Origin of the sequence: Rhodococcus sp. KBW08, assembly GCF_003852455.1 — a bacterium.
Taxonomy (GTDB): Bacteria; Actinomycetota; Actinomycetes; order Mycobacteriales; family Mycobacteriaceae; genus Rhodococcus_F; species Rhodococcus_F baikonurensis.
This window is the reverse complement of record NZ_QAJJ01000030.1, coordinates 1-115,343: the sequence shown is the minus strand read 5'-3', so window position 1 is coordinate 115,343 and position 115,343 is coordinate 1. Positions and strand designations below refer to the sequence as shown.

The 115,343-nt window shown below is 62.6% G+C and carries 105 protein-coding genes, 1 tRNA gene, 1 pseudogene and 1 riboswitch (1 of these 108 running past the window's edge); of the genes and pseudogenes, 75 read left to right on the top strand and 32 right to left on the bottom strand.

Going from position 1 to position 115,343, the window contains the following annotated elements:
* The 3 genes from DBV08_RS30455 to DBV08_RS30445 form a co-directional block, all read left to right on the top strand.
* Positions 1–1,288, top strand: part of the annotated coding region (locus DBV08_RS30455) for an amino acid adenylation domain-containing protein (RefSeq protein WP_148090799.1) (this coding region is incomplete at its 5' end). The annotated region extends 10,919 nt beyond the left edge of the window; 1,288 of its 12,207 annotated nt are in view.
* A gap of 86 nt (positions 1,289–1,374) precedes the next feature.
* The gene (locus tag DBV08_RS30450; RefSeq protein WP_124569842.1) at positions 1,375–2,397 is read left to right on the top strand and encodes an alpha/beta hydrolase family protein; all 1,023 of its coding nucleotides are present in this window, start codon (positions 1,375–1,377) and stop codon (positions 2,395–2,397) included.
* Positions 2,398–2,499: 102 nt separating this feature from the next.
* Positions 2,500–3,321, top strand: coding sequence for a GNAT family N-acetyltransferase (locus tag DBV08_RS30445; RefSeq protein ID WP_095973297.1), 822 nt, complete (start codon positions 2,500–2,502; stop codon positions 3,319–3,321).
* A gap of 10 nt (positions 3,322–3,331) precedes the next feature.
* On the opposite strand, the gene DBV08_RS30440 is transcribed toward DBV08_RS30445, so the two are convergent.
* From DBV08_RS30440 to DBV08_RS30420, 5 genes are all read right to left on the bottom strand, one after another.
* Entirely contained in the window at positions 3,332–4,798 is a 1,467-nt protein-coding gene (locus DBV08_RS30440; RefSeq protein ID WP_095973296.1) for an FAD-dependent oxidoreductase, read from the bottom strand.
* An 87-nt stretch (positions 4,799–4,885) separates the two neighbouring features.
* The gene (locus tag DBV08_RS30435; RefSeq protein ID WP_124569841.1) at positions 4,886–5,347 is read right to left on the bottom strand and encodes a carboxymuconolactone decarboxylase family protein; all 462 of its coding nucleotides are present in this window, start codon (positions 5,345–5,347) and stop codon (positions 4,886–4,888) included.
* A complete protein-coding gene (locus tag DBV08_RS30430; RefSeq protein ID WP_124569840.1) occupies positions 5,344–6,288 on the bottom strand; it encodes an NAD(P)-dependent oxidoreductase in 945 nt (314 codons plus the stop codon). The genes DBV08_RS30435 and DBV08_RS30430 overlap by 4 nt, the downstream gene beginning before the upstream one ends.
* Positions 6,285–7,034, bottom strand: coding sequence for an SDR family oxidoreductase (locus DBV08_RS30425; protein ID WP_095973293.1), 750 nt, complete (start codon positions 7,032–7,034; stop codon positions 6,285–6,287). Before DBV08_RS30425 ends, DBV08_RS30430 begins: the two co-directional genes overlap by 4 nt.
* 47 nt (positions 7,035–7,081) lie before the next feature.
* Positions 7,082–8,548 (bottom strand): aldehyde dehydrogenase, encoded by a 1,467-nt coding sequence (locus tag DBV08_RS30420; protein WP_124569839.1) that lies wholly within the window; start codon positions 8,546–8,548, stop codon positions 7,082–7,084.
* Positions 8,549–8,749: 201 nt separating this feature from the next.
* On the opposite strand from DBV08_RS30420, the gene DBV08_RS30415 reads away from it, so the two are divergent.
* The 20 genes from DBV08_RS30415 to DBV08_RS30320 all read left to right on the top strand — a co-directional run bounded on the left by DBV08_RS30415 (position 8,750) and on the right by DBV08_RS30320 (position 28,294).
* Positions 8,750–9,607 (top strand): mycofactocin-coupled SDR family oxidoreductase, encoded by an 858-nt coding sequence (locus DBV08_RS30415; RefSeq protein ID WP_124569838.1) that lies wholly within the window; start codon positions 8,750–8,752, stop codon positions 9,605–9,607.
* Positions 9,608–9,743: 136 nt separating this feature from the next.
* On the top strand, positions 9,744–10,310 hold the full coding sequence (locus tag DBV08_RS30410) for a TetR/AcrR family transcriptional regulator (RefSeq protein WP_095973308.1): 567 nt from the start codon (positions 9,744–9,746) through the stop codon (positions 10,308–10,310).
* Positions 10,307–11,512 carry a cytochrome P450 gene (locus tag DBV08_RS30405; protein WP_124569837.1) on the top strand — a complete coding sequence of 402 codons (1,206 nt, stop codon included), beginning with the start codon at positions 10,307–10,309 and terminating at the stop codon, positions 11,510–11,512. Before DBV08_RS30410 ends, DBV08_RS30405 begins: the two co-directional genes overlap by 4 nt.
* On the top strand, positions 11,512–12,318 hold the full coding sequence (locus tag DBV08_RS30400) for an SDR family oxidoreductase (RefSeq protein WP_095973289.1): 807 nt from the start codon (positions 11,512–11,514) through the stop codon (positions 12,316–12,318). Before DBV08_RS30405 ends, DBV08_RS30400 begins: the two co-directional genes overlap by 1 nt.
* Positions 12,315–13,709, top strand: coding sequence for a cytochrome P450 (locus tag DBV08_RS30395; RefSeq protein ID WP_124569836.1), 1,395 nt, complete (start codon positions 12,315–12,317; stop codon positions 13,707–13,709). The genes DBV08_RS30400 and DBV08_RS30395 overlap by 4 nt, the downstream gene beginning before the upstream one ends.
* 2 nt (positions 13,710–13,711) lie before the next feature.
* Positions 13,712–13,903 (top strand): ferredoxin, encoded by a 192-nt coding sequence (locus DBV08_RS30390; protein ID WP_095973305.1) that lies wholly within the window; start codon positions 13,712–13,714, stop codon positions 13,901–13,903.
* Positions 13,904–13,982: 79 nt separating this feature from the next.
* Entirely contained in the window at positions 13,983–14,534 is a 552-nt protein-coding gene (locus DBV08_RS30385) for a nuclear transport factor 2 family protein (RefSeq protein WP_124569835.1), read from the top strand.
* Between the two features lie 5 nt (positions 14,535–14,539).
* Positions 14,540–15,787 (top strand): hypothetical protein, encoded by a 1,248-nt coding sequence (locus DBV08_RS30380; RefSeq protein ID WP_124569834.1) that lies wholly within the window; start codon positions 14,540–14,542, stop codon positions 15,785–15,787.
* A 26-nt stretch (positions 15,788–15,813) separates the two neighbouring features.
* Complete coding sequence (locus tag DBV08_RS30375) at positions 15,814–17,451, top strand: acyl-CoA synthetase (protein ID WP_124569833.1); 1,638 nt, start codon at positions 15,814–15,816, stop codon at positions 17,449–17,451.
* A 53-nt stretch (positions 17,452–17,504) separates the two neighbouring features.
* On the top strand, positions 17,505–18,758 hold the full coding sequence (locus DBV08_RS30370) for a cytochrome P450 (protein ID WP_124569832.1): 1,254 nt from the start codon (positions 17,505–17,507) through the stop codon (positions 18,756–18,758).
* A gap of 34 nt (positions 18,759–18,792) precedes the next feature.
* Entirely contained in the window at positions 18,793–19,533 is a 741-nt protein-coding gene (locus DBV08_RS30365) for an ABC transporter permease (RefSeq protein ID WP_021344419.1), read from the top strand.
* Complete coding sequence (locus DBV08_RS30360; protein WP_124569831.1) at positions 19,530–20,402, top strand: ABC transporter permease; 873 nt, start codon at positions 19,530–19,532, stop codon at positions 20,400–20,402. The genes DBV08_RS30365 and DBV08_RS30360 overlap by 4 nt, the downstream gene beginning before the upstream one ends.
* A gap of 9 nt (positions 20,403–20,411) precedes the next feature.
* Positions 20,412–21,581: an MCE family protein gene (locus DBV08_RS30355; RefSeq protein ID WP_124569830.1), complete on the top strand. Its 1,170-nt coding sequence runs from the start codon at positions 20,412–20,414 to the stop codon at positions 21,579–21,581.
* Positions 21,578–22,600, top strand: coding sequence for an MCE family protein (locus DBV08_RS30350; protein ID WP_124569829.1), 1,023 nt, complete (start codon positions 21,578–21,580; stop codon positions 22,598–22,600). Before DBV08_RS30355 ends, DBV08_RS30350 begins: the two co-directional genes overlap by 4 nt.
* On the top strand, positions 22,597–23,619 hold the full coding sequence (locus DBV08_RS30345) for an MCE family protein (RefSeq protein ID WP_234036747.1): 1,023 nt from the start codon (positions 22,597–22,599) through the stop codon (positions 23,617–23,619). The genes DBV08_RS30350 and DBV08_RS30345 overlap by 4 nt, the downstream gene beginning before the upstream one ends.
* Positions 23,619–24,881, top strand: a complete 1,263-nt coding sequence (locus DBV08_RS30340; RefSeq protein ID WP_095973283.1) for an MCE family protein — start codon at positions 23,619–23,621, stop codon at positions 24,879–24,881. The genes DBV08_RS30345 and DBV08_RS30340 overlap by 1 nt, the downstream gene beginning before the upstream one ends.
* Complete coding sequence (locus tag DBV08_RS30335) at positions 24,878–26,011, top strand: MCE family protein (protein WP_185564984.1); 1,134 nt, start codon at positions 24,878–24,880, stop codon at positions 26,009–26,011. The genes DBV08_RS30340 and DBV08_RS30335 overlap by 4 nt, the downstream gene beginning before the upstream one ends.
* Positions 26,008–27,327 carry an MCE family protein gene (locus tag DBV08_RS30330; RefSeq protein WP_124569828.1) on the top strand — a complete coding sequence of 440 codons (1,320 nt, stop codon included), beginning with the start codon at positions 26,008–26,010 and terminating at the stop codon, positions 27,325–27,327. The genes DBV08_RS30335 and DBV08_RS30330 overlap by 4 nt, the downstream gene beginning before the upstream one ends.
* On the top strand, positions 27,294–27,830 hold the full coding sequence (locus tag DBV08_RS30325; RefSeq protein ID WP_234036745.1) for a hypothetical protein: 537 nt from the start codon (positions 27,294–27,296) through the stop codon (positions 27,828–27,830). Before DBV08_RS30330 ends, DBV08_RS30325 begins: the two co-directional genes overlap by 34 nt.
* Positions 27,827–28,294, top strand: a complete 468-nt coding sequence (locus DBV08_RS30320; protein ID WP_124569827.1) for a hypothetical protein — start codon at positions 27,827–27,829, stop codon at positions 28,292–28,294. Before DBV08_RS30325 ends, DBV08_RS30320 begins: the two co-directional genes overlap by 4 nt.
* Here DBV08_RS30320 and DBV08_RS30315 read toward each other — a convergent pair.
* Positions 28,291–28,881 carry a TetR/AcrR family transcriptional regulator gene (locus DBV08_RS30315; protein WP_095973280.1) on the bottom strand — a complete coding sequence of 197 codons (591 nt, stop codon included), beginning with the start codon at positions 28,879–28,881 and terminating at the stop codon, positions 28,291–28,293. The genes DBV08_RS30320 and DBV08_RS30315 overlap by 4 nt on opposite strands.
* Positions 28,882–29,102: 221 nt before the next feature.
* On the opposite strand from DBV08_RS30315, the gene DBV08_RS30310 reads away from it, so the two are divergent.
* Positions 29,103–30,641 (top strand): FAD-binding protein, encoded by a 1,539-nt coding sequence (locus DBV08_RS30310; protein ID WP_124569826.1) that lies wholly within the window; start codon positions 29,103–29,105, stop codon positions 30,639–30,641.
* A gap of 25 nt (positions 30,642–30,666) precedes the next feature.
* On the opposite strand, the gene DBV08_RS30305 is transcribed toward DBV08_RS30310, so the two are convergent.
* The gene (locus DBV08_RS30305; RefSeq protein WP_030536759.1) at positions 30,667–31,176 is read right to left on the bottom strand and encodes a MarR family winged helix-turn-helix transcriptional regulator; all 510 of its coding nucleotides are present in this window, start codon (positions 31,174–31,176) and stop codon (positions 30,667–30,669) included.
* Between the two features lie 175 nt (positions 31,177–31,351).
* On the opposite strand from DBV08_RS30305, the gene DBV08_RS30300 reads away from it, so the two are divergent.
* Entirely contained in the window at positions 31,352–32,134 is a 783-nt protein-coding gene (locus DBV08_RS30300; protein WP_124569825.1) for a dioxygenase, read from the top strand.
* A 21-nt stretch (positions 32,135–32,155) separates the two neighbouring features.
* On the opposite strand, the gene DBV08_RS30295 is transcribed toward DBV08_RS30300, so the two are convergent.
* Positions 32,156–32,614, bottom strand: a complete 459-nt coding sequence (locus DBV08_RS30295) for a peroxiredoxin (protein WP_020907928.1) — start codon at positions 32,612–32,614, stop codon at positions 32,156–32,158.
* Positions 32,615–32,671: 57 nt separating this feature from the next.
* Here DBV08_RS30295 and DBV08_RS30290 point away from each other — a divergent pair, with 57 nt between their 5' ends.
* The 12 genes from DBV08_RS30290 to DBV08_RS30235 all read left to right on the top strand — a co-directional run bounded on the left by DBV08_RS30290 (position 32,672) and on the right by DBV08_RS30235 (position 49,169).
* Entirely contained in the window at positions 32,672–34,258 is a 1,587-nt protein-coding gene (locus DBV08_RS30290; RefSeq protein WP_124569824.1) for an anthranilate synthase component I, read from the top strand.
* Complete coding sequence (locus DBV08_RS30285; protein WP_124569823.1) at positions 34,255–34,986, top strand: TIGR02234 family membrane protein; 732 nt, start codon at positions 34,255–34,257, stop codon at positions 34,984–34,986. Before DBV08_RS30290 ends, DBV08_RS30285 begins: the two co-directional genes overlap by 4 nt.
* Positions 34,987–35,111: 125 nt before the next feature.
* Positions 35,112–35,921 carry an indole-3-glycerol phosphate synthase TrpC gene (gene trpC / locus DBV08_RS30280; protein WP_003944016.1) on the top strand — a complete coding sequence of 270 codons (810 nt, stop codon included), beginning with the start codon at positions 35,112–35,114 and terminating at the stop codon, positions 35,919–35,921.
* A gap of 74 nt (positions 35,922–35,995) precedes the next feature.
* A complete protein-coding gene (trpB, locus tag DBV08_RS30275) occupies positions 35,996–37,345 on the top strand; it encodes a tryptophan synthase subunit beta (RefSeq protein ID WP_124569822.1) in 1,350 nt (449 codons plus the stop codon).
* On the top strand, positions 37,342–38,145 hold the full coding sequence (trpA, locus tag DBV08_RS30270; RefSeq protein WP_003944010.1) for a tryptophan synthase subunit alpha: 804 nt from the start codon (positions 37,342–37,344) through the stop codon (positions 38,143–38,145). Before trpB ends, trpA begins: the two co-directional genes overlap by 4 nt.
* On the top strand, positions 38,142–39,245 hold the full coding sequence (lgt, locus tag DBV08_RS30265) for a prolipoprotein diacylglyceryl transferase (protein WP_185564982.1): 1,104 nt from the start codon (positions 38,142–38,144) through the stop codon (positions 39,243–39,245). The genes trpA and lgt overlap by 4 nt, the downstream gene beginning before the upstream one ends.
* Positions 39,242–39,667, top strand: a complete 426-nt coding sequence (locus tag DBV08_RS30260) for a TM2 domain-containing protein (RefSeq protein WP_124569821.1) — start codon at positions 39,242–39,244, stop codon at positions 39,665–39,667. The genes lgt and DBV08_RS30260 overlap by 4 nt, the downstream gene beginning before the upstream one ends.
* 128 nt (positions 39,668–39,795) lie before the next feature.
* Positions 39,796–40,680, top strand: coding sequence for a TM2 domain-containing protein (locus DBV08_RS30255; protein WP_124569845.1), 885 nt, complete (start codon positions 39,796–39,798; stop codon positions 40,678–40,680).
* 132 nt (positions 40,681–40,812) lie between these two features.
* Entirely contained in the window at positions 40,813–45,291 is a 4,479-nt protein-coding gene (gene gltB, locus DBV08_RS30250; RefSeq protein WP_124569820.1) for a glutamate synthase large subunit, read from the top strand.
* Positions 45,284–46,786 (top strand): glutamate synthase subunit beta, encoded by a 1,503-nt coding sequence (locus DBV08_RS30245; protein ID WP_124569819.1) that lies wholly within the window; start codon positions 45,284–45,286, stop codon positions 46,784–46,786. Before gltB ends, DBV08_RS30245 begins: the two co-directional genes overlap by 8 nt.
* Positions 46,787–46,868: 82 nt before the next feature.
* Complete coding sequence (gene pyk / locus DBV08_RS30240) at positions 46,869–48,287, top strand: pyruvate kinase (protein ID WP_003944038.1); 1,419 nt, start codon at positions 46,869–46,871, stop codon at positions 48,285–48,287.
* On the top strand, positions 48,288–49,169 hold the full coding sequence (locus tag DBV08_RS30235; protein ID WP_124569818.1) for an acyl-CoA thioesterase II: 882 nt from the start codon (positions 48,288–48,290) through the stop codon (positions 49,167–49,169).
* Between the two features lie 33 nt (positions 49,170–49,202).
* Here the strand turns inward: DBV08_RS30235 and DBV08_RS30230 are convergent, their stop codons facing one another.
* Positions 49,203–49,706, bottom strand: coding sequence for an SRPBCC domain-containing protein (locus DBV08_RS30230; protein WP_003944006.1), 504 nt, complete (start codon positions 49,704–49,706; stop codon positions 49,203–49,205).
* 174 nt (positions 49,707–49,880) lie between these two features.
* A riboswitch (ZMP/ZTP riboswitch) is annotated at positions 49,881–49,961 on the top strand.
* 22 nt (positions 49,962–49,983) lie between these two features.
* Between DBV08_RS30230 and DBV08_RS30225 the strand changes: the two genes are divergently transcribed.
* Positions 49,984–50,970, top strand: a complete 987-nt coding sequence (locus DBV08_RS30225) for a bifunctional 5,10-methylenetetrahydrofolate dehydrogenase/5,10-methenyltetrahydrofolate cyclohydrolase (RefSeq protein WP_124569817.1) — start codon at positions 49,984–49,986, stop codon at positions 50,968–50,970.
* Between the two features lie 111 nt (positions 50,971–51,081).
* On the opposite strand, the gene DBV08_RS30220 is transcribed toward DBV08_RS30225, so the two are convergent.
* Positions 51,082–51,732 (bottom strand): hypothetical protein, encoded by a 651-nt coding sequence (locus DBV08_RS30220; protein WP_124569816.1) that lies wholly within the window; start codon positions 51,730–51,732, stop codon positions 51,082–51,084.
* A gap of 73 nt (positions 51,733–51,805) precedes the next feature.
* A tRNA-Leu gene (locus tag DBV08_RS30215) sits at positions 51,806–51,882 on the bottom strand.
* A 107-nt stretch (positions 51,883–51,989) separates the two neighbouring features.
* On the opposite strand from DBV08_RS30215, the gene DBV08_RS30210 reads away from it, so the two are divergent.
* Positions 51,990–52,607, top strand: a complete 618-nt coding sequence (locus DBV08_RS30210) for an ANTAR domain-containing response regulator (RefSeq protein ID WP_003944029.1) — start codon at positions 51,990–51,992, stop codon at positions 52,605–52,607.
* A 216-nt stretch (positions 52,608–52,823) separates the two neighbouring features.
* On the top strand, positions 52,824–54,155 hold the full coding sequence (locus DBV08_RS30205; RefSeq protein ID WP_003944031.1) for an ABC transporter substrate-binding protein: 1,332 nt from the start codon (positions 52,824–52,826) through the stop codon (positions 54,153–54,155).
* A 71-nt stretch (positions 54,156–54,226) separates the two neighbouring features.
* Here the strand turns inward: DBV08_RS30205 and DBV08_RS30200 are convergent, their stop codons facing one another.
* The 4 genes from DBV08_RS30200 to DBV08_RS30185 are packed head-to-tail and all read right to left on the bottom strand — an operon-like array spanning position 54,227 to position 58,383.
* Positions 54,227–55,033, bottom strand: a complete 807-nt coding sequence (locus DBV08_RS30200; protein WP_124569815.1) for an ABC transporter ATP-binding protein — start codon at positions 55,031–55,033, stop codon at positions 54,227–54,229.
* Positions 55,030–56,058: an ABC transporter ATP-binding protein gene (locus DBV08_RS30195; protein ID WP_124569814.1), complete on the bottom strand. Its 1,029-nt coding sequence runs from the start codon at positions 56,056–56,058 to the stop codon at positions 55,030–55,032. The genes DBV08_RS30200 and DBV08_RS30195 overlap by 4 nt, the downstream gene beginning before the upstream one ends.
* Positions 56,051–57,040, bottom strand: coding sequence for a branched-chain amino acid ABC transporter permease (locus DBV08_RS30190; RefSeq protein WP_124569844.1), 990 nt, complete (start codon positions 57,038–57,040; stop codon positions 56,051–56,053). Before DBV08_RS30190 ends, DBV08_RS30195 begins: the two co-directional genes overlap by 8 nt.
* 5 nt (positions 57,041–57,045) lie before the next feature.
* Positions 57,046–58,383 carry a branched-chain amino acid ABC transporter permease gene (locus DBV08_RS30185; protein WP_378373619.1) on the bottom strand — a complete coding sequence of 446 codons (1,338 nt, stop codon included), beginning with the start codon at positions 58,381–58,383 and terminating at the stop codon, positions 57,046–57,048.
* A gap of 252 nt (positions 58,384–58,635) precedes the next feature.
* Between DBV08_RS30185 and polA the strand changes: the two genes are divergently transcribed.
* Complete coding sequence (gene polA, locus DBV08_RS30180) at positions 58,636–61,383, top strand: DNA polymerase I (protein WP_124569813.1); 2,748 nt, start codon at positions 58,636–58,638, stop codon at positions 61,381–61,383.
* 75 nt (positions 61,384–61,458) lie between these two features.
* Here polA and trxA read toward each other — a convergent pair whose 3' ends face one another.
* Positions 61,459–61,830, bottom strand: a complete 372-nt coding sequence (trxA, locus tag DBV08_RS30175; protein ID WP_003944106.1) for a thioredoxin — start codon at positions 61,828–61,830, stop codon at positions 61,459–61,461.
* A gap of 74 nt (positions 61,831–61,904) precedes the next feature.
* Positions 61,905–62,900 carry a helix-turn-helix domain-containing protein gene (locus tag DBV08_RS30170; RefSeq protein WP_124569812.1) on the bottom strand — a complete coding sequence of 332 codons (996 nt, stop codon included), beginning with the start codon at positions 62,898–62,900 and terminating at the stop codon, positions 61,905–61,907.
* A gap of 213 nt (positions 62,901–63,113) precedes the next feature.
* Here DBV08_RS30170 and DBV08_RS30165 point away from each other — a divergent pair.
* Positions 63,114–64,042, top strand: a pseudogene (locus DBV08_RS30165) (DMT family transporter).
* Here the strand turns inward: DBV08_RS30165 and DBV08_RS30160 are convergent.
* Positions 63,987–64,562: a 2'-5' RNA ligase family protein gene (locus DBV08_RS30160; protein ID WP_172436779.1), complete on the bottom strand. Its 576-nt coding sequence runs from the start codon at positions 64,560–64,562 to the stop codon at positions 63,987–63,989. The pseudogene DBV08_RS30165 and the gene DBV08_RS30160 overlap by 56 nt on opposite strands.
* On the opposite strand from DBV08_RS30160, the gene DBV08_RS30155 reads away from it, so the two are divergent.
* The 4 genes from DBV08_RS30155 to DBV08_RS30140 all read left to right on the top strand — a co-directional run bounded on the left by DBV08_RS30155 (position 64,528) and on the right by DBV08_RS30140 (position 68,418).
* A complete protein-coding gene (locus DBV08_RS30155) occupies positions 64,528–65,625 on the top strand; it encodes an isocitrate/isopropylmalate dehydrogenase family protein (protein ID WP_124569811.1) in 1,098 nt (365 codons plus the stop codon). The genes DBV08_RS30160 and DBV08_RS30155 overlap by 35 nt on opposite strands.
* A 206-nt stretch (positions 65,626–65,831) precedes the next feature.
* On the top strand, positions 65,832–66,704 hold the full coding sequence (locus tag DBV08_RS30150; RefSeq protein ID WP_124569843.1) for an ABC transporter substrate-binding protein: 873 nt from the start codon (positions 65,832–65,834) through the stop codon (positions 66,702–66,704).
* Positions 66,704–67,660, top strand: coding sequence for an amino acid ABC transporter permease (locus DBV08_RS30145; RefSeq protein WP_095973340.1), 957 nt, complete (start codon positions 66,704–66,706; stop codon positions 67,658–67,660). The genes DBV08_RS30150 and DBV08_RS30145 overlap by 1 nt, the downstream gene beginning before the upstream one ends.
* A complete protein-coding gene (locus tag DBV08_RS30140; RefSeq protein ID WP_003944053.1) occupies positions 67,657–68,418 on the top strand; it encodes an amino acid ABC transporter ATP-binding protein in 762 nt (253 codons plus the stop codon). The genes DBV08_RS30145 and DBV08_RS30140 overlap by 4 nt, the downstream gene beginning before the upstream one ends.
* 3 nt (positions 68,419–68,421) lie before the next feature.
* Here DBV08_RS30140 and DBV08_RS30135 read toward each other — a convergent pair whose 3' ends face one another.
* A complete protein-coding gene (locus tag DBV08_RS30135; protein WP_124569810.1) occupies positions 68,422–69,267 on the bottom strand; it encodes a class I SAM-dependent methyltransferase in 846 nt (281 codons plus the stop codon).
* A gap of 337 nt (positions 69,268–69,604) precedes the next feature.
* Here DBV08_RS30135 and rpsA point away from each other — a divergent pair, with 337 nt between their 5' ends.
* A complete protein-coding gene (rpsA, locus tag DBV08_RS30130; RefSeq protein WP_019748632.1) occupies positions 69,605–71,092 on the top strand; it encodes a 30S ribosomal protein S1 in 1,488 nt (495 codons plus the stop codon).
* A gap of 177 nt (positions 71,093–71,269) precedes the next feature.
* Here rpsA and DBV08_RS30125 read toward each other — a convergent pair whose 3' ends face one another.
* Complete coding sequence (locus tag DBV08_RS30125) at positions 71,270–71,485, bottom strand: hypothetical protein (RefSeq protein ID WP_003944056.1); 216 nt, start codon at positions 71,483–71,485, stop codon at positions 71,270–71,272.
* A gap of 159 nt (positions 71,486–71,644) precedes the next feature.
* On the opposite strand from DBV08_RS30125, the gene coaE reads away from it, so the two are divergent.
* Complete coding sequence (gene coaE / locus DBV08_RS30120; RefSeq protein ID WP_124569809.1) at positions 71,645–72,859, top strand: dephospho-CoA kinase; 1,215 nt, start codon at positions 71,645–71,647, stop codon at positions 72,857–72,859.
* A gap of 4 nt (positions 72,860–72,863) precedes the next feature.
* Here the strand turns inward: coaE and DBV08_RS30115 are convergent, their stop codons facing one another.
* Positions 72,864–73,382, bottom strand: a complete 519-nt coding sequence (locus tag DBV08_RS30115; protein WP_124569808.1) for a DUF402 domain-containing protein — start codon at positions 73,380–73,382, stop codon at positions 72,864–72,866.
* Positions 73,383–73,468: 86 nt separating this feature from the next.
* Here DBV08_RS30115 and uvrB point away from each other — a divergent pair, with 86 nt between their 5' ends.
* From uvrB to DBV08_RS30100, 3 genes are all read left to right on the top strand, one after another.
* A complete protein-coding gene (gene uvrB / locus DBV08_RS30110) occupies positions 73,469–75,631 on the top strand; it encodes an excinuclease ABC subunit UvrB (protein WP_124569807.1) in 2,163 nt (720 codons plus the stop codon).
* 45 nt (positions 75,632–75,676) lie between these two features.
* Positions 75,677–76,552, top strand: a complete 876-nt coding sequence (locus DBV08_RS30105) for an SCO6745 family protein (protein ID WP_124569806.1) — start codon at positions 75,677–75,679, stop codon at positions 76,550–76,552.
* Between the two features lie 188 nt (positions 76,553–76,740).
* On the top strand, positions 76,741–77,193 hold the full coding sequence (locus DBV08_RS30100; RefSeq protein ID WP_003944055.1) for a universal stress protein: 453 nt from the start codon (positions 76,741–76,743) through the stop codon (positions 77,191–77,193).
* Position 77,194: 1 nt separating this feature from the next.
* Here the strand turns inward: DBV08_RS30100 and DBV08_RS30095 are convergent, their stop codons facing one another.
* From DBV08_RS30095 to DBV08_RS30080, 4 genes are all read right to left on the bottom strand, one after another.
* Positions 77,195–77,656 (bottom strand): DUF732 domain-containing protein, encoded by a 462-nt coding sequence (locus tag DBV08_RS30095; RefSeq protein ID WP_124569805.1) that lies wholly within the window; start codon positions 77,654–77,656, stop codon positions 77,195–77,197.
* Positions 77,657–77,739: 83 nt separating this feature from the next.
* Positions 77,740–80,022: an ATP-binding domain-containing protein gene (locus tag DBV08_RS30090; protein WP_124569804.1), complete on the bottom strand. Its 2,283-nt coding sequence runs from the start codon at positions 80,020–80,022 to the stop codon at positions 77,740–77,742.
* Positions 80,023–80,154: 132 nt separating this feature from the next.
* Positions 80,155–81,087, bottom strand: a complete 933-nt coding sequence (locus tag DBV08_RS30085) for a DoxX family protein (RefSeq protein WP_095973333.1) — start codon at positions 81,085–81,087, stop codon at positions 80,155–80,157.
* Between the two features lie 298 nt (positions 81,088–81,385).
* Positions 81,386–82,072, bottom strand: coding sequence for an MBL fold metallo-hydrolase (locus tag DBV08_RS30080; protein ID WP_124569803.1), 687 nt, complete (start codon positions 82,070–82,072; stop codon positions 81,386–81,388).
* Between the two features lie 174 nt (positions 82,073–82,246).
* Here DBV08_RS30080 and uvrA point away from each other — a divergent pair, with 174 nt between their 5' ends.
* A complete protein-coding gene (gene uvrA / locus DBV08_RS30075; RefSeq protein WP_185564985.1) occupies positions 82,247–85,207 on the top strand; it encodes an excinuclease ABC subunit UvrA in 2,961 nt (986 codons plus the stop codon).
* Positions 85,208–85,278: 71 nt separating this feature from the next.
* Here the strand turns inward: uvrA and DBV08_RS30070 are convergent, their stop codons facing one another.
* Complete coding sequence (locus DBV08_RS30070; protein ID WP_124569801.1) at positions 85,279–85,986, bottom strand: alpha/beta fold hydrolase; 708 nt, start codon at positions 85,984–85,986, stop codon at positions 85,279–85,281.
* 80 nt (positions 85,987–86,066) lie between these two features.
* On the opposite strand from DBV08_RS30070, the gene DBV08_RS30065 reads away from it, so the two are divergent.
* Positions 86,067–86,777, top strand: coding sequence for a YafY family protein (locus DBV08_RS30065; RefSeq protein ID WP_124569800.1), 711 nt, complete (start codon positions 86,067–86,069; stop codon positions 86,775–86,777).
* Between the two features lie 5 nt (positions 86,778–86,782).
* On the opposite strand, the gene DBV08_RS30060 is transcribed toward DBV08_RS30065, so the two are convergent.
* Together DBV08_RS30060 and DBV08_RS30055 are read right to left on the bottom strand one after the other, a co-directional pair.
* Positions 86,783–87,199: a DUF1801 domain-containing protein gene (locus DBV08_RS30060; RefSeq protein WP_124569799.1), complete on the bottom strand. Its 417-nt coding sequence runs from the start codon at positions 87,197–87,199 to the stop codon at positions 86,783–86,785.
* 1 nt (position 87,200) lies between these two features.
* The gene (locus tag DBV08_RS30055) at positions 87,201–87,569 is read right to left on the bottom strand and encodes a DUF1844 domain-containing protein (RefSeq protein WP_124569798.1); all 369 of its coding nucleotides are present in this window, start codon (positions 87,567–87,569) and stop codon (positions 87,201–87,203) included.
* A gap of 368 nt (positions 87,570–87,937) precedes the next feature.
* Here DBV08_RS30055 and infC point away from each other — a divergent pair, with 368 nt between their 5' ends.
* The 6 genes from infC (at position 87,938) to pheT (ending at position 93,966) form a co-directional block, all read left to right on the top strand.
* Positions 87,938–88,630, top strand: coding sequence for a translation initiation factor IF-3 (infC, locus tag DBV08_RS30050; protein WP_003944008.1), 693 nt, complete (start codon positions 87,938–87,940; stop codon positions 88,628–88,630).
* A gap of 43 nt (positions 88,631–88,673) precedes the next feature.
* Complete coding sequence (gene rpmI / locus DBV08_RS30045; RefSeq protein WP_003944043.1) at positions 88,674–88,868, top strand: 50S ribosomal protein L35; 195 nt, start codon at positions 88,674–88,676, stop codon at positions 88,866–88,868.
* A gap of 63 nt (positions 88,869–88,931) precedes the next feature.
* A complete protein-coding gene (rplT, locus tag DBV08_RS30040; RefSeq protein ID WP_003944011.1) occupies positions 88,932–89,321 on the top strand; it encodes a 50S ribosomal protein L20 in 390 nt (129 codons plus the stop codon).
* Positions 89,322–89,344: 23 nt separating this feature from the next.
* Complete coding sequence (locus DBV08_RS30035) at positions 89,345–90,175, top strand: RNA methyltransferase (protein WP_124569797.1); 831 nt, start codon at positions 89,345–89,347, stop codon at positions 90,173–90,175.
* A gap of 173 nt (positions 90,176–90,348) precedes the next feature.
* The gene (pheS, locus tag DBV08_RS30030; protein WP_003944109.1) at positions 90,349–91,419 is read left to right on the top strand and encodes a phenylalanine--tRNA ligase subunit alpha; all 1,071 of its coding nucleotides are present in this window, start codon (positions 90,349–90,351) and stop codon (positions 91,417–91,419) included.
* Between the two features lie 60 nt (positions 91,420–91,479).
* Positions 91,480–93,966 (top strand): phenylalanine--tRNA ligase subunit beta, encoded by a 2,487-nt coding sequence (pheT, locus tag DBV08_RS30025; RefSeq protein WP_124569796.1) that lies wholly within the window; start codon positions 91,480–91,482, stop codon positions 93,964–93,966.
* 56 nt (positions 93,967–94,022) lie between these two features.
* Here the strand turns inward: pheT and DBV08_RS30020 are convergent, their stop codons facing one another.
* Positions 94,023–95,087 carry an Lrp/AsnC family transcriptional regulator gene (locus DBV08_RS30020; protein WP_124569795.1) on the bottom strand — a complete coding sequence of 355 codons (1,065 nt, stop codon included), beginning with the start codon at positions 95,085–95,087 and terminating at the stop codon, positions 94,023–94,025.
* A gap of 56 nt (positions 95,088–95,143) precedes the next feature.
* Here DBV08_RS30020 and DBV08_RS30015 point away from each other — a divergent pair, with 56 nt between their 5' ends.
* From DBV08_RS30015 to DBV08_RS29950, 14 genes are all read left to right on the top strand, one after another.
* Entirely contained in the window at positions 95,144–96,463 is a 1,320-nt protein-coding gene (locus tag DBV08_RS30015; RefSeq protein WP_124569794.1) for an NAD(P)/FAD-dependent oxidoreductase, read from the top strand.
* Positions 96,463–97,374 carry a bile acid:sodium symporter family protein gene (locus DBV08_RS30010; protein ID WP_124569793.1) on the top strand — a complete coding sequence of 304 codons (912 nt, stop codon included), beginning with the start codon at positions 96,463–96,465 and terminating at the stop codon, positions 97,372–97,374. Before DBV08_RS30015 ends, DBV08_RS30010 begins: the two co-directional genes overlap by 1 nt.
* On the top strand, positions 97,371–98,306 hold the full coding sequence (locus DBV08_RS30005; RefSeq protein WP_124569792.1) for an SDR family oxidoreductase: 936 nt from the start codon (positions 97,371–97,373) through the stop codon (positions 98,304–98,306). The genes DBV08_RS30010 and DBV08_RS30005 overlap by 4 nt, the downstream gene beginning before the upstream one ends.
* A 115-nt stretch (positions 98,307–98,421) precedes the next feature.
* Complete coding sequence (locus tag DBV08_RS30000; protein WP_124569791.1) at positions 98,422–98,889, top strand: hypothetical protein; 468 nt, start codon at positions 98,422–98,424, stop codon at positions 98,887–98,889.
* A 38-nt stretch (positions 98,890–98,927) separates the two neighbouring features.
* Positions 98,928–99,998, top strand: a complete 1,071-nt coding sequence (gene argC, locus DBV08_RS29995) for an N-acetyl-gamma-glutamyl-phosphate reductase (RefSeq protein ID WP_124569790.1) — start codon at positions 98,928–98,930, stop codon at positions 99,996–99,998.
* A gap of 20 nt (positions 99,999–100,018) precedes the next feature.
* Positions 100,019–101,269, top strand: a complete 1,251-nt coding sequence (argJ, locus tag DBV08_RS29990; protein ID WP_095973351.1) for a bifunctional glutamate N-acetyltransferase/amino-acid acetyltransferase ArgJ — start codon at positions 100,019–100,021, stop codon at positions 101,267–101,269.
* Entirely contained in the window at positions 101,266–102,189 is a 924-nt protein-coding gene (gene argB / locus DBV08_RS29985) for an acetylglutamate kinase (protein ID WP_124569789.1), read from the top strand. The genes argJ and argB overlap by 4 nt, the downstream gene beginning before the upstream one ends.
* Complete coding sequence (locus tag DBV08_RS29980) at positions 102,186–103,385, top strand: acetylornithine transaminase (RefSeq protein WP_007736227.1); 1,200 nt, start codon at positions 102,186–102,188, stop codon at positions 103,383–103,385. The genes argB and DBV08_RS29980 overlap by 4 nt, the downstream gene beginning before the upstream one ends.
* The gene (argF, locus tag DBV08_RS29975) at positions 103,382–104,332 is read left to right on the top strand and encodes an ornithine carbamoyltransferase (RefSeq protein ID WP_095973315.1); all 951 of its coding nucleotides are present in this window, start codon (positions 103,382–103,384) and stop codon (positions 104,330–104,332) included. Before DBV08_RS29980 ends, argF begins: the two co-directional genes overlap by 4 nt.
* Entirely contained in the window at positions 104,329–104,808 is a 480-nt protein-coding gene (locus DBV08_RS29970; protein ID WP_020907875.1) for an arginine repressor, read from the top strand. The genes argF and DBV08_RS29970 overlap by 4 nt, the downstream gene beginning before the upstream one ends.
* A 47-nt stretch (positions 104,809–104,855) precedes the next feature.
* Positions 104,856–106,055 carry an argininosuccinate synthase gene (locus DBV08_RS29965; RefSeq protein WP_003944066.1) on the top strand — a complete coding sequence of 400 codons (1,200 nt, stop codon included), beginning with the start codon at positions 104,856–104,858 and terminating at the stop codon, positions 106,053–106,055.
* A 2-nt stretch (positions 106,056–106,057) separates the two neighbouring features.
* On the top strand, positions 106,058–107,479 hold the full coding sequence (gene argH / locus DBV08_RS29960) for an argininosuccinate lyase (protein WP_124569788.1): 1,422 nt from the start codon (positions 106,058–106,060) through the stop codon (positions 107,477–107,479).
* A 170-nt stretch (positions 107,480–107,649) separates the two neighbouring features.
* Positions 107,650–110,631 carry an acyl-CoA synthetase gene (locus DBV08_RS29955; RefSeq protein ID WP_124569787.1) on the top strand — a complete coding sequence of 994 codons (2,982 nt, stop codon included), beginning with the start codon at positions 107,650–107,652 and terminating at the stop codon, positions 110,629–110,631.
* A 39-nt stretch (positions 110,632–110,670) separates the two neighbouring features.
* The gene (locus DBV08_RS29950; RefSeq protein WP_003944045.1) at positions 110,671–110,877 is read left to right on the top strand and encodes a Trm112 family protein; all 207 of its coding nucleotides are present in this window, start codon (positions 110,671–110,673) and stop codon (positions 110,875–110,877) included.
* Here DBV08_RS29950 and DBV08_RS29945 read toward each other — a convergent pair.
* Genes DBV08_RS29945 through DBV08_RS29935 form a run of 3 tightly spaced genes read right to left on the bottom strand, consistent with a single transcriptional unit; the run spans position 110,874 to position 112,974 of the window.
* On the bottom strand, positions 110,874–111,491 hold the full coding sequence (locus DBV08_RS29945) for a TetR family transcriptional regulator (protein WP_124569786.1): 618 nt from the start codon (positions 111,489–111,491) through the stop codon (positions 110,874–110,876). The genes DBV08_RS29950 and DBV08_RS29945 overlap by 4 nt on opposite strands.
* The gene (locus tag DBV08_RS29940; RefSeq protein ID WP_003944033.1) at positions 111,488–112,243 is read right to left on the bottom strand and encodes an ABC transporter permease; all 756 of its coding nucleotides are present in this window, start codon (positions 112,241–112,243) and stop codon (positions 111,488–111,490) included. The genes DBV08_RS29945 and DBV08_RS29940 overlap by 4 nt, the downstream gene beginning before the upstream one ends.
* Entirely contained in the window at positions 112,240–112,974 is a 735-nt protein-coding gene (locus DBV08_RS29935; RefSeq protein ID WP_124569785.1) for an ABC transporter ATP-binding protein, read from the bottom strand. Before DBV08_RS29935 ends, DBV08_RS29940 begins: the two co-directional genes overlap by 4 nt.
* Before the next feature lie 86 nt (positions 112,975–113,060).
* Between DBV08_RS29935 and DBV08_RS29930 the strand changes: the two genes are divergently transcribed.
* The gene (locus tag DBV08_RS29930; protein ID WP_124569784.1) at positions 113,061–113,669 is read left to right on the top strand and encodes a DNA-3-methyladenine glycosylase; all 609 of its coding nucleotides are present in this window, start codon (positions 113,061–113,063) and stop codon (positions 113,667–113,669) included.
* Positions 113,670–113,688: 19 nt separating this feature from the next.
* Positions 113,689–114,966 carry a tyrosine--tRNA ligase gene (tyrS, locus tag DBV08_RS29925; protein WP_124569783.1) on the top strand — a complete coding sequence of 426 codons (1,278 nt, stop codon included), beginning with the start codon at positions 113,689–113,691 and terminating at the stop codon, positions 114,964–114,966.
* The last annotated feature ends 377 nt before the right edge of the window (positions 114,967–115,343 follow it).

The window sequence follows — 115,343 nt, the reverse complement described above, 5'->3', positions numbered from 1 at the left end:
CGCTGCCACCATCGGCCACGTCGGACCGTCGGGTGACACGGTCCTGGTGTCGTACGTGCGCGTGTCAGCTGCCGACGCCACGGACAGCGACGAGATACGGGCGTATGCAGCCGACCGACTACCCACCCACATGGTTCCGTCGGCAGTGGTGCTTCTCGAGCGGATTCCGATGACACCGGTGGGCAAGCTCGACCGAAAGGCTCTACCGGAACCCGAATTCGGTTCGGCTGCCGCCGAGTTCCACGAGCCGGTCACTGATACCGAGCGCGCCGTGGTCGACTCGTTCGTCGAGGTTCTGGGTCTCGACCGGGTGAGCACTACCGACAGCTTCTTCGACTTGGGTGGGTCCTCCCTGGTAGCCACCCGAATCGTCAGCGCACTGCACTCCCGTTTCCAACGCAGAATTCCGCTTCAGTGGATGTTCCTCGACCCGACGCCCGCTGGAATCGCTCGACGCCTCGACTTGACGACCGTGGACGCCGGCATGGAAGAGCTTCTCGCCGTGGTTGTTCCGCTGCGGACGAAAGGAAGTGGGCGACCGCTGTTCTGTGTGCACCCTGGTATCGGCCTGTCCTGGGGGTATGCGGGATTGGTGCGGTATCTGCCCGAGGACAGACCGGTGTACGGCCTTCAGCTACCCGCACTCAGCGACGACGGTGACTATCAGTCGATCGAACAGTTGGCGCATCGTTACGTGGAAGAGATGGAGGCCGTTTCGCCAGACGGGCCGTACGACTTACTCGGATGGTCCCTCGGTGGAGTCATCGCGCACGCCATGGCCGTCGAACTGCAATCGTCCGACCGCGAAGTCGCCACACTGGCCATGATGGACAGCTACCCCGACAACGGGGATGCGCCTGCGTCAGCCGAACTCGACGTCCGAGACCTACTTCGAGGACTCGGCCTCGAAGTCGAGACCGACCGAGATCTGACCTTCGACGAGGCGGCGGCCGTGGTGGCCCGGACGCTCGGGCCCGAAACGGGAGTCGACGGTCGGGACCTCGAGCGGATTGCCCGCGGGTATGAGACTTCGCAGAGAATCACCCGCCAGTTCGTTCCGCAGATCTACCAGGGAGACCTGCTGATCTTCCCGGCTGACGGAAAAGACGACACGATTGCGCGCGAAAGGTCGCCACAGGAATGGCGTCCGCTCGTGACGGGACGGATCGTGGAGGTGCCGGTGCGTTGCGGACACAACGAGATGATCGAGGCCCCGGCCATGGCGGTCATCGGACCGGAGATGGCCCGGCTTCTCACGATGTTTTCCGGATACTCCGAACGGGCATGACACCTTCAAGCCACCGAGCCGCACGCCCGCGAAGCGAGCGCCACCGAGCTGTTGCCGGGCACCGCAATCGAGCACGAGGAGCGGCAATGAGAAGGATCGGACGTACTCGGGCGATACTGGTCGTCGCCCTCGTCGCTTGGACGGGATTGTTCGGCGAAGCCGCGCTCGCCTCGGCTGATCAGGCTCGAATGTTGCCTTCAGACGGTTCAGCTCTCGATCACGTCGAGGAAATCAACGCCCGTCAGCTGACTATGTACGTCTACTCGGCCGCAATGGACAAAGTGATTCCGCTCGAGGTGATTCGGCCGGCAGACACAAGTGCGCCCCGACCGACCCTCTATCTCCTCAACGGCGCCGGCGGCGGCGAGGACACGGCGACGTGGCAGACACGGACAGACGTCGTCGACTTCTTCGGCGACAAGAACGTCAACGTCGTCAACCCCATCGGCGGTGCCTACAGTTATTACACCGACTGGGAGAAGCCCGATCCTGTTCTCGGACTGAACAAGTGGACCACATTTCTCACCCAGGAGTTGCCGCCGATCGTCGACGCCACGCTCGGTACCACGGGTGTGAACGCGGTCGCCGGCTTGTCGATGGCGGGAACCTCCGTTCTGAGCCTGGCCGAGGCTGCGCCGACGGTTTACCGCGCGGTCGGCGCTTTCAGCGGGTGCGCCGAGACGAGTACTCAACCCGGTCAGGACTACGTGAGATTCGTGGTCGGATTCCGCGGCGGCAACGTCGACAACATGTGGGGTCCGGTTGGTGGCCCGGGGTGGGTAGCCAACGACCCTGTGGTCAATGCCGAGAGATTGCGGGGCGTCGACCTCTACATCAGCAACGGATCGGGCTTGCCCGGTCTACACGAGAATCTGGGCGGACCGATGGTCAACGGCGACCTCGGGGTTCTGGCCAATCAGGTGATCGTCGGCGGAGTGATCGAGGCGGGGACGAACCAATGCACCCAGCGTTTGGCCGAGCGGCTCGACTCCCTGGGCATCCCCGCCACGTATGACTTCCGGGCAACGGGTACTCACTCGTGGGGTTATTGGCAGGACGATCTTCACAACTCGTGGTCGATGATTGCCGAGTCGATCGGCGCGCGTTAGCCGGCGAACCCGAGGATCGGCGGCTGAGTTGTTTCTCACTCCGGGGCGCTCTTGCCGAACCTAGCCGCCCGAACTGCAGGTCAGCGGCGTTATAGTCGCGGTATGAGTTCAGAAACACTCGCGCCCCTCGACACCGATGTACTTGCGCGCCGGTTCGCGTGCCTGGGTGATCCGACGCGGCTGCGAGTGCTCCGACTTGCTGCTGGCGGTCCGATCGACGTCGACACGATTGCACACGCCGCATCACTCGAGCCGTCGACGCTGAGTGCGCACCTCGAGGCCTTGATCGAGGTCGGTTTCGTCGAGGCTTCGGTGCGCGAAGGCACCTCGGTTGTCAGTGTTGCCGGAACGGCATACTCCGATCTGATGGCAGCGGCCGCCGTCGTGGCTGCGCGTGGTCCGGTCGAAGACACACTGGGAGTTCTTCCCGACGACGTGGTGCTGCGCCGCATGGAATCCGACGACTGGGATGCCGTGCGCTCGATCTACCGCGAAGGAATCGACACCGGAACCGCGACGTTCACCACCTCGGTGCCATCCGCCGAGAAGCTCGACGCGCAATGGTTACCTGATCATCGATGGGTCGCGGAGATCGACGGCCGCGTCGAAGGCTGGGCGAGCCTGAGCCCGGTGTCCTCGCGAGACTGCTACCGCGGGGTCGCCGAGAACTCCATCTACATCGGTAGCGGCGCTCGCGGGCGCGGCGTGGGCAAGCTGCTGCTTCGCCGACAGGTGCAAGCTGCCGACGCCAGCGAGATCTGGACGGTGCAGTCGTCGATCTTCCCGGAGAACCGGGCAAGCGTCGCCTTGCATCAGGCCGTCGGATTCCGAGTCGTCGGCACTCGGTCGCGTATCGCTCAACTCGGTGGCAGGTGGCGTGACACGTTGTTCCTCGAACGTCGCAGCGAAGACGCTGAACTTTGAGAAGAGACGCTCAGCCCTTGGCAGCGCTGATTCCGGCGCGTCGCCCGTAGAAGCTGCCGTCACCGAGGGACGTTCCGGAGGCATACCCGCCGGCGCAGACACCGGCAGTGCAGCGTCCAGCGGCAAAAAGACCCGGGATCGGTTCGCCGGAGACGTGCATGACCTCCGAGTTGATCGACGTGCGCAGACCGCCGAGCGTGAATCCTGCGGTGAAGTTGCGAAGGTCGAGCGCAGCGACGGGTGAGCCGATCGGCTTGACCCACTCCTTCTTCTTGCCGAGCACGGGGTCTTCACCACGGGCGGCGTGGCGGTTGTAGACCTCGACGGTCGACTGAAGTGTGCCTTCCGGCAGGCCCATGTCGGATTCGAGTTCCTCGACGGTCTCGGCCACCCACTTGGGCTGGAATCTGAAGAACGGTGTGGAACTGTCGGCGGCGCAGCCCTCTTCGTAGGAGGCTTCGTCGATGATCAGGTAGGCCTGATTCTCGTTGCGCAACAGCGTCTCCTGCCCGATTCTCCCCGGGTACGTGTCCTCGTTGACGTAGCGCTGGCCGCGTCCGTTGACGAGAATGCCGCGGATCATCAACTGGGGGTCGCCGAAGAATGCGACCTCGGTTGCGTCCATGTGTGCGAGGTCCGCCCCGAGAGCCTGGGCCATCTGGATCGCCTTGCCGTCGTGCTCTTCGATAGCCGCACCGGGGCGCCCGATCAGCCGTGGGGCGTACGACTGGATCATCGCTTCGTTGTAGGCGAAGCTTCCCGTCGCCAGTACGACACCCGTGCGTGCTCGAACCGCCACTTCCTTGCCGTACTGCTTGGCGATGATGCCGACTACTCGATCGCCGTCGACGACCAGTCGCTGCACTCGCATGTCGTATTCTGCTCGTACGCCGAGGCTTTCGGCCGTCTCGATCAACGGCTTCATCAACATGAAGCCGCCGCCCTTCTCGCCGGTACGCTTGCCGCTCATCTGCGGAACGTGTCCGCGGGGGGCCGGTGTCGCGATCGTGTTGAACGGTGCCGAGTTCTCGCCGCCGGAATACATGAGACCGTCGTCGAAGGGCGTTTCCCACCCGGGTTGGCCGTAGAAACTCTCCTTGAACGGCACGCCGTTGTCGACGAGCCAGTTGTAGTGTTCGACGCTGCCCTCGCAGTAGTCGGTGATCTTCTCCTCGTCGGCGCCGGGGCCGAGCGCGGCCATCATGAACGATTTCATGTTGGCAGGGGAGTCCTCGAACCCGAGTGCCTGTTGGAGCGGGGTTCCGCCACCCAGATAGATGAATCCGCCTGCCAGCGCCGCAGCGCCGCCCCAGCCGCTCGTGCGCTCGAGCACCAACACGTCGGCGCCCGCTCGCGCCGCCTCGATCGAAGCACTCACTCCGGCAATGCCGTAGCCGGCGACGACGACGTCAGCCTCGAAGTGCCACTGCTCGATGCTTGCGGCGGACTGCGGACGGATTGAGCTGGCCTCGGCCATGGATTCGGATCCTTCGTTCTTCTGGTTGGTTGGTGGGGGAATCGGTAGGTGTGATCGATGCCCTGATTGCAGTATCTCGACCGAAAGTCAGTCGGTGTCCGTTTTCGCGGAATCGGCCGCGGCCTTCTTCTTGGCGCGCGCGGCTTTACGTCTGTCGGCCTTCACGGCGATCAGCGCATTGTTGAGGCCGGTCGCCAGGGGCCAGCCGACGTAGTGGCACAGGAAGATCGCGGCCTCCTCGAATTGCTGCTCGGTCAACTCCTCGTTGTGAAGAGCAGCGTTGATCTGGATCTTTGCCACATCGCTCTGCCCCTGGGCTGTGATGGCACCGATCAGCAGCAGTCTCCGATCGCGCACCGACAGGCCCGGCCGCGTCCAGATGTCGGCGAAGAGGTGGTCGGCGGTCACGGCGAAGAAGTCGCCGGGAACGTCGGCGGGGAGTTCCCAGCCGTACACCTCGTTCATCTTCGCTACGCCGCGAGCGCGGGTCTCGGAGACGCGGCTTCCGCCCGTTCCATTGGTGTCGGTCGTGTGAGTGGTCTCGGTCATGCGTGCTCCCGTGTAGTGGACGCCGTAGATGCCGGTGAAGGCTCGGCGAGCCTGTCTTCTCTGTCGTTCCCGACGCCCAGACCGGCACCGAGTCCGGCGAGCGCAAGGTGCGCGAGCGGCAGGTCGAGATCCAGCCGATCACCGAGGTCGATGGCCAAGGCCAGGTCCTTCTCCCCGAGATTGCGAACATGCCGCAGTATCGAGAACCACGGGTCGTCCTCCGCGACTGGAGCGGTGGTGTCGCGGAGCATGATCGCGCCCGCGCCGCCGGTGATCGCATCGGTGTGTCTGACGACCTTTCCGAGCGTGCGGAGATCGAGTCCTGCTGCTTCGGCGAGTCGCGCAGCTTCGGTCGCGGCGGTGAACGAGATGAAGTGAAGAAGGTTGCGTGCGAGCTTCATTCGCGTTCCTGCACCGATGTCGCCGGCATGAACCACCAGTTCGGCCCAGGATCCGAAGGGCTCGCGGACGGCCTCGAACGCCTCGTCGGAGCCGCCGATCATCACGGCCAGCCTTCCCTGCGCTGCGCCGCCGGCGCCGCCACTGATCGGTGCGTCGACCAGCAGAACGCCACGCTGTCGACAGATACCAGCGAGTTCCACCGCCGTGGTGTCCGAGATGGTGGAGTGAATTGCGACGACAGTGCCTGGCTGTGCGGTCGACAGGATGCCGTGCGGCCCGCCTACAACCTCGCGCACCTGCGCGTCGTCGAGCACCGTGACGGAGATGATTCTCGCCTGCGCTGCAACGTCGGCGGGCGTCGATGCTCCACTCGCGCCCGCACTGGTGAACGGCTCGAGGGCTTCTGCGCGGGCATCACACACCACCAGTCCACCCGGCCAGTCCAGGAGGCGCGTCGCCATGGGCGCACCCATGTTGCCCAAACCGATGTACCCCAGTCTGGGTTTCGAAGGGCCGGCTTTGGGCGCCGAATCCGTCATGATCGGTACACCTGGCCGCCGTCGACGTTGAAGATCTGCCCCGTCACCCAGCCTGCGTCGTCGGAGAGAAGGAACAGGCACATGCCGACGAGATCCTCCGGCGTACCCATGCGCTGCAACGGGATTCGTTTGACCATGTCCTTGACGATATTTCCGGGGGTGACGGTTCGAGTCGCCTCCGTGTCGATGGGACCGGGAGCGATGGCGTTGATCCGGATGTTCGACCAGCCGAGTTCGGTCGCGAGTTGTTGAGTCAGGCTGTTGACTCCGGCTTTGGCGAGTCCGTAGTAGTTCGAGTACAGCCACGCCGCCGTGGAGGATTGGTTGACGATCGAGCCACCCTTCTCCCGCATGTGAGGTACGACCGCCCGGCACACGTGCAACGCGCCGTCCATGTTGACGCTCATGAACTTTCGGTAGTAGTCCCAGTCGACGGTCAACAGCGAGTCGATCTTCATTCCGCCGTAGATGGCAGCGTTGTTCACCAGATGCTCGATGCTGCCGAACTGCTCGATCGTGAAGTCGGCAAGTGCCGCAGTCGATTCTCCGTCGGCAACGTCGACGTCCTTGAAGACCGCTCGTCCTCCGTCCGCGGTGATCTGCTTGGCGACAGCTTCGCCGAGTTCGCGATTGAGGTCGGCGACCACCACGTTGGCCCCCTCCGCGGCCAGAGCCCGGGCATACGCCTCTCCGATACCCTGCGCTGCTCCGGTGACTATCGCGGTGCGACCGTCGAAACGTCCCATGTCGACCTACTTTCGTGGTGATGATCCTGTGGTGAGGATGTGGAATGTCAGGAAGGTGAAGCGACGAGCTTGGTTTCGAGGTATTCCTCGAAACCCGCGAGGCCCATTTCGCGGCCGATCCCGGATTGCTTGTAGCCGCCGAACGGTGCGTCGGCCGAATACCAGACGCCGCCGTTGACGCTCAGCGTTCCGGTTCTGACACCGGCAACGACGTGCGCGACGCGATCGGGATCGGTGCCCCATACCGAGCCGGACAGGCCGTAGGGGGAGTCGTTGGCAATTCGGATTGCGTCGTCGTCGCTGTCGTACGGAATGATCACGAGAACGGGACCGAAAATCTCCTCCTGCGCTACGCGAGACGAGTTGTCCAGCCCGGCAACGAGAGTGGGCTCGACGAAGAAACCGCGCTCGTGATCGTCTGGACGGCCACCACCCGTCACGATCGTGCCGCCCTCTTCGACCGCGAGGGAGAGGTAGCTCTCCACCCTGGCGCGCTGGCGCGCCGAGATGACCGGACCACATACCGTTCCGCGCGCGCTGGGGTCACCGGCTCGGATACCCGCCATCGCGGCGGAGGCCGCGGCCAGAGCATCTTCGTACCGAGCGTGCGGCACCAGAAGTCTGGTACTGAGCGCGCATCCCTGACCGGCATGAACGCAGACGGAGAACGCGGCAACCGAGCATGCGCCCTTGATGTCCGCGTCGTCGAGGACGATGAATGCGGACTTGCCCCCGAGTTCGAGGAAGACCTTCTTGAGGGTTTGCGCGGCCGTGGCCATCACCGTGCGTCCGGTGGCGGTGGAACCGGTGAAGGACACGAGATCGACGCGCGGATCGCTGCACAGCTGGGCGCCGAGAGAGTGATCCGTCGACGTCACCACGTTGACGACGCCGGCCGGGATCTCGGTTTCTTCGGCAATGACCTTGGCGACCAGCGCGGCGCACCAGGGCGTGTCCGGCGCGGGTTTGAGAACGATGGTGTTGCCGGCCGCGAGGGCAGGACCGAGTTTGGCGAAATTGATCTGGTGCGGAAAGTTCCACGGTGTGATTGCGCCGACGACGCCGACCGCTTCCTTGAGCAGTCGGCGATGAGTCGGAATCCCCATCGGTGACGCGTGCCCGAGATCTTGTTCCCAGGAATAGGTTTCGATCAGGTCAGCCCAGTAGCGAAGATCTTCGATCGGGCCTTCGAGTTGTGGACCGCTCGTCAGCATGACGGGTGCGCCCACCTCGGCGACGGTGATCTCGCGCAGCTCCTCGATGTGAGACTGGAGCGCGTCGCACAGTTGGCGTAGGCAGCGAGCGCGAAATCCGTGATCGCGTGCCCATTCGGTGTCGTCGAACGCACGGCGCGCAGCGGCGATGGCCGCGTCCATATCCGCGGCGGTCCCTTCGGCAGCGCGGCCGATCAGTTCCTCGGTGGCCGGGTTGAAAACTTCGAAGGTTCCACCGGATCCGGGAACCAGCTTTCCGTCGACGAGAAGTGCAGAACTGTCTGCGGGTCGAAACGTCATAACGCAAACCCTCTCTTTCTGGACATGTGTCTGGACTCTAGTTCACACTCGTGGTTGAGGCAATGGTTTCTGGGGCATAAGAGATTTCGAGAGGGTCTCTGGATCTACTTCGGTGAAAATCGCTTCGTGCCTGGTGTGGCGCCGCTACGGTTCACCGCACATTCACAACCACGCCTTCACATCCACGGGAGAGAGGTCGAAATGAACAGAGTTGACGGAAAAGTGGTGCTGGTGACCGGTGCTGCTCGAGGTCAGGGGCGCACTCATGCCGTCCATCTCGCACAGGAGGGCGCGCACGTCATCGCCTTCGATCTGTGCGCAGACATCGCCAGCAACGAATATCCGCTCGCCAGTCCAGCCGATCTGGAGGAAACGGCTCGACTGGTGAAAGAGGCCGGGCAGCAGGTGGTGACAGCGCGTGTCGACGTCCGTGATCGCGCCGGTCTCGAAACAGCACTTGCCGAGGCAGTAGGGCAGTTAGGCGGATTGCATGTCGTCGTGGCGAACGCCGGTATCTGTCCGCTCGGCAAGCACGTGTCGACTGCCGGTTTCGTCGACGCGTTCGATGTGAACTTTCTCGGTGTCGTCAACACAGTGCATGCATCGATGGACTACCTCGGCGAAGGGGGTTCGATCATCGCGATCGGCTCTGTTGCCGGTCTGGTGCCGCAGACCGGATTCAACGGGCAGCAGGCGCTCCAGGGTCCGGGCGGCGACGGATACGGCCTGGCCAAGAAGCTGATTCAGGCCTATACCAGTTCGTTGGCACTGACCCTCGGGCCGAGTTCCATTCGCGTCAATGCGATCCATCCGACCAACGTGAACACCGACATGTTGCAGAGCATGCCGATGTACCGGACGTTCCGTCCCGACCTCGAGAATCCGACCGCCGAGGATGCGGCAGTGACGTTCCCCTTCATGCAGGCGATGCCGACCCCGTGGGTCGAGCCCGCGGACATCTCGCATGCGGTCGTGTACTTGTCGTCGGACGAGTCGCGATTCGTCACCGGCCAGCAATTGCGCGTGGACGCTGGTGCCGGGATGAAGATCGGTCTGTAGTAGAACTTTTCGCGTCACGCCTGCCTGTTCGTGGTGAATTTTCGAAGTTTCCCCATTTCGTTGCCCTGGACAGTGCGCTGTAGTAACGTCCAGACACGTGTCCAGCCAACGGGGCGATTCAAGTAGCGGGGGATCGATTGTCTACGAATCCACTCGCAGGCGCCTCACGGGCAAACAAGCGGAAACTGTGGCCAGGCTTGCCGAAGCGACAGTGAAAGTTCTACGCGAACAAGAGTTTTCCGGACTGACTGTCCGTTCGGTTGCGGCCGAAGCGGGTGTAGGAACTGCGACCGCCTACACGTATTTCGCGTCCAAGGAGCATCTGGTCGCAGAGGTCTTCTGGCGAAGACTTCAGAACTCGTCGGCGCCTGACGGCTCAGGGTTGGATCGCACCGCGCACGTGCTCTCTGTACTTCGAAATATCGCGCTGCTTCTCGCGGACGAACCGGAGGTATCGGCCGCCGTGACCAATGCACTGCTCGGCTCCGATCCGGAAGTGGAACATCTTCGCGGCCGGATCGGACTCGAGATCCATCAACGACTCGCCTCGGCGTTGGATCCTGACGGCGAGCCTGAAGTGTTGGAAGCGCTCGAAATGCTGTATGCCGGGGCGCTTCTGCGCGCAGGGATCGGCTACGGAACCTACGCGCAAATCGCTGGACGCCTCGAGGCCTCAGCTCTACTGATCCTGGAGAAATCATGACAGAAGCTTTGATCGATCCGGTGGTCTTCAATCCGTACGACTACCACTTTCACGACGATCCGTATCCGACGTACAAGCGTCTGCGCGAGGAATCACCGCTGTATCACAATCCGGACGTGGGTTTTTGGGCGTTGTCGCGATATACGGACGTGGTCGACGGATTCAAGGACAACAAGCGTCTCTCGAGCGCAAACGGGGTATCGCTCGACCCCGCAGCCTACGGTCCACACGCGCATTATGTGATGTCGTTTCTCGCGATGGACGACCCCCGCCATATGCGGTTGCGCCAGTTGGTTTCTCGCGGATTCACACCGCGGCGGGTCGCGGAGCTCGACGGTCGGATACTCGAACTCACGAAGCAACATCTGGTACCTGCGCTGGGCGCCGGGGAGTTCGACTGGATTACGGAGGTGGCGGGAAAGCTGCCGATGGACGTCATCTCCGAACTCATGGGTGTCCCCGAACCGGACCGAGCCGAACTGCGGCGCAAGGCGGACCTGGTGGTGCATCGAGAGGCAGGTGTTCTCGACGTGCCGCAACCTGCGGTCGAGGCTTCGATCAGTTTGATGGGCTACTACAAGGAGATGATCGCGCAGCGGCGCCGATCGCGGACGGACGACCTGACCTCGGCCTTGCTCGACGCCGAGATCGACGGAGACAAACTCTCGGACCAGGAGATCCTCGGATTCATGTTTTTGATGGTCGTGGCCGGAAACGAGACCACGACCAAGCTTCTCGGAAACGCGCTGTACTGGGGTTCGCACCATCGGGAGCAGATCACACCGGTTCTCGACGATCCCGAACGAGCCTCGGAATGGGTGGAAGAGACTCTTCGCTACGACACGTCGAGCCAGATCGTGGCTCGGACTTCGGTCGTCGACCTCGAGTACCACGGGCGCACCATTCCGGCGGGGGAGAAGGTTCTGCTCCTGATCGGATCGGCTAACCGAGACGCCGACGTCTTCGAGGATGCCGACAGCTTCCAGATCGGCCGGAGTTCGTCGGGAAAACTCGCGAGTTTCGGTGGCGGCGTGCACTTCTGTCTGGGTGCCCACCTTGCCAAGCTCGAAGCCAAGATCGCCCTGGCGGAGTTCGGGCGTCGGGTCAGCGACTACGAAGTCGACGAGTCCGGAATCGAGCGTGTTCATTCGACAAACGTCCGGGGCTTTGCGGCCCTGCCGGTGAAAGTGCAGGTGCGCTGATGCCTCGTTTCGAACCCAATCCGGTTCGCCGGCCGGCACTGATCAGTGGTGCGTCGTCGGGAATCGGCACTGCCACCGCGTATGCCTTGGCCGAACTCGGGCATCCGGTTGCGCTCGGTGCGCGTCGAGTCACCGAATGCGAAGCCATCGCCGAGAAGATCCGCAGCAATGGTGGTGAAGCGTTCGCCCACTTCCTCGACGTCACGGACGGTGATTCGGTCGACGGATTCGTCTCGGCCGCAGAGGCAGTGCATGGTCCCGCCGAAATCGTGATCTCCGGGGCCGGTGATCTCGAATTCGGGGCTGCGGACGAGATGGATCCCGAGGCGTTTCTGCGGCAGATCCAAGTCCACCTTGTTGGTGCGCAGCGATTGGCGCATCGCGTACTCCCCGGTATGAGACAACGGCAGCGCGGTGACTTCGTACTGATCGGCTCGGATTGTGCCGAGCGCCAGCGTCCACTCATGGGTGCTTACGACGCAGCCAAGGCCGGGCTCGAAGCAATGGGGCGCCAGATGCGAATGGAGCTCGAGGGAACCGGCATTCGCGCGTCGATCGTGCGACCCGGGCCGACACTGACCGGCATGGGAATGGACACGACGCCGGAGATCATCGGACCGGTCGGGGAATCGTGGAGTAAGTGGGGGTTCGCCCGACACGGTTACTTTCTGCGCGCCTCGGACATCGCCAATGCCATCGTCGCCGTCGTGTCGGCGCCGCGAGGAGCACACATCGTGCTCGTCGAAGTTCAGCCCGAGGCACCACTGGACAAACTTCCCACTGCGAACTCACAGGAGACGACATGACGCACGGAGTGCAGGAGACGTCGCGAACACTGCCCGAGCCGCCGCGGGTGTCCGGCGGGGATCTCCCGCACGGGCATCTCGAGGAACTGAGAACCGACCCGATAGCGCTCATGCGCCGGGTGCGCGAAGAATGCGGTGACGTCGGCGCCTTTCAACTTGCCGATCGCACTGTGATCTTGCTGTCCGGAGCCGAGGCAAACGAGTTCTTCTTCCGTTCCACCGACGAGGATCTCGACCAACAAGCTGCATACCCCTTCATGAAGCCGATCTTCGGTGAAGGCGTCGTTTTCGATGCCAGTCCGGAGCGGCGAAAGGAGATGCTCCACAACTCGGCTCTGCGCGGCGAACAGATGCGTGGGCACGCCGCCACGATCGGCCGCGAGGTCGAGGCGATGGTCGCGCAGTGGGGAGACGAAGGCGAGATCGATCTGCTCGACTTCTTCGCCGAGCTGACCATCTACACCTCGTCGGCGTGCCTGATCGGCAAGAAGTTCCGCGACGAACTGGACGACAGTTTCGCCAAGCTGTATCACGAGCTCGAACAGGGAACCGATGCATTGGCTTTCGTGGATCCGTACGCGCCGATCGAGAGTTTCCGCCGTCGCGACGAGGCACGGTTGGCGTTGGTCGCTCTGGTACAGGACATCATGAACGGCCGCATCGCGAATCCTCCGCAGGGCAAGGAGGACCGCGACATGCTGGACGTGTTGGTGTCGGTCAAGGACGAGAACGGCGACCTCCGGTTCAGTGCCGACGAGATCACCGGCATCTTCATCTCGATGATGTTCGCCGGCCACCACACGACTTCCGGCACGGCAGCGTGGTCGCTGATCGAGATGTTGCGGCATCCCGACACCATGACGGACGTCGTCGACGAACTCGACAATCTGTACTCCGACGGCGCCGACATCAGTTTTCACGCCCTGCGCCAGATTCCGGTTCTCGAGGCTGTGGTCAAGGAAACCCTTCGACTGCATCCGCCGTTGATCATCCTGTTGCGGGTGGCACGTGGAGATTTCGAAGTGGGCGGCTTCGAGATCCGAGAAGGCCATCTTGTCGCGGCGACACCCGCGATCTCCAATCGAATCGCCGAGGACTTCCCGCGACCGGACACCTTCGATCCCGGGAGGTACATCGACCCGAATCAAGAGGACATCGTCAACCGCTGGACGTGGATTCCGTTCGGAGCCGGTCGGCATCGCTGTGTCGGCGCCGCGTTCGCCCAGATGCAGCTCAAAGCGATCTTCTCGATCCTGCTGCGGGACTTCGAGTTCGAGATGACACAGCCGTCGGAGTCCTACCGAAACGACCACAGCAAGATGGTCGTCCAGTTGCAGCAGCCGTGCGCGGTGAGGTACCGGCGCCGAACGCGTCCCGGGCGTGAGGGGTGATCATGCACGTCGAAGTCGACCTCGACCTGTGCCAGGGCCATGCGGCGTGCGAGCTCGAGGCACCGGAGATCTTTGTCGTCCCGAAGCGGGGGAAGGTCAGTCTTCTGGACCCGGACCCACCCGAGTCGCTCCGCGGTGAAGCCGAGATGGCGGTCAGGTACTGCCCGACCGGCGCCCTGAGGATTGTCGACTGATTACAGCGGATTGTCGACTGATTACAGCGGATTGTCGATTGATGTCAGCGAAGTCATGTGCTCGAGGGAGGAAGTTCAGATGACGGGTTTCGACCGCGCAGAGCTCGACGAGATGGTCCAACGCTGGATCGAGGCGAACAAGAAGGCCGAAGCCGCCGGTGATTGGAAACCGTTGGCGGACATGTACACCGAGGACGCCACGTACGGGTGGAACTACGGTCCCAAGCAGGATTTCATGGCGGTGGGGCGCGAGCAGATTCGTGAAGTCGCGCTCGGTCTCGAGATGAAGGGCCTCGAAGGCTGGGAGTATCCGTATCAAGAGTTTGTGATCGACGAACGTAGCGGAAACGTGATCGGCTTGTGGAAGCAGATTTCCGACGCCAAGCGCGAGGACGGTAGCAACTACTCCGTCTACGGTATCGGCGGTAGTTGGTTCCGCTACAGCGGGGACTTCCAATGGTCTTGGCAGCGTGACTTCTTCGACTTCGGGAACGTGTCGGCGTTGTTCATGGAGATGATCGGCAACAATGCTCTCTCGAAGGGGATGCAGGGCCGGATCCAGCGATCGATCTCGGGCGACCCGCTACCGGGCTGGTATCCGGTGGGCACCGCGCCGGTCCCGCTGTGGTGAGTCCGATGACCGTGCGCGATTCCTTCGAGACACTCTCGCAGCGCGACCTTGCCGTGTTGGTGCCCGAGTTGCTCCTGTGTGGGCAGCTGATCGATCGCTCGGGCATGGCGCATCTGATCGTCGAGTTCGGACGCGAGGGTATGGCGCAGGTGGCCGTCGAGGAGTGGGAATCGGCCAGCCCCTGGTACACCCGCCGCATGCAGAAGGCCCTCGGATACGAGGGCGACGACGTCGTGACGATCTTCAAAGGGCTACAACTCGACATCGGTGCTCCGCCACAGTTCATGGACTTTCGATACCGGGTCGACGACCCGCTGCACGGTGAATTCTGGCTCGATCATTGTGGAGCACTCATGGACGTCGAGCCGTTGGGCGATGAGTTCGTGACCTCGATGTGTCACGACATCGAGGATCCGACTTTCGATGCGACGGCCATCGCGACCAACCCGCACGCCCAGATCCGTCCGATTCACCGACCACCGCGCAGGCCCGCGGACCGACATCCGCACTGCGCCTGGACCGTTTCTATCGACCCGTCGCACACGCCTCCCGTGATGACCGCGCACACCGAGCAGATCGGACGCACTGCAGCGGTGACGGTCGAGCTGAGCCCGATCGATCACGGCGGGGACGGTCGGGCGGACTACTCGGGTCCGTTGTTGTCGGACCTGAGGTTTTCCGACTTCTCGCGATCAGCCTTGGTTCGTATCGCAGAGGAGATCTGCGTGCAGCATCATCTGTTGGCGTTGGGCTTTCTGGCAGCGGTTCGCCGCCGTGCCGACGAAGACAAGGCGCGCGAGATCACGCGAAAGCAATTGACCGGAATCGCGGGAGTTGCGGCACAGCGTATTCGAGATGCGCTCGGGCTTCCTTCGACTCTGGAATCGTTGGCATTGGTCCTGTCCGTGCATCCCTTGCTGAATCCGAAGCAGTATGTGGAGAGCGAGATCCGACCGGACGGCGGTGCTCTGGAGCTGTGGATCTCGCGAGACGCTCTGGTCGACCGCGACGGCGGTTGGCCGACCTTGCTCGGCAGCGAGCACCTCGATCCCCTCCAGGCTTTGGTCCGCGGCGTGAATCCGCACTTCACCGTGAGAGTGGTGGCCGAAGATGCCGCGGGGCTCCTTCTGACCGTGGACATCACCGAAGCTCCCGCTCCGGAATGCGTCGAAGTCGCCATTACGAAGGTCAGTACCGGCGCGGCCTTCGTATTCGAAGATCGCGGAATTCCCTTGCCTCTGTTCGTCGTCTGAACGGCCGAAACCGAAGGACTCAACCTATGGCCTACACGTTCGCAGACCTGTTCGAGCATTCCGTCGATGCGATGCCCGATCGCCTCGCACTGATCGTTTCCGGCGAGGAGGTGACATACCGTGAGCTGGACGAGCGGGCCAACCGATTGGCGCATTACTTCCAGTCAGTCGGGTTAGGAGTCGGTTCGCACATCGGTATTCAGATGCACAACTCGATCGAGGCGATGGTTGCTGTCCTCGCGGCGTTCAAGATCCGCGGCGTTCCCATCACGGTGAACTACCGCTACACGAGCGACGAATTGGTCTACCTGTACGAGAACGCGGATCTCGAGGCGTTGGTTTTCCATCGTGGTTTCGCTGAGCGGGTTGCCGGTGCCTTGGTGTCGGCACCGCGGGTCAAGTACGTGATCGAGGTGCCCGACGAACTCGCTCTCGGGAACGAACCGTCGATTCCGGCGGCAGTGGCGTACGCCGATGCGCTCGGCAACCAATCCCCGCTTCGCGCAGGTGAACATGCATTTCCCGAGCGTTCCGGCGACGACGTCTACGTTCTCTACACCGGCGGAACAACCGGACGACCTAAAGGTGTCGTCTGGCGGCAGGAAGACATCTGGCGCGTGCTGGCCGGCGGTTACGACTTCTACTCGGGTGAGCCGATCGCCGACGAGTACCAGCAGTCGCGCGGTGGCGCCGCGGCAGCCGAACCGATGCGGTGGTGCATGCTTCCACCGCTGATCCACACCTCGGCTCTGATGCCGACGTTCAACGCTCTGTTCTCCGGAAACACCGTCATCTTCGAACCGAAATTCGATGCGGCACAAGTCTGGAAGGTCGTCGCCGAATATCGGCCGCAGGTCATGGTCATCACCGGCGACGCCATGGGCCGCCCACTGGTCGAAGCCCATCACGAATTGCAACCGGATGCGTCGAGCCTGGCTGTACTCGCCTCCGGCGCTGCGCTCTTCTCCGGATCGGTCAAAGACGCGTTCTTCGACGTCTTTCCGAATCTGATGATCTCCGATTCGGTCGGATCGTCCGAAACAGGCTTCGGCGGAATCGGATTCGCAACCAAAGGGCTGGAGCAGCGTGGAGGACCCAAGGTGGGCGCCAACAGATTCACGGTCGTCGTCGACGACGACAACCGTGTGTTGGAGCCGGGTTCGGGCGCCGAAGGATGGTTGGCGAAACTCGGCAACGTCCCACTCGGCTACTACAACGATCCGGTGAAGTCGGCCGAGATATTCCGAGAGGTGAACGGCGCGCGAGCAGTCGTGACCGGAGATCGAGCGCGAATCGAGGACGACGGCTCGGTCACTCTCCTTGGCCGGGGAAACATGGTGGTCAACACCGGCGGTGAGAAAGTCTTCGTGGAAGAGGTCGAAGCAGTGGTGAAGGCCCATCCCGACATCTACGACGCAACAGTGATCGGTATTGCCGACGAGCGGTGGGGCAATCGGGTGGCGGCGGTGCTCCGCGTCCGCGATGGTGTGGAACCGGATTTCGATTCCATTGAAAAACACACCCGCAGTCAGCTTGCCGGCTACAAGATTCCGCGTTCCTTCTGGATCGCCGACGAGGTCGTTCGAGCGCCGAGCGGCAAGCCGGACTACCGCTGGGCCAAGGAGTTCTCACAGAACAGCGACCCGGTCCACCGGATCGACTAGCGCTCACACGCAGCGCCCGGCACCTGGCACCCATCCGTAAAGGAGCATCTGCAATGCCTGAGATCGACCTTCCCGACGGGTTCGACGTGACCGACCCGCATCTGTACGGCGAGCGCGTCCCGCTTGCCGAGTTCGCCGAACTACGACGATGCGCTCCGGTCTGGTGGAACGCCCAGGAACCGGGTACCGGCGGATTTCACGACGGTGGTTGTTGGGTGGTCTCCCGCCACGCAGACGTCCGCGATGTCTCGTTGCGCAGCGAGGAGTTCTCGAGCAACGTCAACGGCTGCATTCCGCGGCATGAAGACAACATCTCCGCTGAGGAGTTGGAGGCAACTAAACATGTCCTCATCAACAAGGACGCCCCTGAGCACACACAGCTGCGCAAGTTGGTGGCGCGCTTGTTCACTCCGCGGTCGGTGGAAGCGATGCGGGCCGGGCTGGAAGCGCGGGCAGAAGACATAGCGGCGGCTGCCGTGGCGGAAGGTAGCGGTGATTTTGTCAGCCAGGTCGCCAGCGAGTTACCGATGCAGGCGATTTCGGAGCTGATCGGTGTACCGCAGGACGGGCGCCGTCAGCTGTACGACTGGTCGAATCAGATGACGGGATACGACGACGAGTCGCTCGCCGGCGAGTCTCGGATGGCGTCGGCGCAGATCTTGGGCTACGCCTATCAATTGGCCGAGGCGAGACGGGAGGAGCCGCTCGACGACATCATCTCGCGCTTGGTGCATGCCGACATCGACGGACAGAAACTCACCCCGGAACAGTTCGGTTTCTTCGTCATCATGTTGGCTGTCGCGGGCAACGAAACGACACGCAACGCCACGACACTCGGCATGATGGCATTTCTCGAGCATCCGGATCAGTGGGAGCTGTACAAGCGTGAGCGTCCGCGCACCGCCGCGGACGAGATCATCCGCTGGGCTTCTCCACTGACGTCGATGCAACGAACAGCATTGGTGGACACACAGATTGCCGGCACGGCGATTGCGAAGGGGCAGCGTGTCGTACTGCTCTACGGCTCGGCGAACTTCGACGAAACCGTCTTCGAGAACCCCGACGTCTTCGACATCACCCGAGACCCGAACCCGCACCTCGCGTTCGGAGGAACCGGACCGCACTACTGCGTCGGCGCCAACCTGGCCAGAATGGAGGTCGATCTGATCTTCGGCAAGATCGCCGATCACATGCCCGACATCAGCAAGCTCGGCGATCCGAGCAGGCTCTCGTCCGGTTGGCTCAACGGGATCAAGGAATTCAAGGTCGACTACGGCAACTCCACGTCTTGTCCTTCGGGGCATTGACGTGTACAGCGGAAGAGTTGCACTTGCGGGCCCGATGCGCGAACTCGGCCAGTTCTACCGGATGGGCGCCGATGTCGCAGTGGGCTTGTTCCGCACCCGCTTTCAGGTGCAGGAGTTTCTCGAGCAGAGTTGGATGATCGCCCGGGTGTCGATCGTGCCGACCGTGTTGGTAGCCGTGCCGTTCACGGTCCTGGTGAGTTTCACCCTCAACATCCTTCTCCGCGAGATCGGTGCCGCCGACCTCAGCGGCGCCGGGGCCGCGCTCGGTGCCGTGACTCAGGTCGGTCCGGTGGTGACGGTGCTGATCGTGGCAGGTGCGGGCGCGACAGCGATCGCCGCCGATCTGGGATCGAGAACGATTCGTGAAGAGATCGACGCCATGGAGGTGCTCGGGATCGATCCGATCAATCGGTTGGTGATTCCGCGTGTGGTCGCGTCGACCGTGGTGGCTTTGCTGCTCAACGGACTCGTCTGCGTCATCGGCATCGCCGGCGGTTACGCCTTCTCGGTGTTTCTCCAGGGCGTGAACCCTGGCGCCTTCGTCGAGGGAATCACGTTGCTGACCGGCCTGCCCGAGGTGGCGTTGTCGATGGTCAAAGCTGCACTGTTCGGGATGCTGGCGGGATTGGTGGCCTGCTATCGCGGACTGTCGGTACGGGGTGGGCCGAAAGGCGTGGGGGAGGCCGTCAACGAAACGGTGGTGTACGCATTCATGGCGTTGTTCGTCGTCAACACCATCGTCACCGCGGTCGGCATCCGATTGACGGCGGGGTGATCGAGGTGACGCTGTCGGATTCGCTGGCACAAATCGGCAAGTTCGGACGCACGCGGGCGCGGGTGGCTCGAACGTCACGCTCGATCGACGACGTCGGGCGACAAGCTGTCTTCTTCGCGCGCGCCATCGCTCACATCCCGTGGGCAATTCGCAAACACACGAAAGAAGTGTTGAGGCTGGTAGCCGAGATCAGCATGGGCACTGGAGCTTTGGCAGTGATAGGCGGCACGGTTGCGGTCGTAGGATTTTTGACTCTCGCCTCGGGTGGCACCATTGCGATCCAAGGTTTCAGCTCACTGGGAAATATCGGAGTCGAAGCGCTCACCGGATTCTTCTCCGCCTTCATCAACGTTCGTATCGCTGCGCCGGTCATCGCGGGAATCGGCCTGTCGGCCACGATCGGCGCAGGTTCGACCGCGCAGATCGGTGCCATGCGCATCAGTGAGGAAATCGACGCCCTCGAATCGATGGCGATCAGTTCGGTCCCGTACGTCGTCAGCACCCGCGTCACCGCAGGGATGATCGCGATCTTGCCGCTGTACTCACTGGCGCTCGTGGGATCATTTCTGGCCGGACGATTCACCACGGTCGTGCTATTCGGTCAGTCCTCCGGTCTCTACGACCACTACTTCACGACGTTCCTCGATCCGGTCGACGTCGCATGGTCCTTCGTTCAAGTGCTCGTGATGGCACTACTGGTGATGCTGATCCACACGTACTACGGATACAACGCGTCCGGGGGACCGTCGGGCGTGGGAACTGCAGTGGGCCGCGGGGTTCGGCTCTCGCTGATCTGCGTCGTGGCGGTGACCCTGCTCGTCTCACTCGCGCTCTACGGCGGTTCCGGCAACTTCAATCTGTCCGGTTAGGGGGACTGCGTGCACAGATACGGCTACAAGTTGGCTGCTCTGGGCTTGGCTGCGGCGATCGTCGGGGTCATCGCTTTGTCGGTCGCGTCTTTCAACCAGGTGTATGTCGCTCGCGTCCCGATCACGGTGATCGCGGAGCGCGCCGGGCTCGTGATGGATCCGGGCGCGCGGGTGAAGATGGCCGGGGTGACCGTGGGCTCGGTGGAGTCCATCACGCCGACTGACGACGCCACCGCGCAACTGTCGTTGTCGATCGATCCCGAAGCGCTCGAATCGATTCCGTCAAACGTGGATGTGGCGATCACGTCGAACACGGCCTTCGGCGCGAAATTCGTCAGCCTGTCCTCGCCGGAGCAACCGAGCAGCGCGCGACTTGCCGCCGGGGCGACGATCGACGCATCCCGGGTGACTGTCGAGCTGAACACGGTGTTCGAGAAACTCACCACCGTGCTCCGGACCGTGGACCCGGGCAAGCTCGATTCGACATTGGGTGCCCTCTCGACTGCTCTGCAAGGACGCGGCGAACGGCTCGGGGTCGCACTCGAACAAGCAGATTCCTCCTTGCTCGAATTCAACACTGCACGTGAGGCTCTCGATCATGTGTTGACTGATTTACCAGCCGTCACACAGACCTACCGCGACGCTGTTCTCGACTTGCTCGACATCCTCGACTCGCTCACGACGACGGGAACCACAGTGCTCGACGAGCAACAGAATCTTGATCTCCTCTTGCTCAACGTGATCGGGGTCGCCCGCACCGGAGAAGATGTACTGGGAGCCAACGCCGACGGTATCGACACCGTTCTGTCGTTACTGCGGCCGACCACCGCACTGCTCGAGGAATACTCCCCGGTGATTCCCTGCATGTTCCACGGACTGCAGGAGAGCAAGAAGATCGGCGACGGCGCCTACAACGGACAACCAGGAATCAAGATGTCGATCGGTCTGATCGCCGGAACCGAACCGTACCGATATCCCGACGACCTTCCGAAGGTCGCGGCAACAGGTGGCCCGCAGTGTATGGGTCTTCCACTGCGCGACCCGAACGTCAACGCGCCTTACCTGGTGACCGATACCGGGGTGAATCCGTTTGCGCCCGAGCGTCAGCCGAATGGTGGGCAACCGATGAACACGGTCCCGGATCTGATGAGCTACCTGTTCGGGACGGAGATCCGATGAAAGTTCGTGGATACACCGTCAAGTTCGGAATTTTTGTTCTGGTGATGATCCTCGTCAACGCCGGGCTGATCCTCGTGTTCGGCCAGATGCGAGGTGGCGACGCGAGGTCGTACTCGGCGGAGTTCGTCAACGCCTCCGGGCTCAGAGCGGGCGACAAGGTGCGCATCGCGGGTGTGCCCGTCGGTGCTGTCGGCTCCGTCGAATTCGGTGGGAATCACCGTGCCCACGTGAGTTTCAGTGTGGATACGGGTGACACCGTGACTGTATCGACCAGAGCCGCTGTTCGATATCAGGATCTGGTGGGTAATCGATACCTCGAACTGCTCGACGATCCGGGGATCGCGGAACCGCAGCCACAGGGCGAGAGCATTCCCGTCGATCGCACCGCGCCGGCACTCGACCTCGATGCGCTACTCGGTGGTTTCAAGCCGCTGTTTCAAGCCCTGGACCCGGAGCAGGTCAACGCGTTGTCGATGTCCTTGCTCGAGGTGTTTCAAGGCCAGTCCGGAACTGTGGCATCGGTGCTGGCGCACACCGGATCGATCACGAACACTCTCGCAGACCGCGACCAACTGATCGGTCGAGTGATCGGCAACCTCGACGGTGTGCTCAGTGAATTGCGCAGCCGCGGTGGACAGTTCAGTGACACTCTCGATCACCTACAACAGCTGGTGAGCGGGCTCGCGGCGGATCGGGAGATGATCGGGAGTGCCGTCGAGAGTGTGAACACCGCGTCAGGCACCTTCGCCGATCTCCTCGCCGGAGTTCGCCCGGACGTCGCGGGAAACCTGTCGAAGCTGGACGCAAGTCTGAATCCGCTGATCGAGCAACAGAGTGAGCTCGATCGGATTCTCGCGTCCATGCCCTCGAACTACAAGCAGCTGATCCGAGTCGGCTCGTACGGGTCGTTCTTCAACTTCTATCTGTGCGGAATCGCCCTGAAGGTCGACGGTGCCGACGGTACGCCGCTCACTGTCGACCTGGTGGATCAGACGACCGGAAGGTGCGCACCACGATGAGAGAGATGGCACAGAGCCAGGCCGTACGCGTGGGGGTCGTGGGATTGGTCGTCACGGCCGCCGTCGTATTGGCATCGCTCCAGTATCAGAATCTGCAGTTCCTGAAATCGGGTGTCGGGTACAGCGCGGTGTTCGCCGACGCCAGCGGTCTCGCGCCGGGAGACGAAGTCAATGCCGCCGGAGTGAAGATCGGAACGGTGGACCGGATCGAGGTCGAGCACGGACTCGCGCGCGTGGACTTCACACTGGAAGGCTCGATCGGTTTGGGAGAAAGCACGTCGGCCGCGGTCACCACGATGTCGTTGCTCGGCAAGCGAGCTGTTTCACTCGATCTCGACGGTCCGGGAAGGATCGCGGTCGGCAGCGAGATCCCGGTCGAGCGAACAAGATCGGCCTACTCGCTCCCCGACGTTCTCGGTGACCTCACCACGACGGTCGAGGACATCGATCTCGACCAGCTCTCCGAATCGCTCGACGCAGTGGGACAGGTGATGTCCGGCAGTGCGCCGAGCCTGAGGCCGGCACTGGACGGCGTCGCACGGATCTCCGACAGCGTCAATCGGCGGGACGACATGTTGCGCACCTTGCTGTCCGATGCAAACGACGTCGCCGGGACGTTGGCCGAGCGTGGACCACAGGTCAACGCGCTACTCGTCGACGGCAACGCGTTGTTGGGAGAACTGGATCGGCGACAGGCGGCGCTTGGGGAAGTGATCACGAACATCTCGGCATTGTCGACCCAGCTGAGTGGACTCGTCCACGACAACGAGGCGCAATTGCAGCCGGTCCTCGGCAAACTCGATACCGTTGTCGGCATTCTGCAGAACAACAAGGACAACCTTTCTCAGGGAATCGACGGTCTCGGTACGTACGTGGGCACGCTCGGTGACACCGTGGCCAGCGGTCCCTTCTATTACGCCTACGTCCAGAACCTGGTACCGGCGCAATACACCCAACCGTTGATCAACGCGATGTTCGGGCTACCACCTGCACCGCTGCCGATTCCGGAGGTTCGATGATGGGTGCCTCACGAGTTCGCAATCCGCTGAACCGGCGTCGAATCGCCCTCGTCGGCGCAGGCATCATCGGGGCGGCGATCGTCGTCGTGTCGGGATACCTTGCGGTGCAACATATGCGCTACTACAACGTGACGGCCTACTTCACCTCGACGACTGGTCTGTATGTCGGTGACGACGTTCGTGTCGTGGGAGTCGACGTCGGCCGTGTCACCGAGATCGCCCCTCAGGGTGATCGAATGCGCGTCGAACTGAAATTGGCCCGCGAGGTTCCCGTCGCCGAGGATGCGAAAGCGGTGATCGTTGCCCAGTCGCTGGTCTCGGCCCGCTTCGTGCAGTTGACACCGGCGGTGACGGACGGCGCCGACGCACTGAGCGACGGTGCGGAGATCGGGCTCGACCGAACAGCTGTCCCGGTCGAGTGGGATCAGATCAAGGAACAGCTGGGCCGGGCCGCCGATGCTTTGGGTCCCGACGGGGACGATCGCGGTCCCGCCGCCAACTTCCTCGACGGTGCCGGATCCGCACTGGCCGGCAACGGGGAAGCGCTGGGGCGCTCGGTGACCGAACTCTCGGAGGCTATGAGCACACTCGACGAAGGCGGAGCCGATCTGTTCGGCACCATCCGCGGCCTGCAGACCTTCACGACCGCACTCGCCGCAAGCGACGAACAGATCGTTCAGTTCCAAGGACGGCTGGCACATGTCTCGAGTGTGCTCGCCGAGAGCCGGACGCAGTTGGCTCCGGCTCTCGCCGAATTGGACGCCGCCGTCGTCGACGTACAGCGGTTTGTCGAACAGAACCGAACCGGCTTGACGGAGCAGATCGCGAAGTTGGCCGACGTGTCCCAGGTATTGGTCGACAAGCGCGCAGGTCTCGAGAAGGTACTGCATCTGGCTCCGACAGCGTTGTCGAACTACTACAACGTCTATCGGCCGGCCCAAGGAGCGATGGTGGGTGTGCCCGCATTCCAGAACGTCGGCAACCCGATCGACTTGATCTGCGGCGGAATCGCCGGCCTGGCCAACGACACCTCGAAGAAGGGCGCGGATTTGTGCATCGAATACCTCGGCCCGTTGCTCAACACGATCAAGGCGAACTACCCGGACCTGAGCATCAACCCGACCCGGGCGCTCGGCGCTCTTCCGGACCAACTGGTGTACAGCGAGCCTGATCTGGAACCGACGGGCGCCTTGAGCTTTCCGACGGTGCCGGTGGCGTCTGATCTGACCGGTTTGCTCATGCCGTCGACAGGATCGCGATGACTAGCCGCCGGTGGGGAACAGTGTGTGTGGCGGCGAGCGCCGTGCTCGTTCTGACGGGTTGTCAATGGAGCGGGCTGAATTCGGTGTCGCTGCCGGGCGCGGCCGGCCGCGGTGAGGGAAGTTTCTCGGTCGTGATCGAGATGCCGGACGTCACGTCGATCAGTCCCAACTCTCCGGTCATGGTCGACGACGTGACAGTCGGAAGTATCAGTGCGATCGAGACCGACAACTGGCACGCACGGGTGACGGTTGCGCTCGACGGCTCGGTGTCGCTGCCCGCCAACGCGACTGCCAAGATCGGCCAAACCAGTCTGCTCGGATCCAAACACGTCGCGCTCGCGCCGCCCACCGAGGTGGCGCCGGAAGGGCGGTTGTCGGAGGGATCCGTGATTCCCCTTGCATCGGCCAGTGTCTATCCCACCACCGAGGAAGCGTTGACGGCACTGTCCCTGGTGCTCAACGGCGGTGGGCTGGCCCAGATTCACAGCATCACCACGGAACTGAACACTGCTCTCGGCGGACGGACCGATGCGGCGCGCGACCTGCTGAGCCAGATGGACACCGTGACCGAGACACTCGACCGTCAACGCGAGGCGATGGTCACGACCATGGAGAATCTCGACGTGTTCGCCGGCGAGATCACGGCTCAGCGAGACGTTCTCGGTGAGGCGTTGGAGACCCTTGATCCGGCCTTGGCGGAACTGAGCGCCCAACGCGTCGACCTGACCACCGCCCTCGATGCGGTCGGCAGGTTCGGGGACGTCGGGACCGATCTGGTCGACCGGACCCGCGACGATGTGAAAGCCAATTTGAGCGCCTTGGAATCGACGCTGCAGAAGGTGGTCGAAACCGGACCGGACCTGATCAACAATTTGGGCAATCTGAGTACCTTCCCCTTCCCCCAGACGACCATCGACGACGGAATGCGCGGTGACTACACCAATTTGTGGGCGCTGATCGACCTCACGAGTAATCGCCTCCAGTCAGGTCTCGGCTTCGGTACTCCGTTCGGGGCGCCGCAAACTCCGGTGGAGAACGGAATACTGGTCGATCCTTTGACCGCGCCTCTGGGTACCGGGCGGGCCGCCCCAAGTGACACCGGGCGGACCGACCAGGACGGTGGACGATGATTCTCACGAAGTTGGTGCGAAGGCAATTGACGATCTTCGCGATCCTGGCGGTGATAGGCATGAGCGCAGCGGCTATCTCGTACCTGAGAGTTCCGACCATGCTCGGCATCGGGCGCTATTCGGTGACAGTCGAACTGCCCGACGCCGGCGGCCTGTATCGGAACGCGAACGTGACCTATCGCGGCGACACCATCGGTCAGGTCAGGTCGGTGCGTCTGTCTCCGGGAGTGGTACGCGCCGAATTATCTTTGGAGAGCGCGGTTCCCGTTCCCTCCAGCGGGCTCACAGTAGCGGTGCGAAGTGTGTCGGCCATCGGCGAGCAATATGTCGACATGCAACCGAGCACCGCGGACGGACCCTTTCTGTCCGACGGAGACGTGATCGGCCCCGACGCTGTCACGATCCCGACCGAGATCGGACCGGTCCTCGATCAGGCGCAGGCGATGCTCGCATCCGTACCGCAGGACAAGTTGCGATCGGTGATCGACGAGTCCGCGGCGGCGTTCGGAGGCAGGGGAGAGGACCTGGCTCGTCTGCTGGATTCGACCACTTCGTTCGTCGATCAGATGTCCGCTGCCACGACACCGGCAACGACGCTCGTACAGCAGTTGGATCCGCTCCTGCAGACACAGGTGGTGACGGGCGACCAGATTCGCCAGTGGGCGTCCAGTGTCGCTCAACTCAGTGGACAGTTGGAGATCGCCGACGGCGCCGTGCGCAATATCCTCGAAACCGGACCGGGCTTCGCGACCGAAGCCGACCTGCTGTTTCAAGGCCTCAAACCCACTTTGCCTGTGCTGCTTGCCAATTTCACGAGCACCGCTCAGGTGGCTTTGACGTACAACGCCGGCTTGGAGCAGGTGCTCGTCATCTTGCCGCCATTGGTCGCGGCACAGGAAACCGTCGTACAACGCGGGCAGGTGGACGGTGCCGCGAACGTCAACTTCCACCTCCAGGCGCAAGATCCTGCAGCGTGCTCGACCGGTTACCTTCCGGCCGATCAGCGACGAGACCCGACCCAGATGAGTGTTCCGGACACCCCGGCCGACCTGTACTGCAAAGTTCCACAGAACTCGATCTTCGCAGTTCGTGGATCCCGGAACATTCCCTGCATGGAGGTACCGGGCAAACGAGCACCGAGCCCGGAGATCTGCCGGAGCCCCGAGGCGTACGTGCCGTCGGGGACCAATGCGCCCGGCGAGTTGTACACCGGGCCTGACGGAGTCGACTATCAACACACGGAGTTGGTTCCGGCCGCCTCCGGTCCGGGGGAGGGCGAGCCGTGGCAACAGTTGCTGACGCCGACGAATCGCTGAGGGGCGAGGTGCTGGATCCGGTACGAGGCAAACCCGGTGTTCTCACCGCCCTGGCCTGGATTGCACTCGCGGCTCTGAGCGTCGTCGTCGTCTTCGGCTGTCTGGCAGTTCGATCGGACCGCGCCCGAGAGTCCCAGCGTCAAGAGTTCGTCGCCGGTGCGGTCGCAGGAACCCTTGCCCTGATCGACGTCCACTCTGCCACGCTCGACGAGGATCTCGCGACGCTGAAGTCGCTGACTACGGGAACTTTTGCAGACGAACTGAAGTCCGGTGAATCTGCGTTCGTCGCATCGATCCGCGATTTCGCCGTCGATTCCGATGGTCGTGTCGACACCGCAGCCCTGGCATCGGAATCCGGTACCTCGGGAGTGGTACTGATCGCAGCCTCGGCCCAGGTCGGCAATTCAGCGGGAGAATCTTCGGCGCGAACCTACCGTCTGCGCATCGGTGTCGAGGAGGTCGACGGGCGGGTGCTGATGTCGAGTGTGGAGTTCGTCCCGTGAAGCGCGTGGTCTTGGTGTGTGCGGCGCTGATCTTGGTGGGAGTCGGTGGGACTCTGCTCTGGAGTCATCACCGTTCGGCAGCCGCTGACACCGCACGTGTAGAGGTGATCGGTGTGGCGCCGATGCTCGTCGAGAATCTCTTGAGCTACAACAGCGACACGGTCGACGACGACCTTGCACGTGCTGCCGAGGGCGCAAGCGGAACGTTTCAGGACAGCTTCGCCGAATTCGGATCGAAAACGGTTGCACCCCAATCGAAGGAGCAGGGAATCAGCACCAAGGCGCGGGTAGTCGACGTCGGCGTGCGCTCCGTGGCTGCAGACCGCGCAGAATTGCTCATGTTCGTCGATCAGATCACGACGAGTATCGCGCGGCCGGCACCAGCGTCGACGTCGAGCCGAGTCGAGGTGACACTCGACCGAGTCGACGGAACATGGCTGGTGAGTGCCATGATCCCCGTCTAGTGAAGGTTCTCGCGGCCCGCCATGATCAGCCTGGCAGTGACTTCGAGCCGGTCTGCGATCTGCGAATAGGACTCGTATCCCATGCCGGCTCGGACAAGCGCCCCGGACCAGGAGATTTCGAGTGCTTCGAGTACGTCGGGATCGTACGACGGCCCCAGTGCCTCGATGAGCCGCTCCCGGATGTTCTTGCCGATGCGTCCCCGAAGATGTTCGACGTCGGGATCGTTGCCCATCATCGCCGTGGTCACGGCCGCCGCCAGCTCCGGTTCGTCGGAAACGAGCAGTGCGACGCTACGAAGGACCGAGCAGACCTGCGCTTCCCGTTCCGCCTCCGGGGAGGGCTCGTGAGGTACCGCGTCGAGTCGGCGCCAGAACAGTTCTGCCACAAGGTGACTCTTGGACGAAAAATAGGTGTATGCCGTGGCCGCGGCGACACCCGCTTCCGCTGCCACCATCCGCACAGTCAGATCGGCAAACCCTTTGTCGCGCAGGACCGTGATCGCTGCCGCGGTCAGTCGATCGACGGTTTCGGCTTGCTGCTGTGTGAGCCGTCGACGCGTGGACTCGAACTTGGTCTTACCAGACATGTGTCCAGACACTACGGGATCGGACCCGAGCGAGCAAAGTATGCGCTATCACATTCTCAATGTCGCTTCCGCTCGGTGTCATGTCTCGCTCCCGCTTGGTGTCATGTCTCGCTCCCGCTCGGTGGGACAGAATTTCGATCCCCCGCGATCGCTAAGTCCATGTGTTAGAACGATTTCTAGAACACGTTCGGAAAATGTGCCCAGGATCGGAGAGGCTGATTATGACGAAGTGGGACGAGACATGCGACGTACTCGCTGTGGGCTCGGGCGGCGGACTCGCCGGCGCGTACACGGCGGCCCGCGAAGGTCTCGACGTCATTGTGATCGAAGCGACCGACAAGTACGGCGGAACAACGGCGTACTCGGGCGGCGGCGGAATGTGGTTCCCGTGCAACGCCGTTCTTCGCCGTTCCGGGGACGACGACACCATCGACGATGCGCTGGAGTACTACCGTTCGGTGGTGGGTGATCGGACGCCCGCCGACGTTCAGGAGGCATACGTTCGGGGCGGCGCCGGGTTGATCGACTATCTCGAAGAGGACTCGAATTTCGAGTTCCAGATACTGCCATGGCCCGACTACTTCGGGGAAAAACCCAAGGCTCGCGCGAGCGGTCGACACATCGTTCCCAAACCGATGAACGCGACGAGGGTTGGTGTGCTTCGTGATTCACTTCGATCGCCGCTCGCGACGGAGCGGTTGGGAGAAGAGTTGCCGGCGTACCTCGTCGGCGGGCAGTCGTTGATCGGCCGATTCATGCTGGCACTTTCGACATACCCGAATGCCGCCATGCACCTGAACACCGCACTCGAAGAATTGGTTGTCGAGGACGGACGGGTCGTCGGCGCTGTCGTCGAGCAAGGTGGTCGGCGTCGAATGATCCGAGCCCACAGAGGAGTGATCCTGGCCGCCGGCGGATTCGAACAGAACGAGACCCTGCGGGCCGAATTCGGTGTCCCTGGTTCTGCTCTCGACACGATGGGCTGCCCCGGCAACCTCGGTAAGGCTCACCAGGCGGCCATCGCCGTGGGCGCCGACACCGACCTCATGGGGGAGGCCTGGTGGTCGCCCGGGCTGACCCATCCAGATGGCCGCTCTGCGTTTGCGTTGTGGTTCACCGGCGGAATCTTCGTGGACGACAAGGGTCGCCGGTTCGTCAACGAGTCTGCGCCGTACGACCGCTTGGGTCGCTCCGTCATCGAACACATGCGGGCAGGGAAAGTAACCACGCCGTACTGGATGATCTACGACAACAGAGAAGGCGCAGTGCCACCGGTGAAGGCACCCAATGTGCCTATGGCGCAGACGAAGCAATACGTGGATGCGGGATTGTGGAAGAGTGCGCAGACGCTCGAAGACCTCGCCGCCCAGATCGATGTTCCCGCAGCGGAACTGGTGGAGACCGTGAAGCGATTCAACGCGTCTGCGGCGACCGGCGTCGACGCGGACTTCGGCCGAGGAGACACTGCATACGACCGCGCCTTCTCGGAGGGGGCTTCGCCGCTCGTACCGATCGACCAAGGTCCGTTTCACGCTGCTGCTTTCGGAATCTCCGACCTCGGGACCAAAGGTGGTCTACGCACCGACGCGACCGCGAGGGTACTCAAAGCCGACGGTACGGCGATTGCCGGGTTGTACGCTGCGGGGAACACGATGGCAGCGGCCAGCGGGGCAACGTACCCCGGCGGTGGAAATCCGATCGGAGCGAGCATGTTGTTCAGCCACTTGGCTGCACTCCACCTCACGAAGCCGCTGTCGTAAGTCAGCCCGCTCGTGTCGGGAAGCGTCAGGCCTTGCCGAGTCCGGCGGCGATTCCCTTGTCCAGTTGGGTGAGCATTGCCGTACCCAACGACGAAAGCTGGGCGACCTGTCGATCGTCGAGGCCCTCGAAGAGGAGACCTTGAACCGAGGCGACGTGCGGCGGCGCGGCCGCGACGACCTTTGCCATTCCTTCGTCGGTGAGCACTGCGTTGGAGCCGCGGCTGCCGCGAATGACTTCCCGTTTCACCCAGCCGGCTTTCTCCATCTTCGTGATGACGTGCGACAGGCGGGACAGGGACGCGTTCGCTCGCTGGGCAAGTACCGACAACTGGAGCTTGTGGTCGGGGGCGTCCGAGAGTGCGGCTAGGACGAAGTACTCGAAGTGGGTGAGTGCCGAATCGCGTTGCAGTTGAGTGTCGAGGGCGGCAGGCAATCGAGTCACGAGAGCGATCAGTGTCAGCCAGGCTTCCTGCTGCTCGGCTGTGAGCCACTTTGTCTGAGACTGCGCGTCGGGCTGCGCGGTCGGTTCACTCATCGGTGACTTCTCCTTCGGGTCGAGCATTCTTCGTGCGCGGAGCGTGCTGGTGTACAGCGTCTCAGACGCATGTCCAGAAGAATATCGCGGGGAATAGTTGCGGGACGCAAGTGTTGAGTTCTATATTAGGTTGAACCTTCAACTTAATCACGAATGTCTATCCCGAGGAGTCCGTATGTCCACCGCAACCATGCCTGCGCTGTATCTCAGCCACGGTGCTCCGCCGCTGGTGGACAGCGCGTTGTGGGTCGACCAGTTGGGGGCGTGGGCCGGCGATCTTCCGCGCCCGACGGCAATCCTCGTCGTCTCGGCGCACTGGGAATCGGCGCCGCTGACGATCGGTTCGACGACCACGGGCACCCCGCTCATCTACGACTTCGGTGGTTTTCCCGAGAGGTTCTACCGCGCGAAGTACAACTCTCCCGGCGCTCCGGAACTCGCCGCCCAGGTTGCCGCGTTGATGCCGGACAACGAACGAGTGGTTCAGCAGCCGAATCGAGGCCTGGATCATGGTGCCTACGTGCCGCTCACGGTGATGTACCCGGACGCAGACATCCCGGTACTGCAAATTTCGCTGCCCACTCTCGATCCCGAGCGTTTGCTCCATCTCGGAGAGCGCCTACGGCCACTCCGTGAGCAAGGCGTACTGATCGTGGGATCCGGATTCACCACGCACGGGTTACCGTTCCTGCGCGATCCGTCACCGGAAGCGCAGGCCCCGGGATGGTCGGCGGAATTCGACGCGTGGGCAGGGGAGAGGTTCGCTGCCGGTGACGTCGATTCGTTGATCGACTTCCGCGCCCAAGCTCCCGGGATGCCGTACGCGCATCCGACCATCGAACACTTCGCCCCGTTGTTCGTCACGCTCGGTGCGTCGTCCGATCCGGAACAGGTGCCCACCCAGGTGATCGACGGATTCTGGATGGGGCTTGCGAAGCGCTCGATTCAGGTCGCCTAGGGAATCAGGTCCCCAGGAAAGTCAGCTTCGATTGCGAAGGAACTCGAGTGCCTGGTCGCCGTGGGTGTTGGCGCGTAGCTCACTCGAGATGACTTTGAGAACGGTGCGGTCGGTGTCGATCACGAAGGTCGAGCGTTTGACCGGAGCCAACTTGCCCAGGAGTCCGCGCTTGACGCCGAACTGTTCGGCTACCTTGCCGTCGGTGTCTGCGAGTAGGGGGTAGTCGAAGGATTGTGCGGTGGCAAAGGTGGACTGAGCTTCGACCGTATCGGTGCTGATACCCGCCCGCGAAGCGCCCACCGCGGCGAATTCGCTGCCCAGATCACGGAAGTGGCACGCCTCGGCGGTGCACACCGGCGTCGAGGCTGCCGGGTAGAAGAAGAGGACCAAGGGTCCGTTCGCGAGCAGGCTCGTCAGCGAGCGCGGAGTCCCGTCCTGGTCGGGCAGCGAGAAATCGGGAGCGAGTTGGCCTGGTTTCATTCGGCCGAGGTTACCCGCGCACGACGACCGCGTGGGGGAGCCTGGGATGATGGAGTCATGCACGGCGAGCCCACCTCCATGTCCGCACGGTCGTCCGACACCGCGATCGTCGGTGACGCGTCCGATTCCACCACCACTCGGGAGCAGTTCCGAGCTCTCGCGGCCGAGCACCGGGTCGTTCCCGTCACTCGGAAAGTGTTGGCGGACTCCGAAACTCCGCTCTCGGCGTACGAGAAGTTGGCCGGCAATCGTCCCGGCACCTTCTTGCTCGAGTCGGCCGAGAACGGTCGTTCGTGGTCGCGGTGGTCGTTCATCGGCGTCGGGAGTCCGGCTGCACTGACCGTCGTGGACGGAGAGGCAGCTTGGTACGGCAACGTTCCGGCCGGTGCTCCGGCCGGAGGCGATCCGATCGACGCGCTCGGTGCCACCCTGGAGCTACTTCGTTCGGAGCGGCTGCCCGACCTACCCCCGTTGACGGGCGGGATGGTCGGATTTCTCGGCTACGACGCGGTGCGACGCCTCGAGAGATTGGGTGATTCCGCGGTCGACGACCTGCAGATACCCGAGATGGTCATGCTGCTTGCTGCCGACATCGCCGCAGTAGATCACCACGAAGGGGCGATCACCCTCATCGCCAACGCGGTCAACTGGGACGGCACCGACGAGCGTGTCGACACGGCGTACGACGACGCAGTCGCCAGGTTGGACGCGATGACTCGCGCTCTTGCGGCGCCCGCGAAATCGACGGTGTCGACATTCTCGAAAGCGAGTCCGAACTACCGCCGTCAGCGCACCACCGAGAGTTTCGGTGTCGACGTCGAGAAGTTGATCGGCGACATCGAAGCGGGCGAGGCATTCCAGGTTGTCCTCTCGCAGAGATTCGAGATCGATTGCACTGCAGCGCCGATCGACGTGTACCGGATGCTCCGCGCGTCGAACCCCAGCCCGTACATGTACCTGCTCAACGTGCCGAACGGTGATGGCGAGACCGCGTTTTCGATCGTCGGATCGAGCCCTGAGGCACTGGTCACCGTCGCCGAGGGCGTAGCGACAACACACCCGATCGCGGGAACCAGATGGCGCGGTGCCACGGAGGAGGACGACATCCTGCTCGAAAAGGATCTCCTCGCCGACGAGAAGGAGAACTCCGAGCACCTCATGCTCGTCGATCTGGGGCGAAACGATCTGGGGCGCGTCTGTCGCCCGGGCACGGTGAAGGTGCACGACTACCGGCACATCGAGCGGTACAGCCACGTGATGCATCTCGTATCGACCGTCACCGGTCATCTGGCCGAGGGAAAGCACGCTCTCGACGCGGTCACGGCGTGCTTCCCCGCCGGAACCCTGTCAGGGGCACCCAAGGTGCGTGCGATGCAGTTGATCGAAGAACTCGAGCCCACCAGGCGAGGTATCTACGGCGGCATCGTCGGCTACCTCGACTTCGCCGGCGACGCCGACACCGCGATCGCGATCCGAACAGCATTGATCAAGGACGGGATCGGATATGTCCAAGCGGGTGCCGGCGTCGTCGCCGACTCGGACCCGGTCTACGAGGACACCGAGGCCCGCAACAAGGCGATGGCAGTACTGAGCGCCATCGCGTCGGCGCACACCCTGCGCACCATCGGAGGTGACGATCTGTGAGTGAGAACGAGTCGATTGCAGCGGAGCAGCCTACAAGCGCTTCTCGTGGCACCGCCGTGCCGAGAACGCTTTTGCTTGCGTTGTCGGCAGCAGCGTTGTGGGGCAGCTCACGAATGACGTGGGTTCATCTGACCTCGAGCGACGGCAAGACGCTGGAGCGGACGACGGATCTCGACGGCAGCACCTGGGCGGCGGCGATGACTCCGCTCGCGCTCGCGCTTCTCGCGGCGATCGCGGCGTCGTTTGCGGTGCGAGGTTGGGCACTTCGGGTAGTCGGACTGTTGGTTGCACTCGTCGCCATCGCGGTAGCGGTTCCGGCGGTGCAGTTGTTGGTGTCCGGAGCCTCTGCGGACCGAGCGGTGGAGTTGGCCGAGTTGTCCGGTCACCCGGAAGATCTCTCGACGACTGTATCGGTGCTGCCTGCCTTGCTCGCGTTGGTCGGAGCGGTGGCGGCGCTCGGCGCAGCAGTACTTCTGATGCGCAAACCTCCAGTGCGAGGCGGGTTGTCGTCGAAGTACGACAACCCTGCCGCGCGCCGCGAAGCCGCAGCCAAGCTCGGTCAGGGAGACAAACCCGCGTCGGACGAGCCTGTGACACAACGGATGTTGTGGGATGCGCTCGACGCCGGAGAGGACCCGACAGTGGCCGACGGAGAGGACCCGACAGTGGCCGACGGAGACGACGGAGTCGGGGGAGGCGACGGTGCGAAACCGGGGTCGTCCCACTGAGTAAGACTGAACCCTCACCTGCGTGGGTACCCCGACGGAGTAGCAAAATTTCGTCCCACTAGGCTGAGACCACCCTGATGACGTATCTCACATCGGGCTCTTGCCCAGAAAGGATTCGGGCCACGATGACCGTACTCGACTCGATTCTCGACGGGGTGCGCGCTGATGTCGCCGCCCGCGAAGCCGTACTCGACTTCGCTGCAGTCAAGGCTGCTGCGGCCGCTGCACCGCCTGCACTCGATGCTGCAGCAGCACTTCTGGAATCGAGCATCGGCGTCATCGCCGAGGTCAAGCGAGCGAGCCCGTCAAAGGGTGCGCTGGCCGACATTGCCGATCCCGCAGAGCTTGCCGCGGCGTACCAAGCCGGTGGCGCACGCATCATCAGTGTCCTCACCGAAGAGCGCCGTTTTCACGGCTCGTTGGCCGACCTCGACGCAGTCCGTAAAGCGGTCACCATTCCGGTGCTGCGCAAGGACTTCATCGTGGGGCCGTACCAGATTCACGAGGCTCGCGCTCACGGCGCCGACGTCATCTTGCTGATCGTTGCCGCACTCGAACAGCAGGCCCTCGCCTCGCTCATCGATCGCACCGAATCTCTGGGAATGACTGCCCTCGTCGAGGTGCACACGGAAGAAGAAGCCAACCGCGCGCTCGAAGCCGGCGCCAAGGTTATCGGTGTGAACGCCCGCAATCTCAAGACTCTCGAGGTGGACAAGAACACCTTCGGTCGCATCGCTCCCGGTTTGCCGACCGAGACGATCAAGATCGCCGAGTCCGGTGTTCGCGGAACCGCCGATCTGTTGGCGTACGCCGGGGCGGGCGCCGACGCAGTGCTCGTCGGTGAAGGCCTCGTGACCAGCGGCGACCCTCGCAAGGCCGTCGCAGATCTGGTCAATGCAGGCGCACACCCGTCCTGCCCCAAACCGTCGCGATAAATCGCTTCACCCGCCCGGCGTGCTTTGATGCACCCGGGCGGTGACCAGCGACACCCTTGGGGCAGACTGGTGGGGTGACTTCACGTACTCAGGAACCAGGCTCCGGTGCACTATTCAAGGGCGGCAATCTGCCGCCGGCCAGCGCGGGACTCACCGAGCGCTCTCACGATCCCGACGCCGGAGGCCATTTCGGCGTCTATGGCGGACGGCATGTGCCGGAAGCACTCATGGCGGTTATCGAGGAAGTCACTGCGGAGTACGAAAAGGCTCGCGCGGACGACTCGTTCTTGAACGAACTCGATCGCTTGCAGCGCGATTACACCGGGCGTCCGTCGCCGATTTTCGAGGCAACGCGAATGAGCGAGTTCGCCGGCGGCGCGCGCATCATCCTCAAACGTGAAGATCTGAACCACACCGGTTCTCACAAGATCAACAACGTTCTCGGTCAGGTTCTGCTGGCAAAGCGGATGGGCAAGACCCGCATCATCGCCGAGACCGGAGCGGGCCAGCACGGTGTGGCATCGGCCACCGCCTGTGCACTGCTCGGTCTCGAGTGCGTCATCTACATGGGTGCTGTCGACACCGAACGTCAAGCACTGAACGTCGCCCGCATGCGCCTTCTCGGCGCGGAGGTGGTCTCCGTCGAAACAGGTTCGCGCACGCTCAAGGACGCGATCAACGAAGCCTTGCGCGACTGGGTTTCCCACGCGGACAACACCTATTACTGCTTCGGTACCGCGGCAGGCCCGCACCCCTTCCCGACGATCGTGCGCGATTTCCAGCGCGTGGTCGGCCTCGAAACTCGCGCGCAGATTCAGGCGTTGACCGGCCGACTGCCCGATGCAGTCACAGCGTGCGTCGGTGGCGGCTCCAATGCGATCGGAATCTTCCACCCGTTCATCGACGATCTGTCGGTCCGTCTGGTCGGCTACGAAGCAGCCGGCGACGGCGTCGAAACCGGAAGGCATGCAGCAACGTTCGCGGGCGGTACCCCAGGCGCATTCCAAGGTGCCTACTCCTACCTGCTCCAGGACGAAGACGGTCAGACCATCGAATCGCATTCGATCTCTGCCGGTCTGGACTACCCGGGCGTCGGGCCCGAGCACGCTTACCTGAGCGACATCGGGCGCGCCACCTACGAGCCCGTCACCGACAGCGAAGCGATGGATGCGCTTCTGCTGCTCTCGCGCCGCGAAGGCATCATCCCGGCCATCGAATCCGCCCACGCCGTCGCCGGCGCACTCCGACTGGGCAAGGAACTCGGAGAGGGCGCGATCATCGTCGTCAATCTCTCCGGTCGCGGTGACAAGGACATGGACACCGCCGCAAGCTGGTTCGGTCTCTTCGACGGCGCCTCGGGTCAGGCAACCGTTCCGGATGACGCAGCAGACCAGAACGACAACACGGAAGGCTCGGACAAGTGAGCGAACGACCATCACGCCTCGCACCCACCTTTGCAGCGTGCAAGGCTGACAAGCGTGCCGCCCTCGTCGGTTACCTGCCGGCCGGTTATCCGACCGTTCCCGAATCGATCGACGTGTTCAAGGCGATGGTCGACGGTGGCTGCGACATCATCGAGGTCGGTGTCGCGTATTCCGATCCCGTCATGGACGGTCCGACAATCCAGCGGGCAGCCGAAACCGCACTCACCAACGGCGTTCGACTGCGCGACATCTTCACCGTGATCGAGCAGATCAGTTCGGTCGGCGGCAAGGCCGTCGTGATGACCTACTGGAACCCGGTACTGCAGTACGGCGTCGACAAGTTTGCACGAGACCTCGCCTCTGCCGGTGGGCTCGGACTCATCACCCCCAACCTCATTCCGGAAGAAGCAGGCGCCTGGATGGAAGCATCCGAGGAGCACCACCTCGACCGGATCTTCCTTGTCGCGCCGTCCTCGACGGAAGAACGACTCGCGATGACGCTCGACGCGAGTAGTGGATTCATCTACGCGGCCTCGACGATGGGCGTCACCGGCGCTCGCGACGCCGTGTCCTCGATGGCTCCGGAACTGACCGCACGAATCCGCGCGCATTCCGACATTCCCGTCGGCGTCGGATTGGGTGTTCGGTCCGGCGCACAGGCTGCCGAAATCGCGGCATACGCCGATGCCGTCATCGTCGGCTCGGCTCTGGTCTCCGCGGTCGAGAACGGCTTGGGAGCGGTTCGCTCGCTCACCGAAGAACTCGCCGAGGGCGTCCGCTCGGCTACCGTGGCGTCGTGACCTCAACTGTGGACCTGCTGGCCTATATCCCCAGCCCGCCCCAAGGCGTCTGGTACGTCGGACCGGTAGCGCTGCGCGCCTACGCGCTCTTCATCATCCTCGGCATCATCGTCGCGATCGTGTGGGGAGATCGTCGTTGGGTGGCCCGCGGCGGTGAGAAGGGGACTGTTCTCGACATCGCGATCTGGGCTGTTCCCTTCGGTCTGATCGGTGGCAGGCTCTACCACGTATTGACCGACTGGCCCGCCTATTTCGGCGAGAACGGGCAGCCTCTCGACGCACTCAAGGTGTGGCAGGGAGGCCTCGGAATCTGGGGAGCAGTGTTCCTCGGCGGCATCGGTGCGTGGATCGGCTGCCGTCGACGCGGCATTCCGGTGTCCGCGCTAGGTGACGCGATTGCGCCCGGAATCTTGCTCGCACAGGCCATCGGTCGTATCGGCAACTACTTCAACCAGGAGTTGTACGGTCGCGAGACCACCGTCCCATGGGGCCTCGAGATCTTCGAACGGGTGAACTCTTCCGGCCAACTCGATCAACTGGCTGGTGTCTCCAACGGAGAAGTCATTCGGGTCGTTCACCCGACGTTCCTCTACGAAGCTGTGTGGAACGTCTTGATCGTGATCCTGCTGGTCCTCGTCGACCGCCGATTCAAGATCGGCCACGGACGCCTGTTTGCTCTGTACGTCGCGGGCTATTGCCTGGGCCGGTTCGTCGTCGAACTGATGCGTGACGATTTCGCCTACGAGATCGCCGGCATTCGAGTCAACACATTCACCTCGGGGATCGTGTTCTTCGCCGCACTGGCCTACTTTTTCCTGGCGAAGAAGGGCCGTGAGGATCCGGCTGATTTGAAGTCGAAGAACTACGTCGCTGCGGTAGCTGCCGGTGAAGCAGGAGTCGCAGCGCCAGGCACCGACACGGATTCGGCGAAGGCCGACGCGAAAGTCACCGACGCAAAAGCATCCGAAGCGAAGGCCGCTGGATCCGATGCCGCTGGATCCGATGTCACTGAATCCGATGCCAGTGAGGCAAGCGACTCCACGGCAGCGTCGGACGAGTCGTCGGACGCGGTGAAGCTGTCGAAGAAAGACAAGCCGTGACAGGTCCCTATTCGCAAGGGGGATTCCCCGACGATCAGGGACCGGTCTACGGCGCGCCCAATCCGTACGGCTATCAGCAGCCTCTACCTGCTGCGTCGATGTACGGGTTCGGTGATCCCTATGCCCCGTACGGTCGGCACCCGGTAACCGGGGAACCGTATTCCGACAAGTCGAAGGCCACCGCTGGACTGTTGCAGATCTTGCTGGGCTTCTTCGGAATCTGTGGAGTCGGGCGCCTCTACATCGGAAGTGTCGGCATCGGATTGTGCCAACTGCTCGGCATGTTCTTCGCGCTGTTCATGTCGGCGTTCCTGATCGGGATTCCGTTCGCCATCGGAATCTGGATCTGGGCGTTCGTCGACGGCATCGTGATACTTTCGGGCAATGCACGGGACGGTGTTCGTCGGCCGTTACGGGGATGAACCGCGAGGATGAACGCGCAAACAGATGTGTGGGGGTCCGGCCACGCGAAGGTCGAAATCCTTCGCGCGGCCCGATAACAAAGCTATTACGTACCGTCGTCGAATCGAAGGAAAGTACGTTGCCTAACTTGAACAAGAATCCGGAACCTTCCGAGTCGGGGGACTCGTCAGGATCGCAGTCGCCGGTTCCACCGCAGTTCGGGTCGCCGTTCGACTACGACGCGACGGCGGATGCGTCGTTGACGGAAACCTCGGCGCCCACGGAAAAGACGCCGTCGACGGAGACCACCGGCACGGGCCCGGGCTGGGACACGTATTCGGGAGTCGGGAACGGCCCGGGCTGGGGAAACCACCCCATCTACCCGCCGCCGACCGGAACCGAATCGACGACAGCGTTCCCCACTGCCGATTCTGATTCCACCCCGAATCAGCCCACGGCGCCGTACACGTCGCAGGAAAGCTACGCCGCCCAGAACTATCCGGCGCCGGACTACTCGAGGCCGACCCAAACCCCGACGGACGGTCCCGTCTACGGGGCGCCGGCAGATCAGACTCCGAATCCCTACGCGGCTCCGCCGCAGGGAAGCCAGAATTACGGTCAGCAGCAGGGCTACCCCCAGCCTGGATATTCGCAGCCCGGTTACGGTCAGCCTCAGGGATACCCTCAAGCTCAGGGGTACGTCCAACCCGGCTACGGTTTGGTTGATGCATCCGCGCCTTATGGCCGTGATCCGCTGACGGGTGAACCGTTCTCGGACAAGTCGAAGACCACTGCTGGCCTGTTGCAGATTCTTCTCGGATTCATCGGTATCTGCGGCATCGGTCGGTTGTACATCGGCAGCACGACTATCGGAGTGCTCCAGCTACTCGGAATCTTCCTCGGCTACATTCTTCTGTTTCTGGTCGTGGGAATTGTGGTCGTCCCAGCGATCTGGATCTGGGCTTTCATCGACGGCATCATGATGTTGACGGGTAGCGTGCGTGACGGCCAAGGTCGGCCACTGCGTAGCTGATCGAAAACGATGTTCGGAACTGTGGCCCCCTGACGCTCGTCGTCAGGGGGCCACAGTTTTACTCTCGCGACCTGCGGTTATGTGCTGATAAACTAGCGAACGTCGGCTGCATGACCGTGTGGAGGTCGCCGAGTGCCGTTTTCTCGAATACCTGATCCTCGAGGCCTGTACGACCCCGATCAGGAAACCGATTCATGTGGTGTAGCCCTGGTAGCAGACACCTCTGGACGCCGCGCGCATTCCATTGTCGACGAGGCAATCGCGGTCCTGGGAAATCTCACCCACCGTGGCGCAGCCGGGCGCGAATCCAACAGCGGTGACGGCGCGGGGATCCTGATTCAGCTGCCGACGGAGTTATTCGACGCGGTGACCGAGTTCGAGCTTCCACCACCCAATGCGATGGGTGAGAACACCTACGCAGCCGGAAACTGCTTTCTTCCGGTGGATCAGGAAGCGCGTGACTGCGCGCTGGTCCGGATAGACCGGTACGCAGCGGAAGAAGGACTGCGGATTATCGGGTGGCGAGAGGTGCCGGTCGAGAGCGACTGCGTCGGAACCGTTGCCGCGCAGTGTGCTCCGTACATCAGCCAGTGTTTTGTGACGTGCGCCGAGCCACGAGAGCGCAGTGTGGGCGGAATTGCCTTGGACCGACGAGTGTTTGCGCTCAGGAGGCAAGTCGAACGGATCGACCAGGACGGGGCCGCGGTGTATTTCCCCTCGTTGTCAGCTCGAACGATCGTGTACAAGGGCATGCTCACGCCGGCGCAGTTGCCCGGATACTTCACCGACCTCCGTGACGGCAGGATGCGATCTGCCTTGGCCGTCGTACACAGTAGATACTCCACGAACACATTTCCCTCGTGGCCACTCGCACAGCCGTATCGCTGCATCGCTCACAACGGCGAGATCAACACGATTGTGGGAAACAGGAATTGGATGCGCGCTCGCGAGCCGATGCTGCGAAGCGCACTGCTCCATGGGGACATCGCTCGCCTGTTTCCGATCTGCACCCCGGGCGGATCCGACTCGGCGTCGTTCGACGAAGTGCTCGAGCTCTTGTCCCTCGGGGGCCGCAGCATGCAGCACGCCATCGCGATGATGATTCCCGGTGCCTGGGAGAACGATTCTTCGATGCCGGACGAGATGAGGGCCTTCTACCAATTTCATGCTTGCCTGATGGAACCGTGGGACGGTCCGGCGTCCGTGACTTTCAGCGATGGCACTGTCGTCGGGGCGGTGTTGGATCGCAACGGTCTTCGCCCAGGGCGGTGGTGGCGGATGAAGAACGGCCGTATCGTGCTGGCCAGTGAGAGCGGTGTGTTCGACGCTCCGACTTCCGAGGTATTGGAGAAGGGGCGCCTCGAACCGGGACGCATGTTCCTCGTCGACACCGCTCGCCGTGGCATCGTTTCCGATGCGGAGATCAAATCCGAACTCGCGAGCACAGCACCCTACCGGGGCTGGGCCGACGGAGGATTGGTCGATCTCGAGGAGATCCCCGTGTCTGCACCTGCCCGAGGCGATCCGGCTCCGCTGTTGCAGAGGCAACTGCTCTTCGGATACCAGGCAGAGGACTTGCAGGAAGTTCTCCTTCCAATGGCTCGCTCAGGATCGGAGCCGTTGGGATCGATGGGTGTCGACACACCCCTGGCTGTTCTCTCGGATCGGCCGAAGCTGTTGTACGACTATTTCGTTCAGCTCTTCGCGCAAGTGACCAACCCGCCATTGGATGCGATTCGCGAGCAGGTTGTCACGACTCTCGCAACCACGCTCGGTACCGAGCAGAACTTGTTCGAAGCATCTGCCCGCTCGTGTCGGAGGATCGTTCTGCACAAGCCGGTGATCGGGCCGGTGGACATGAAGAGGATCACCGAACTCCACAGCTCTCGAACTCCGACATCCTTTGTCCTACCGGGACTGTTCGATGTTCGGGGCGGTCTGACCGAGGGTGTCGAGAGGCTTCGGGAGTCTGCCCGAACTGCCGCCGTCGACGGTATCGAGATTCTCGTGATCTCCGACCGTGGATCGGGCCCAGACCAGGCTCCCATTCCGTCGCTCCTCGCAGTATCGGCCGTGCACCACGATCTCGTTCGTCATGGCCTGCGGACCAAGGTGTCACTCGTCGTCGAATCAGGAGATGCCCGCGAACTTCATCACATCGCGCTCCTGATCGGATACGGTGCGGCGGCTGTTCATCCCTATCTTGCTCTCGAATCCGTGGAGGCACTCAGCGAGCAAGGCGAGCTTCCCGGGACAGATCGGAAGACCGCATCGGAGAACTATCTGAGAGCAACGAATTCCGGAGTGCTCAAGGTGATGTCGAAGATGGGCATAGCCACGGTTCACTCCTACACCGGCGCTCAGGTATTCGAGGCCGTGGGTTTGGGCCGGGCTTTGATCGACACGTACTTCTGCAACACACGAAGCCGGATCGGCGGGATCGGTATCACCGAAGTCGCGCGAGAAGTTCTGATGCGTCACGCGGCCACGTATCGCGCGGTGCAGCATCGGCAGTTGAGTAGCAGCGGAGAGTTCCGGTATCGCCGCGGTGGTGAATTGCATGTGTTCACACCCGAGTCCGTGTTCTTTCTCCAGCATGCGACCCGGACAGGGCGAAGTGAGATGTTTCGTCGCTACAGCGATGAAGTCGATCGACTGAGTGCGCAGGGCGGAACACTTCGGGGGCTGTTTCGATTTCGGCGTGGGATTCGTTCGCCGATTCCGCTCGATCAGGTCGAACCCGTCGAGATGATTCTCGCTCGATTCAACACCGGCGCGATGAGCTACGGTTCCCTCTCTGCCGAGGCGCACGAGACGATGGCGGTTGCGATGAATGCTCTCGGCGGACGTTCCAACACCGGTGAGGGCGGAGAGTCACCGGAGCGGTTGCGTGACGACAAGCGTCGTAGCGCTGTCAAGCAGGTCGCGAGTGGTCGCTTCGGGGTGACCAGCGATTACCTGGTCAATGCCACCGACATTCAGATCAAGATGGCCCAAGGTGCCAAACCAGGTGAAGGAGGCCAGCTTCCGGGGTCCAAGGTCTACCCGTGGATCGCAGAAACCCGGTACTCGACACCTGGAGTCGGGCTGATTTCTCCGCCACCGCACCACGACATCTATTCGATCGAGGATCTCGCCCAACTGATCTACGACCTCAGATGCGCAAACGATCGTGCGCGGATACACGTGAAGTTGGTCAGCGCAGTCGGAGTTGGGACTGTTGCAGCTGGTGTGGCCAAAGCGCACGCCGACGTGGTGCTGATCTCCGGTCACGACGGGGGGACGGGCGCGGCGGCACTCTCGTCCATCCACCACGCCGGTACGCCGTGGGAGATCGGGCTGGCCGAAACTCAGCAGACTCTGGTGCTCAACGGGTTACGCGATCGGATCGTCGTCCAGTGTGACGGGGGTTTGCGCACGGCGCGCGACGTCGTCGTCGCCGCGTTGCTGGGCGCGCAGGAGTACGGGTTTTCCACGGCGCCACTCGTCGCGGCCGGCTGCGTCATGATGCGGGTATGTCACCTCGACACCTGCCCCGTCGGAGTAGCGACGCAGAATCCCGAACTGCGCGAGCGATTCACGGGCCGGCCGGAGTACGTCGAGAACTTCTTTCGCTTCATCGCCGACGACGTACGACGGTTGTTGGCAGAACTGGGGTTTCGAAGTATCGACGATGCGCTGGGGCACGCAGACGTATTGGAAATGTCTCCGGCGGTGGCGCATTGGAAGAGTCGGAGGTTGAACCTCTCATCACTCTTCGACGTTCCGGCCGCGCCGGCCGGCGCGGCCTACAAGCCGTGTGTACCTGTTTCGAGCGAACTCGAACGCACCCTGATCGAGTTCGCCGCGAACTCACTCGAGGACGCTCGACCCGTGCATATCGAACTGCCAGTACACAATACGGACCGGGCGGTGGGAACGAGGCTGGGCGCTGAGCTGACCAGACGCTACGGCGCTGGCGGGCTACCCGAAGGCACCGTCGACATCGTGCTCAGCGGAACGGCAGGCCAGTCACTCGGTGCGTTCCTGCCGCCCGGCATCTCGCTGGTCGTAGTCGGCGATGCAAACGATTACGTGGGGAAGGGTCTCTCCGGTGGACGAATTGTGCTCCGGCCGAGTGAGGATGCACCCTTCGTGGCCGAGGAGCAGGTCATTGCCGGCAATACTCTGCTGTACGGCGCTACGAGCGGTGCACTCTATGTCCGGGGGCGTGTCGGGGAACGATTCGCGGTGCGCAACTCGGGCGCGGTCGCTGTGGTGGAAGGCGTCGGCGACCATGCGTGTGAGTACATGACCGGAGGCCGCGTCGTCATAATCGGCCCAACTGGTAGGAACCTTGCTGCAGGAATGTCCGGCGGAATTGCATTCGTACTCGACGTGAAAGCCGAGAAGGTCAACTGCGACATGGTCGTTCTGGAGCGGCCTTCGACGGAAGACTGTAGTCAGCTGGTCGAAATTCTCGGCGAGCATGTGGCTGCGACCGGCTCGCCGGTGGCGGCAGAACTTCTCGAGGACTGGGTTGGCCAGAGTCCGAGATTCACCAAAGTTTTACCTGTCGATTATCAAAAGGTCGTGGAAGAGAACGAACTGGTGGAGCCGGCCCATGCCTGACCCACGCGGGTTCCTCAATGTGGAACGATCCGGCACACCGACCAGATCGACCGATGTGCGTGTCGGCGACTGGGCGTCGGTATACGAGTCGCTGGATCCCGTCGTGCGAAATCGAGGCGTATCTTCACAGGCCTCGCGCTGCATGGACTGCGCTGTGCCGTACTGCCATTCGGCCGACGTCGGGTGTCCGCTCGGCAATCTCATCCCGGAATGGAACGACCTCGTTCGGCGTGGACGGTGGTCCGAAGCTTCGGAGAATCTGCATTCCACCAACAATTTCCCCGAGTTCACCGGACATCTGTGCCCCGCTCCGTGCGAAACGGCGTGCGTTCTCGCACTCGATGACGAGCACACGTCGGGAGGTGTCACCATCAAGCGCATCGAACAGGCAATCGTCGACAACGCCTGGGAGTCGGGTTGGTTGGGGCCGCAGGAACCTGTAGGTCACAGCGGACACCGTGTCGCGGTAGTCGGTTCGGGACCGGCGGGACTTGCTGCGGCTCAACAACTGACACGAGCCGGACATAGTGTCACGGTGTTCGAGCGGAGCGATCGGATCGGGGGACTGCTTCGCTACGGAATTCCGGAATTCAAGTTGCCCAAGGCCTTGATCAACCGGCGGCTGGACCAACTGACCGCCGAAGGGACCAGATTCGTCACCGACTGCGCCGTCGGAGTGAACGTGAGCGCGCACGACCTGCTGACGGATTTCGAGGCGGTGGTCCTGGCGGTAGGGGCCGATCGTGCCAGAGACACCGACGTACCGGGTCGTGGACTTCGCGGAATCCATCGTGCGATGACATACCTGCGTGCGGCCAACCGCGAATGCGAGGGGGACGGCGCGTCGAGCATCTCGGCACGAGGTAAGAACGTCGTGATCATCGGTGGCGGTGACACGGCCGCCGATTGTCTCGGCACGGTGCATCGCCAGGGCGGCCTCTCGGTGACGGAATTGGATTACCACGTCCCACCTCCGACACGCCGCGATCGAGATCGCGACCCATGGCCGCTGTGGCCGCGGGTCCTGCGCACCTCGCCGGCAGACGAGGAGGGCAGTGACAAACGGTTCCGATGGGCGGCGCAGGAATTTCTCGACGACGGCGAGGGTGCGGTCCGTGCAATCCGGATGGTTCCGGTAGCCGTGTCACGAGGGGCGAACGGACAACGGACCCTGGTGGAGACCGGCGACACGACGGATCTGGCGTGCGAGATGGTCCTACTCGCGCTCGGTTTCGAGGGCGTCGAAACCGCCCCGCTGCTCACCGACCTTGATGTCGGCACCGATCCACTCGGCCGAATCGAGTGTGATGTCAGGTGGCAGACCCGGACGCCTGGTGTATTCGTCTGCGGCGACGCGCATCGCGGGGCGTCACTCGTCGTCTGGGCGATTGCCGAAGGACGGTCGGCCGCACGTGCCGTCGATGTGTATCTCACAGGCGAGTCTGAGCTTCCCGCTCCGGTTCATCCAAAGGCATTTCCGCTGTTCGTGAGCTGAACAACTGAATCGAGTAAGTACAGAAAGCGCAGGTCGCAAATGCCGGATAGAAGTGCGGTGGGGTAGCGACTAGGCTCGAGCCGTGAACCGACGGACAAAAATTGTATGCACACTTGGACCTGCGACAGCTTCTGGCGACCGCATCCGTGAGCTCGTGGAGAGCGGCATGGACGTGGCTCGCCTCAACTTCAGCCACGGCGAGCATGCCGATCACGAAGAAAACTACATTCGCGTCCGCGCCGCGTCGGACGCCACCGGAAAGGCCGTCGGTGTTCTCGCCGACCTTCAGGGACCCAAGATTCGCCTCGGCCGATTCAAGGACGAGCGGACCACCTGGGCCAACGGCGAAGAAGTTCGTATCACCGTCGACGACGTCGAGGGAACGCACGATCGCGTCGGCACCACGTACAAGGAATTGGCGCGCGACGCCAAGGCCGGCGATCGACTGCTGGTCGACGACGGAAAGGTCGGCCTGGTCGTCACGTCCATCGACGGCAACGACGTCGTCTGTCGGGTCACCGAAGGCGGTCCGGTCAGCAACAACAAGGGCCTCTCACTGCCCGGTATGAACGTCTCCGTTCCAGCCCTGTCGGGCAAGGACATCGCAGACCTCGAGTTTGCGCTCAAGCTGGGCGTCGACTTCATTGCACTGTCCTTCGTTCGCTCACCCGCGGACGTCGAGTTGGTTCACGCCATCATGGATCGAGTCGGGCGCCGCGTTCCCGTCATCGCGAAGCTCGAGAAGCCCGAGGCCATCGACAATCTCGAAGCCATCGTGCTCGCGTTCGACGCCGTCATGGTCGCCCGCGGTGACCTCGGTGTCGAGTTGCCGCTCGAGCAGGTCCCGCTCGTTCAGAAGCGCGCAATCCAGATTGCTCGTGAGAACGCGAAGCCGGTCATCGTCGCCACGCAGATGCTCGAATCGATGATCGAGAACTCACGTCCGACTCGTGCAGAGGCGTCCGATGTCGCCAACGCCGTTCTCGACGGCGCGGATGCAGTCATGCTCTCGGGCGAGACTTCGGTGGGCAAGTACGTCATGGAAACTGTTCGCACCATGGCCCGCATCGTCGAGGCCGTCGAGAACGAATCAACCCGTGTCCCACCGCTGACCCACGTCCCGCGCACCAAGCGCGGTGTCATCTCGTACGCCGCACGCGACATCGGCGAACGTCTCGACGCCAAGGCCTTGGTTGCGTTCACTCAGTCCGGTGACACGGTGCGCCGACTGGCTCGTCTGCACACGCCGCTGCCGTTGCTCGCCTTCACGCCGCTGCCCGCTGTGCGCAGTCAGCTGACGCTGACGTGGGGAACCGAGACGTTCCTGGTCGATGCGGTGGCCACCACCGACGAGATGGTGCGTCAGGTGGACAGTGCATTGCTCTCCCTCGGGCGGTACGTCAAGGGCGACCTCGTGGTGATCGTTGCCGGGTCCCCTCCGGGAACTGTCGGCTCCACCAACCTCATTCACGTCCACCGCATCGGCGAAGAGGACCACTGAGTGACCCACGCGAACGCGTCCACCGACCTCGGTACTCTCCTCGGTCTGTTGGATCTGGAGCAGATCGGTGAAGATGCGTTCCGTGGATACCACCCGAAGCAGGTAGGTTCGCGGACGTTCGGCGGTCAGTTGGTGTCTCAGGCACTGATGGCCGCTGGACGGACCGTCGATGGTGATCGCCCCATCCATGCCGTGAACGCCCACTTCATTCGGGGCGGAGATGTCAAGGCGCCTATCGACTACCGGGTGGAGCGTCATCGCGACGGGAGGGCATTCGCCAATCGCCAGGTGACGGCCTATCAGGGTGAGAACGAATTGTTCGTGATGCTCGCGGCATTCCAGGACTCCGGCAAGGGGCTCGACCATGCTGTCGAGATTCCGGATGTTCCACTTCCGGAGTCGTTGCCTCCCATCGGCGATCATCTGGTGGGGTACGAGGAGAAGCTGCCGCATTTCAGTGCAGCGCTCAAGCCGATCGACATGCGGTACGCCAACGATCCGGCGTGGATCCTCAAGGGCACCGGCGAGAAACTCAACCACAATCGGGTGTGGATGCGCCCCGACGGTGATCTGCCGGACGATTCGCTCATTCACGCTGCGACGCTGGCATATTCGTCCGACACCACCGTGCTCGATTCGATTCTGACCACTCATGGTTTGTCCTGGGGTCATGATCGTATCGTCGCGGCGACGGTCAATCATTCGATCTGGTTCCATCGCCCGTTCCGGTTCACCGACTGGGTTCTGTACGCCACCGAATCGCCGGTCGCTGCGGGTTCGCGCGGTCTGGCAACCGGACGGTACTTCTCGGTGGAAGGACTGCTGTTGGCGACGGTGGTCCAAGAAGGAATGATCAGGCATTTCCCGCGTAAAGGGGAATGAGAGGCGGGCCCGAGACTGAACTCGGGCCCAGATTCAAGCAGACTTGCGATATTGCGGTGAGAGTTCGTCGGCTCGGTCCCACGGAGACCAGTCGACCTCGCGTCCATCGAGCTGAGCCGCAACAACTTCCAAGCCCGCGTGCCAACCGGCGGCGTGGGCGTACGCCGACTCTTCGTCTTCCATCGTGTGGGTGAGGGTCAGCCAACAGCCGCCGGTGCCGTCCGGCGCCAGTTCCCAATGCAGAGTATCTGCGTCCCAGAGGAATTCGAGAATTCGGTGCGGGTGGACGCTGATGACCGTCCCGCGCGTCACATGATCTGCGGGCAGCCCGAATCGCTCGACTTGTTCCGGTGTCACCTTGAACAGCAGATCCGCGCCTGGAGTGAGATTGAAATCGACGTCCGCCGGGAACCAGGCGTCGAGGTACTCGCGTTCCGTTATGACCTTCCAGACCTTGTCCGGTGCGTGCGGAATCGCCAATTGGAAGCTCAGTGACACCCGACCGTCATAGGTCAGGTTGATCTTGCCGTTGTCCATCGGTGCCTCCAATGCTTGGTGCCCGTGCGGTTGCACCCATCGTGCCATCTAATTGCTTAGGATGGAATAACTGCAGGTCAGATCGTTACCTATTGATAGGTTCTGTCGATTTGTCTCGTTTTGAGAGCGGCGTTCTGGATGCGTTTCGTGGCAGTGAAACAAACGCGCGGTACGCTGACCATGCACGACTGGCGCGGGTGGGAATTACCACCGGGGAGTGCACATCGCGAGGCATCGACCGCCTGGGTGCTTCACACATCTTGTGTGAAGGGGATCCATGTCTACTGAAAAACTGTCTACCGGAAATCTGTCTACCGGAAATCTGTCTACCGGAAATCTGCCCAGCCAGAACGCGCCCGCTCGAGTTATCGACGGACGCGCAATTGCCGATGCTGCGCTCGCGGACCTGTCGGTGCGCACCAGGCAGTTTCGTGATGAGACGGGGCACGTTCCTTGCCTGGCCGCCGTCATCGTGGGAGCGGACCCGGCGTCGAAGGCCTATGTGCGGATGAAGGCCAATCGGTCTGTCGCCGTTGGAATGACGTCGCGGACGGTCGAACTCCCGGTGAGTACAACCACCGAAGAACTTGTCGACGTGTTGAGAGCGTTGTCGGAGGATCCTGTGGTCGACGGCATACTGCTGCAGCATCCGGTGCCGGTCCATATCGACGAGCGGGTCGCGTTCGACGCGATCTCGGCCGACAAGGACGTCGACGGCGTTACCTCGGCGTCGTTCGCGGCAATGGCCTTGAACGGTGGGGGATTCGAATCGTGTACCCCGAGTGGCATCCTGCGCCTGCTCGACGCCACAGGCGTCGAACTCGCCGGAAAGCATGCCGTCGTGGTCGGCCGAAGCCCGATACTCGGATTGCCGATGGGGATGCTGCTCCTGCGTCGGGACGCGACAGTGACGTACTGCCATTCGCGAACCGTCGACCTTGCCGCCCACGTCGGTACGGCAGACGTCGTCATCGCCGCTGTCGGCGTTCCGGAACTGATCAAAGGGGCGTGGATCAAGCCTGGGGCAGTGGTGATCGATGCGGGGTACAACGCGGGCAACGTCGGAGACGTGGAGTACGCCGCTGCGCTCCCACATGCCGGTGCGATCACACCGGTGCCGGGTGGCGTCGGCCCCATGACGGTGGCGGTCCTGCTGGAACAAACACTGGCAGCAGCAGTTCGAGCAGCGGAAGTTCGGGCATGCAGTGAGAATCATGACAGTCGTGTTGAACCGGACCCCGCAATCGCCTCGGATCGATTGTGAGACCTCGGTTTCGAGACGGAGTATTCATCCGCCCCGCGATAACCGAATTACCGCGTCGAGCACCGCTGCGCTGGAATGGCTGAGCTGAGCGCGCAATTGGGTATTCGACAGTCAGCTGTCTGCTTTGGGGATGTCGATCGTCAACTGGGACGGTGAATCGGATGTCGATACGGTGTATGCCGGACGGATGTCGACCGTGCCGACAAACGACTGCAGGATCGCACTGTTCCTGGCTGCACTGTCTATGCGCGTGATGTTTTCGCCCTCGTGAGATACGGAGTTGAGCGACGAATCCGATTGGACTCCCATCTGGTCGATTTGAAGTATCGATCGACTTCCGACATCCACGACTGTGCTGTCACCCGCTCGGATTGCTTCACTGACGTATTCGGTTTTCCAGAACACAGGTCCGCTTCCGTCGAAGCGATAGGTGATGCGAGTGAAACCATCGTGATCGGTCACGTCGATCTCGGTCACCTCGACGCGCGGATTCGGTGAAGGGATCTCCGTGTCGTTCGGCAACGGGGGAAGCATGGAGATCTCGGTGGATGGGGCATCGACCGGAGGGGATCCGACCTGAAGGGTGCCGGTCTGTGTTGCAGCATCGAGGACGGTCTGGGTGGAAGATTCGCCGGCAGTGTTGGATTCGCGGACAGTGTTGGATTCGCGGGCGGTGTCGGATTGGTCGTCTGTCTGACACCCGGAGAGCAGCACGAAGATAAAGATGGCTCCGAACAGAGCAATCAGCCGACGACCGTTCATGGATCGAATCTAGCTGCGGTTGATCTGGGGTACAGCCGAATGCCGAACCTTGCGGTGCGGCGGCTGCGGCAAGTGGTGCCCTCGGTGAGACTCGAACTCACACTGGACGGGTTTTGAATCCGTTTCCTCTGCCAATTGGGATACGAGGGCTTGTTGCGATGACTACATTAGAAGATGCGATTTCAATGTCAAACACCGGTACCCTCTAATCGTTCGCGTCTCGTGTCGGGGCGGTTCGATGGAGGAGGATGGTGGCCATGAATTCGCCGCAGCCGCAAGGCAATCAGCTCGCACCCCGTCGTGTTGTCGTCGCTGAAGACGAGGCGTTGATCCGTATGGATCTGGTCGAGATGCTTCGCGAAGAGGGCTACGACGTCGTCGGTGAGGCCGGCGACGGGCAGGTCGCGGTGGAGTTGGCCGAGTCGCTCAAGCCTGATCTGGTCATCATGGACGTGAAGATGCCCAGGAGAGACGGCATCGACGCCGCTTCGGAGATTGCCGCCAAACGCATCGCTCCTGTTGTCATTCTCACAGCATTCAGTCAGCGCGAGTTGGTGGAGCGCGCGCGCGATGCCGGCGCCATGGCTTACTTGGTCAAGCCGTTCTCCATCAGTGACCTCGTTCCCGCCGTCGAATTGGCGGTCAGTCGTTTCCGAGAGGTGACGGCGCTCGAGCGTGAGGTCGCCGATCTGTCCGACCGGCTCGAAGCACGCAAGCTGATCGAGCGTGCCAAGAGTGTTCTGATGGTTCGCCAAGCGCTCACCGAACCCGAGGCGTTCAAGTGGATCCAGCGCGCGGCGATGGACAGGCGTTCCACGATGAAGGCCGTCGCACAGGTCGTGCTGGAAACCCTGGGCGGTGAACCGGACGCTTGAGCGAAGTGTCCGGAACCCGGCTGTATCGAGCAGCTGCGTCGACGTTCGAAACCTCGCGCAGCGCTACAGCCGTGTAAACACTGTGCGCCTTCAGATAACAGTCAGGTCACAGGGCTTTCTTGAAGGATCGCGAAACGGTTCCAAGGTCTAGCGTCTGATCCCACAGCGAGCGCCAGTTCGGGTGGCGCGAGCACCGGCTGATCTTAGGAGCGTGGGATGGCTAGACGAACACTTGTGCGTACTGCTGCAGTTCTCGGCGCGGCATCACTGGCACTTGCAGGCTGTAGCTCGGACAAGTCGGATGACTCGTCTTCGAGTGGCTCTACGTCCGGCGCTTCTGCCGCGACGACATCCGTCACGACCGATTGCACCCCGGAGCAGGCCAAGGCCGGCGCCACCCCGTCCACGGAAGCACTGCGCATCGGCACGCTTCTTCCCGACACCGGCAGCTTGTCGTTCCTCGGGCCGCCGATGGTCGCGGGCACCCAGCTGGGAGTCAACGACGTCAACGCAGCCGGAGGCGTTCTCGGCCAACCGGTCCAGCTGATTCCCGGCGATTCGGGGGACACCACAACGGACACCGCCAACACCACCGTCGACCGCGAATTGGCTGCAGGCACTCAGGTCATCGTCGGCGCCGCGTCATCGTCGGTCTCGCTCAAGGTGATCGACAAGATCGCCAGCGCAGGCGTCGTGATGTTCTCGCCTGCCAACACCTCGGACCAATTCGTTTGCTACCCCGACAAGGGCATGTACTTCCGCACCGCTCCGACGGACGTACTGCAGGCTCAGGCCGTCGCACAGCTCATTTCGGACGATGGCGGTCAGCGCGTAGCGATCATGGCCCTCAACGACCCGTACGGGACGGGTCTGGCGGACAACATCGAAAAGAATCTGATCGATTCGGGTGTCCCGTCCGATCAGATCGAGAAGATCATCTACGACCCGAACGCACAGTCGTTCAACTCCGAAGTCGATCAGGTCAAGAACTTCAATCCGGATGCAGTGGCATTGGTGGGCTTCGAAGAGTCGGCGAAGATCATCACGCGCATGCACGAAGTGGGCATCGGCCCGTCGGACGGAATGGCGATGTACGGCGTGGACGGCAACATGGGTAATGCGCTGGGCGAATCCGTGGCGAAGCCGTTGCTCGACACGATGCAGGGAACTACGCCCCTGACGGACGTCGGAGCTGCCTTCCAGGATCGTCTGAAGGCTGTGAACCCCTCCCTGATCGACTTCAACTACGCCGGAGAGTCGTACGACGCGGTGGTGATCTCAGCGCTCGCTGCCGAGCAGGCGAAGTCGACGGCCGGCACCGACATCGCAGCCAACATCAACAGCGTCACCGAAGGTGGCACCAAGTGCACGTCCTATGTCGAGTGCCTGCCGTTGGTGAAGGCGGGAACCGACATCGACTACGACGGCATCACCGGTGAGTTGGACTTCAACGATTCGGGAGAACCGTCCATCGGTTCGTACGGAAAGCTCAAGTTCGGCCCTGAGAACACGCTGACCACAGAAGGATTCGTGGTCGTGGGCAAGTAAGTGGTGTGCAAGTAAGCAGTCGACGAGAACGGGCCAGGGTCGCGAGACCCTGGCCCGTTCTCGTGTCCTTCCTACTTCTCTTTGCTTCCGGCGAGCGTTCCCAGGTACAACTCGATCACCTTGGGGTCGTTCATCAGATTGGCGCCGGTGTCGGTGTACGCGTTCTTACCCTGATCGAGTACGTAGCCGCGGTCGCAGATCTGAAGGCAGCGGCGCGCGTTTTGCTCGACCATGATGACCGAGACACCCGCAGCATTGATCTTCTTGCAGCGGATGAACACCTCGTCCTGGAACATCGGGGACAGGCCCGCGGACGGTTCGTCGAGGAGCAGGACCGACGGATCCATCATCAAAGCCCGGCCCATCGCGACCATCTGACGTTCGCCGCCCGAGAGTGCGCCGGCCTTCACCTTTCGTCGTTCACTCAGCAGCGGGAACAGTTCACTCACGAAGGCAAACCGCTCCGCGAATGCCTTGGGTCGCAGATAAATTCCCATCTCGAGGTTTTCTTCGATAGTCAAAGTCTGAAAGACGTTCTGTGTCTGAGGGACGTACCCGACTCCCTTCTGCACGAGGACGTGAGCGGGCGCGGACGTGATGTCGTCCTCGCGAAGAGTGACCGACCCTTCGCGAACCGGTATCAAACCGAACAGTGACTTCAGGAGTGTCGACTTGCCTGCGCCGTTCGGTCCGATGATTCCGACGATCTCGCCTTCCTTCAGGAAGAAGTTGCACTCACGCAGGATGTTGACGCCGGGAATGTAGCCGGCGACGAGGCTGTCGGCGCGGAGCAGGGCACCTGCCGACAGTCGCTGATGCTCCTCGGCAGTTGCGGCGAACTCTGCGGGCGTGAGTGAACGTGCGTGGTTCTCGCTCATGGCTTCTCGTGCCTTCCGCGCGGTTCCTCGGGACTCGATTCCAGTGTCGCGGCGAGATCGGCCGGAAGGTTGTCGATGTCTGGTTCCGAGAGGTCACCGCCCGCCTCGAGGGTTTCGACCTCGGCTTCTGCCAGGGCGGCGGCCAGAACGGCCGTCTCGCCCACCGGATTTCCGTTGTCGTCGAACTCGAGGGCTTGGTCGTGGTGGCTGCCCAGATATGCGTCGACGACAGCTGTGTTGGACGAGAGTTCGTCCGGGGTGGACTCGGCGATGACGCTGCCCTGTGCCATGACCACCACCCAGTCGCTGATGTCTCGGATCACGTCCATGTCGTGCTCGACGAACACGACCGTCATTCCGTCGTCGCGCAGTGACTTGATGTGTCCGAGCAGGCTTTGCGTCAGAGCAGGATTGACCCCCGCCATCGGTTCGTCGAGCATCACCACCGAGGGAGAGGTCATGAGTGCGCGAGCCATTTCGAGCAGTTTGCGCTGCCCACCGGAGAGTGAACCGGCGAGGTCGTCTGCCTTGGTGTCGAGTTTGAATCGTGCGAGGAGTTCGTTGGCGCGTTCGGTGATCTCGCGTTCCTGCCCTTTCCAGATCCACGGGACGAGAGAAGCGAAGATGCGTTCACCTCGTTGGCCGGTGGCACCCAGTCGTACGTTGTCCAGCACTGTGAGTTTGGAGAGCGCCTTGGTCAACTGGAACGTCCGTACCACTCCTTTCCTGGCTACCTGGTGGGGATACATGAGGCCCAGCGATTGACCGTCCATCGACCATGTACCGGTGTCCGGCCGGTCGAATCCGGTGAGGAGGTTGAAGAGCGTCGTTTTTCCGGCACCGTTGGGGCCGATCAGACCCGTGATGCACCCGCGTTGAATCTCGAGGTGATCGACGTCGACAGCCTTGAGACCGCCGAACGTCCGCGAGACGTGGTCAGCGACCAGTACCGGGTCGGGTTTCGCCGATCCGGGAAGGTGGGGAACGTCGGCAAAGATCTGTGCTCTGGTATCGGCGTCAAGCATTGAGTTGCACCTCCCGCTTGTTACCCAGTATTCCCTGCGGTCTGAAGACCATCAGGAGAGCGATCATCAACCCGAGCAGGGCATACCTGGTGGCTCCGACTTGCTGTTCCGTCAGTGAAAGCAGCGGATTTTCGCCGGAGATCGCCTGACGCAACAATGCATCAGGGATGGCGAGGAGGAACCAGAACAACATTGCGCCGACCACCGGGCCGAATACCGTTGCCGCCCCGCCCAGAATCAGCGCGCCGAACGCGAAGAACGTCTGCGCGGTCGAGTAGAAGTCTGGGTTGATGGACTTGGTTTGCAGGGCGTTGAACACACCGGCCAGACCACCGATCACGCCGCCGAGAACCAGCGCCTGCATCTTGTACACGAAGACGTTCTTGCCCAACGATCGCGCTGCGTCCTCGTCTTCACGCACCGCCTTGAGGACACGCCCCCACGGACTGTGCGTCAACAGGTAGACGAATCCGCACAAGATCAACACGAGGGTCCATCCCACGACCATCGACCAGAGGTCGTCTCCGTAGAACTTCACGCCGAGAAACGAGTACTGCTTGGCCGAGTCGAAGGGGCTCAGTGCGGTGAACGGGTCTGCGAAACCGAACAGGCCGTTGGTGGAACCGGTCACCGAATCCGACGCGGTCGAGCGGAAGATCAGACGCAGGATCTCCGACGCGGCGATGGTGACGATGGCGAGATAGTCGGCGCGCAGACGCAGCGTCGGGATACCGAGCACGAGTGCGAGGAGACCGGCTGCGGTGAGTCCGACGAGGATGCCGAGCCACAACGGCTGGTCGTAGGTCACGGTCATGATGCCGACGCCGTAGCCGCCCAGGAGGGCGAAACCGATCTGACCGAAGTTGAGCAGTCCGGCGTAGCCGAAGTGCAGGTTCAGCCCGATTGCCAGCAGTGCGTAGAAGATTGCCGACGGCCCGATCAACTGGGCGAAGGAAACCTGGAAAGCTCCCATGATGTCCATATTCGTCACCCGATCCTTTGTCTGGATCCGAGGATGCCCTGGGGGCGAACCACGAGGATCACGATCAAGACGAGAAGTCCGCCGATGTATTTGAGGTCGGGGTTGATGATGAGCGTCGAGAGTTGGACCAGAAGTCCGACGATGACGCAGCCGAGTAGCGCCCCGTACGCGGTTCCCAGACCACCGAGGGTGATTCCGGCGAACATGAGCAGCAAGAGTTTGAAGCCCATTTCCCACTGGACGCGTCCGCCGAGTTCGGAGATACCGAACAGCACACCGCCGAGGGCGGCCAATCCGCCGCCGAGACCCCAGACGAACATGATCACGCGTTCGACGTTGATTCCCGAGGACGCGGCGAGGTCACGATTGTCGGAGACAGCGCGCATGGCCTTTCCGATCCGAGTTTTCTGCAGGAGAAGGGCGACGCCGACCAGGACGACCAGACTGACGATCATGACTATCGCGTTGGCGTCGGTCAGTGCGATCGGGCCCCAGTTCTTCTCGACCTGGCCCTGGTAGTCGTCGAACGGTTCGGCGCGGTCGGAGAAGAAGATCAGGATCAAGTAGCGCAGGGAAATCGCGAGACCGATCGAGACCACCAATTGTGCGATCAACCCGGTCTTGCGCTTGCGCAGTGGTTTCCAGACGATCCCGTTGGTCAGCAGGCCGATACCGATGCCGACCAAGATCGCGAGGATCGTGGCCGGAATCAGCGGAACGCCGAAGGACGTGTTGATCACCCACGCAGCAACGGCTCCCAACGTCACCATCTCGCCGTGAGCGAAGTTGGTCAGGCCCGTGGTGCCGTAGATCAGGCTCAAACCCACTCCGGCGATCGCGATCACGAGGCCGAACCGCAGGCCGTCGACCGTCGTGCGAATCAGCTTCTCGCCGAAGCTGACATTCGAGGCGGTACGTACCTCGCCGAACGAGAAGATCACGGTGTTCGCGCGGCCGGCCACCACCTCGCGTTCGACAGCGGCTTGCACACTGACCCCGTCGGGGAGTGTGTCGGCAACGATCTCGAAGGTGTAGGTGCCCGGTGCCACGGCCAGTTCCCAACGGCCGTTGGATGCCGATTCTCCGGTGGCGACTTCGGTGCCGGAAGAATCGAGTGCACGCACGGTGACGCCTGCGAGGCGTGTGCCGCCGTTGTTGAGATTGCCGCTGACGGGGACAGCGTTGTCGGGAACCGGTGCTGTCGGCGGTGCAGGGGAAGTGGTCGGTTCCTGAGCAGAAGCAGTTCCGGCCAGGCTGAGTAATGCGAAGAACGTCAGTAATGCAAAGGCCAGTAGTCGGCTGAGTGTCGCGAGGGTCTGCCGTTTCACTACGGGTGGGGCCACGTACGTCCTCCGAGCGGGTCGGGAATAGCGCGTCTGGACAAAGGTGCCGCGCAGCAGAGGGATTGTTCCGTTGCTGCGATTTCCGGACTCTAACGGCTCCGTTCGCTTCAGATGGGGTTCTGAGATTTCCGGGATGTTTCGGTTCCGTATCGAAGGGCAATGGCTGCATCAATTGTCCGATTCTTGCGTCTGTTCCTGCATAAACAACGGCGAAGGCGTCGATGTCGGTCGCGATCCCTAGACTGATGAACCGTGAGCCCCGCAACCACAACTCGGTCCAGCACGTCCACCGCTCCAGCCGGCACCACCGGCAAGGCGGACGATCGCCCTCTCTTGATGCTTCTCGACGGGCATTCGTTGGCGTTCCGCGCCTTCTACGCGCTGCCCGCAGAGAACTTCAAGACACACAGTGGTCAGGCCACCAACGCGGTGTACGGCTTCACGTCGATGTTGATCAATCTTCTTCGTGACGAGCAGCCCACCCACTTGGCCGCGGCCTTCGACGTGTCGCGTCAGACGTTTCGCGCCGACCTGTTCCCCGAGTACAAGGCACAGCGCGCGAAGGCTCCGGACGAATTCAAGGGCCAGATCGACATCACCAAGGACGTTCTCGGCGCGCTGGGCATCCCGGTCATGGCCGAGGAAGGTTTCGAAGCCGACGACGTGATCGCCACGTTGACCACGCAGGCGGAGGCACTCGGATACCGGGTTCTCGTCGTGACCGGTGACCGCGACTCGCTGCAGTTGGTGACCGACAACGTCACTGTGCTCTACCCGAAGAAGGGCGTCTCGGAGCTCACCCGATTCACGCCGACTGCGGTAGAGGAGAAGTACAGCCTCAGCCCGTCGCAGTATCCGGATTTTGCTGCCCTGCGCGGCGACCCGAGTGACAACCTCCCCGGCATCCCCGGCGTCGGCGAGAAGACCGCCACCAAGTGGATCCGTGAGTACGGCGACCTGCAGGGACTGGTCGACAACGTGGACAAGGTTCGCGGCAAGGTGGGGGACTCACTACGCGAGAACCTCGCGAACGTCCTGCTCAACCGTCAGCTCACCGAGATGGTTCGCGACGTTCCGTTGCCGTACACGCCTGAGCAGTTGGTGTTGGCTCCGTGGGACCGCGAGAAGATTCATGCGTTGTTCGACGATCTCGAGTTCAAGGTTCTCCGCGATCGGCTGTTCGCCACCCTGTCGTCGTCCGAGCCCGAAGCAGAGGAAGGGTTCGAGGTCAGCGGCGACGCACTCGCCCCGGGTGCGGTTGCCGCATGGCTCGACGCCCACGCGCGAACCGGTGAGCGTCACGGCGTGACGGTGCTCGAAACCAGAACTCCGTTTGCCGGCGACGTCACTGCGCTCGCGATCGCGGCCTCGGACGGTGAATGTGCATACATCGCGGCATCGACGGCAACGCCGGAAGACGAAGCAGCTCTAGGTGATTGGCTCGCCGACCCATCGCAGCCGAAGGCCCTGCACGAAGCCAAATGGGCGATCCACGCTCTGCGTGGGCGGGGTTGGACGCTCGGTGGACTGACCAGCGACACCGCTCTGGCCGCATACCTCGTCCGGCCGGGTCAACGCAGCTTCAACCTCGACGACCTCTCGCTCCGCTACCTCAAGCGCGAACTTCGCGCCGAAACATCCGGACAGGAACAGCTTTCACTGCTCGACGACACCGAACAGCTCGATGCCGAAGCGGCCGAGACCGCGATGCTCAGCGCTCAGGCCGTTCTCGACTTGGCAGCTGCGCTGGACACCGAGTTGGAGTCGATCGAGTCCAAGTCGCTGCTCTCCGACATGGAACTGCCGTTGACGATCGAGCTCGCTCAGATAGAGGCCACCGGCATCGCCGTCGACAGCGCGCATCTGCATGATCTTCAGAGCCGTTTCGCCTCCCAGGTCGCCGACGCCGCCAATTCCGCGTACGAGGTGATCGACAAGCAGATCAACCTGGGTTCGCCGAAGCAGTTGCAGGTGGTCTTGTTCGAAGAACTCGACATGCCCAAGACCAAGAAGACGAAGACGGGCTACACCACCGACGCCGAGGCGTTGCAAGGTCTGTTCGACAAGACAGGACACCCGTTCCTCGAACACCTTCTCGCGCACCGTGATGCGACGCGTATGAAGGTGACCGTCGACGGTCTTCTCAAGGCCGTCGCCGAAGACGGTCGCATCCACACGACGTTCAACCAGACGGTTGCCGCAACCGGGCGTCTGTCGTCGACCGATCCGAACTTGCAGAACATCCCGGTGCGAAACGACGCGGGACGCGAGATTCGCGACGGATTCGTAGTCGGGCAGGGTTTCGACGTTCTGCTCACTGCCGACTACAGCCAGATCGAAATGCGCATCATGGCGCACGTGTCCGGCGACGAGGGACTGATCGAGGCATTCAACACCGGTGAGGACCTGCACAGCTTTGTCGGCTCGCGCGCATTCGGTGTACCGATCGAAGAGGTAACACCTGAACTGCGGCGCCGGGTCAAGGCGATGTCTTACGGTCTGGCCTACGGGCTGAGTGCCTACGGTTTGGCGTCACAGCTGAAGATTTCGACCGAAGAAGCGAAGCAGCAGATGGATGCGTACTTCGCTCGTTTCGGCGGCGTGCGGGATTATCTCCACGCGGTGGTCGAGCAGGCACGTAAGGACGGTTACACCTCGACGCTCTACGGTCGTCGTCGCTACCTGCCGGACCTCAACAGCGACAACCGTCAGCGTCGTGAGGTCGCCGAACGTGCTGCCCTGAATGCGCCGATCCAGGGCACCGCAGCCGACATCATCAAGGTTGCGATGATCAATGTTCAGAAGGCTCTCGCCGACGCCGGATTGAAGTCGCGCATGCTGTTGCAGGTGCACGACGAACTGGTACTCGAAGTGGTCGCCTCCGAGTTGGAGGAAGTCACCGCACTGGTCAAGGACAAGATGGCCACAGCCATCGAGTTGTCGGTACCCCTGGATGTTTCGGTGGGAACCGGTCGAAGCTGGGACAGCGCGGCTCACTGAGTCGGCTTCAAGACAGTCTGGCCACGAAAAGAGCGCGCTCCGAATCGAATTCGATTCAGAGCGCGCTCTCTTTCGCTATTCAGCTGAAGCGGTCTGCTCTGCGATTTGCTTGCGGACCTCGTCCATGTCGAGTGCCTTGACCTGAGTGACGAGCTCTTCGAGCTGAGCAGCGGGGAGAGCGCCGGCCTGGTTGAACACGAGTACGCCTTCGCGGAAAGCCATGATCGTGGGGATCGAGCGGATGTTGGCGGCTGCAGCGATTCCCTGCTCGGCCTCGGTGTCGACCTTTGCGTGAACGACGTCGGCGTGCTTCTCCGAAGAGGCTTCGAACGTCGGCGCGAACTGGCGGCACGGGCCGCACCAGGAGGCCCAGAAGTCCACGAGGACGACGTCGCTGCCGTTGATCGTTTCGTCGAAGTTCTGCTGGGTGAGTGTCTGGGTGGCCACGGGGGTCCTTTCCATTGTGCGGGCTGTTGGTGTGTGCAACGCCCCGGAACCGCTGATTCTTCCCTGAGCCGATTTCAGCTTGCGTTCTCGGTCGCCCTAAACGTCCGGCGGTAGGCCTGGGGCGTGGTGCAGCGAAGCCGGATGAAGTGCTGGCGAAGCACGGCGCCGCCGCCGAAACCGACGCGTTCTGCGATGACGTCGACGGAGAGATCCGAATTCTCCAGGAGTTGCTGGGCGGCCAGTACCCGCTGATCACTGAGCCATCGGGCGGGAGTCGTTCCCGTTTCCGCTTGGAAACGGCGGGCAAACGTGCGAGCGGACATGTTCGCTCGGGCCGCGACCATACCGACGGTGAGATCGAGGGCGAGATTCTCCGTCATCCAGTCGAGGAGTGGAGCAAGGGTTGCACTCGGCGTCGAGGTGAGGGGAGTGGCGACGTACTGGGCCTGCCCACCGTCGCGGTGGGGTGGCACCACCATCCGTCTCGCGATGCCGTTGGCCACGCGAGAACCCTGTTCCTTCCGCACGATGTGCAGGCACAAGTCGATTCCTGCCGCGGTGCCTGCGCTGGTGAACACTGGATCCTCGTCCACGTAGAGCACGTCCGGATCGACCTTGGCTTCCGGATACGTCTGCGCCAGCCTTTCTGCGTGACGCCAATGCGTCGTGCATCGCTTGCCGTCCAGGAGTCCTGCCGCCCCGAGGACGAACGCTCCGGTGCACAGGCTGGCCACCTTGGCGCCGCGGGCTACAGCCTCACACAGTTTGACCAACAGGGGATCGACACTCGAGTCGGGACTCGGTGAACACATGTAGGCGTCGCCTGCGTCGTAGGTTCCGCCGGCGGAAACGACGATGAGATCGGCGTCGTCGAGGGAATCGAGGTTGTACGGAACATCGATGTTGTAGCCGAAGCGCGTTCGGATCGGGCCCGGAACAGCGGCGATCAGAGAGAAGTCGTAAGTCGGGAGGCCGTCGTCGGATCGGTCGAAGCCGAATACTTCACATGCCACACCGAGTTCGAACGCCTCGGTCATCGGCATCAGTGGGACCACCACTTTCGCGAGCATCTTTCGAGTGTGACAGAAAAAAGGCAAAGTGGCAGAAAATCGTCCAAGTCTGGCTTTTCTGCCACTATTCCTGTGTCGGACATTCCGTCAGGCTGGACACATGGCAATCATCGTCGTCAGCCTCCTGGTCCTACTGGTCCTGAACGTACTAGCTCTTGCCGGACGCACACCCGACACTCGTCACGATGTCAGTCCGCATGGAGACTTCACCCTTTGAGGGCAAGTCTGGCCATTCAATACACCGCAGCTGCGCTGGTGTGGGGAGCCAGTTTCCTCTTCATGAAGATCGGGCTCGAAGGTCTGTCCTTCACGCAGGTGGTTCTGTGGCGCTTGGTCTTCGGTGCGCTCGCGCTGATTCTCGTGTCAGCGGTCAGCCGGATCGGCCTACCGCGGGAATTTCGCGTCTGGAAGCACATGGCGCTTCTCGCAGCGACGCAATGCATCGTGCCATGGCTGCTGTTCAGTTGGGCGGAGCAGAACATGTCCTCGGGGCTCGCGAGCATCTACAACGCCACCACGCCGCTGATGACAATGGCTGTCTCCCTTGCCTTCCTGCCGGGGGAGACGCTGACGCGATACAAGTCGCTGGGGTTGCTTCTCGGATTCGGTGGAGTGCTGATCGTGTTGGCGCCGTGGAATCTCGGCGTCGCCGGAAGTGTGAGTGCTCAGGTCGCTTGCCTGGGAGCGACTGCGTCGTACGGCATTTCGTTTGTCTACCTCAGACGTTTCGTGCTTCCGCTCGGTGTCGACACTCGTGCGGTCGCGCTTATGCAGATCAGTATCGGCGCTTTCGTGATGGTTCTGGCCTCTCCGATCGTCGCAAGCGCGCCGATGCACCTGACGCCGGCAGTTGTCCTGTCGATGATCGCGCTGGGCGCACTGGGGACCGGACTCGCATTCATCTGGAACACCAACGTCGTTCGCGGGTGGGGGCCGACAGCGGCATCCACCGTCACTTACCTCAGCCCAGTGGTGGGCGTCGCGCTCGGCGCAATCGTGTTGGACGAAAGCGTTGGCTGGAATCAGCCTGTGGTGCACTGGCGGTGATCGCGGGAATCCTGGTGACCCGACGTGCAACCCGCTCTGTCACAGCGGCGGCGTCAGTAACCATTCCGTCTTCCGTTCACCGTCCCAGCGCCTGATCGCGCCGCTGTGCCCGAGAATCACGTCGGTACCGACCAAGCCGATGGCTTCGCCCAGACGTGCAGGTTCGACGCGTCGGGCGAGCGTTACATGCGGCGTCCACCCGCCGGGCTCGACGTGGGCGGGAAGTGCCGTCGAGCCAGCTGTGGCTTCGGCTATTTCCCGGTGCAGGTGAAGGAGTGCGCGCGAAGGAATGACCGAGCGCGCCAAGACCATCTGCTTGCCGCCGAACACGACGTAGCCGCCGAGTCGGACTTCGAAGTCCGGGGCCGAGAAGCGCCGTTTCAACTGTTCGTCGATCTCCGCGGGGATCTCGCGGGCGACGAACAGCGTTATGTGCGGGCGGTTGGACGGGCCGTGATGGGACGCCTGACTTGGTAGTCCGGCGTCGGCGAGAAGCTGCCATTGTGCTCGGACTGCCGACTCGCTCGCCGGATCGAGGAGCAATTCCACCGACTGGACCATGGTGAGCAATGATTGCCTGATGACAGGTGCGAGCGCAATCGGTACTCCGGCCATGCGGCTGGGACTCATGCACGGCGACGGAATCGGCCACGAAATCGTCCCGGCGACACGGCAGATCGTGGATGCGGCGCTGTCATCGGTTCATGCTCCTCCCGTCGAGTGGGTCGAGCTTCCGCTCGGGAGTACAGCCATCGACACTCATGGCACGCCGATTCCCGACGAGACCATCGATGCGTTGGGGCAGCTGCAGGGCTGGATCCTCGGACCCCATGACAGCGCGTCGTATCCCGAGAGGTTTCGCGGACAACTCACCCCCGGCGGCGTCATCCGGAAGAAGTTCGAGTTGTTCGCGAACATCCGACCGGCAGCAGCGTTCCCCGGCGTCAAGGCGATGGTCCCCGACATGGATCTGGTGATCGTCCGCGAGAACACCGAGGGGTTGTACGCGGATCGGAACATGGCGGTCGGCAGCGGCGAATTCATGCCGACGCCCGACATCGCGCTGGCCGTCGGTGTGTTCACCCGCGCTGCGTGTGAACGGATCGCACGCACTGCCTTCACGTTGGCGTCGCGTCGGCGCAGTCACGTCACGATCGTCCACAAGGCGAACGTCCTCACGCTGACCACCGGCCTCTTCCGCGACGCCTGCAGAACCGTCGCCGCAGAGTTCCCACACGTGGTCGTCGACGACGAGCACGTCGACGCGATGGCGGCGCACCTGGTTCGGCGCGGCGGCGACTTCGATGTCGTGGTGACCGAAAACATGTTCGGCGACATTCTGTCCGATCTGGCGGGCGAGCTGTCCGGTTCACTCGGAACCGCGCCGTCGATCAACGCTTCCGAGACACAGGTCATGGCTCAGGCTGCGCATGGTGCAGCACCCGACATCGCCGGGAAGAACCGGGCGAACCCGACGGCACTGTTCCTCTCCAGCGCGATGATGCTCGACTGGCTCGGTGATGCACGGGGAGATCGGTTGTTGTCTGCGGCAGCACGCCGGATTTCAGATGCCGTTCGCACGACCATCGCGTCGGGCATCGCGACCGCCGACCTCGGCGGTTTGGCATCGACCAGCGAATTTTCCGAAGTCGTGTACGCACACACTCTGCGTCGCTGATTCTTGTACGACAGGCCGGAATCTTGCGAAGTCGGCGACGGTGGAACTCCTGCCGTAACCTACCGTTCGACTGAATTTCGGATGGACGTTGCAAGTGCGGCGATCGACGAGTGGAGAGCAGAGTCGTGGTCGATGAAAACGCACGGGCACCAAGGCATCGTGGCGTGAGTTATGGCTCGAGCAGCGGCGGGCGTTTGCGCGCCAACGTGGTGCGAGTCCTGTTGGTGGGCTTGATCGTCGCACTGTGCGGCGGATGTGTCACCAACAACGAGGGTCTCGTTCCCGAAGGACCGCCGCTCGATATCCAGAAGGTGCCCGAGATCGCCGCACTTCTGCCGCCCAAGGTCACGGATTCGGGCAAGCTGCAGGTCGGCGTCAACATTCCGTACGCCCCAAACGAATTCAAAGACGAGAATGGCAAGATCGTCGGTTTCGACGTCGACCTGATGAATGCCGTTGCCGCCGTGCTCGGGGTCGAAGCTGTCTTCAACCAAGCCGACTTCGACAAGATCATCCCCGCTATCCAGTCTGGAAGTTACGACCTCGGCATGTCCTCGTTCACCGACTCCAAGGAGCGCGAGAAGACGGTCGACTTCGTCACGTACTACAGCGCGGGTATCCAGTGGGCGCAACGGCCGGACAAGCCAGTCGATCCGAACAACGCATGCGGGCTGCGAGTGGCGGTGCAGACCACGACCACCGAGGACATCGACGAGGTGCCTGCCAAGAGCGAGGCATGCGTTGCTGCAGGTAAGCCGCCCATCGAGAAGATCAAGTACGACAGCCAGGACGACGCGGCCAACGCGCTCATTCTCGGTCGAGTCGACGCGCTGTCCGCTGATTCGCCAGTGACCGGCTATGCGATCAAACGGAGCAAGGGCCGGATGGAAGCTGCGGGAGAACCCTTTGATTCGGCGCCTTACGGCTGGCCGATCGTGAAGGGATCCGCGCTCGGCCCTGCCCTGCAGCGGGCAATGCAGTACCTGATCGACAACGGCGTCTATCAACAGATCGCGCAGACCTGGAGTGTCGAGGCCGGCGTCATCGAAGTATCCAAGATCAACGGCGCGGAGAGCTGATGAACATGACAACAACTGAGACTGGCGAGCCTGCGCCGATCAAGGCGATCCCACTGCGCAGACCGGGCCGATGGGTCGCAGCAGTCGTGGTGGTAGTCCTCGTGGGGCTCTTTATCTACGGTTCGGCGACCAATGAACAGTTCGGCTGGGCGACTTACCGCCAGTACCTCTTCGACGCTCGGATCTCGAAGGCCGCCTGGGTCACCATTCAACTGACAATTCTGTCGATGGCGGCCGCGATCGTTCTGGGCATCGTCCTTGCGGTAATGCGGCTGTCGCCGAACCCGGTGTTGAAGTCCGCTGCCTGGGTGTATTTATGGGTCTTCCGCGGCACGCCCGTCTACGTCCAGCTTGTCTTCTGGGGGCTCTTCCCGTCGATCTACAAGAGCATCGATCTCGGTATTCCGTTCGTCCATCAGTTCGTGCATTTCGACATGCAAGATCTCCAGGCGGCGTTTCTCTTCGCAGTCATTGGACTCGCGTTGAACGAGGCGGCGTACATGGCCGAAATCGTCCGTGCAGGTATCGCCTCGGTCAACGAAGGTCAGACCGAGGCGTCAGTGGCCTTGGGAATGACGTGGGGTCAGACGATGCGGCGAACGGTCCTTCCCCAGGCGATGCGGGTGATCATCCCACCAACCGGCAACGAGTTGATCAGCTTGCTCAAGACGACTTCACTGGTGACCGCCGTGCCGCTGAGTACCGAACTCTACGGACGAGCGCGAGACATATCCGGTGCAAATTTCGAGCCGATTCCTCTCTTGATGGTCGCGGTTACGTGGTACCTCGCAATGACCAGTGTTCTCATGGTCGGCCAGTACTACGTCGAACGCCACTATTCGAAAGGGTCGACGAGGACGCTCACCACTCGTCAGCTTCAGGCACTCGCCGACGCACAGGGCAAAGAAACGGTAGTGGAGACACTCCCGGATATTCCAGGAGGAGAACGCAGATGACACCGATGGTGAAGGCAGACCGAGTCTGTAAGAACTTCGGCGCGCTCGAGGTTCTCAAAGGGGTCTCACTCGAAATCGATCCCGGCCAGGTCCTGTGCCTCGTCGGACCGTCCGGTTCGGGCAAGTCGACGTTCTTGCGCTGCATCAATCACCTCGAGCAGGTCAACGCCGGCCGACTGTACGTCGACGGCGACCTGGTGGGCTACTCGGAGAAGAACGGCAAACTGTACGAACTGCACCCACGAGCAGCGGCCAAACAACGCCGCGACATCGGGATGGTGTTTCAGCACTTCAATCTGTTCCCTCACCGCACCGCTCTCGAGAACATCATCGAAGCCCCGACACAGGTCAAGCGCGTCAGTAAGAAGAAGGCCGTCGAACGCGCGAAGGATCTCCTCGATCAGGTCGGGTTGAGCGCCAAAGCCAACGCCTACCCGGCCCAGTTGTCGGGCGGTCAGCAGCAAAGAGTTGCCATCGCTCGCGCTCTCGCGATGGACCCGAAGCTCATGCTGTTCGACGAGCCGACGTCCGCGCTCGACCCCGAACTCGTCGGTGAAGTTCTCACCGTGATGAAGCAGTTGGCCAAAGAAGGCATGACGATGGTGGTCGTCACCCACGAGATGGGTTTCGCCCGCGAGGTCGCAGACCAGTTGGTGTTCATGGACGGGGGAGTTGTGGTCGAGGCAGGCGAGCCGCGGGAACTCCTGGCCAATCCGCAGCACGATCGGACCAAGGCGTTCCTGTCGAAGCTGCTGTAGCCGTCAGGGTTTGACGGCGCTGAAAATTGCAGTGCCCGGAAAGAGTTGGCCGCGCAGGGGACTCCACTGTCCCCATTCGCGGTCCAACCACTCCGGCCATTCGGGCTCGATGATGTCGCGGACCTGGAGTCCGGCCGCGACGATCTCCCGAACCCGGTCGCCGATGGTGCGGTGATGCTCGACGTAGGTGGGGACTCCGTTGTCGTCGACCTCGACGTACGGGGTGCGGTCGAAGTAGGGGAGGGTCGCGGTCAAGCCCTTGGGCCCGGGATCGTCGGGGAAGATCCATCGGATCGGATGGTTGACGGCAAAGACCCACGATCCGCCGGGACGCAGAACCCGGGCGACTTCGTTCATCACCTGCTGCGAATTGGCCACGAACGGCACAGCACCGAACGCCGAGCAGGCGATGTCGAAACTCTCGTCGGCGAACGGCAGGAGTTCCGCACTCGCCTGAATCAACGGGACTGCCGGTCCGCCGGCATTCATCGCGTCCTGCCCGCGGGCGAGCATCCCCATCGAGATGTCGAGACCGACGGCCCGAGCACCGTGTCCGGCGAGCCATCGGGCGCACGGCGCCGAGCCGCAACCCACTTCCAATATGTCTTTGTCGACTATGTCGCCGAGCAAGTGGTGATCGCCCTCGTGCAGCCCTTCGGGGCACCAGACGAATTCACCTTCGGCGCTGTTCACGCCCAGAAACTCGCCGTGGGTTCGGTGGTAATCGTCGGCGTCGGCGTCCCACCACGCACGGCTGGCGCGGTCGCTGGCACTCGAATCGACACGGACCCGGCCGACGCCGCTGGTACCGAGAATGGAATTGGCGGCGGCATGGCGCTCGTCAGACATGAACAACACAGTAGAACGGGTGACGCGGGCGCAGGGTACCCGGGTTTGCCCGGCAAGATAGCCGACGCGTAGTCTTACTCACGCGAGTGTCTGTCATCCGACCGATTGTCTATACGAGATCTTTACCAAGGTCTCGGAATCAGTCGGACCGAGAGAGCTCGCGGTGCGCTTCCGCGGTGTGGAATGTGATCCGGTATTCGGTTGTTCGTAATTGATGCAGCTGGGTACTTCGATCAAGTACTTCACAAAGTACTTCCAACATTTGTACGCCACAGTTGCGCATCTCGTCCGACAAAATCCATCAACCGACCACAACTCGTCCGGAGCAATTCAACATATGCCCTCCACAACCGTCACCTCGCCGCAGGTTGCCATTAACGACATTGGCTCCGCCGAGGACTTCCTCGCCGCCATCGATGCCACGATCAAGTACTTCAACGATGGTGACATCGTCGAAGGAACCATCGTCAAGGTCGACCGCGACGAGGTTCTGCTCGACATCGGTTACAAGACCGAAGGCGTCATCCCTTCTCGTGAGCTCTCCATCAAGCACGACGTCGACCCCAACGAGGTCGTCTCCGTGGGAGATGCGGTCGAGGCTCTCGTCCTCACCAAGGAGGACAAAGAAGGTCGACTGATCCTGTCGAAGAAGCGCGCTCAGTACGAGCGTGCCTGGGGCACCATCGAGGAGCTCAAGGAGAAGGACGAGGCCGTCAAGGGCACCGTCATCGAGGTCGTCAAGGGCGGCCTCATCCTTGACATCGGTCTTCGTGGCTTCCTCCCCGCTTCGCTCGTCGAAATGCGTCGCGTCCGCGACCTCCAGCCGTACGTCGGCAAGGAGATCGAGGCCAAGATCATCGAGCTCGACAAGAACCGCAACAACGTGGTCCTGTCGCGCCGTGCATGGCTCGAGCAGACTCAGTCCGAGGTTCGCAGCGAATTCCTGCACCAGCTCCAGAAGGGCCAGGTCCGCAAGGGCGTCGTGTCCTCCATCGTCAACTTCGGTGCATTCGTGGACCTGGGCGGCGTAGACGGTCTGGTTCACGTTTCCGAGCTGTCTTGGAAGCACATCGATCACCCGTCCGAGGTTGTCGAGGTCGGCACCGAGGTCACCGTCGAGGTTCTCGACGTCGACCTGGACCGCGAGCGCGTCTCCCTGTCGCTCAAGGCAACGCAGGAAGACCCGTGGCGTCAGTTCGCCCGCACGCACGCCATCGGCCAGATCGTGCCCGGCAAGGTCACGAAGCTGGTTCCGTTCGGTGCATTCGTGCGCGTCGAAGAGGGAATCGAAGGCCTCGTTCACATCTCGGAGCTCGCTGAGCGCCACGTCGAGGTTCCGGACCAGGTTGTCGGCGTCGGCGACGATGCACTCGTCAAGGTCATCGACATCGACCTCGAGCGTCGTCGTATCTCGCTGTCGCTGAAGCAGGCCAACGAGGATTACAACGCCGAGTTCGATCCGTCCAAGTACGGCATGGCCGACTCGTACGACGAGCAGGGCAACTACATCTTCCCCGAGGGCTTCGATCCCGAGACCAACGAATGGCTCGAGGGCTTCGACAAGCAGCGTGAAGAGTGGGAGAACCGCTACGCCGAGGCTGAGCGTCGCCACAAGATGCACACCACTCAGATGGAGAAGACCGCTGCAGACGAGGCCGCCGAGGCTGCCACCGCTGCTGCCGGCTACTCCTCGGAGACGGCTGCTGCAGACGATGCTGAGGCTCCGGCTGCTGCCGGCTCCGCTCCGGCAGAGTCCGCTGGCGGATCGCTCGCCAGCGATGCACAGCTCGCCGCACTTCGCGAGAAGCTGTCGGGCAACGCATAAGGATTACCGCTTGATCTGATCAAGCGAGATCTGTGAAGAACCCCGCCCCTGCACTGTGCAGGGGCGGGGTTCTTTTCTCTGTCAGGTGTCACTTGCACACAAAGAATTCAGTGAGTGAACACAAAAATGACCGGCACCGAAGGGTTGCCGGTCATTTTTGTACTTCGTGAAGAGAACTCAGTTTGCGGGAGCAGGCACCCAGTAGGTGGCAGTCGCTTCGGCTGTGCGCTTACGCATCGACGCGAAGCTGTGTCGGCCTTGGCTCACGAGCATCGTGAACCACGTACGACGGTGCTCTGCCAGGGCAAAAGCAACTTCGGGAAATTCTATGCAGTGCACGCCGTTCGGCATTCCGAGGCGGTGCTGACCGTGATGGTCGCGATCTGCTCGCATGGCGTCCACTTTCTCGAGAAGGTGCAGGTACAGGTGCGTTCGCTAGAACATAACCGCACAGTCACCGAAATTGTGGTATTTGAGCCTCGAATGCCCCGGCGTGTTCGATCGGTAGGCGTGTCTCGATCTCTCGGGCGCGGAGATGAGAGACTGTCGAGTGTGTTGAGAGTAGGCCTCACTGGAGGCATCGGAGCCGGTAAGTCGACAGTGTCGAAAATCCTCAGCGAACTGGGAGCCGTCATCGTCGATGCCGACCTGATCGCCCGAGAAGTGGTCGAGCCCGGCACTCCTGGCCTTGCCGCTCTGGTCGATGCATTCGGCGACGGGATTCTGTCCGAGGACGGCAGCCTCAACAGACCTGCGCTGGCCTCGTTGGCGTTTGCCGACGACACCTCGCGCGGCACTCTCAACGGCATCCTCCACCCGTTGATCGGTACGCGGACGATGGAGCAGATCTCGTCTGCGCCGTCCGATGCAGTGCTCGTTCAAGACATTCCGCTGTTGGTCGAGGGTTCGATGGCGCCGGCATTCAATCTGGTCGTCATCGTCTACGTCGACGAGGAGGAACGAGTTCGACGTTTGGTGGGCTCGCGCGGCATGCCGGAGTCCGACGCTCGTGCGCGAATCGCAGCGCAGGCAAATGACGATCAGCGTCGTGCTGTTGCCGACGTGTGGCTCGACAACAGCGGAGAGCCGGGTTCACTCGACGACGTGGTCCGCGATCTGTGGGCGAATCGACTTGTACCTTTCGAGAAGAACCTCCGCGAGGGCACGGTAGTACGCGCACTGCCGGAGCTGACTCCAGCCGACCCGTCGTGGCCGGCACAGGCCGAACGAATCATCGGCCGGTTGTCGCTGGCTTCCGGTGACCGCGCGCTCCGTATCGATCACATCGGGTCGACCGCAGTGCCGGGTCTCGATGCCAAGGACGTGATCGACATTCAGATCACCGTCGAGCACCTCGGTGTTGCCGACGACCTCGCGGAAGATCTGGCCGCTGCCGGGTTCCCCCGGATCGAGCACATCGTCGCCGACGACCCGAAACCGTCGTACCTCGGCGGCGAGACCGATCCGGCGGTGTGGGCAAAGCGGATTCACGGCAGTGCCGATCCAGGGCGTCGCGCGAACATCCATATTCGGGTGGACGGTTGGCCCGGTCAGCAGTTCGCGATCCTCTTCCGCGACTGGCTTCGCGCCGATCCGTCGGCGCGTGCCGAGTACGCCGAACTCAAGGTCAAGGCAGCCGAGAGTGCCGCAGGCATCGACGACTACGCCTCGGCGATCGACGCCTACCTGGGAGTCAAGACCCCGTGGTTCGACGCCGCCTTCCACCGGGCGTGGGAGTGGGCCGAGAAATCAGGCTGGTCGCTCTGACCACTCAGCGCCATGTGACCGGCATTCCCAACGCGCCCAGCCAGGCGTCGAGGTGGTGACCGTGGGCGGCGATGCCGTCGATTGCCCGCGCGGCATTCAACATTGCGCGTTCCGAGGTCTTCGGGTCGAGAATCCCGGCGGTGTTCGCCTCGAGAAGTTCGTCGACGTCGAGTAATTCGATGCTGCGTCCGGTCTGCACGACCAGGTCGAGGTAATGGTCCTCTGAGGTCCACACATGCTCGCCGCGGGTGAATTCGCCGATGTCGACGTAGAAGTCCCAGTCACGGACGTGCTCGGGTGTGAAGTGGAGTATCGATGCTCGAATTCCGAGTTCGGGGATGATCCAGGACTCCAGGTAGTGAAACTGGGGATGGTCGGCGTGGCGCGCCATGTACAGCCCCCACGGTTTCTCGCGGTAGTGCTCGACCGGGCGAACGAAACCCTTGGGATCGACGTTGGTGCGAGCTGCGATGTCGAAGGTTTCGACCTTCGGTCGGTGAATGTGGGGACGTTCCTCGCTCATGATCGATGAACCTACCGCCGAACTGCGTTTTCGGCTGAACGCGGACGAGCAGGCATTGTGTCGGTGGGTGCGCTTACCCTGGTTTCATGGCGTTTGCTTCCGAACATCCCGTGGTCGCGCATTCCGAGTTTCGGCCGGTTGGTGACATCGAGCGCTCAGACGCGCGCTTCGAGGTCGTCAGCCCGTACGAACCGGCCGGCGATCAGCCGGCGGCCATCGCCGAACTGGAAAAACGGATCAACGAGGGGGAGAAGGACGTTGTCCTCCTTGGTGCGACCGGTACCGGTAAGTCGGCCACGACTGCGTGGTTGATCGAGAAGCTGCAACGCCCGGCTCTGGTGATGGCCCCGAACAAGACCTTGGCGGCTCAGCTCGCGAACGAGTTGCGGGAAATGCTCCCCAACAATGCGGTCGAGTACTTCGTCTCGTACTACGACTATTACCAACCCGAGGCGTACATCGCCCAGACGGACACTTACATCGAGAAGGATTCGTCCATCAACGACGATGTCGAGCGGCTCCGTCACTCGGCAACGTCCAGCCTTCTGTCACGACGGGATGTGGTCGTGGTGGCCTCGGTCTCGTGCATTTACGGCCTCGGTACTCCGCAGTCGTATCTCGATCGCTCGATTCAGCTCGACGTCGGTGTCGAGGTACCACGCGATGCGTTCCTGCGCCTGCTCGTCGATGTCCAGTACAACCGCAACGACATGGCGTTCACACGAGGTTCGTTCCGCGTGCGCGGCGACACGGTCGAGATCATTCCGTCGTACGAAGAGTTGGCAGTTCGCATCGAATTCTTCGGCGACGAGATCGAGGCGCTGTACTACCTCCATCCATTGACCGGGGACATCGTTCGCCAGGTCGATACGGTCCGCATCTTCCCGGCGACGCACTACGTCGCCGGCCCTGAACGCATGGAGCGTGCGGCCAAGGACATCGAGGCGGAACTCGAAGAGCGACTCGCCGAACTCGAAGGCAAGGGCAAGCTCCTCGAAGCGCAGCGTCTGCGCATGCGAACGCAGTACGACCTCGAGATGATCAAACAGGTCGGATTCTGCTCCGGCATCGAGAACTACTCGCGGCACATCGACGGCCGTGGCCCTGGAACCGCCCCCGCAACTCTGATCGACTATTTCCCCGAAGATTTCCTTCTGGTCATCGACGAGTCACATGTGACCGTTCCGCAGATCGGCGCCATGTACGAGGGCGATATGTCGCGCAAGCGCAACCTGGTCGAGTTCGGATTCCGGTTGCCGTCGGCAACTGACAACCGCCCTTTGACCTGGGAAGAATTCAGTCAGCGGATCGGTCAGACCGTCTACTTGTCGGCGACACCCGGTAAGTACGAGCTCGGCCAGTCAGGCGGTGAGTTCGTCGAGCAGGTGATTCGCCCGACCGGATTGATCGATCCCGAGGTCATCGTCAAACCGACCAAGGGACAGATCGACGATCTCGTTCACGAAATCCGTGAGCGAGCGGAACGCGACGAGCGTGTGCTGGTCACGACGTTGACCAAGAAGATGTCGGAAGATCTGACCGATTACCTTCTCGAACTCGGTATTCGCGTCCGCTACCTGCACTCGGATATCGATACGCTCCGACGAGTCGAGTTGCTTCGACAGCTTCGCCTGGGGGAGTACGACGTGCTGGTCGGCATCAACCTCCTTCGTGAGGGACTCGACCTTCCCGAGGTGTCGTTGGTCGCGATTCTCGATGCCGACAAGGAAGGCTTCCTGCGTAGCTCCACCAGTCTCATTCAGACGATCGGTCGAGCGGCTCGAAATGTGTCCGGTCAAGTGCACATGTATGCGGACAAGATCACCGCGTCCATGGCGCAGGCCATCGAGGAAACCGAGCGACGACGCGAGAAGCAGGTCGCCTACAACGAAAAGATGGGCGTCGACCCACAACCTCTACGCAAGAAGATCGCGGACATTCTCGATCAGGTGTACGAGGAGGCAGAAGACACTGCTGCGTCCGTGGACGTCGGTGGTTCGGGTCGCAACGCGACGCGTGGTCGGCGTGCGCAGGGTGAGGCCGGTCGTGCGGTCAGTGCCGGTGTGTACGAGGGGCGCGACACCAAATCGATGCCTCGCGCCGAATTGGCAGATCTGGTCAAGGAACTCACCGATCAGATGATGAACGCTGCACGCGACCTTCAGTTCGAGTTGGCTGGGCGATTGCGAGACGAAATCTCGGATTTGAAGAAGGAGCTCCGAGGGATGGACGCCGCGGGTCTCAAGTAGGTCGCCTCGCGTGCGTTCGTGCTCTCGACCGCTACGGTTTCAGGTATGGATGCACAGACTGCAGGCAAGACCGCGCGGACTCTCGAACTTCTCCATTCCTTGGCGTACTTCGTCCCGGAGACGGAAAAGGAACTTGTCGGCGTCGGGTTGGAGCCCGGCCGGATGGTGTACTTCGCAGGGCGATCAGCGCCGCTCGGCGCTCCACCCGCGACTGTCGTCACGGCTACTTTTTTCAACTTCAATCCTGAATTGATTGCCAGTGTCATCCCGCGTGCCTGGGAATTGGCAAGGCCCACAGAGGTTGTCGCCGCGCGGTATCGGGCAATCGACGCGGCGTACGTCCGCCTGTTCGGTGCAGACGTGACAGGATCGGCGGACATGGCCGAGGCTGCCGAACTCGTGTCGATCGCTGCCCAGAACATTCCTGGAGTGGATGGCCGCCCCCTGTACGCGGGTTGGGCGTCGCTCGACTGGCCGGCTGAACCGCATCTGCGTTTCTGGCACGCGCTGACACTGCTGCGTGAGTATCGCGGTGACGGACACATTGCGGCCCTTCAGACCGCGGGATTGAACGGCCTGGACGCGTTGATCACGCACACCGCGACGGGTATCGGGTTTCAGCGTAAGTTCGCGCAGACTCGCCGCGGATGGTCGCAGGAACAGTGGGACGAGGCCGTCGAGAGTTTGAAGGATCGCGAACTACTGGATCGTTCCTCCGGTGCGTTGACTGAGGACGGGCAGGACTTGCGTGACGTCGTCGAAGATCTGACGGACGACCTCGCTCTGGCTCCGTGGGATGCGCTGGGTGAGGAGGGTGCCAAGCGGTTGCTGGAATTGGCAACGCCGTGGCGTGCCGCCTTGGTCGAGCAGGAAGTTTTTCCGGCGGCGCTGTTCGGGCCCCGCTTCGGCAAACTTCGCTGAGTGGTCACCACCGGACTAATGTGTCTGTGACGAAGAATCACATTCACTGTGGGCTTGTGGCGTGTACTGCAAATAACACTATCCGCGGCACAATCCCGCTAATGTCAGCGCAGCGGTTGTCGAGCGGGTGCAACATCGTTGCGCTCGGTGCCGGCCGTACCGTCCGTCCCGTAACCATGGAGGAATGAATGAGTGCCTACCGGACCGTTGTCGTAGGAACCGATGGCTCCGAGTCGTCACTGAAGGCAGTCGACAGAGCTGCCGCCATTGCCAGTGGCTCGGACGCTCAGCTTGTCATCGCGTGTGCGTACTACCCGGCCGACCCCAAGGACGTGAGCGCTGCTGCTGACGCATTGGGAAACGAGGCCTATCAGGTCACCGGTTCCGCTCCGACGTACGAGATCCTTCGGACGGCCCGTGAGCGCGCACACGCCCAGGGGGCAAAGGATGTCGTCGAGCGCGCCGTCGTCGGCGCCCCTGTCGAATCGCTTCTCGCTTTGCTCGACGAGGTGAAGGGCGACTTGCTGGTCGTCGGAAATCGCGGATTGAACACGTTGACCGGGCGTCTACTCGGTTCGGTGCCTTCCGATGCGGCGCGCAAGGCGACATCCGATGTTCTGATCGTGCACACCGTTCGCTGACCTACCGGCAGTAGTCGGCCTCGGCCGCATCGACGAACACTTCAGCCAGCTGATCGGCGCTGGGCAGTGTTGTCGATGCGGCCGAGCCGTTTCCGGTGGTGACCATCGGTTCGCTTGCTCCGTTCAGCGATACCGTCCGCAGATTCGCGATGATCATCTCTCGATCCGTGCCGGCCGCGAGCTGCTGGCAGACGCCGTCACCGAGCGCCTGCAACATGTCGTCGGAAAAGGCGGGCTTCACCCCGGTAGACGCGAGCGCCGCCCGCAGGCGTTCGGCCTCGTCTACCGGTTTTTCGGTCGGTGCTGCAGCAACAGCAGCGATGTCGTCGCTGCTGGCAGCAGCCGTCGAACTCGAGTCATCCTCCGAACAGCCGGCTGTCACCGCCGCGAGCATCCCGACACCGATCACCACGCGAGCGATCTTGCGGATGGGTGCGGCGGAACTTGCGGGCAGGCCAAGCACGAGGGGTCATTCCTTCAGTAGTCGACACAAATTGGGGTGACACCGCCATTCGTGGTGTCACGCACGAACCTACTCCGTGCGGCTCACGAATCGAAGGCCAACTCTGCTGCCTCGACGCCGTCGAGAACCGCGGGGAGCGACTCGACGTGAATGATGCCGAGCCTCTGGGTAGCTCGGGTCAACGCGACGTAGAGGTCGTTCATTCCGCGTGGTGACTCGTCGAGAATGTCGGCGGGTTCGACGATCAACACGGTGTCGAACTCGAGTCCCTTGACGTCCTTGACCGACAGGACGCTTACAGTCTCACTCGCAAGACCCGCCAGGTCGGCAACGACCTCGGAACCGGCGATCACTGCGGTAATACCGGGATGCGACTCGGACTCGATGCAACGGCGCACGGTCGATTCCAATTCTTCGGCAGTGGTCTTGAGCGCCCACGGCGCAAATCCGCTGTCGCGTACCGACCGGGGCACGGATTGCTCCGGGTCGATCTCTTCGAGCACACGGTGAGCGACATCCATGATCTCCGAGGGAGTTCGGTAGTTGACGGTCAGTTCGGTGAGCTTCCAGCGCTTGGCGACGTAAGGCTCGAGGATCTTCTGCCAGGACGAGGTTCCCGCGGGATCTCCGGTCTGGGCTGTATCGCCCACCAACGTCATCCAGCGATTAGGTATGCGCCGCATCAGCATTCGCCACGCCATTTCGGAGAGCTCTTGGGCTTCGTCGACGATCACGTGACCGTAGGTCCATGTCCGGTCGCCGGCAGCGCGTTCTGCCGTGGTCTGGCGCTGGCCTTGATCGTGGCGCTGGGCGAGTTGGCTGGCGTCGATCAAGTCGTACGCCATCAAGATCTCGGGATCCATCTCGTCCTCGAGATCCTGGGGTGCAGAGCCGGTGAGGATGTCGAGAGCGCCCTGGGCGTCGGCGATCTGCGCGCGCCATTCACGTTGTGCGCGTTCGCGTTCGGCGGCGTCGTCGACGCCGAGAATCTCGGCCAGTTCGTCGAGCAGGGGAGCATCGGCCGCACTGAAGCCTGGTCCGACGCTCTGCAGAAGCTCGTCGCGTTGGGCGTCGTCGAGTTGCGGCGCTGCCTTGGCCAACCTGGCCGGAGACGTCCACAGTTCGGCGAGGATTTGCTGAGGCGACAATTCGGGCCACAGCTTTGCGATGGCGGACATGATGTCCGGGTCCTCACGCATCTCGTCGCGAATGTCGGCGATGTCGTCCCGACTGAGGAGTGACCCGCCGTCGACGAGGTTTCCACCGATGAGTTCGGCCATCTGCAGTGCCAACGCCTCGATGACTGCTGCTACGAAGATCGGGCGCGCCAGGTTGTGTGGGCGACGCGACGACCGAGCACGACCGCGCGCCTTCGTGACGGTCTTGCGATCGAGCTTCAAGTCGTACGTGTCGAATCGAAGGGTGATCGGCTTCGACGGAACTTCCTGCCGATCCCGGACGGCATTCTTGAGGACGTCGAGGATCGCGAGGGAACCCTTGATCTCACCGGCGGCGAGGGAATCCGTACGAGTTGCACGCACTCCGGGGTACAGGTCCCCGATCGTCGAGAGCAGAACTCCGGTCTCACCGAGTGAAGGAAGGACCTGGCTGATGTAGTCGAGGAACGTCGCGTTGGGCCCGATGATGAGAACACCGGCCTTGGCCAGTTGCTGGCGGTAGGTGTAGAGCAAGAATGCGGCACGGTGAAGGGCGACTGCGGTTTTGCCGGTACCCGGACCGCCTTGGACCACCAGAACGCTTTTGTGCTCGGAGCGGATGATGGCATCCTGCTCACTCTGGATGGTCTCGACGATGTCGTTCATCTGGCCCGTACGCGCTGCGTTCAGAGCATCCAGGAGTGCGCTCTCACCGGCGACGCCACCGGCTTCGGTGACCACGCCCGCGGCGCGGGCCGCGTCGAGGTCCAGATATTCGTCGTTGATGCCGGTGACCGTGCGGCTCCGACTGCGGATATGGCGTCGCCGCTTCACACCGTCAGGCGCCGCGGGCGTCGACAGATAGAACGGGCGCGCCATCGGGGCACGCCAGTCGAGGAGCAGCGTTTCGTAGTCGTTGTCGGTGTCCAGGATTCCGAGACGGCCGACGTAGCGTCGCTCGTCGTCGAAGTCGATGCGACCGAAGCACATTCCGTTTTCGGCTGCGTCGTACTTGGCGAGATCCTCGGTGTACATGGCGTTGAAGGATTCGCGTTCACTGCGTGCTTGCGGGGTGCCGCCGGTCTCGAGGAGGACCGTGCTCAAGCGAGTTTGGGCATACTTTCGAAGATCGTCGAGACGGGAGTACAACATCGTCACGTACTGCTGCTCGAGCTCTTGCTCGGTCAGTGACGGGTCCGCGTCGGGCAAAGGATCTCCTAGGCTTGATGAGAAATTCACGCGCTGCAAAAGCGCCAAGACAGTCTAGTTCCCCCAGATGAACTGCCGCATAGATACAGGTCAGGCCACCCGAAGGTGGCCTGACCGTGTTTTTCGAAGCACTCAGTGCGTCAATTCGTCCTTCTTGGCGCGAGCTTTTTCGAGCGCCTTCTCGGCGCGCTTTCGGGCACGCTTACCCAGCACCTCGGTCTGTTCCGACGCGGTTTCGGCCCACTCGTTGCTCTTTTCGAGCGCGAGTTCGGCGAACTCGGAGCTGCGCTTGCTCGCCAGCTCTGCCAGTTCGGCGCTGCGCTCGCGAGCGGTCTCGGCCAGTTCGGAGCCGCGCTTCTGCGCGACTTCGAGGATGTCCGGGCCGCGTTCCTTGGCGACCTCTCCGAATTCCGCGGCACGCTTGCTCGCGATCTCTGCGAACTCGGAGCTGCGCTCCTTGGCGAGTTCGAGCCAATCCGTGCCGTGCGACTTGGCCGTTTCGGCAAGTTCGGAACCGCGTTCGGACGCCACCGACAAAGCATGCTCGACGCGATCGCTGGTGTGATCGGTCTGCGATGCGACCAACGGAAGTGCCGCGGCGATAGACGCCTGGGCCTTCTTCGCGGCGCGGCGGCCACGCCAGCCGAGCGACGGCTTGCCCTCGGTGTCGACGGAGGCGATCATCAGTCCGCCGAGCAAGCTGACGTTCTTGATGAAGTTGGTGCGCTGCATCGCGCGCAGCGACGGATCGGTCTCGTTCCAGAAGTCGTGACCGGCAAGCGTGGTCGGTACCAGACTTCCCGCGAGCACCAACGACGCGAGCCGCGGCGCCTTGCCGGTGGCCAGCAAGGCACCGCCGCCGATCTGGACAGCGGCGTTGATCTTGACGAGTGTTTCCGGATCAGCAGGCACCTTCTGCGTCACTGCTCCTGGCAGCGTCTCGACGGATTTGTCGATCAGCGGTGACGCTTTGGCTGCTCGCTGAGCAGGGTTGCGCAAAGCATCGATTCCCCCGGCGATGAAGATCGTGGAAAGCAGTGGACGAGCAATTCGACGTACCAGCATGTTTCAAGCCTCCCGATGTAGGTTCGCTTTCCACCCTAGCGATCTCACAAGGAATTGGTCCGTTTCATCGAAGCCGCGGCGCCTCTCGCGGTTGACCGATCAATGACTGCCAACGCCCGCTGTACTGGGTCGATGACTTCGCCACGGATCCCGACACACCGTACTGAAGTATCCGTTACCGCGTATCCGCATACGGCGTGTTCGTGGTTTGCCACAAGGAGCTGGCGGGTGACGCGCCCCGGCCCGCGCCGAACGGCCACGGAACCTTCGGGCATCCGTGGGAGCGCACGTTGGAACGTCACCAACCGCGTTCGCGCCACTCCGCCAAGTGCGGGCGCTCGGCGCCGAGTGTCGTGTCCTTGCCATGGCCCGGGTAGACGACGGTGGCGTCGTCGTACCGTCCGAACAGCTTGTTTTCCACGTCGTCGAGCAGGGAAGTGAACTTCTCGGGGTCGGCGGTCTTGCCGACACCTCCGGGGAAGAGTGAGTCACCGGTGAAGAGGTGAACCTGGCCGCTCGGTTCGGTGAGAGCCAGTGCAATGGATCCGGGAGTGTGTCCGGACAGGTGAATGACGTCGAGGCTCAGGTTGCCAACGGTCACCTTGTCGCCGTCTTCGAGGAGAATGTCCGGGGTGACGGGCAGGACCTCGGCGTCGAGGGGGTGCGCGGCGGTGGGCACCTTCGTGGCGGCGTGGACGTCCTGCAAGGCCAACCAGTGATCGCCGTGCTGGTGGGTGGTGACGATGGAGTCGAAAACAGGTGCTTCCTGTTCGATGAGCGCAATGATCTTCTCGGCCTCGTTGGCCGCATCGATCAGGAGAGATTTCCCGGTCGTGGAACAGACGACGAGGTACGTGTTGTTGTCCATGGGGCCGACCGACATCTTCGTGATGACGGCACCGTCGACTGTGCGCCGCTGAGGGGCAGAATTGGGGGAGACCTGTCCGGTGTAGGAGTCGTCGATCACGATGGGCTGATTCGTCATGAATCGCAGGCTACCTTCGAATAGGGGCAGGTAGAGCGATGGGCTCGCTCGGTGAGACAAACGTGTCGGTGGCTCGGCCTACGATGACGATCGCTCGAGGACTCGCGGTTGCGAGGCCACTCGAGCCTTCTCCGGGGTGACGGCCCCAGATGATTGACAATGAAGGGAATTGGTGTGGCGGATCGCCTGATCGTGCGGGGTGCGCGTGAGCACAATCTGCGAGGAGTCGATCTCGACCTCCCGCGAGACAGCCTGATCGTCTTCACCGGGTTGTCCGGCTCCGGCAAGTCCAGCCTCGCGTTCGACACGATCTTCGCCGAAGGGCAGCGCCGTTACGTCGAGTCACTCTCGGCGTACGCGCGTCAGTTCCTCGGTCAGATGGACAAGCCGGATGTCGATTTCATCGAGGGATTGTCGCCGGCGGTGTCCATCGACCAGAAGTCGACCAACCGCAACCCCCGTTCGACGGTGGGCACCATCACCGAGGTGTACGACTACCTCCGACTCCTCTACGCCCGCGCAGGTTCAGCACACTGCCCGGTGTGTGGTGAGAAGATCGCACGTCAGACGCCGCAGCAGATCGTCGACCAGGTGCTCGAGATGGAAGAGGGCATCAAGTTCCAGGTCCTCGCACCGGTGGTCCGTACTCGTAAGGGCGAGTTCGTCGATCTCTTCGATCAGCTCAACACCCAGGGCTACTCGCGCGTGCGCGTCGACGGCGTCGTCCATTCGCTGGCCGATCCGCCGAAGCTCAAGAAGCAGGAAAAGCACGACATCGAAGTAGTGGTCGACCGATTGCAGGTCAAGGCGAGCTCGAAGCAGCGCCTGACCGACTCGGTCGAGACCGCACTACGATTGGCCGAAGGCATCGTGGTCCTCGACTTCGTCGACCGTGAAGAAAATGCACCTGATCGTGAGCGTCGTTTCTCCGAGAAGCTGGCCTGCCCGAATGGCCACGCACTCGCGATCGACGATCTCGAACCGCGCTCGTTCTCCTTCAACTCGCCCTACGGCGCCTGCCCGGAATGCACCGGCCTCGGTATTCGCAAGGAGGTCGACCCGGATCTGGTGGTCCCGGACCCTGATCTGAGCCTCGAAGACGGAGCAATCGCACCGTGGTCGATGGGCCAGAGTTCCGAGTACTTCGGACGCCTGCTGTCCGGCCTCGGCGACATCCTCGGTTTCGACATGAAGACGCCGTGGAACAAGTTGCCGGCGAAGGCCCGCAAAGCGATCCTCGAAGGCAGTGAGGAGCAGGTGCACGTCCGGTACAAGAATCGGTACGGCCGTACCCGTTCTTACTACGCGGAGTTCGAAGGTGTGATGCCTTTCCTGCATCGCCGCCTCGAGCAGACCGAATCCGATCAGATGAAGGAACGCTACGACGGGTACATGCGCGACACTCCGTGCCCGGCGTGTGGTGGGGCGCGCCTGCGCCCGGAAATCTTGTCGGTAACAATCGCGGCGGGAGACTTCGGCAGTAAGTCCATCGCCGAGGTCTGCGAACTGTCGATCTCCGATTGCGCGGACTTCCTGAACAGCCTCACTCTCGGCTCACGCGAGGAGGCCATCGCTGGTCAGGTCCTCAAGGAAGTTCAGGCACGACTCGGTTTCCTGCTCGACGTCGGCCTGGAATACCTTTCCCTCTCGCGTGCCGCGGGCACGTTGTCCGGTGGCGAGGCCCAGCGAATCCGCTTGGCAACGCAGATCGGCTCCGGACTCGTCGGCGTGTTGTACGTACTCGACGAGCCGTCCATCGGCCTGCACCAGCGTGACAACCGGCGACTCATCGAAACCCTGACGCGCCTGCGTGACCTCGGCAACACGCTGATCGTCGTCGAGCATGACGAAGACACGATCCGGACATCGGACTGGGTGGTCGACATCGGACCGTACGCCGGCGAGCACGGCGGCAAGGTCGTCCACAGCGGACCGTACGAAGAACTGCTGACGTGCGAAGAATCCCTGACCGGCGCCTACCTGTCCGGTCGTAACTTCATCGAGGTCCCGGCCATTCGCCGCCCGGTGGACCGCAAACGCCAGGTCACGGTCGTCGGCGCTCGCGAGCACAATCTCGACGGCATCGACGTGAGTTTCCCGCTGGGTGTGCTCACTGCGGTCACCGGTGTCTCCGGTTCGGGCAAGTCGACGTTGGTCAACGACATTCTCGCGACCGTCATGGCAAACAAACTCAACGGTGCACGCCAGGTGCCCGGGCGTCACACACGAATCAACGGTCTCGATCAGCTGGACAAGCTCGTGCAGGTCGATCAGTCTCCGATCGGCCGGACTCCACGATCGAATGCGGCCACGTACACCGGTGTGTTCGACAAGATCCGCACCCTGTTCGCGGCCACCACCGAAGCGAAAGTCCGCGGTTACCAGCCCGGCCGATTCTCGTTCAACGTCAAGGGTGGACGCTGCGAGGCGTGCTCCGGCGACGGAACGCTGAAGATCGAGATGAACTTCCTGCCGGACGTGTATGTGCCCTGCGAGGTGTGCCACGGCGCTCGGTACAACCGCGAAACGCTCGAGGTTCACTACAAGGGCAAGTCGATCGCCGAGGTTCTCGACATGCCGATCGAGGAAGCTGCCGAGTTCTTCCAGCCGGTCACCTCTATTCACCGGTACCTCAAGACTCTGGTCGACGTCGGACTGGGCTACGTCCGACTGGGTCAGCCGGCTCCGACCCTGTCCGGTGGTGAGGCGCAGCGCGTCAAGCTGGCCGCCGAATTGCAGAAGCGGTCGACCGGTCGCACCGTGTACATCCTCGACGAGCCCACCACGGGTCTGCATTTCGAGGACATCCGCAAGCTCCTGATCGTGATCAACGGTCTGGTCGACAAAGGCAACAGCGTGATCGTGATCGAGCACAACCTCGACGTGATCAAGACATCGGACTGGGTCGTCGACATGGGACCCGAAGGTGGATCCGGCGGCGGAACCGTTGTGGCGCAAGGTACTCCGGAAGACGTTGCCGCGATCCCCGAGAGCTACACGGGCAAGTTCCTCAGTGAGGTCCTCACTGCGCAGCACGCTCCGGCCAAGGCGAAGCCGATTACCAAGAAACGTGCGACGAAGGCAGTTGCAGCGAAAAAGGCGGCACCACGGAAGAAAGCCGCTTCTGTGCGCTAGTAGTGCGTGAGCACGTGGAAGTCGGGCAGTGATGCCGGGTCGGAATCGACCCGGCATCACTGCTCTCTCGGTCAGGAAGCGGTGGCCTCGAGGATCACCTGGGCGAGCTCTTCGGGGCGCGACCACATCGGCCAATGGCCGGTCGGGAGGTCGACATACGTCACGGGGAGTTTCGCCAATTCGGCGGCCATCGGATGACCCCCGTCGGCCATCTCGGCGATCACTGCGGAGGGGAACGTGCTGCAAACTACGGTCGACGGCACCTGGTAGCGCTTTTCGTTCGTCAGGACGATCGGCTCACGCGCGGGCCCGGCCGGTTCGGGGACCGCATTGGCGCGGAACGCCGCGAGAGCTTTCTCGTCGAGTCCCTCGAGGCTGCTGCCGTCTGCTTCGAGTTCCGCCCACGTCGGGAGCGGTATCTCGACGACATCAGCAGCCAGATCCGGTCGCAGCGCCGCGCCGTCGGGCATGGGGCCCGAGTCGGCGTAGACGATCCGAGCGACGCGATCCGGGATGCGATCGGTGACCGCGTATCCCACCGGGCCGGCGCCGCTGTGTACGACCAAGACCGTGCGCTCGTCGGAGGCCGATACGGCGTCGACGACTGCACGGACGTGGGCGTCGAAGGTGACCGCTGATCGATCTGTGTCTACGGCGTCGAGCCCGGGCAGTGTCAGGCTGGTCACGCGGGTATCGGGACGCTCGAGGTGGGGGAGAACTGCATCCCAAGCCCATGAACCGAGCCAGAATCCGGGAACAAGAACGATGTGAGTTTTCATGTGTTCACAGTGCAGTCGGGTTGGTGACAACAGAGTGTCACTGTTTATGTCACCGTTTGGTATCGGAATCTGAGACACTCTTGAGTGTGAATCGAGCTGCGAGATTGCATGCTCTCGTCGAGGAACTTCGGCGACAGGGCGATCGAGGGACTACGTGCTCCCGATTGTCCGAGGAATTCGGTGTCACCACCCGGACGATCAAGAGGGATATCGAGACGCTGATGATGGCGGGTGCGGCGATCGAGGCGCGCTCAGGTCCCGGGGGTGGATACCGACTCGTAGGTCGTGCCACTCTACCGCCGGTGAATTTCACTGTTCCGCAAGCGGTTTCGATCGCGTTGGCGTTGACGGCAGCCGGCGACGCTCCGTTTGCGCCGGATGGACGAGCAGCTCTGGCGAAACTACTCGACGTGATGGACGAGGAGAGTCGTCGCAAGGTCGCCGAACTCGGTGGTCGCGTGTGGATTCGCGGCGACGGCGGGGCTCTGACGGATTCGCGCAGGAACCGGCAGGCGGTAGAGCAGGGTCTCGAACAGAGTCGCGTCGTGTCGTTGCACTACGTCGATGGGGAAGGTTCGGAGACGGTGCGGGCAGTTGAGCCGCACATTCTGGCGCAGGACCGTGGGCAGTGGTTTCTCATCGGCTGGTGTCGCCAGCGCGACGCCGTGCGTTGGTTTCGACTCGATCGGATGCGCCGGGCCACGCTGACGAACGACCACTTCACACCACGGGATTCGACCGTCTTCGGACAACCGCCCGAAGACGCTCGGCCTGTTGCGCATGGAAGGTGAGTGGTTCAGTCGATCATGTTGCGGGCTGCGGCAACCGAATCCGTGATCAGTTCGGTCAGAGCCGCCTTGTCGACGTCGCTCAGCCGTTTGACGTAGAGGCAACCTTTGCCGACCTTGTGCTTGCCGAGGCGCGCGAGTGTGTCGGTGTAGTCGTCGAAGTTCAGCGACAGGTACAACGTGAGTGCGGTGGCCCTGGGGGAGAACCCGATCAGCGGGGTGTCACCCTCGTGGCCACTCGCATACCGGTAGTGCCGTGCCCCGAATCCGATGATGCTCGAACCCCACATGACAGCAGGCTCGCCGGTCGCGGCCGACAACAAAGAGATCAACTCGACGCTGTCGGCACGCTTGCGGTCGTCGACGCGTGAAATGAATGCGTCGACGTCCTCGGGCGTCGGTTGTGTCTTGTTGGCGGTTGCCAACTCAGTAGACCGGACCGGTGAACTTCTCGCCCGGTCCCTTTCCTGGCTCGTCCGGGTGCGAGGAGGCCTCACGGAATGCGCGCTGCAAGGCTTGGAGGCCTTCGCGGATGGGTCCGGCGTGGGGGCCGAGGTATTCGACCGACGCAGTCACCAGTCCGGCAAGCGCGGTGATGACTCGACGAGCTTCGTCGAGGTCCAGGTAAGGGCTGGAAGACGGGTCGGCGTCGGAGAGGCCGAGTTTTTCGGCAGCCGAACTCATCAGCATCACTGCGGCGCGGCTGATGACCTCGACCGCGGGAACTTCGGAGAGTTCGCGGACGTCGGGATTCGCGCCGTCGGTGGTCTGATCTGCCTCGAAGTTCTCACTCATGGATGTAAGGATTCCATCAGGCCGTGACGGTGTTGAATCGGGCCTCTCCCGGCAACGGGGGAGCGGCGCCGATTTCATTCATCTCCGGCGACCTGTTAGTCTTGTTGCAACGACCGCCTCCGACTTGTTCGGGGGCAGCAAGTGGAGTCCGACTCCCACCTCTGCGCGGCAGGTAAAACTGCAGTTCAGTGGTTCCGGTCACCTGATTACGAAGATCCTTCTTCGTCAGGTTCCTCGCTCAGTCGAGGAGATAGGTTTCGGCGTGAGCTGGATCTTATGTGATCGGTCGACATCGGGCCCCGCGGATGAGCAATCATCACAGCGGGGCTTTTTTGTTGGGGTGCGGGCGGTACGGGCTGCGTGCGGTCATGAAGACCGCACCGTTCAACCTAGGAGGCCCCATCAGCACTGAGACCCGCATCAACGATCGTATCCGCGTTCCCGAGGTTCGTTTGGTCGGACCTGGCGGCGAACAGGTAGGCATCGTGCGTGTTGAAGATGCACTCCGCTTGGCCCTTGAGGCCGACCTCGACCTGGTCGAGGTAGCTCCTGATGCCCGTCCACCGGTCTGCAAGATCATGGACTACGGCAAGTTCAAGTACGAGGCTGCACAGAAGGCACGTGAGTCACGTAAGAACCAGCAGCTGACGGTCATCAAGGAGCAGAAGCTCCGACCCAAGATCGACGACCACGACTACGAGACCAAGAAGCGCAACGTCGTTCGTTTCCTCGAAGCCGGTTCCAAGGTCAAGGTCACGATCATGTTCCGCGGACGTGAGCAGTCACGCCCCGAACTCGGCTACCGCCTTCTGCAGCGTCTGGGAGCAGACGTCGCAGATCTCGGATTCGTCGAAACCTCGGCAAAGCAGGACGGCCGAAACATGACGATGGTCCTGGCACCGCACAAGGGCGCCAAGACTCGCGTCAAGGCGCAGGAGAGCGCTCAGGCGCCAGTGGCTCAGGCTGCTCCGCGTCCGGCTCCGGCCGCACCGGCTTCCAGTGAAGCAGCTCCGGAAGCACCGGCGACCGGCGATGCCGCTCCCGAGGCTCCGGCCAGCTAGTCGATTTCCCAAGATCCACCACGTAACAAGAACTGAGGACTCCATGCCCAAGATGAAGAGCCACAGCGGCGCCTCGAAGCGATTCAAGGTGTCCGGCAGCGGAAAGCTCATGCGCCAGAAGGCCGGCCGTCGCCACCTTCTCGAGCACAAGTCCAGCAGGGTTACCCGTCGTCTCGACGGTGTCGCTGTTGTCAGCCCTGACGACGCTCCGCGCATCAAGCGCATGCTCGGCATCTGAGTCGCCCCCTTACTGACCACCCGGGGTCGTACTTTCAGCCCCTAGATTGACAGGATTTTTCAAGTGGCACGCGTAAAGAGGGCGGTCAACGCCCAGAAGAAGCGTCGTTCAATTCTTGCTGCATCCAGCGGCTACCGTGGACAGCGTTCGCGTCTGTACACCAAGGCCAAGGAGCAGCAGCTCCACTCGCTCACCTACGCGTACCGCGACCGTCGTGCGCGCAAGGGCGAGTTCCGCAAGCTGTGGATCACGCGTATCAACGCTGCAGCTCGCGCAAACGACATCACGTACAACCGCCTCATCCAGGGCCTGCGTCTGGCAGAGGTCGACGTCGACCGCAAGATCCTGGCTGAGCTCGCTGTCTCCGATGCCGAGGCCTTTGCCGGCCTGGTCGCACTCGCGAAGGCCGCTCTGCCGGCCGACGTGAACGCTCCTGCCGGAGAAGCAGCCTGATTCACGCATCACAGCAACGGCCCGTGGACCCGCTCACCGAGCGGACTCCGCGGGTCGTTTCTGCTGTCAAGCTCCTGCGCACAGCAGAACGACGCAAAGCAGGACGTTTCCTCGTCGAGGGCGAGAACTCGGTCACCGAACTGTTGAACGGTGCACTCTCGAACGGCGAGACCCGCCCGGTACACGATCTCTTCTACACAGAGGACGCGGCCGAGCGCTATCAGCACGTCATCGATCGGGCGCTGACCGCTGGAGTTCGTGTTGCTCTTGTCACCGATCGAGCAATCAAAGCTCTGAGCGATACCGTCACGCCGCCCGGCCTCGTTGCCGTCAGCGATCTGCTGGATGTACCGCTGAGCGCAGCCGTCCACCAGGACACCCGCCTGCTCGCAGTGCCGGTCGAGGTCAACGAACCAGGCAATGCCGGCACCGTCATTCGCATCGCCGATGCAGTGGGCGCCGATGCGGCAATCCTCGCTGGTGACAGCGTCGATCCACACAACGGCAAGGTCGTTCGTTCGTCGGCGGGCAGCCTCTTTCACCTCCCGGTCGTCCGCGATCGAGACACGGTGTCGGTGATCGAGCAGATTCGCGCCGCCGGCATTCAAATCCTCGCGACCGCAGCTGACGGCGAAGTCGACCTCGACGAGGCCGACGAGTTGCTGAGCAAGCCGACGGCCTGGCTGTTCGGTAACGAAGCTCACGGTCTCGATCCGGCGATCGCCGCCCAGGCCGATCATCGGGTGCGGATTCCGATCCATGGCCGCGCCGAAAGCCTGAACCTCGCGACAGCGGCGGCGATTTGCCTGTACGCAAGCGCACGAGTGCAAAATCGCGCCACCGATCACTGCTGAAAACGCACGCGAAGACCTCACGGAATCCCATTTGCGGAAGCCTGAGACAATACAAGAGCAGAGACAAAGCTCGAGTGAGCTCGAATGCTCGCTCGCAGTACAAGAAGTAACTCGCAGTACAAGAAGTAAGCAGTACGAGAAGTAAACCGAGAAGCGACAGGAGCGTCACAGCCGTGGCCAAAAATGAGGGCGCGACACCGCCGGAGGTCGACGCGAGTGTACTCACCGAAGAGGCGTTGACCGCTGCGGCTGAGAACGCCGAGAAGGCGCTCGCGGACGCCGCTGACCTGGACGCGCTGGCGCACGTCAAGGTGGAGCACCTGGGGGACAAGTCCCCGATCGCCCTCGCTCGCCGGGGACTCGGCAGCCTTCCGGGCAAGGAAAAGGCGGACGCCGGCAAGCGCGTCAACATCTTCCGCACTCGGATCAACAACGCGTACGACGCTCGTCGTGAGGTCCTCCTCGCCGAGCGTGACGCTGCGGTGTTGGTTGCCGAGGCAATCGACGTCACTCTGCCTTCCGATCGCCACCCCGTCGGGGCGCGTCATCCGATCAGCCTGATTTCCGAGCAGGTCGCCGACGTATTCGTCGCCATGGGTTGGGAAGTTGCCGAGGGGCCGGAGGTGGAGACCGAGCACTTCAACTTCGACGCGCTCAACTTCTTGCCGGACCACCCTGCACGCACGATGCAGGACACCTTCCACCTGGCACCCGAGAACTCCCGCCAGGTGCTGCGTACCCACACCTCGCCGGTGCAGGTCCGCACCATGCTCTCGCGTGAGGTGCCGATCTACGTGGTGTGCCCCGGCCGCACGTTCCGCACCGATGAACTCGATGCGACGCACACTCCTGTCTTCTCGCAGGTCGAAGGCCTGGCCGTCGACAAGGGTCTGACGATGGCCAACTTGCGCGGAACTCTCGATGCGTTCGCTCGTGCCCTTTTCGGCCCCGAGACGCGTACCCGTATGCGCCCCAACTACTTCCCGTTCACGGAACCGTCGGCCGAGGTCGACGTCTGGTTCGCGAACAAGAAGGGCGGCGCAGGCTGGGTCGAGTGGGGCGGCTGCGGCATGGTCAACCCGAACGTTCTGCGCGCCAGCGGTATCGATCCCGACGAGTACTCGGGTTTCGCATTCGGCATGGGCCTCGAGCGGACCCTGCAGTTCCGCAACGGCATCCCGGACATGCGTGACATCGTCGAAGGTGACGTGCGTTTCACGCTGCCCTTCGGTGTCGCAGGCTGACCGATCCGGTCCGCGGAACCTTCACAAAGACTTATCGACAAACGAGAGAGCTGAGCAGACGTGCGAGTAGCGCAATCCTGGCTGACCGAGATCCTGCAGCGGGCAACTCCGGACTGGGAGGTGACCCCGGAAGAGTTGGACGCCGGGTTCGTCCGGGTGGGACTCGAAGTCGAGGAACTCGACACACTCGAGGCGATCGACGGCCCGTTGGTCGTGGGCAAGGTCGTCTCCATCACCGAACTGACCGAGTTCAAGAAGCCGATCCGCTTCTGCCAGGTCGAGGTCGGCGAACCCGAGACTCGCGGCATCGTCTGTGGCGCCCGCAATTTCAACGAGGGTGACCTCGTCGTCGTTGCGCTGCCCGGCGCGGTGCTGCCTGGCGGATTCGAAATCGCCACTCGCAAGACGTACGGCCAGGTCTCCGACGGCATGATCTGCTCCGTCTCGGAACTCGGTATCGGCAAAGACCATTCGGGCATCTTGGTGCTCGAGCCCGGTACCGCCGAACCCGGCGCAGACGGCAACGAGTTGCTCGGTCTCGGTGACACGATCATCGAATTGAACATCACCCCGGACCGGGGCTACTGCTTCTCGGTCCGCGGCCTCACCCGCGAACTGGCCTGTGGTTTCGATCTCGAATACGCCGATCCCGCTTCGGTTCCCGCGCATCCGGCCGAGGGTGAAGCCTGGCCGGTGCGCCTCGAACCGGAGTCGAAGGCGTCGCGTTTCGTGATGCGGAAGATCACGGGTATCGATCCCGCGGCAGTGAGCCCGTGGTGGCTGCAGCGTCGACTGTTGCTCTCGGGTGTTCGCCCGATTTCGCCGGCCGTCGACGTCACCAACTACGTGATGCTCGAACTCGGTCAGCCTCTGCATGCGTTCGATGCGACCGCGGTGCAAGGCGAGCTGGTGGTCCGTCGGGCCAAGGCGGGGGAGAAGTTGACGACGCTCGACGACGTCGAACGCACGCTTGATCCCGAAGACGTTGTCATCGCCGACGATTCCGGAGTCATCTCGCTGGCTGCCGTCATGGGCGGCGCCACCACCGAGGTGGGAACGGCTACGACGGACATCCTGCTCGAAGGAGCTACCTGGGATCCGCTCGCAGTCTTCAAGACGGCGCGCCGACACAAGCTGCCGAGTGAGGCGAGCAAGCGCTTCGAGCGCATCGTCGATCCGGCGATTCCGCTCGCAGCGGTCGATCGCGCCGCAGCCCTGCTGGTCGAGATTGCCGGCGGACGGATCGAGCCGGTCCTGACCGACGTGGGCGAAGTCGCCCCTCGCGCTGCCATTCGTATGGATATCGACCTGCCCGACCGTGTCGCCGGAGTCACCTACCCGAACGGCACCGCTGCTCGCCGCCTCACCCAGGTCGGCTGCAACGTCGAGGTCGGCGTCAGCGAAGAGGGACACGGCCAGTTGGTCGCGACGCCGCCGTCGTGGCGTCCGGACCTGGTGCAGCCCGCGGACCTCGTCGAGGAAGTTCTTCGCCTCGAAGGTCTCGAGCAGATCCCGTCGGTGCTCCCCGCCGCTCCGGCCGGTCGCGGATTGACTCCGTCGCAGCGGCGCAAGCGCACGGTCTCGAAGGCTGTGGCTCACGCCGGGTACGTCGAGGTTCTTCCTCCGGTGTTCCTGCCCACCAACGTCTTCGACGTCTGGGGCTTGGACGCGGACGATCCGCGCCGCAACACCAGTAAGGTGCTCAACCCGCTCGAAGCCGATCGTCCGGAGTTGGCGACGACGCTGCTTCCGGGTCTGCTGGAAATCCTGGCTCGTAACGCTTCTCGCGGTCAGCGTGACCTGTCGCTGTACGGCATTGCGCAGGTTGTGTTGCCGGGACCCGAAACCAAGCCGGTTGATGCATTGCCGGTGGATCGCCGTCCGACGGACGAGCAGATCGCGAACCTGATTGCGTCGTTGCCGGCTCAGCCCGTTCACATCGCTGCAGTGTTGAGTGGTTTGCGTGAGCCGAGCGGCCCCTGGGGTCCTGGCCGTCCGGCCGAGGCTTCGGACACTTTTGCAGCAGTGCGGGTTATTGCAGCTGCAGCAGGCGTCGAGGTCGAACTGCGTGCGGCGCAGTACCTGCCGTGGCATCCCGGCCGCTGTGCCGAGGTTGTCGTCGACGGCAACGTAGTCGGTCATGCGGGTGAACTGCATCCGGCCGTTCTCGAGCGTGCCGGACTGCCCGCGCGCACCTGCGCACTGGAAATCGACCTCGACGCTTTGCCGTTGGTCGAGAACCTGCCCGCGCCGCGCATTTCGCCGTTCCCCGCGGTGCTCCAGGACGTTGCGGTTGTTGTCGATCGTGACATTCCCGCAGCGAAGGTGCAGGAAGCTTTGCGTTCCGGCGGCGGCGAACTTCTCGAAGACATTCGACTGTTCGACGTCTTCGAGGGCGAACAGGTCGGTGAAGGCCGCAAGTCCCTGGCGTTTGCCTTGCGATTCCGTGGTGTCGATCGCACGCTGACCGAGGACGAGGCAAGCGCGGCTCGCGACGCAGCGGTCGAGGCTGCCTCGAAGGCCGTCGGTGCGCAGATGCGTGGCTGATTTTTCAGTCGATCACATAGCCCACGACCACTGCTGGTGGTCGTGGGCTCTGTGGGTTATCGGTGTCCCGGCGAGTCGATGCGGCTCGGCAACCACACGTCCGGGGCGATCGTCGACGTCCTGCGTCCGTTCTGGTCGAGCACGTGACCGAGTAGCTTGCGTAGGTAGAGAACGATCGACCGTTCACCGACGTGCAGGCCTGGGAATTCTTGGCGCAGGCGAATTTCGAAGGCATCGAGTTCTGCAGGAGAATGCAGCCACAACTGAACCACCAGGTTGTCGGCGCCGACCACGGCGAAGCAGTTCCGAACTTCCGGAGCTCGACTCAGCACTCGGCCCGCTGTATCGAGCAGTTCGGGTTCGACGTGGCACCACAGGGTGGCGAGCACGGGAAGTCCGGCCAGTGGCCGCGCGAATTCACACCGCAGCGCCACCAACCCCGAAGAGGTGAGCCGGTCGATCTGGCGTTTGCACGCAGCCGGACTTATACCGATCGCGTCGGCCAGGTCCTTCATGGGAGTGCGCCCGTCGTAGGCGAGCATGGTCAGAACCTTGCGATCCTGTTCGGAAATTCCAGTCGGCCGAGCGCGTACGGCAGTACGGTTTTCGCTGGTGGTCAGCACACCCTTCTCGGACGGTGCCAGCGCATTGAGTCTCCATCGCCCACCTTCGGTGAACCAGCGTGTGATGATCGAGGTTCGTGTCGCCAGTACGCCGTCGATCGTTGCGACCTCTTCGGAGATGAAGCGCGACATCGACGCCAAGTCCGCAGTACCGGCCGTGACGAGCAGATCGGCTCTACCCGTTGACGCTTCGATGGTCACGGCGTGGGCCAACCCAGTCAGATGTGACGAGATGGCGTCGAGAAGTGCAGGGGAGCAATCGATTTCGATGATTGCTGTGACGATGCCGGCCAGCACCTGTGGCCCCGGAGTGACCGTTACCCAGGCCAACGACGATTCGGACAGTCGATTCCAACGCCGGGCGAGAGTCGCGGCGTCGAGTTCGAGTGGGCCGGCCAACGAAAGCCACGTGGATCGCGGTGCGAGCTGTAGCGCATTGATTATCCTCAGATCGATTTCATCTATCCCGCGATCGTTGTCGGCATCGAGTGCGCTCATAACGTCATTATCCGGCACATCGCTGCAAGATTCGAACTATCTGCGACGCTCGACGGATGACGACAGAGGACAAGTACGCGCTGATCGGAGCGGGCCCGTCTGGATTGGCCGGCGCGCGAAACCTCGATCGGGCCGGCATTGCGTTCGACGGTTTCGAGAGCCACGACAACGTCGGTGGGCTCTGGGACATCGACAATCCGCACAGCACCGTCTACGAGTCGGCGCACCTCATTTCGTCGAAGACCACTACCGCGTTCGCGGAGTTTCCGATGGCAGATTCCGTCGCCGACTACCCGAGCCACGTCGAACTGGCCGAATATTTCCGTGACTACGCTGACACCCACGATCTTCGCAGGCACTTCACCTTCGGTACTACTGTCGTCGACGTCTCGCCCGTCGATTCGCTGTGGCAGGTCACCACGCGCAGTCGCAGCGGTGAGACGACAGTCGCGCGGTACCGAGGAGTGATCATCGCGAACGGAACGCTGTCGAAGCCGAATATGCCGACGTTTCAGGGCGAGTACACCGGCACTTTGATGCATACGAGCCAGTACCGCAGCCCCGAGATCTTCCGCGGTCAGAGGGTGCTGGTCATCGGAGCGGGCAACAGTGGATGCGACATCGCAGTGGACGCCGTCCATCACGCCGAATCCGTCGACCTGAGCGTTCGGCGAGGCTACTACTTTGTTCCCAAGTATCTGTTCGGCCGGCCTTCGGACACCTTGAATCAGGGAAAGCCGTTGCCGCCGTGGATCAAACAACGCGTCGACACAATGGTGCTCAAGCAGTTCACGGGAGATCCGGTGCGGTTCGGATTTCCGGCACCGGACTACAAGATCTACGAATCGCACCCGGTAGTGAACTCGTTGATCCTGCACCACCTCGGGCACGGTGATGTTCACGTGCGCGGCGACATCGACCGGTTCGACGGCAGGACGGTTCATTTCGTCGACGGTTCGTCCGCCGCGTACGACCTCGTTCTGTGCGCCACGGGGTATCACCTCGACTACCCCTTCATCGAGCGTGACGAGTTGGGCTGGTCGGGCGCTGCCCCTGACCTGTTCCTCAACCTCGCGAGTCGGCGCCACGACAATCTCTTCGTACTCGGGATGGTGGAAGCCTCCGGGCTCGGGTGGCAGGGCCGTTTCGAGCAGGCCGAGTTGGTGGCCAAATTGATCACCGCACGTACCGAAGCCCCTGCCGCGGCGCAGGAATTCTCGGCAGCGGCGGCGGGTCCTCCTCCCGATCTGTCCGGGGGATACAAGTACCTGAAGCTGGGACGAATGGCCTACTACGTGAACAAGGACGCCTACCGATCAGCGATCACGCGACACATCGGACTGCTCGATACTGCTCTGGCGAAGGGAGGGCAGTGATGCCGATCGACGACGTGGTTCTCAACTTCAACCCGGGGTCGTTGATGATCCTCAACGTGGTGCTTGCCGCGATCATGCTGGGGATCGCCCTCGACACTTCGGTCGACGACTTTCGTCGTGCGCTCACCAAACCCAAGGCGATGGCGGTAGGTATCGCTGCCCAGTTCCTGCTTTTGCCGGCAGTGACATTTCTCCTGACGCTGATTCTCTCGCCGGCTCCGTCGGTAGCACTCGGCATGATCCTGGTGGCGTGCTGCCCGCCAGGGAACATCTCGAACGTCCTGACTCACCGGGCGGGCGGCGACGTCGCGCTTTCGGTGTCCATGACGGCGGTGTCGAACGTCCTCGCAATCTTCTTCATGCCGCTCAATCTCGCGTTCTGGGGGAGTCGACGACCGGAGACCGACGCTCTGTTGCAGTCCGTCGATCTGAATGCGCTCGAGATGGTCGCGCAGATCGCCCTGATCATCGGAGTGCCGTTCGTTCTCGGCATCTGGGCGGCGCGAAAGTTCCCGGAGATCGCCGCGAAAGCGCAGCCGTGGGTGAAAAACGGTTCGTTGGTGGCGTTGTTGATCTTCATCGTCGCGGGAGTGTCGGGGAATGCGTCGTACTTCGTCGACTACATCGGGGTGGTACTGCTCGCGGTCTTCTTGCACGACTCGGTTGCCCTCGCACTGGGATACTTCTGCGGCGCCGTCACCGGGTTGAACGAATACAGCCGTCGCGCAGTCTCGTTCGAGGTCGGCATTCGCAATGCCGGACTGGGGCTCGGTCTGGTGTTCACGTTCTTCGACGGGCTCGGTGGCATGGCCGTCGTGGCCGGCTGGTGGGGGATCTGGGACATCATCGCCGGGTTGGCTCTGGCCACGATCTGGTCCAAGCGACGCGCCCGAAAGGCGGTACCGGCATGACCGTCGCACTCGTAACGGGCGGGAACGGGTTCCTGGGTACCGCTGTCATCGACGCACTGATCGCACAGGGCGTCTCCGTCGTCTGTGCCGACCTCACGGTCAAGGCAACGCCGGACGATCGCGTCCACCGCGTTCGAGCGGACGTCTGCGACTCCGCAGAATTAGGGAGGGTGTTCGGTGAGTACCGACCGAACGTCGTGATCCATCTTGCGTCCATCGTGAATCCCGGGAAGAACACGACAGCAGAGCAGGAGTACCGCGTCGACGTCGACGGGACACGAAACGTGCTCGCGGCCTGCGTCGAACACGGGGTTGGACGGATCGTCGTGTCTTCGTCCGGAGCGGCGTACGGCTACCACTCCGACAACCCACCGTGGATCACCGAGGACGTACCTGTCCGAGGCAACGACGAATTCACTTACAGTCGGCACAAACGCCTGGTCGAAGAGATGCTTGCTGACAATCGCGTCGAACACCCGGAGTTGGAACAAGTTGTCTTCCGGATCGGCACGATCTTGGGTGAGAGCGTCGACAATCAGATCACCGCGTTGTTCGATCGTCGCAAGCTGCTCAAGGTAGCCGGGAGCGACAGTCCCTTCGTGTTCGTCTGGCACACCGATGTCGCGGGCGCTTTCGCGGAGGCTGTGACCGGAAACCAGGTTGGCATCTTCAATGTCGCGGGCGACGGTGCGTTGACAATCGACGAGTTGGCTTACCGGATGGGAAAGAGAACGGTGACGCTTCCTGCATGGTTGTTGCGAGGCGTTCTACGCGTCGGACGGCGATTGGGCGTAACGGAGCACGGTCCGGAGCGGGTCGGATTTCTCCAGTACCGACCCGTTCTCGACAATCGGCGGCTCAAGGAACAGTTCGGATACGTCCCCGAATATTCGAGCGAGGACGCGTTTGCCGCTTACCTCGCCTCACGCTGACCCTTCGACGGACGGTCGTGGAAGGATCGGAGTTGTCCGTCGGAGTTTCGAGAAGGGACTGACAGTGTCACGAATTGATGGGTCCGCACATGATGGGGCCGAACATGATGGGTCCGTGCGCCAGGTAGTCGAAGCTGCGAGTGCACTCGACGACAAGGACTTCCTCGCGGTGGTCCGCGCAGTGGTCGAGCGTCGTCCGAGCCTGTCGGTCCTTCTTTCCGTGGTGGACACCGCTGCCGCGAGCCTCGAGCCGAACCGTGTAGAGGACGCGGACGAGGACACGATCACCGACGCAGAAGAAGTCGAACTGCCCTATACCGTTGTGGAGGTCGACGAGATCATCGACGTCCCGGTGGTACTTGCGACTGATCCGAGAATTCCCGAACCCGACTACACCGAAGGGGGAGTCCCCACTTTCGACCGTGTTCGGGAGAAGATAGAGGGACGCTTCGGTACTTCCACAGGTTCGGCCGAATTGGCACACGAGAGTCCCGCCGGGAAAACGGTCGACGAGCAGTGGGACGAGCGCCAGAAGGCAGCAAAAGCCAAGCTCGAGGAGATCCGGCGATCCATGGGTAAGTAATTATGCATTCCGATGCACAATGATGCATACTGTGTGACATGACTGAAGGTGGTACGACCGAGCACGCACGCAAGCCGATCAGAGTCGCCGTTGCCGGCGCCAGTGGGTACGCCGGTGGTGAGGTTCTGCGTCTGCTTCTCGGGCACCCCTCCTATGCCGACGGCAGTCTGGTGATCGGTTCGCTGACCGCCGGTGGCAACGCCGGTTCGACGCTCGGTGAGCATCACCCGCACTTGCTCCCTCTCTCGTCGCGGGTACTCGAAGAGACCACTGTCGAAATCCTCTCGGGTCACGACGTCGTCTTCCTCGGTCTCCCACACGGAAATTCGGCTCAGTACGCCAAGCTGCTACCCGAATCGACGGTCATCATCGACTGCGGCGCGGACTTCCGGCTGCAGGATTCCGCAGCCTGGGAGAAGTACTACAAGAGCGCTCATGCCGGCACCTGGCCCTACGGTCTTCCTGAATTGCCCGGTGCCCGTGAGAAATTGGTAGGCGCCACCCGCATCGCCGTTCCGGGCTGCTATCCGACGGCAGCGAGCCTCGCGCTGGCCCCCGCCGTTGCCGCGGGGATCGTGGACTCACACGTGAACGTGGTTGCGGTCAGTGGCACTTCGGGCGCCGGCCGGGCACCGAAGGCTGATCTGCTGGGTTCCGAGGTCATGGGCTCCGTCCGCGCGTACGGCGTCGGCGGCGTCCATCGCCACACCCCTGAGATCATTCAGAATCTCTCGGCCGCAGGCGGCAAGGACATCAGTGTCTCCTTCACTCCGGTCCTCGCGCCCATGCCGCGCGGCATCCTTGCGACCTGCACGGCAGCCACCACCGCGACCGAAGAGCAGGCACGCGAAATCTACGAGAAGGCATACAACGACGAGCCGTTCATTCATGTGCTGCCTGCCGGCGTCTTCCCGCAGACCGGCGCCGTGATCGGATCCAACGCCGTGCAGATCGGGGTCACCGTGGACGCCGACGCCGGTCAGCTCGTTGTCATCTCGGCAATCGACAATCTCACCAAGGGCACCGCCGGTGGCGCTGTGCAATCGATGAACCTTGCCCTTGGCCTACCCGAGACCGCAGGTCTCTCTACCGTGGGAGTAGCTCCGTGAGCACCGACAATCCGCAGCAGATCGACAACGCAACCGAGCCTGACGCGACCGTTGCAGACGTGGTTCACGTCGCCGGGGGACGTCTGCTCCGCACACAGGGCGTCACCGCACCTGCCGGGTTCCGCGGTGCCGGAATTGCTGCCGGTATCAAGAAGAGCGGCAAGTCGGACCTCGCTTTGGTGCTCAACGAGGGACCCGATCTGGCCGCTGCCGGCGTCTTCACCCTGAACAAGGTCAAGGCCGCTCCGGTGCTGTGGTCGCAGCAGGTTTTGACGACGGGCAAGCTGCGCGCGGTCGTGCTCAACTCGGGCGGCGCAAACGCATGTACCGGCGTGGGCGGATTCCAGGACGCACACAAGACTGCCGAGGAAGTTGCGTCGGCACTGAGCAATTGGGGAACCGAGACGGGCGCGATCGAGGTCGCAGTCTGTTCGACCGGACTCATCGGCGACCGCTTGCCCATGGACAAGCTCATCCCCGGTGTCACCGAGGTGGTCCACGAGCTTGCCGGCGGAATCTCCGGCGGCACCGACGCGGCATACGCGATCATGACCACCGACACTGTTCCGAAGCAGGCGTCGCTGCACCACGCCAACAAGTGGAACGTAGGCGGAATGGCCAAGGGCGCGGGCATGCTTGCGCCTGCGCTGGCCACGATGCTGTGTGTCGTCACGACAGATGCTGTCGCAACGGCCGAGCAGCTCGATACCGCTCTGCGCGCCGCTACTCACCTGAGCTTCGATCGCCTCGATGTCGACGGCGCCACGTCGACCAACGACACGGTGCTGCTGTTGGCGTCCGGCGCCAGCGGTGTCACTCCGACCCAGGACGAACTCAACGCCGCAGTACTGGCCGTGTGTGACGATCTCGCCGATCAGTTGATGGCAGATGCAGAGGGCGTCACCAAGCGGGTCAAGGTGACGGTGCGCGGTGCAGCATCCGAGTCCGACGCGCTGATCGGCGCCCGGACCATCGCCCGCGACAGCCTGGTCAAGACAGCGCTTTTCGGATCCGATCCCAACTGGGGCCGCGTTCTCGCAGCAGTGGGTATCGCTCCCATCGAGCTCGATCCCGATCGAATCAGTGTGTCCTTCAACGGGAGTCCCGTCTGCATCGACGGCGTCGGTGCTCCGGGAGCACGTGAGGTGGACCTGAGCGGGATCGACATCGAACTCGACATCGATCTGGGAATCGGCAACGAATCCGTGAGCATTCGCACCACCGACCTCTCGCACGCTTACGTCGAAGAGAACTCGGCGTACTCGTCATGACCGAGACGTATCCCGTGATCAGCGAGCATCAGAAAGCGCATGTCCTCGCCGACGCGTTGCCGTGGCTGCAGAGATTCCGAGACAAGGTCGTCGTGGTCAAGTACGGCGGAAACGCCATGATCGACGAGAAGCTCAAAACGGCATTTGCCGCCGACATGGCGTTTCTGCGGACTGTCGGTATCCATCCCGTCGTCGTGCACGGCGGTGGCCCGCAGATCAACGCGATGCTGGCACGCCTTGGCATGAAGGGTGAGTTCCGCGGTGGTTTCCGTGTGACGACGCCCGAGGTGATGGACGTCGTGCGGATGGTGCTCTTCGGTCAGGTCGGCCGTGAACTCGTGGGCCTGATCAACGCGCACGGCCCGTACGCGGTCGGCATCTCCGGCGAAGATGCGCACCTGTTCACCGCTACTCGACGCACTGTTGCGGTCGAGGGGGAGCAGACCGACATCGGTCTTGTCGGAGACGTCACCACCGTGAACCCGGATGCGGTCCTCGATCTCATTGCGGCAGGACGTATTCCGGTGGTCTCGACCATCGCACCCGACGCCGACGGTGTCGTCCACAACATCAACGCCGACACCGCCGCTGCCGCACTGGCCGAGGCGATCGGTGCCGAGAAGCTCGTTGTCCTCACCGACGTCGAAGGTCTGTACACCGATTGGCCGGACCGATCCTCTCTGGCCACCGAGATCGACACCGACGCCCTCGCCCAGTTGTTGCCGAGTCTCGATGCCGGCATGGTGCCCAAGATGGAGGCCTGCCTTCGCGCGGTGTGCGGAGGTGTGCCGTCGGCGCACGTGATCGACGGCCGGCTCGAACATTCAGTCCTACTCGAACTTTTCACCGGTGAAGGAATCGGCACGATGGTCGTGCCGGGTTCCTCGGTCGCCGGTCCCCAACAGGGAGCTACCTCATGAGCACGATCGATCTGCAGCAGCGGTGGTCCGCTTCGCTGATGAACAATTACGGCGTACCCCGGGTTGCTCTCGTCCGCGGTGACGGCGCTGTACTCACCGATGCCGACGGCAAGCAGTACGTCGACTTCCTGGCCGGAATCGCCGTCAACATCCTCGGACACGGACATCCGGCCGTCGTCGAAGCCGTCACTACTCAGTTGTCGACACTCGGCCATGTTTCCAACCTGTACGCCAGCGAGCCGGTCGTCGAGTTGGCGGAGCAGCTGCTCGCTCATCTCGGCAACGTCACCGGGCGCGCCTTCTTCTGCAACTCCGGTACCGAGGCGAACGAGGCTGCCTTCAAGCTCGCTCGCGCCACTGGCCGGAAGAAGATCATCGCGGCCGAAGGCTCCTTCCACGGTCGCACGATGGGGGCACTCGCGCTGACGGGTCAGCCGGCCAAGCGGGCGCCGTTCGAACCGATGCCCGCCGGTGTCGAGTTCGTGCCGTACGGCGATGTCGAGGCATTGGAGCAGGCCGTCGATTCCGACACCGCTGCTGTGTTCCTCGAACCGATCATGGGTGAGGGCGGCGTCGTGGTGCCACCCGAGGGATACCTCGTCGAGGCACGGCGGATCACCGCCGAACGCGGTGCACTTCTCGTACTCGACGAAGTGCAGACCGGCATCGGCCGGACCGGCTGGTTCTACGCACATCAGGCAGTCGGCATCGTCCCGGACGTCATCACTCTCGCGAAGGGACTCGGCGGCGGAATGCCGATCGGCGCCTGCATCGCGACCGGGGCAACGGCAGAGTTGTTCGGACCGGGCAAGCACGGTACGACGTTCGGCGGCAATCCGGTGTGCGCTGCGGCGGCGCTCGCCGTGCTGAAAACCATTGCAGCGGAAGACCTGATCTCACGCGCCGACAGCTTGGGCAAATCGATCTCGGCGGGCATCGAAGATCTGGGCCATCCGTTGGTCGACTACGTACGGGGATCAGGACTGTTGCTGGGTGTCGTGCTGACCGAGGACGTGGCGCCCGCGGTGGAAAATGCCGCGCGCGAAGCCGGGTACCTTGTGAATGCAGCGCAACCCGGAGTGATCCGGTTGGCGCCGCCGCTCATCCTTACCGATGAGCAGGCCGAAACCTTCGTGGCAGCACTACCTGCCATCTTCGACAGTGCACTATCGGCTGACCAGCCGGGGGAGAAGTGACTACCGTGGTGAAACACTTTCTCAGGGACGACGATCTGACTCCGGCGCAGCAGGCCGAAGTTCTGGAACTCGCTGCGATTCTCAAGAAGGACCCGTTCGCTCGGCGTCCACTCGAGGGTCCTCGCGGAGTCGGCGTCATCTTCGAGAAGAACTCGACGCGTACACGTTTCTCGTTCGAGATGGGCATTGCGCAGATGGGCGGCCACGCCGTCGTCGTCGACGGGCGCAGTACCCAACTCGGTCGTGAAGAGACGTTGGCGGACACCGGACGCGTACTCTCCCGCTATGTCGACGCCGTCGTGTGGCGCACGTTCGGCCAGAAGCGCTTGGAGCAAATGGCAACGGGTGCAACGATTCCCATCGTCAATGCGTTGTCCGACGAATTTCATCCCTGTCAGGTTCTGGCCGATCTGCAAACGCTGATCGAGCAGAAGGGCGAGCTCAAGGGACTGAAGCTCACCTACCTGGGCGACGGCGCCAACAACATGGCTCACTCGCTGATGCTCGGCGGAGTCACCGCAGGCATCGACGTCACCATCGCAAGTCCCGCGGGCTTCGAACCGGCGGACTGGGTAGTGGCAGCAGCTCGCGCACGCGCCGCGGAAACCGGCGCGACCATCACGCTGACTCAGGACCCGCAGGCCGGTGTCGTCGGTGCCGACGCGTTGGTCACCGATACCTGGACCTCGATGGGTCAGGAGAACGACGGGCTCGATCGGGTCGGCCCGTTCCGTCCGTTCCAGATCAACAAGGAACTGCTCGCAAAGGCAGATCCGAAGGCTGTCGTCCTGCACTGCCTGCCGGCCCATCGAGGCGAAGAGGTCACAGACGAGGTTCTCGACGGACCCCAGAGCGTCGTCTGGGACGAGGCGGAGAACCGTCTGCACGCCCAGAAGGCGTTGCTCGTGTGGCTGCTGGAACAGCGAACCCAACTGGACCAGGCGTGAGCGTCGCTCCCACTCGGGCCGGTCGCCAGTCGCGCATCATCGCGCTGCTGGCGGCGCACCCCGTCCGAAGTCAGACGGAGTTGGCGGCGTTGCTCGGTGCCGAGGGCATCGAAGCGACGCAGGCCACCCTGTCGCGTGACCTCGAAGAGTTGGGAGCGGTGAAACTGCGCGCCGCCGACGGCGGCGCCGGTGTTTACGTGGTGCCGGAGGACGGGAACCCGGTACGCGGTGTGTCCGGCGGTACCGACCGCCTCTCGCGGCTGTTGGGTGAGCTGTTGGTCTCCACCGATTTCAGCGGCAACATGGCGATTCTCCGGACACCGCCGGGAGCCGCGCACTACCTCGCGAGCGCACTGGATCGGTCCTCGATGCCCGACATCGTGGGAACGATCGCCGGAGATGACACCATCTTCGTGGTGGCCCGAGAACCGCTTTCCGGAGCGGAACTCGCGGCCATGATCGAATCGCTCGCCTGACCCCTTATTCTTTGATAGAGATTTTCAACCGAAGGAGCACAAAAACCATGGCCGATCGCGTCGTACTCGCCTACTCGGGCGGGCTGGACACTTCTGTTGCCATCAGTTGGATCGGTAAGGAGACCGGCGCTGAAGTTGTCGCCGTCGCCATCGATCTGGGGCAGGGTGGCGAGGACATGGAGGTCGTGCGTCAGCGCGCGATCGACTGCGGCGCAGTCGAATCCGTTGTCGTCGACGCCCGCGACGAGTTCGCGGACGAGTACTGCCTGCCGACCATCGCGGCCAACGCCCTGTACATGGACCGCTACCCGCTGGTCTCGGCTATCAGCCGTCCGCTGATCGTCAAGCACATCGTCGAAGCTGCCCGCTCGCACGGCGGCACCATCGTCTCGCACGGTTGCACCGGTAAGGGCAACGACCAGGTTCGCTTCGAGGTCGGATTCGGCGCCCTCGCACCCGACCTGCAGGTCATCGCACCGGTCCGCGACTACGCCTGGACCCGCGAGAAGGCCATCGCCTTCGCCGAAGAGAACAACATCCCGATCAACGTCTCCAAGAAGTCGCCGTTCTCGATCGACCAGAACGTCTGGGGCCGCGCCGTCGAAACCGGTTTCCTCGAGGATCTGTGGAACGCGCCGACGAAGGACGTCTACGACTACACCCAGGACCCGACGGTCAACTGGAACGCACCCGACGAGCTCATCATCAGCTTCGACAAGGGTCGCCCGGTTGCCATCGACGGCCGCCCGGTGTCGGTTCTCGAAGCCATCCAGGAACTGAACAAGCGGGCAGGCGCTCAGGGCGTCGGTCGCCTCGACGTCGTCGAGGACCGTCTCGTGGGCATCAAGAGCCGTGAGATCTACGAAGCTCCGGGCGCGATGGTTCTCATCACCGCTCACCAGGAACTCGAGCACGTCACCCTCGAACGCGAGCTCGGTCGCTACAAGCGTCAGATGGAGCAGCGTTGGTCCGAGCTGGTCTACGACGGCCTGTGGTTCTCGCCCCTCAAGGACGCGCTGGATACGTTCGTCGACAAGACGCAGGAGCGCGTCACCGGCGACATCCGTCTCTTCCTGCACGGTGGAGCCATCACCGTCAACGGTCGTCGTAGCCCCGAGTCGCTCTACGACTTCAACCTTGCGACGTACGACGAGGGTGACAGCTTCGACCAGTCCGCATCGAAGGGCTTCGTCGAGATCCACGGTCTGTCGTCGAAGGTCGCCGCGAAGCGCGATCTGGGTCTCTGACTGTGACTGGCAGCCACGGAACAAACGAAGGCGCCCTGTGGGGTGGGCGGTTCGAATCCGGACCGGCCGCTGCCATGGCGGCGCTGAGCAAGTCGACTCACTTCGACTGGGTCCTAGCTCCGTACGATGTGCGGGCCTCACAGGCGCACGCTCGTGTGCTGAACAAGGCAGGTCTTCTCAGCGAGGCCGACCTCGCGACGATGCTCGACGGTCTCGACCGTCTGGCGGCAGATGTCGCCAGCGGCGCCTTCGGGCCGAGTGACTCGGACGAGGACGTACACGGTGCACTCGAGCGCGGTCTGATCGAGCGAGTCGGGCCGGAGGTCGGCGGACGCCTGCGTGCTGGTCGTTCGCGAAACGACCAGGTGGCCACGCTGTTCCGCATGTGGCTCCGGGACGCGGTTCGCCGCATCTCCACCGGTGTTCTCGACGTGGTCGACGCATTGGCGACTCAGGCCGGGGCTCACCCGGATGCCGTGATGCCGGGCAAGACGCACCTGCAGGCGGCTCAGCCGGTCTTGTTGGCGCATCACCTGCTCGCTCACGCACATCCGTTGTTGCGCGACGTGCAGCGCCTTCGCGACTTCGACGTGCGAGCTGCGGTGTCCCCGTACGGTTCCGGTGCACTCGCCGGTTCCTCGCTCGGTCTCGACCCCGAAGCCATCGCAGCGGAATTGAAGTTCGACAGCTCGGCCGAGAACTCGATCGACGCAACCGCTTCGCGTGACTTCGCGGCCGAGGCGGCGTTCGTGCTTGCGATGATCGGTGTCGATCTCTCCCGCATGGCGGAAGAGATCATCATCTGGAGCACACCGGAATTCGGCTACATCACGCTTGCCGACGCGTGGTCGACGGGCTCGTCGATCATGCCGCAGAAGAAGAATCCGGATGTCTCGGAACTGACGCGCGGTAAGTCGGGTCGTTTGATCGGTAACCTCACCGGATTGTTGGCGACGCTCAAGGCTCAGCCGCTGGCGTACAACCGCGATCTGCAGGAGGACAAGGAACCGGTCTTCGACTCTGTTGCGCAGCTCGAGATGTTGCTCCCGGCCATCACCGGTCTGGTGCAGACGCTCGAGTTCCACACCGAGCGCATGGCGGAACTTGCCCCGGCAGGGTTCACGTTGGCCACCGACATCGCGGAGTGGATGGTGCGTCAGGGCGTGCCGTTCCGGGTTGCCCACGAGGCTGCCGGAGCGTGTGTGCGTGTTGCGGAAGCCCGAGGTGTCGGACTCGAAGACCTCACGGACGAGGAACTGGCCGGCGTCGACAGCGCGCTGACGCCCGCTGTTCGTGAGGTGCTGACAGTCGAGGGTTCCATCGCTTCGCGTAATGCGCGGGGCGGCACCGCGGGGGTGCGGGTCGCCGAGCAGCTGGACGGAGTCAAAGCAGTGGCGCAGTCACTGCGGGAATGGACCCTCTGACCTCGCGGTCACGAGTGTTGTCCCTCTCTTTTCGGCAGTAGTCCTTCGGTCGTACGCGGTCAGGGAGCAGAATTTGCTCCCTGACCGCGTACGCGTATTCGTCGTCAGTAGGCTTGTTGCGCGCGGGAAAAATGAGACTGACGTCACATGGTGAGAAACTTGGGAGTGAAATGGTGGGATTGAATTCCAAGTCTGTGCTGGGCCCGATTCGTCGGGTGGTTGCGACAGCACAAAACGGCCTCGAGGTCGTCCGGTTGGGTGGGCTGGAAACGGATGCGACCACATCGCCGTTCGAGATCGTCGAGCGCGCAGCGATGTACCGGCTCCGCCGCTACTTCCCGGACAGTGATCCGGAAACCGTCGGTGCACCGATCGTGCTGATCCCGCCGATGATGATGTCGGCGAACGTGTACGACGTGACCCGCGACCAGGGTGCTGTGGGAATTCTGCACGAGATGGGCCTGGACCCCTGGGTAGTCGATTTCGGTTCGCCCGACTCCGAAGAGGGCGGTTGGGATCGCAATCTCGCCGATCACATCATCGCTCTCAGTGACATCATCGACCACATTCACCGTCACACCGGTAAAGATGTTCACATCTCCGGCTATTCGCAGGGCGGCATGTTCGCCTATCAAGCTGCCGCGTATCGGCGTAGTCGAAACATCGCCAGCGTCATCACCTTCGGCAGTCCGGTCGACACGCTCGCCGCGCTGCCCTTCGGTATCCCGGCCGGATTGGCCACCAAGGGTGCGGATTTCCTCGCCGATCACGTCTTCAATCGCCTGGCGGTCACCGGGTGGATGGCTCGCACCGGGTTCCAGTTACTCGATCCCGTGAAGACGCTGAAGATGCGCGTCGACTTCCTGCTGCAACTGCACGACCGCGAGGCTTTGCTTCCGCGGGAACAACAGCGACGCTTCCTCGCGACCGAGGGTTGGGTCGCGTGGTCCGGGCCCGCGGTTGCCGAACTGCTCAAGCAGTTCATCGTGCACAACCGAATGATGACCGGTGGTTTTGTGATCAAGGATCAATTGGTCTCGCTTGCCGAGATCACCTGCCCCATCCTGGCATTCGTCGGCGAGGTCGACGACATCGGTCAACCTCAGGCAGTCCGTGGGATCAGTCAGGCAGCGCCGCGGGCAAAGGTCTACGAATCTACCTTGCGCGCAGGTCATTTCGGATTGGTTGTCGGTTCCACCGCGGCCAATCACACCTGGCCGACCACCGGTGAATTCGTACAGTGGACCGAGACGGGTGGGCCCCTTCCGGACCGTATCGCGAACATGGTCTACGGCGCCGACCTCGAAGACCAGACCGGTGTGTCGATCAGCAATCGGATCATCCACACCGTCGCCTCGGTCGCCGAAGTAGGAGCAGGAGTCACCAAGGGAATCAGTGACCTTGCCGCCGGTGCCTTGCGCGGCACTTTCGAATTGTCCGGCGAAGCGGCACGAGCATTGCCGCGTTTGGCACGGCTCAACCAAATTCAGCCGCACACCAAGATCTCGCTGAGCCAATTGCTCGCGGAGCAGCGTCGAAAGGCGCCGAACGGAGAGTGCTTCCTCTTCGACAATCGTGTGCACACCTATGAAGCGGTCAACGCCCGCATCGACAATGTCGTGCGTGGATTGATCTCCGTGGGAGTGCGTCCGGCAGCACATGTCGGTGTCCTGATGGAGACCCGTCCCAGCGCGCTCGCTGCCATCGCGGCCTTGTCGCGCCTTGGCGCCGTTGCCGTCATGCTTCCGCCGGGGTCCGACATCTCGGCGGCGGTCAAGCTGGGATCGGTTGATCGGATCATCACCGATCCGGAGAACGTCGACGCTGCGGTGGTCACCGGTAGGCCGGTCTTGGTGCTCGGCGGCGGCGATGCCCGCGGCCTCGAGGTGGATCCGTCACACGACGTGATCGATCTCGAACAAATCGATCCGACGAAGGTCAATCTGCCCGGGTGGTACCGACCGGATCCCGGTGTCGCCCGTGAACTCGCCTTCATCATCTTTGCGGAATCCGGCGGCGTTCTCGAAGCCAAGCAGATCACCAACTACCGGTGGGCACTGTCGGCCTTCGGCACGGCCACGGCGGCAGATCTCGATCGTGGCGACACCGTGTACTGCCTTGCACCGCTCCATCATTCGTCGAGTTTGCTCGCGACCATCGGTGGCGCGATGGCCGGTGGGTCACGGATCGCGCTCTCGCGCGGACTGAATCCGGCACGATTCGTCGAGGAGATCCACCGCTACGGCGTGACTGTCGTGAGTTACACGTGGTCGATGATGCGCGAGATCCTCGACGAGGATCTTCTTCTCATCGACGGCAGCCATCCGGTCCGACTGTTCATCGGTTCGGGAATGCCGCACGGTCTGTGGAAGCGGACCACGGAGGCGTTCGACCCCGCGCAGGTGCTCGAGTTCTATGCGTCGACCGAAGGTGACGTGATTCTCGCCAACGTCGCCGGCTCCAAGGTCGGCTCCAAGGGCCGACCGCTGCCGGGTAGCGCGCAGGTGCGGTTGGCGGCCTACGACCCGCTCAGCGGTCGGCTTCTCGAAAACGGTAACGGATTTGTCCGTGAGTGCGCCGACGACGAGGTGGGATTACTGCTCGGGCGTGCCGGATTCACCGCTGATCTCTCGGGCGGTGCCATGCGGGGTCTCTTCCAGGCCGGTGATTCCTGGATTCCGACTGAGAATCTCTTCCGCCGGGACGGCGACGGCGACTACTGGTTGATCGATCACAAGAACACGGTGATCTCCACGCTCCGCGGACCCGTGTTCACCCAGCCGATCGTGGACGCGCTGTCGAGTGTGGCGCGAGTAGATCTCGCCGTCGCGTACGGCATCGGCGACGCACCGCATCAGCTGGCGGTCGCTGCCGTGACATGGCGTCCGGGGCGGCAGTTCCGTTCCGCCGAACTGGCAGATGCCCTCTCGCACATCGCTTTTGACGCTCGTCCGGACATCGTGCACGTGGTAGACGAGATCCCGGTGGGTTCGTCGTACCGTCCGAGCTCCACTGCGTTAGCTGCGGCCGGATTGCCGGCGCCAGGACCACGGACCTGGTTCCTCGATTCCGAGACGCAGTCGTACAAGCGGCTGACCAAGGCAATTGCTGCCCAGTTGATGCCGACGAGAGTGGGTACCGGAGCACGGTAGCCTGGGGACATTCTGTTTGATCGGTTCGAGAGGACTCACGTGGCTATTGATTCGACGTTGCTCAGCATTCTGGCCTGCCCCCAGGACAAAGGCCCGCTGTTGCTGGTCGGGGACGAGTTGCTCTACAACCCGCGCCTGCGGCGTGCGTACCCGATCGAGAACGGCATTCCCGTTCTGTTGATCGACGAGGCACGCGACGTGGCGGACGACGAGCACGAGAAGCTGCTCGCACGGGCCGAAGGTTAGATCGGTAATTCACCGGTCAGGTACCGCTGGAGGTTCGGAGCCACCAGCGGTACCAACGCGTCCACGTTCAACGATGCGAGTGGTTCGAGTCCGAGCACGTATCGCGTGACCAGCAGCCCGGCCATCTGAGAGGCCACCAGTTCCGCTCTGATCAGGCCGGTGCCTGTCGGTGTGTCCACCCGCGGAATGATGTCGCGCAAGACGACATCGAGCAGAAAGCTCTGAATCAGTTGTGATCCGTCGCCGGAAATGGCCGATCGAAATGCTGCCAGAATCGCCGGCTTATGTTCCGATTCCCACAGCCCCGTCACTGCCCTGAGTAGATTTTCGCCGAGATCTTCGGTCGGGGAGGCGTGAACCGGTCCTAATACCTGCGCTGGATCGATCGGTAGCGCGATCGCAGCGGTGAACAACTGCTCCTTGCTTCCGAAATGGTGATGAATCATGGCCGGATCGACGTCCGCGGCCGCGGCTATCGATCGGACGGTTGTTCGTCGAAAGCCGTTCTGGGAGAACGCTCGTCGCGCAGATTCGAGGATCTGCGCACGAGTCTCCGATTTGCCTGGTCGACGGCCGGAACGAATCGGTGTGGGGGCGGTGTCGTTGTCGGTCATGGGGTTCGGCGATCGAGTGTTGCCGCGGCCAGCGAGAGCGCTGCGGCGGCAAAGCCCGCCATGACGGCGAGATCACGCCACATCTGGCCCGTCGCGTCGGCATGCATCGACACTTGTTGAAGAGCGTCGACGGCGTAGCTCAAGGGAAGAACATTGCTGATCCATTCGAGCCAGGTCGGCAGTTGGTCGCGCGGTACGAGGAGTCCGCAAAGGAAGAGCTGCGGAACTACCACTACAGGCATGAACTGCACCGCTTGGAATTCGGTCTTCGCGAACGCACTGGCCAACAGACCGAGAGCAACGCCGAGGATCGCGCCGAGAACTGCAATCACGATGACCCACGCAAGACTGCCCGCGATGGTGAGCCCGAGAAATCCGAAAGCTACAGCGCACGCGAGAGCTGCCTGAGCGGCGGCCGAGAGCGAAAATGCCGCACCGTATCCGGCCAGAAGATCGAGCTTGCCCATCGGAGTGGTGAGCAGACGTTCGAGTGTTCCCGAACTGCGTTCGCGCTGCATGGCGATGGACGTGACCAGGAACATGACGACAAATGGCAAGATTCCCAACATCGTGATCGCGACCCGTTGGAAGAGGGAAACCTGGCCGGGCGGAGTCGGGACGTCTTGGTAGAGGAAATACAGCAAGATCATCAGCAACGACGGGACCAACAAGATCATGGCGACGGTGCGGTGGTCCTGGCGGAGCTGAAGCAGAATTCGAACGGTGGTTGCACCGAAGATCCTGATGCTCATGATATTTCGCCTCCGACGGGTGAGGTTCGAATCAGTTCGAGGAAGGCGTCCTCGAGGCGTTCACATCTGGTTTTCGCGCGGAGTTCGTCGGGGGAGAGTTGTGCGAGGAGATGGCCGTCGCGCATGAGAATGAGTTCGGCGCAGTGATCGGCCTCGTCCATGACGTGGCTGGAGACCAACAGGGTGGTTCCGCTGCGAGCGAGGTCGGCAAATCGTTCCCACAATTCGACGCGAAGCACCGGATCGAGACCGACGGTCGGTTCGTCGAGGATCAACACATCAGGTGACGCCACCAAGGCGCATGCCAGCGAAACTCGACCGCGTTGACCTCCGGACAGATCGGCGGCGGTCTGATCGGCGTATCTGCGCAAACCGACGGCGTCGACCGCTGCTGCGACGTCTGCGCTGGATTTGCCGTACAGAGCGCCGAAGTACTGGACGTTTCGAGTAACCGTCAGGTCGCCGTACATGCTGGGGGATTGGGTGACATACCCGACCCGACGGCGAAGGGCAACGGACCCGGCGAGATCCCCCAGGACTCTGACCTCGCCACTTTCGACGATCTGTGTTCCGACTATCGCGCGCATGAGGGTTGTCTTGCCGCAGCCGGACGGGCCGAGCAGTCCGGTGATCGATCCTGACGAAACCTGCAGGTCGAGTGAGTGGAGAACTTCGCGCTTGCCGCGAATGACTCGTAGTCCGCGGATGTCTATTGCCGGCGTTGTGGTCACGGTGCGCCTCGTTTCAATAATTCATCACTTGTTGAATTATGCGACTCGACTGACCGAAGAGTCAACGGCGTGGGCACAATCGAGGGGTGAGTATCGAGACCTTGGAAAATGTGGAGAACCCGTTGGAAGCGGGCCTGACAATTCTCGGCTCGACCCTGATCGTCGACGACATTTCGCTGAGGATTGTCGAGGTCGAGGCGTACGGCGGGGAGAAGGACGGGCCCTGGCCGGATCCGGCAGCACATTCGTATCGGGGGCGAACGCCGCGGAACAGCGTGATGTTCGGGCGGGCGGGCCGTCTCTACGTCTACCGCAGTTACGGAATGCACTTGTGTATGAACATCTCGTACGGCCCGGACGGTGTCGCGGGCGGTGTTCTGCTCCGAGCGGCTGAAATCGAAGCGGGTCACGATGTGGTGTCTGCTCGGCGATCGCCGGATCGGCCATCTCACCAATGGGCCAGAGGACCAGGCAATCTCGGCGCTTCTGTTGCAATCACGCTGGCGGACAACGGGACAGACGTCTTCGACTCAGCCTCGCGGATTCGGCTCGAATTGAGGGAGCCCGAGGAATGGGTCAGCGGACCGCGGGTGGGGGTCAGTACCGCAGCGGAGGTTCCGTGGCGCCTCTGGATTCCGGACTCGCCGGCGGTGTCCGCGTATCGCCGAAGCCCGCGAGCACCGGCCATTTCGTGAAGATGGGATGATCGAGTCCGTGACTGAGAATATTCTCGACGAACTGACCTGGCGCGGGCTGATCGCCCAATCAACCGATCTCGACGCTTTGCGTAAGGATCTCGAGGCCGGACCGGTCACGCTGTATGCGGGATTCGACCCGACCGGACCGAGCTTGCACGCAGGCCACCTGGTTCCGCTTCTCGCGCTCAAGCGTTTTCAGCGTGCCGGCAACCGTCCGATCGTTCTGGCCGGCGGAGCAACGGGCTTGATCGGTGACCCCCGTGATGTCGGGGAACGGACGATGAACTCCGCCGACACTGTCGCTGACTGGGCGGGACGCATCCGTGGTCAGCTCGAACGATTCGTGGATTTCGACGATTCTCCGACGAGTGCGGTCATCGAGAACAACATGAACTGGACCGGCAGTATGTCGGCCATCGACTTCCTGCGTGATGTCGGCAAACACTTCTCCGTGAACGTCATGCTTGCGCGTGACACCGTGAAGCGTCGTCTCGAGTCGGACGGGATGTCGTACACCGAGTTCAGCTACATGCTGCTTCAAGCCAACGACTACCTGCACTTGCGACGCGATCTGGGTTGCACGCTGCAGGTCGGCGGGTCCGATCAGTGGGGCAACATCATCGCGGGCGTCGAACTCAACCGTCGTGTCGACGGCGAGAGTGTTCACGCAATGACCGTTCCGCTGGTGACCTCGGCCGATGGCAAGAAGTTCGGAAAGTCGACCGGTGGCGGCAGTCTGTGGCTCGACCCCGAGATGACCAGCCCGTACGCGTGGTACCAGTACTTCGTGAACACGGGCGACGCCGACGTGATCAAGTACCTGCGCTGGTTCACCTTCCTGACCGCAGACGAACTCGCGGAACTCGAGACGGCAACGGCGGAGCGCCCGCATGCGCGCGAAGCACAGAAGTGGTTGGCCGCCGAGATGACCACCTTGGTTCACGGAGAACACAACACCCGCGCCGTCGAGCTCGCCAGCCAGGCGTTGTTCGGCAAGGCGGAGCTGGCGGAACTCGACGAGTCGACGCTTGCTGCTGCGCTGAAGGAAGCGTCTGTCAGCGAACTGGCGCCGGGGGAGCCACGCACGATCATCGATCTGCTCGTGACAAGCGGCTTGTGTGAGAGCAAGGGAGCCGCTCGCCGTGCAGTGAAGGAGGGCGGCGCTTCGGTGAACAACCAGAAGGTCTCGACCGATGACTGGGAGCCGGCCGCATCCGATCTGCTTCACGGCAGCTGGTTGGTCGTCCGGCGCGGAAAGCGCAACTTCGCCGGCGTGAAAATACTTTCGAACTGACGTGTGTGGGGTCACAGTGCTCTCGCGGGGCTCCTGTGGTCGCTGGTGGCCCGCCTACGGGCGGGCTACCAGCGGATTTAACCTGACGAACATCCGCGACCTGCACGTTTGACGCTCAGTTTTCATTCGCGTAACTTTGTCCAAGTCAGAGCGACACGGACACCAACCCCGACCGACAGGCCGGGGACACGCGGTTGGACGAAGTCGGAGACAGTCAAGCTCGGCGGGAACTTGCTTCCCGTGAGCAAACAAGCTAAGATTGTAACCCTTGCCCCGGAGCTTTCAACCATGTTGAAGCGATGGTGTGTGCGTGTTCTTTGAGAACTCAACAGTGTGTCGATGAATGTCAGTGCCAAAATTAATTTGGTACTTCACAT

Coding starts and splice junctions, on each gene's coding strand:
- DBV08_RS30450 (WP_124569842.1), top strand. CDS start 1,375: ATGAGAAGGATCGGACGTACTCGGGCGATACTGGTCGTCGCCCTCGTC.
- DBV08_RS30445 (WP_095973297.1), top strand. CDS start 2,500: ATGAGTTCAGAAACACTCGCGCCCCTCGACACCGATGTACTTGCGCGC.
- DBV08_RS30440 (WP_095973296.1), bottom strand. CDS start 4,798: ATGGCCGAGGCCAGCTCAATCCGTCCGCAGTCCGCCGCAAGCATCGAG.
- DBV08_RS30435 (WP_124569841.1), bottom strand. CDS start 5,347: ATGACCGAGACCACTCACACGACCGACACCAATGGAACGGGCGGAAGC.
- DBV08_RS30430 (WP_124569840.1), bottom strand. CDS start 6,288: ATGACGGATTCGGCGCCCAAAGCCGGCCCTTCGAAACCCAGACTGGGG.
- DBV08_RS30425 (WP_095973293.1), bottom strand. CDS start 7,034: ATGGGACGTTTCGACGGTCGCACCGCGATAGTCACCGGAGCAGCGCAG.
- DBV08_RS30420 (WP_124569839.1), bottom strand. CDS start 8,548: ATGACGTTTCGACCCGCAGACAGTTCTGCACTTCTCGTCGACGGAAAG.
- DBV08_RS30415 (WP_124569838.1), top strand. CDS start 8,750: ATGAACAGAGTTGACGGAAAAGTGGTGCTGGTGACCGGTGCTGCTCGA.
- DBV08_RS30405 (WP_124569837.1), top strand. CDS start 10,307: ATGACAGAAGCTTTGATCGATCCGGTGGTCTTCAATCCGTACGACTAC.
- DBV08_RS30400 (WP_095973289.1), top strand. CDS start 11,512: ATGCCTCGTTTCGAACCCAATCCGGTTCGCCGGCCGGCACTGATCAGT.
- DBV08_RS30395 (WP_124569836.1), top strand. CDS start 12,315: ATGACGCACGGAGTGCAGGAGACGTCGCGAACACTGCCCGAGCCGCCG.
- DBV08_RS30390 (WP_095973305.1), top strand. CDS start 13,712: ATGCACGTCGAAGTCGACCTCGACCTGTGCCAGGGCCATGCGGCGTGC.
- DBV08_RS30385 (WP_124569835.1), top strand. CDS start 13,983: ATGACGGGTTTCGACCGCGCAGAGCTCGACGAGATGGTCCAACGCTGG.
- DBV08_RS30380 (WP_124569834.1), top strand. CDS start 14,540: ATGACCGTGCGCGATTCCTTCGAGACACTCTCGCAGCGCGACCTTGCC.
- DBV08_RS30375 (WP_124569833.1), top strand. CDS start 15,814: ATGGCCTACACGTTCGCAGACCTGTTCGAGCATTCCGTCGATGCGATG.
- DBV08_RS30370 (WP_124569832.1), top strand. CDS start 17,505: ATGCCTGAGATCGACCTTCCCGACGGGTTCGACGTGACCGACCCGCAT.
- DBV08_RS30365 (WP_021344419.1), top strand. CDS start 18,793: ATGCGCGAACTCGGCCAGTTCTACCGGATGGGCGCCGATGTCGCAGTG.
- DBV08_RS30350 (WP_124569829.1), top strand. CDS start 21,578: ATGAAAGTTCGTGGATACACCGTCAAGTTCGGAATTTTTGTTCTGGTG.
- DBV08_RS30345 (WP_234036747.1), top strand. CDS start 22,597: ATGAGAGAGATGGCACAGAGCCAGGCCGTACGCGTGGGGGTCGTGGGA.
- DBV08_RS30340 (WP_095973283.1), top strand. CDS start 23,619: ATGGGTGCCTCACGAGTTCGCAATCCGCTGAACCGGCGTCGAATCGCC.
- DBV08_RS30335 (WP_185564984.1), top strand. CDS start 24,878: ATGACTAGCCGCCGGTGGGGAACAGTGTGTGTGGCGGCGAGCGCCGTG.
- DBV08_RS30330 (WP_124569828.1), top strand. CDS start 26,008: ATGATTCTCACGAAGTTGGTGCGAAGGCAATTGACGATCTTCGCGATC.
- DBV08_RS30315 (WP_095973280.1), bottom strand. CDS start 28,881: ATGTCTGGTAAGACCAAGTTCGAGTCCACGCGTCGACGGCTCACACAG.
- DBV08_RS30310 (WP_124569826.1), top strand. CDS start 29,103: ATGACGAAGTGGGACGAGACATGCGACGTACTCGCTGTGGGCTCGGGC.
- DBV08_RS30305 (WP_030536759.1), bottom strand. CDS start 31,176: ATGAGTGAACCGACCGCGCAGCCCGACGCGCAGTCTCAGACAAAGTGG.
- DBV08_RS30300 (WP_124569825.1), top strand. CDS start 31,352: ATGTCCACCGCAACCATGCCTGCGCTGTATCTCAGCCACGGTGCTCCG.
- DBV08_RS30295 (WP_020907928.1), bottom strand. CDS start 32,614: ATGAAACCAGGCCAACTCGCTCCCGATTTCTCGCTGCCCGACCAGGAC.
- DBV08_RS30290 (WP_124569824.1), top strand. CDS start 32,672: ATGCACGGCGAGCCCACCTCCATGTCCGCACGGTCGTCCGACACCGCG.
- trpC (WP_003944016.1), top strand. CDS start 35,112: ATGACCGTACTCGACTCGATTCTCGACGGGGTGCGCGCTGATGTCGCC.
- DBV08_RS30245 (WP_124569819.1), top strand. CDS start 45,284: ATGCCTGACCCACGCGGGTTCCTCAATGTGGAACGATCCGGCACACCG.
- DBV08_RS30230 (WP_003944006.1), bottom strand. CDS start 49,706: ATGGACAACGGCAAGATCAACCTGACCTATGACGGTCGGGTGTCACTG.
- DBV08_RS30225 (WP_124569817.1), top strand. CDS start 49,984: ATGTCTACTGAAAAACTGTCTACCGGAAATCTGTCTACCGGAAATCTG.
- DBV08_RS30220 (WP_124569816.1), bottom strand. CDS start 51,732: ATGAACGGTCGTCGGCTGATTGCTCTGTTCGGAGCCATCTTTATCTTC.
- DBV08_RS30210 (WP_003944029.1), top strand. CDS start 51,990: ATGAATTCGCCGCAGCCGCAAGGCAATCAGCTCGCACCCCGTCGTGTT.
- DBV08_RS30205 (WP_003944031.1), top strand. CDS start 52,824: ATGGCTAGACGAACACTTGTGCGTACTGCTGCAGTTCTCGGCGCGGCA.
- DBV08_RS30200 (WP_124569815.1), bottom strand. CDS start 55,033: ATGAGCGAGAACCACGCACGTTCACTCACGCCCGCAGAGTTCGCCGCA.
- DBV08_RS30195 (WP_124569814.1), bottom strand. CDS start 56,058: ATGCTTGACGCCGATACCAGAGCACAGATCTTTGCCGACGTTCCCCAC.
- DBV08_RS30190 (WP_124569844.1), bottom strand. CDS start 57,040: ATGGACATCATGGGAGCTTTCCAGGTTTCCTTCGCCCAGTTGATCGGG.
- DBV08_RS30170 (WP_124569812.1), bottom strand. CDS start 62,900: ATGCTCGCGAAAGTGGTGGTCCCACTGATGCCGATGACCGAGGCGTTC.
- DBV08_RS30155 (WP_124569811.1), top strand. CDS start 64,528: ATGACAGGTGCGAGCGCAATCGGTACTCCGGCCATGCGGCTGGGACTC.
- DBV08_RS30160 (WP_172436779.1), bottom strand. CDS start 64,562: ATGGCCGGAGTACCGATTGCGCTCGCACCTGTCATCAGGCAATCATTG.
- DBV08_RS30145 (WP_095973340.1), top strand. CDS start 66,704: ATGAACATGACAACAACTGAGACTGGCGAGCCTGCGCCGATCAAGGCG.
- DBV08_RS30140 (WP_003944053.1), top strand. CDS start 67,657: ATGACACCGATGGTGAAGGCAGACCGAGTCTGTAAGAACTTCGGCGCG.
- DBV08_RS30135 (WP_124569810.1), bottom strand. CDS start 69,267: ATGTCTGACGAGCGCCATGCCGCCGCCAATTCCATTCTCGGTACCAGC.
- rpsA (WP_019748632.1), top strand. CDS start 69,605: ATGCCCTCCACAACCGTCACCTCGCCGCAGGTTGCCATTAACGACATT.
- DBV08_RS30125 (WP_003944056.1), bottom strand. CDS start 71,485: ATGCGAGCAGATCGCGACCATCACGGTCAGCACCGCCTCGGAATGCCG.
- DBV08_RS30115 (WP_124569808.1), bottom strand. CDS start 73,382: ATGAGCGAGGAACGTCCCCACATTCACCGACCGAAGGTCGAAACCTTC.
- uvrB (WP_124569807.1), top strand. CDS start 73,469: ATGGCGTTTGCTTCCGAACATCCCGTGGTCGCGCATTCCGAGTTTCGG.
- DBV08_RS30105 (WP_124569806.1), top strand. CDS start 75,677: ATGGATGCACAGACTGCAGGCAAGACCGCGCGGACTCTCGAACTTCTC.
- DBV08_RS30100 (WP_003944055.1), top strand. CDS start 76,741: ATGAGTGCCTACCGGACCGTTGTCGTAGGAACCGATGGCTCCGAGTCG.
- DBV08_RS30085 (WP_095973333.1), bottom strand. CDS start 81,087: ATGCTGGTACGTCGAATTGCTCGTCCACTGCTTTCCACGATCTTCATC.
- DBV08_RS30080 (WP_124569803.1), bottom strand. CDS start 82,072: ATGACGAATCAGCCCATCGTGATCGACGACTCCTACACCGGACAGGTC.
- DBV08_RS30070 (WP_124569801.1), bottom strand. CDS start 85,986: ATGAAAACTCACATCGTTCTTGTTCCCGGATTCTGGCTCGGTTCATGG.
- DBV08_RS30055 (WP_124569798.1), bottom strand. CDS start 87,569: ATGAGTGAGAACTTCGAGGCAGATCAGACCACCGACGGCGCGAATCCC.
- infC (WP_003944008.1), top strand. CDS start 87,938: ATGAAGACCGCACCGTTCAACCTAGGAGGCCCCATCAGCACTGAGACC.
- rpmI (WP_003944043.1), top strand. CDS start 88,674: ATGCCCAAGATGAAGAGCCACAGCGGCGCCTCGAAGCGATTCAAGGTG.
- DBV08_RS30020 (WP_124569795.1), bottom strand. CDS start 95,087: ATGAGCGCACTCGATGCCGACAACGATCGCGGGATAGATGAAATCGAT.
- DBV08_RS30015 (WP_124569794.1), top strand. CDS start 95,144: ATGACGACAGAGGACAAGTACGCGCTGATCGGAGCGGGCCCGTCTGGA.
- DBV08_RS30010 (WP_124569793.1), top strand. CDS start 96,463: ATGCCGATCGACGACGTGGTTCTCAACTTCAACCCGGGGTCGTTGATG.
- DBV08_RS30005 (WP_124569792.1), top strand. CDS start 97,371: ATGACCGTCGCACTCGTAACGGGCGGGAACGGGTTCCTGGGTACCGCT.
- argC (WP_124569790.1), top strand. CDS start 98,928: ATGACTGAAGGTGGTACGACCGAGCACGCACGCAAGCCGATCAGAGTC.
- argB (WP_124569789.1), top strand. CDS start 101,266: ATGACCGAGACGTATCCCGTGATCAGCGAGCATCAGAAAGCGCATGTC.
- DBV08_RS29980 (WP_007736227.1), top strand. CDS start 102,186: ATGAGCACGATCGATCTGCAGCAGCGGTGGTCCGCTTCGCTGATGAAC.
- DBV08_RS29965 (WP_003944066.1), top strand. CDS start 104,856: ATGGCCGATCGCGTCGTACTCGCCTACTCGGGCGGGCTGGACACTTCT.
- DBV08_RS29955 (WP_124569787.1), top strand. CDS start 107,650: ATGGTGGGATTGAATTCCAAGTCTGTGCTGGGCCCGATTCGTCGGGTG.
- DBV08_RS29945 (WP_124569786.1), bottom strand. CDS start 111,491: ATGACCGACAACGACACCGCCCCCACACCGATTCGTTCCGGCCGTCGA.
- DBV08_RS29940 (WP_003944033.1), bottom strand. CDS start 112,243: ATGAGCATCAGGATCTTCGGTGCAACCACCGTTCGAATTCTGCTTCAG.